Origin of the sequence: Pandoraea vervacti, assembly GCF_000934605.2 — a bacterium.
GTDB lineage: Bacteria > Pseudomonadota > Gammaproteobacteria > Burkholderiales > Burkholderiaceae > Pandoraea > Pandoraea vervacti.
In genome coordinates this window covers 230686-346028 of sequence record NZ_CP010897.2, presented here as the reverse complement: position 1 = coordinate 346028, position 115343 = coordinate 230686, and the positions used below count along the sequence as shown (strand labels likewise).

Genomic DNA, 115343 nt, shown 5'->3' with positions numbered 1-115343 from the left:
TGGCGGAAGTGCTCAAGGTACTCGAAGACCTCGCCGCCGAGGGCATGACGCTGATTCTCGTCACGCACGAGATGCGCTTTGCTCGCCACGTGTCGGATCGCGTCGTATTCATGCATCAGGGAAAGATCTGGGAGTCCGGGGATCCGGAACAACTCTTCACGCAACCGTCGACGCCCGAATTGCAGCGGTTCATCTGCCAATGAAAGCGGGTTGGGACCGACGTTCGGCGCTGGCTGTGTTTTGTCAGTCGAAATGACGCTATCGGCTTGCTTGACTGGCTGACTTTCCAGCATGAGATTCGCACTATTGAGGTGCGTTTTGCGTCGTTTTCAGAAGCTTGTGGCGCGGCATTGGCGTCGTGCTTATGATGGGTGGCAGCAGCGTCCATCCCATGAACCTTTGGCATTGAAATTCACCTGTCACGATGAAGCTCACTCCGCGCGAAAAAGACAAGTTGCTTATCTTCACTGCCGCCCTGCTCGCCGAACGGCGTCGTGCGCGCGGACTGAAACTGAACTACCCGGAGGCGGTGGCGTTCATCAGCGCGGCGCTCATGGAAGCGGCGCGCGACGGACGTACCGTCGCCGACCTCATGCACTACGGCACGACGTTGCTCACCCGTGACGACGTCATGGAAGGCGTGCCGGAAATGATCCCGGACATTCAGGTGGAAGCGACCTTCCCGGACGGCACCAAGCTCGTCACGGTGCATCACCCGATTCCCTGAACGCAACGCCGGTGTGGGCGTCGCGAGCCGCATGTGCGGCGCGACGCCGCGTATTGCCCTACGAAACCAGACCTTAGCAACCGATCGAGGACGCTCCGATATGCCCCGCAACGACAACCTTCACGACGCCAGTGATATGACGCCTGTCCCCTCCTCCCTCACGGGCCGCCGCACGGTGCGCATGGCGAGCGTGGCCACCGGCCTCGCACTGCTTGCGAGCTCGGGGGTTGCACTCGCTCACCCCGGCCACCCCGGGCATGACGCCGCGAGCAGCTTTGCCGCGGGTTTCCTGCACCCGCTCACGGGCGCCGACCATCTGTGCGCAATGGTCGTCGTGGGACTGTGGAGCTCGCTCACGTCCAAACGCGTGTGGGCGGCGCCGCTCGCATTCGTGGCAATGCTCGCCGCTGGCGGCCTGCTGGGCATGTCGCACTGGTTCGCCCTGCCGGGCGTGGAGCCGATGATTGCCGTCTCGCTGCTCGTGCTCGGCCTGATGCTGGCCACGCGCACGCAGCTGCCGGGCTGGGCGGGCGCGACAATCGTGGGCGCATTCGCCGTCTTCCACGGCTTTGCGCACGGCGCCGAGTTGCCCGACGAGGCAAGCGCCATGCATTACATGGCCGGCTTCCTCGTGGCAACCGGCATGCTGCACTGCATTGGCCTCGGCGCGGGTGTGGCCCTGCGTCACCGCACGATCTGGGTGCCGCGCGTGCTCGGCGCCGGTGTGCTGGCCTACGGCGCGACGTTGCTTGCCGCGGCGAGCTGATGTCGACACCTTCTTCCCGACCGCCCCTATCCCGGAGACACGCATGATTCCCGGAGAACTGCTCCCCGCCGATGGCGAGATCACGCTCAACGAAGGGCGTGCGACGCTCAGCGTGACGGTTGCGAATACTGGCGACCGCCCGATTCAGATCGGCTCGCATTTCCACTTTTATGAAGTCAACGATGCCCTGCAATTCGACCGGGAAGCCGCCCGCGGGTATCGCCTGAACATTGCGGCGGGGACTGCCGTGCGCTTCGAGCCGGGGCAGCAACGCACGGTCGAGCTGGTCGCGCTTGCGGGCGATCGCCGTGTCTATGGTTTCGCAGGTCGCGTCATGGGGGCGCTATGAAGATCTCTCGCCGCGCCTATGCGGAAATGTTCGGCCCGACGACGGGCGACCGGCTGCGTCTGGCCGACACGGAACTCATCATCGAGATCGAACGCGATTACACGATCTACGGCGAGGAGGTGAAGTTCGGCGGCGGCAAGGTGATTCGCGACGGCATGGGACAGTCCCAACGCACGCGCGCCGACGTGGTCGACACCGTCATCACGAACGCCGTCATCATCGATCACTGGGGCATCGTCAAGGCGGATATCGGCCTGAAGGACGGCCGTATCTGGGGCATCGGCAAGGCCGGGAATCCGGACATCCAGCCCGGCGTGACGATTCCGCTGGGCGGTGCGACGGAGGTCATTGCGGGCGAAGGCATGATCGTTACCGCCGGCGGTATCGATTCGCACATCCATTTCATCTGTCCGCAGCAAATCGAAGAGGCGCTCTCGTCCGGCGTGACGACGTTGCTTGGCGGCGGCACGGGACCGGCAACGGGCACCAACGCCACGACCTGCACGCCCGGACCATGGCATATGGAGCGCATGCTTCAGGCGGCCGACGGCTGGCCGATCAACCTCGGTTTCCTGGGTAAGGGCAACGTGAGTCAGCCCGCACCGCTCATGGAGCAGATCGAAGCCGGCGCCATCGGGCTGAAGCTCCACGAAGACTGGGGCTCGACACCCGCGGCCATCGATGCCTGCCTGTCCGTAGCCGACCTCACCGACACGCAGGTCGCGATTCACACGGACACGCTCAACGAAGGCGGCTTCGTCGAGGCAACGGTCGCCGCGATCAAGGGCCGCACGATTCACACGTATCACACCGAGGGCGCCGGCGGCGGCCACGCACCGGACATCCTCAAGGTGTGCGGTGAGGCGAACGTGTTGCCGTCGTCCACGAATCCTACGCGCCCCTACACCATCAACACGCTCGACGAACACCTCGACATGCTGATGGTCTGCCATCACCTCGACCCTGCGATTGCGGAAGACATCGCTTTCGCCGAATCGCGCATTCGTCGCGAGACGATTGCCGCCGAAGACATCCTGCATGACCTCGGCGCGCTGTCGATGATCTCGTCGGACTCGCAGGCGATGGGCCGCGTTGGGGAAGTCGTCATGCGCACCTGGCAGACGGCGCACAAGATGAAGGTGCAACGCGGCGCACTCGGCACGGACTCGTCGCAATCGGACAACTTCCGCGTCAAGCGTTACGTTGCGAAATACACCATCAACCCGGCGATCACTCACGGCATGGCGCACGAGATCGGATCGGTCGAGGTGGGCAAGTGGGCGGATCTGGTGCTGTGGGAACCCGCCTTCTTCGGTGTGAAGCCGTCGCTGATTCTCAAGGGCGGCATGATCACGTCGGCGCTGATGGGCGATCCCAACGCGTCGATCCCCACGCCGCAACCGGTGCACTACCGCGAGATGTTCGGCGCACGGGCCGGTGCGCTCGCACGCACCTCGCTGACCTTCGTGTCGCAAGCAGCGTACGATGGCGACGTGGCCGGCCGTTTCGGCCTGACCAAGCGCATCGTGCCGGTGCGCGATATCCGGCAGGTGACCAAAGCCAACATGATCAACAACGACTGGCTGCCGCAGATCAGTGTCGACCCCGAGACCTATCAGGTCATCGCCGACGGCCAACTGCTGACCTGCGAGCCCGCGACCGTGTTGCCCATGGCGCAACGCTATTTCCTTTTCTGACCTATGTCGCAAGATTCCGAATCGCCCGCTGCGGCCGATCCCTCATCGTCGTCGGCCCTGCGTCGCGTCGAAAAACGCTTCGAAGCCGGACGCATCGCGGCAACGCTCGCGCGACGCGCGCCCGCGCTCGTGCTGCCCTTCGACGCGCGCAGCAAGAGCCGTCTGCGGGCCACGCTGGACACCGGCGAGGACGTCGCCCTGTTTCTGCCACGCGGCACCGTGCTACGCGGCGGCGACGTGCTCGTTGCCGACGATGGCGGCTTCATTCGCGTGGAGGCCGCACCGGAGACGGTGCTGCTCGTCACGGCGACTACGGCGCTTGGCCTCACCCGAGCGGCCTATCACCTCGGCAACCGTCATACGCCGGTCGAAGTCGGTGACGGCTATCTGAAGCTCGAATACGACCCGGTGCTGCGCGACATGTTGCTGCGTCTCGATGTCGATGTCGCCGAGGCGCTGATGCCGTTCGAGCCGGAAGCTGGCGCTTATGGCGGTGGTCACAAGCATGGCCACGATGCGACGTTCGCCGAAGACTTCGCCCTCGCGCAGCAGGTGTTTCACGAGCACCATGGGCACTCGCATGACCATGATCACGATCACGGACACATTCACGGCCCCGGATGCGGGCACGATCATGGGCACTCGCATTCGCATTCGCACGGTCACGACTCGGGTCATGTGCATGGCCCGGGGTGTGCACACGATCACGGGCACTCGCACGTCCATAAAGCCGGTCACGTGCATGGCCCCGGCTGCGGGCACGATCATGCGACCGACGCGAACGCCGATTCCACGACTGTGAGTCCGAGCGATGACGGCAAGTCTGGCCAGCCCGCTCACTGAGCCGGTCGCCGCGGCGTCGTTGCAGTCGCTCGCGGCGCTGCTGCATCTCGCGTCGCCCGCATTGCCCATCGGTGCGTTCAGCTATTCGCAAGGACTCGAAGCGGCGGTCGAACACGGCATCATCCACGACGCGCCCAGCGCCGAGCAATGGATCGCCAGCCAACTCGATGGCGTTTTTACGACGGGGGAGATGGCGTTGCTCGCGCGACAGTGGCGACATTGGCAAGCGCGAGACCTCGCGGCGCTCAGGCATGTGAATGACTGGCTGCTCGCCACACGCGAGGCGGCCGAATTGCGCGCCGAAACCGAGCAAATGGGCTGGTCGCTCACGCAACTCGCCGTGTCGCTCGAATGGGGTGACGCCGAGCAGCGGGCACACCTGGCGTCGATCAAGCCGATTGCGCTGCCCACGGCCTTTGCGTTCGCTGCGCTCGCGCATGGCGCACCGCTGGCCGATACGCTCGTCGCCTACGCGTTCAGTTGGCTGGAGAATCAGGTGGCCGGCGCCCTCAAGGCGGTGCCGCTAGGGCAGCTTGCCGCACAGCGCGTGATCGTGGCGCTGCGGCCTCGCGTGGTCGACGCGGCCCATCGCGCGGCGTCGTTGCCAGACGACCGGATCAACACGTTTTCGCCGGCGCTTGCCATTCTCGCGTCGCGCCACGAGACACAATATTCACGGCTATTCCGTTCCTAGGATGCGGCGCATCGCGTCCTTTTTCATCGATATTTCACCGCCACCACGACATTCGCCATGACGACATCCGCCAACGCCCGTCGTACCAAGAAGAATCCGCCGCTGCGTGTCGGCATCGGAGGCCCGGTCGGCTCCGGCAAGACCACGTTGACCGAAATGCTGTGCAAGGCCATGCGTGAGCGCTATGACCTCGTCGTCATCACCAACGACATCTACACGAAGGAAGACCAGCGTTTGCTCACGGTGGCCGGTGCGCTGGAGCCCGAGCGCATTCTGGGCGTGGAGACCGGGGGTTGCCCGCACACCGCGATTCGCGAGGACGCTTCGATCAACCTCGAAGCCGTCGAGCGCATGCTGGATCGTTTCCCCGATGCGGACGTCGTGTTCATCGAGTCCGGCGGTGACAACCTGGCGGCGACCTTCAGCCCGGAGTTGTCGGACCTGACGATTTACGTGATCGACGTGGCCGGCGGCGAGAAGATTCCGCGCAAGGGCGGCCCGGGCATCACCAAGTCGGACCTGCTGGTGATCAACAAGACGGATCTCGCTCCCTACGTTGGCGCGTCGCTCGACATCATGCGCTCCGACACACAGAAGATGCGGGGCATGCGCCCGTTCGTGATGGGAAACATGAAAGAAGGCAAAGGCCTTCAGGAGATCATTCGCTTCATTGAAGCACGGGGGATGTTGGCGTGAGGTGAAATTCCTGCACGACGTCACAACGCACCACCGTCAACCGAGGCATCGGGCGACGCAATAAAGTCGCCGATGACCTCGGCCGTGCGCTCGGTTTGACCATTTCCTTACCGCTGCGAGACGGAAAACCCATGTTCTCGCAACAGTTGCAGCACGCCGCGCGGGCCGCCGAGATGCAAGGTGCCGACCGCGACGAAGACCGGCTTGCCCGGGTCCGCGAGGAACAGCATGCGCGCCAGAAAGCGGCGGTTGCGCGAATAGAGAATGCGCTCGTCGATGGCGTCCGCCAACGCGACATTGCGTCGTACCTGCGCCGCCTTGGCCTGCGACCAGTCGAAGACCAGTTCCGCATCGCCCGCCCGCCACAAACGGTGCAACGCTTCGACCTGCGCCGTTGCCTTTTTCGGCGTGAGCACTAACTCCTGCGCGAGCAATTCGTTTTGCTGCGGGCCCGTCAGTCCGGTGAAAGCCTCCATCTGCTCGGCCAGCGATTCGAGACCGACGATGCGACCGCGATAGATGTTCTCCAGCTGGTTTTCCGTGCCGTACTCCGTTTGCAGGTCCGCCCCCATCGAATCCAGCGTCTCGACAAGCAGCGCCGCCAGCCACGGTCGCATATGGCGAATCTCGGCCAGCATGGCCGGATTGCCCTTGAGACGATCGCGCAACGTGCGCCACATCGGCGCCGGAATCAGCCTCGGCAAACAGGCTCGGGGACACATGCCGTACTTCTGCACGTCGTCCTGCGACATGGTGAGATCGTCGGGCGAGAGCTCGAACGCCACCACGCTCGATACGCGCAGCGCATCGACCACGACTTTGCGGAACGGGTAATCGTCGGGCTTGCCAACGTGCAGCGTGCCCATCACGTAGATGGTCATGTCGCCCTTGCGGGCTTCATAGAATGGGAGATTGGCGCCCGGCGGCGGCTCGCCGGGCTCCGGCACGACCAGCGGAAAGGCTCGCGGCGCCACCGCGCGCGGGACGGCAGTCGACGCCGCGTCCAGCGTGAGGGCAAGCGTCATCAGCAAGCAACCCAGCAGCCAGCCGGTCCATGCAACGCCCCGGCGAACATGCGTCGCGCGTGGTGGTCCACCCAATCTCGTTATCCCTCTATGTCTTCAACCCGATGGCACGCCACCAGACGGCCATCAAGCTCGCGCAATTGCGGCACTTCCCCACGGCAACGGTCTATCGCGTACGGACAGCGCGGCGCAAACGCACACCCGGGCGGCGGGCGCAGCGGCGATGGCAACTCGCCGATCAGCGGTATTTTCACCCGCCGCTCGGATGCCTTGATCGCCGGCGTCGCCGACATCAACGCCTTGGTGTACGGATGCAGCGGCTTGCCGAACACGGTGGCCTTGGGACCGTGTTCGACCGCGCGGCCGAGGTACATCACCATGACGTCGTCGGCCACATGCTCGACCACCGCGAGATTATGCGACACGAATACGTAACTCGTCGCGTATCGGTCCTGCAAATCCATGAAAAGATTCAGGATTTGTGCCTGAATTGAGACATCCAGGGCGGAAACGGGCTCATCGGCCACCACGATGGCGGGCGACAGGATCATCGCCCGGGCAATCGCCACGCGTTGACGCTGCCCGCCCGAGAACATGTGTGGATACCGCGCCACATGCTCGGGACGCAGTCCGACGGTGCGCATCATCGCGGCAATCTTCTCGCCGCGCTCGGCGCGGCTCAGCGATGTGTTGATGGCCAGCGGCTCGTCGAGCGCCTGTCCGACCGTCTTGCGCGGGTTGAGCGACGCGTACGGATTCTGAAACACCATCTGGACCCGCGTGCGCAGCGGCGCCAGCTGGCCCGCCGACGCCGTCGTCGTCTCGGTCGCATCGACGAAGAGTCTGCCGGACGTCGGCGCCTCGATCAACGTCAGCACCCGGGCCAGCGTCGATTTGCCGCACCCCGACTCGCCAACCACCGCGAGTGTGCGCCCGGCCGTCAGATCGAACGACACGCCCGCCAGCGCCTTGACGCTCGCCTGACCACGGAACAACCCGCGATTGACGGTATAAAAGCGCGTCAGATTTTGCGCGGCCAATACCACGCGCCCGTCCGAAGCGCTCGCCTGCGGCGTTCCCGGAGGCGTCGCGATCACCGTTTCACTCATTGCGAACCTCCCATCGACCGGTCACCCGACGACACGCCCGCCACCTCATGCGGCAGGGGCTTGAAACACCGCACCAGCGGCGTACCCACCGCGCTCGGCCCAACGTAGGGCGTAAGCGTGGGTTGCACCTCGCGGCAATGATCGTCGGCGTACGGGCAGCGTGGTGAGAGTAGACAGCCTGCCGGGCGGTCGTCGCGCCCCGGCACCACCCCCGGCAGAGTACGCAACCGGCGTACTCCTCGGTTGTGCTCGGGAATCGCTGAGAGCAACGCTTCCGTGTAGGGATGATGCGGCGCATCGAACAGCGCCGGCACTCGCTGGACTTCGATCACCTGTCCGGCGTACATCACGGCCACCTTGTGTGCGACCTCGGCCACGACCGCCAGATCGTGCGAAATCAGCACAAGCGACATCCCGTAGTCCTTTTGCAGCTGGAGCAGCAGCGCCATGATCTGCGCCTGAATGGTCACGTCGAGCGCCGTCGTCGGCTCGTCCGCAATCAGGAGTTTCGGACGGCACGCAATCGCCATGGCAATCATGACGCGCTGGTTCATCCCGCCGGAGAGCTGATGCGGATACGCGCCCAGCCGGTTCGCAGCGTCCGGAATTTCGACCTGCTCCAGCAATGCGACGATACGCTCGCGCAACGCGCGGCCGCGCAGACCCATGTGACGGCGCAGGACCTCACCGATCTGATACCCGATGGTGTAGCTGGGGTTCAGGCTGGTGAGGGCGTCCTGAAAGATCATCGAGACGTCGCGCCCGACGATGTTGCGACGCTCCCGCCGGGACGCATGCAACAGGTCTTTCCCGTCGAAGCGCACCTCGTCTGCCGTCACGCGCCCGGGCGCATCGATGAGGCCCATGAGCGCGAGCATCGTCACGCTCTTGCCGGAGCCCGATTCGCCGACTACGCCGAGAATCTCGCTCTGGCCGACGTCGAGGTCGATGGCGTCGACAGCGCGGGCACCGTCGAAGTCGACCGATAGATTTCGTATGGAGAGCAGGCTCATGCGATTCGCTTCAGTTTGGGGTCGAGCGCATCGCGCAGGCCGTCGCCGACCAGGTTGATGGCAAGGACCGAGATGACGATCGCAAGGCCCGGCAGTGTCACGATCCACCAGGCACTTTCCATGTAGTCGCGGGCGGACGCGAGCATCGACCCCCACTCCGCGAGCGGCGGCTGCACGCCGAGGCCGAGGAAGCCGAGCGCCGCCGCATCGAGAATGGCCACCGAGAAGCTCAGCGTCGCCTGCACGATGAGCGGTGCGGCGCAGTTCGGCAGCACTGTAGAGAACATCAGGCGCAGCGTGCCCGCCCCGGCCATGCGCGACGCCACCACATACTCGCGCTGCAATTCACCGATCGCCGCCGCGCGTGTCAGACGCACGTAGGCAGGCAACGTCACGATCGCGATGGCGATGGTCGTATTCGCCAGACCCGGACCGATCACGGCCACCACGGCCACGGCCAGCAGCAGCGAGGGCAGCGCCATCATCATGTCCATCAGACGCATGATCGGCGTGTCGAGCCAGCGCGGGAAGAAAGCGGCGAGCAATCCGAGCAGAATGCCCGGAATGAGCGACAGCACCACCGACGACAGGCCAATCCAGAACGACAGGCGCGCGCCGTAGATCAGACGCGAAAGCATGTCGCGCCCGGCTTCGTCGGTGCCGAGCAGGAACTTCGCGTTGCCGCCCTCGAACCACGCAGGCGGGATTTTCACGAAGTCGCGATATTGCTCGATGGGGCTGTGCGGCGAGATCACCGGCGCGAGAAGCGCAGCCGCGAACATCAGCAACAGAATAATGGCCGCCACCGTGGCGCCACGGTTGGCGGTAAAGCTGCGCAGAAATTCCCGGACCAGACGCGCACGAGGTGTCGCGGTCACAGCGGCGGGAGGCGGCAGCGTAGCAGGCGTGTCACTCATCAGAGACCTCCTCAGTGCCGGATGCGCGGGTTGACGACGCCGTAGAGCACGTCGACCAGCAGGTTGACCAGAATGACGCCCGTCGCAATGAGCAGAATGCCGCCCTGCACCACCGGATAGTCGCGTCGCAGAATGGCGTCGATCAGCCATTTGCCGATGCCGGGCCAGGAGAAGACGTTCTCGGTCAGCACCGCGCCCGCAAGCAGCGTGCCTACCTGCAACCCGATCACCGTGATCACCGGAATCAGCGCGTTACGCAGCGCATGCACGACGATCACACGCCAGGGCGACAGGCCCTTCGCCCGTGCGGTGCGGATGTAGTCTTCGCGCAGCACCTCCAGCATGGCCGAGCGCGTCATGCGGGCAATCACCGCGAGCGGCACCGTGCCAAGCACGATGGTCGGCAAGATCAGATGGCTGAACGCCGATGCGAAGGCGCCTTCGTCGCCCGAGAGCAGCGTGTCGATGAGCATGAAGCCGGTGACGTGAGGCACGTCGAACTCCACCCCGATCCGCCCGGATACGGGCGTCCATTGCAGATCGACGGAGAACAGCATGATGAGCAGCAGGCCCCACCAGAAGATCGGCATCGAATAGCCGGTGAGCGCCGCCCCCATGGTGGTGTGGTCAAGCATCTTGCCGCGCCGCAACGAGGCCGCCACGCCGGCCGGCAAGCCGACGACCAGCGCAAAGATCATCGCGCACAGGGCCAGTTCGAGGGTGGCCGGAAAGCGGGCGAAGAACTCGTGGAGCACGCCTTCGTTGGTCACGATGGAGCGACCGAGGTCGCCTTGCGCGGCGTGCTTGAGATAGACGAAATACTGCGTGGTGAGCGGCTGATCGAGTCCCAGCCGCTTCATCGCTTCGGCGTGCATGACGGGATCGAGATTTCGCTCGCCCACCAGCACTTCGATCGGATCGCCGGGAATGAGGTGAATGAGCGCGAACGCGAGGACAGTGATACCGATGAAGGTCGGGATCACCATGCCTAGTCGTCTCAGGACGAATCTCAGCATAGGAAGGTTCCGTGGGGGCTTCGCGCGCCGTCCGCCCCCGGCAGGGACGGGTGACGCTTTGCCGCGTTAGTCGATCTGGTCAGTCTTGGACGGCATGCCGTTCGCATGCTGCGAACCGGCTGCAAACTGGCTCGGGCGCGGCGGCCGGGCCAGTCCGCTTTCTTGCTTGTTGCCACCGGTTCGAGCCGTGTCCAGATCGTCCGAACCGGTGTCGTACAGCGCCAGCGAACTTAGTCGAGCGACACGCCAGCGAAGCTGTTACGGCTGAACGGGCTGAGCTTGAAGCCCTTGACGTTCGTCGCCATCGGCTTGTATTGCGTAGAGTGCGCAATCGGCGAGAACGGCAGTTGCTGCGCGAAAATCTGCTGCGCTTGCGTGTAAAGCCGGGTGCGCTCCTTCACGTCCGTGGTCTGACGCGCCTGCTTGATGAGGTCGTCGAACGGCTTGTCGCACCACTTCGAGAAGTTGTTGCCGTTCATCGAATCGCAGCCGAGCAGCACGCCGAGCCAGTTGTCCGGATCGCCGTTGTCGCCCGTCCAGCCGATGAGCATCGCGTCATGCTCGCCCGCCTTCGCACGCTTGATGTACTCGCCCCATTCGTACGTGACGATGTTGGCCTTCACGCCGATCTTCGCCCAGTCGGCCTGGATCATTTCGGCCATGAGCTTGCCGTTCGGGTTGTACGGACGTTGCACCGGCATGGCCCACAGCGTGATCTCCACGCCCTTCACCCCGGCCTTGTCGAGCAACGCCTTGGCCTTCTCAGGATCGTAGCTGGCCGACTTGATGTTCTTGTCGTAGGACCATTGCGTCGGCGGCATCGGCGCGCCGTTCGACAGCTGACCGGCCGAACCGTACACCGACTGAAGGATCGCCTTCTTGTTGATCGCCATGTCGAGCGCCTGACGCACCTCCACGCGATCGAGCGGGGCCTTCTTGACGTTGTACGCCACATAACCGAGGTTGAAGCCAACCTGATCCGGCATCTTCAGCTTCGCCGCCTTGCCCTGTGCCTCGATCTCCGCCTTGAGCGCATCGACGTCCGCCGGCCGCGGATACGTCACGACCTGGCACTCGTTGCGCTTGAGTTTCTGGATCCGCACGTTGGCGTCCGTCGTGATGGCGAACACGAGCTTGCCCACCTTCGGCGGCAGGTTCGTATTCCAGTACTCCTTGTTGCCGTCCATGCGCAGCGTGGCGTCCTTCGTGTAGCTGCGGAAGATGAACGGACCGGTGCCGACCGGCTTGAGCGCGATGTCACGCGGGTTGTTCGCCGCGAGCAGCTTGTCCGCGTACTCCTTCGAGAGGATCGACGCAAACGACATGGCCAGATTCTGAATGAACGGCGCGTCGACCTTCTTCAGCACGAAGCGCACCGTGTACGGATCGACGATCTCGATGCGCTCGATGTCGGCCTGCAGGCCCATGTCGACGTAGTACGGGAATTCCGCCGGATAAGCCTTGCGGAACGGCATCTCGCGATCGCCCATGCGCTCGAACGTGAATTTCACGTCTTCGGCATTGAAGTCACGCGTGGGCTTGAAATACTCGGTGGTGTGGAACTTCACACCCTTGCGCAGATGGAACGTGTAGACCTTGTTGTCCGGCGAGATGTCCCACTTCTCGGCCAGCGACGGCATCACGCCGGTCTCGCCCGGAACGAAGGCAATGAGACGGTTGTAGATGGCGTCGGCGGGATCGAAGTCGGTGCCGGTGGTCAGCTGCCCCGGATCGAAACCGGCGGGGCTGCCCTCGGAGCAGTACACGAGGGTCTTGTTCGGGAGCTCGACGGCTGCCGCGGGCGGGATCACTGCCGCGCCGGCGAGCACCGTTGCAGCCAAAAGCAAACGCAGGGTGTGAGTCTGTTTCATAGGCTCCTCGGGTTCTGAGTAGGCGCCCGGCAGCGATCCGCCGCCGAGCCCACGAGGGATATTACTGAAGCTTCACCTGCGTAACAACACGCCAGATCCCTAGCAAACCGCCTATTTGTGGTGTTTTTGAATAGGAAATTGCTTAATTGTGATCGGGATTGACTTCCATCGGTCCGATGGGTAGCAAACCATTGCGCGCGCGCCGTCCCGATCCCGGCTCACCCTGACATCACGCGCGCACCACCGCCGGGCTTACAACCCGAGGCGCTGCCACATGGCCTTGGTCGCCGATGCGGCGTTGAGCGTGTAGAAGTGCAGGCCCGGCGCGCCTTCCTTGAGCAGGCGTTCGCAAAGCGCCGACACCACGTCCAGCCCAAAGGCGCGGATCGACTCGCGGTCGTCGCCGAACCCTTCGAGACGCTTCGCGATCCAGCGCGGCACTTCGGCGCCGCACATTTCCGAGAACCGCATCATCTGCGAGTAGTTCGTGATCGGCATGATGCCCGGCACGATCGGCACGTTCACGCCCAGACGCGAGACGTCGTCGATGAAACGGAAGTACGCGTCCGCGTTGAAGAAATACTGCGTGATCGCGGCATTGGCCCCCGCTTTCACCTTGTGGGCGAAGTGCTCGAGATCGAGGCGCGGCGACTTCGCTTGCGGGTGGTATTCGGGGTATGCCGCCACTTCGATGTGGAACCAGTCACCGGTTTCCGCACGAATGAATTCGACCAATTCCGAGGCGTAACGAAATTCGCCGATCTCACCCATGCCGGACGGCAGATCGCCGCGCAGCGCGACGATGTGGCGGATGCCGTTGTCGCGGTACGTTTTGAGAATGTCGCGAATGTTGTCCCGGGTCGAGCCTACGCACGAGAGGTGCGGGGCGGCGTCCACGCCTTCACGCTGGATTTCGATGACCGTATCGAGCGTGCCTTGTTGGGTCGAGCCGCCGGCGCCGAACGTCACCGAGACGAACTTGGGGCCAAGCGGGAACAGTTGCTGACGCGTGGCGCGCAGCTTCTCCGCGCCATCGGCCGTCTTGGGCGGAAAGAATTCGAAACTGAAGGATGGTTGCGTCATGATCGTCTATTGATCGAGAGAGCCGCTCATGCCACACGCCTGGCGTGCACGAAGAACTCCCGGTTGCCGTCACCGCCGGCGATCGGACTGTCGAGCCACGCGGCCACGGTGAGTCCAAGCGCTTCGCAAGCGGTGCGGATCTTTGTCTCTACTTGCGCGTACTGCGCGACATCTTTCACGAGGCCACCGCGCGCGATGTGCTCTCGTCCCACTTCGAATTGCGGCTTCACCAGCATGAGCAGATCGCCGTGCTCGCTCAGCAAGGGCGCGAGTGCGGGCAGCACCAGCGTGAGCGAAATGAACGACACGTCGCCGACGATCAGATCGAAACCCGCTTCCGGCACGGCATCCGGTGCGCCGTGTGTGGTGCCATCAGAGGCAACATCGGAGGCAACATCGGAAGCAAGCGTCGCCGCCTCGGCCAGACGTTCGTCGAGCATCTCACGCGTCAGGTGCCGCGCGTTGATCCCTTCGAGCGATACGAGCCGCGCCTCGCCTGTCAAACGCTGATGCAGTTGCCCATGCCCCACGTCTACGCCGATGACCCGAGCCACGCCCGCCTGCAAGAGGCAGTCCGCGAAGCCACCGGTCGACAGACCGACGTCGAGCGCCACGCGGCCCGTCACATCGAGGCCCGTGTGCGCGAGCGCGCCGGCCAGCTTCAGGCCGCCGCGCGAGACATAACGGTCTTCGCCCGGCACCCCGTCAGCCGCCGCGCGCACTTCCAACGCCTCGTCGCTCGCCACGGGCTGGCTGGCCTTTTTGAGCGCCGTGTCGGTGCCGGCGTAATACACGCGTCCGGCATCGATCAGACGTTGAGCGACGGTGCGCGATGCCGCGAGCCCTCGGGAAACAAGGGCCTGATCGGCGCGAAGCGCTTGTGACATGAGTTACGAACTTCCTGCGAAATGTTGCCGACGCGGTGACGTCGGCCCTTAAACGTTGGTGGCGCGATCGCCGAACACCAGTGCCGACAGAATCCACGAAATCAGGCTGTACAGCAGCGAGCCGAATAGCGCCGCCCAGAAGCCCGAGACCTCGAAGCCTTTGACCACATGCGAGGCCAGCCAGAACAGCAAGGCGTTGATGACGAAAATGAACAGCCCCAGCGTCACGACCGTCACCGGCAGCGTGAGCACGACGAGCAACGGGCGCAGGAACGCGTTGATCAGGCCGAGCACGACGGCCACGATCAGTGCCGTGCCAATGCCCTTGAGCTGAACGCCCGACACGATGTAAGGCAAAACGAGAAGTGCGATGGCATTGATGAGCCAAATCAGCAGCAAACGCATGGCGAGCTCCGGAGAACGTGCCGGCGCCGGTTGTCATGCCGGCACCGGCCATGGGAAACGCAACAAGGGGCAACGAAAAACTTCCGGCGCGAAGGCAACTGACGCCCCCGCGCTGTCCCAACGTCCGCATGCCCGATTGCACCGATTGCATGGGTCGCGCCGGCCGTCGGCTGCCGGAACCTCGCACCCCTCCGAATGCGATATCCCGGCAGAGCGACGGCCGATCAGGCGACGGACGTCAAAGCATCAATAGCGGTAGTGCGCCGGCTTGAACGGGCCGTTCTTGTCGACGCTGATGTATTTCGCCTGATCGTCGGTCAACACGGTCAGCTCGGCACCGATGCGGCCCAGGTGCAGTCGCGCCACCTTCTCGTCCAGATGCTTCGGCAGCACGTACACGCTGTTCTTGTACTTGGCGCCATGCACGAACAGTTCGATCTGTGCGAGCGTCTGGTTCGTGAACGAGTTGCTCATCACGAACGACGGGTGGCCCGTCGCGCAACCCAGGTTCACGAGGCGGCCTTCCGCGAGCAGAATGATGCGCTTGCCGTCCGGAAAGATGATGTGATCGACCTGCGGCTTGATGTTTTCCCACTGGTACTTGCGGGTCGACGCCACGTTGATTTCCGAGTCGAAGTGACCGATGTTGCACACGATGGCCTGGTGCTTCATGGCGGCCATGTGGTCGTGATCGATCACGTGGAAGTTGCCGGTGGCCGTCACGAAGATGTCGGCCTTGTCGGCCGCGTAGTCCATCGTCACGACACGGTAGCCTTCCATCGCGGCTTGCAGCGCGCAGATCGGATCGATTTCCGTGACCCACACCGTAGCGCCCAGACCGCGCAGGCTCTGGGCGCAGCCCTTGCCCACGTCACCGTAGCCCGCCACGAGGGCGATCTTGCCGGCGATCATCACGTCGGTGGCGCGCTTGATGCCGTCGACCAGCGACTCGCGGCAGCCGTACAGGTTGTCGAACTTCGACTTGGTGACCGAGTCGTTCACGTTGATGGCGGGGAACGGCAGCGTGCCGTCCTTTTCCATCTGATACAGACGGTGCACGCCGGTGGTGGTCTCTTCGGTCACGCCCTTGATCTGCGACAGACGCTTGCTGTACCACTGCGGATCGACTTGCAGGTGACGCTTGATCGATGCATACAGCGCGACTTCTTCTTCGTTGGTCGGGTTGCCCACGACCGAAATGTCCTTCTCGGCCTTGCTGCCGAGAATCAGCAGCAGGGTGGCGTCGCCGCCGTCATCGAGAATCATGTTGGCGAACTCGCCGTTCGGCCATTCGAAGATACGGTGGCTGTATTCCCAGTACTCGTCGAGCGACTCGCCCTTGAAGGCGAACACGGGAATGCCGGCGGCCGCAATGGCGGCGGCGGCATGGTCCTGCGTCGAGAAGATGTTGCACGAGGCCCAGCGCACTTCGGCGCCCAGCGCGACCAGCGTCTCGATGAGCACGCCCGTCTGGATGGTCATATGCAGCGAACCGGCGATACGTGCGCCCTTGAGCGGCTGGGTCGCCTTGAACTCGGCGCGCGTGGCCATCAGACCCGGCATTTCGCTCTCGGCGATGGTCAGCTCTTTGCGGCCCCAATCGGCCAGCTTGATATCGGCAACGTGGAAATCGGAGAATTTCGAATCGACTACGGCGTTCATCACGCCTCCTTTCTCTAAAGTCTAGATAGTTGGGACGTGAGCGCCGTTCTTGGGGCCCACTCGCCAACGATCCGGGGGTAACCGGCGGCCGGCGGGGCCAATAGGAAGGATCTTGAGCCTGGCAGCACTTCGGCTGTCGCAACGCTCCTCAAGACCCCGGCATTGTAGCAAAACTGATGCGCGACGTAGCGCCCGGGGCGACGCCCGAAGGGTTATTTTTTACGAAGCGGCACACGACGAGCAAGGCGAACACGCTGTCGATATGGGAGACGAACGACGGGAAGCCCGCCGCGCCAGCGATGCGCGCGGCGGCGGAACGCGAAAACCTCAGTCAGAGCGGCAGATGGGCGATCAACGGAGCGGCGAGCACCATGAGCACGCCGTTGATCATCATGACCAGACTGGCGACCACGCCTTCCTCGCCGCCGATCTGGCGCGCCTTGGCCGTGCCGAAGCCGTGTGCGCCTGCGCCGAACGGCGCGCCGCGCGCCATGCGCGTGCGCAGCGGCAGCCAGGAGAGCAGCGCCTCGCCGAGCAGCATCCCGATCAAGCCCGTAATGATGACGAAAAGCCCGACCAGATCGCGCGAGCCGCCGAGTTGATCGGAGACGGCCAGCGCGAACGGTGTCGAGATGGAGCGGGCCAGCAGGCTGCGCGCCATCTCCGGCGGCAACTGGAAGAGGCGAGCCAACACGTAGGAGCTGCCGACAGCCACGACCATGGCGACGAGCACGCCGAACGTCAGCGCAAAGGCATGACGGCGGATGATGCCGCGATGCTCGTAGATTGGCACCGCGAACGCGATCGTCGTCGGTCCGAGCAGCCAGACGAGCCAGCGAGAGTCGGCGATGTACGTCGTATACGAGATGTCGCCGCCGATCATCACGCCGATGACCAGCATCGGCGCGAGAATCGCCGGCCCCAGCCACACCTTGCCGAAGCGCGCATAAAGACGCTTCGAGACGTAATAGAAGAAGATCGTGAGAACGAGCAGCAGGAGCGCCGTATGATTCATGACTGGACCCCGAAGGCGCGATTCACGCGAAAGAGAACCTGGGTCGGTTCAGTGCATCGGCGGGCATCACCGGGCATCGTGCGCGTGCGCGCGCCGCGCCGGAATGCGAACCAGTGCGCGCTTCAGACGACGCTCGGCGCGGCAGCCAAAATCAACCGCCAGCGCGGTGGAGACCATCACGAGCACGGTGCCCACGCCAATCACGGCGAGCAGTTGCAAACCTTCCTGGCGCAGCAGATCGGTGTATTGCATGACGGCGGCGACCAGCGGCACAAAGAAAAGGATCATCTCGGCCAGGAACCAGTCGGCCCCGCGCTTGATTTTCTCCGTCTTGAGCACACCGCTCATGAGCAGCGCCACGACCACCAGCAGACCCAGCACGCCACCCGGCAGGGGCAGATGAAAATGACGCGATGCAGCATCCGCTGCCAGATAGATGCCCATCAGGAGCGCAATCTGCCAAAGCACAGCGATAATGGCCTTGCTGCGGCCATACACACGGCGGGCGATCATCTTGGTCATGGCGGACTCCCTAGGGGTTTTCACGAATATGGAGCCAAGTATAGGAAGCACTGCAACATAAATATAATGAATTAGTCGTATTAAATCGATTCCAAATTGGAATATTTTAAGTATTAACCCTAATAGTGCATAGGAAAGCCTTACGGGGCGGGCTTCTTCACCAAAATGCACTGACTTGGTGCTACCGAGAGAACCAAAATGGAACTGCGTGCATTGCGAGGATTTGTGGAAGTTGTGCGACAGCAGAGCTTCACAGCGGCGGCCGAGGCCCTATTTGTTACGCAGCCTACGGTGAGCAAGATGGTCAAGGCGCTGGAGGACGAACTGGGTACGCCCTTGATGTTGCGTGAGGAGCGCGGCATGGGGCGGCGGCTTCAATTGACCGATGCCGGACGCGTCGTGTTCGAGCGAGGGCAGGACGTGCTTGCCGCCTACGCCCGCTTGCAACAGGAGCTCGCCGACCTCGAGACGGTCTCGCGCGGCGAACTGTCGATCGGCATTCCGCCGCTGGGCGGCGACCTGTTCATCCCGGTGATCGGCGCGTTCCATCAGCACTATCCGGACATCGAGATGAAGTTGTTCGAGACGGGCTCCCGGGCGATCGAACAGGCGCTATTGGCCGGCGAAATCGAGCTGGGCGCCGTGTTGTTGCCGGTGGATCCCACGGTTCTTGACGTGCTGCCGGTGTGCCACTACCAGTTGCGACTGATCGCGCCGCGCGAATCGCGTTGGGAAGGACGCGCCTCCGTTGGCCTCGGCGAATTGCGCGATGAGCCGTTCGTCTTCTACGGCGAGGGGTTCGCACTGTCGGAGTTCGTGATTGCCGCGTGCCGACGTGCGGGCTTTACGCCGAAGATCGCCGGGCGCTCCAGCCAGTGGGACTTCATCGCGTCGATGGTGGACAACGGCGTGGGCATCGCGCTGCTGCCCGAGCCGTTTTGCGCGCGCCTCGATCCAAAGCGCTTCGTGATCACGGACGTGCGCGACCCGGCCATTCCATGGGACCTCGCCATGGCGTGGCGGCGCGATTCCTATTTGTCGCACGCGGCGCGGCGCTGGCTCGCGCTGGCGCGCGACCTCCTCGGCCCGGGGGGCGATGGCGAAGCCAAGGCCGCGATTGCCGGTGCGGCACGGCGCACATGAGCGCCACACGCTCGCGACGGCGGTCCGAACGCCGAACGCCGAACACTGACCGCCGACCGCCGAACACTGACCGCCGACCGCCGATACGAAACACCTTCATCCAACACGATTCGGCGATTGCGGTATCCTTGCCGCTGATAAATTCCCCCCCCAAGCGATCGCGCCAGATGTCCCAGGCGCGATGCATCGATACCCATGCGCATCATTACCGCGAATCTCAACGGCGTGCGATCGGCCGCCAAGAAAGGCTTCTTCGAGTGGTTCGGCAATCAGGAAGCCGACATCCTGTGCGTGCAGGAGATCAAGGCTCAGTTGCCTGACATGACGCCCGACTTTCTCAAGCCGCACGACTATCAGGGTTACTTTCATTACGCCGAGAAGAAGGGATACAGCGGGGCGGGCGTGTACGTTCGCCGCGAGCCGGACGACATCGTCATCGGCTGGAACAATGCGGAATTCGATGCCGAGGGCCGCTACGTCGAAGTGCGTTACGGCAATCTGTCGGTGATCTCCGTCTACATCCCGTCGGGATCGAGCGGCGAAGAGCGCCAGGCGGCCAAATTCCGTTTCATGGCGGACTTCATGCCGCACCTGCTGGCGCTCAAGGCCGAGGGACGCGAAGTCGTGCTGTGCGGCGACGTGAACATCGCGCACAAGGAAATCGACATCAAGAACTGGAAGGGCAATCTGAAGAACTCGGGTTTCTTGCCCGAAGAACGCGCGTGGCTCACGCAGTTGTTCGACGATCACGGTTATGTGGATGTCTTCCGTACGCTCGATCCGCGTCCGGAGCAGTACACATGGTGGAGCAATCGCGGTCAGGCGTACGCGAAGAACGTCGGCTGGCGCATCGATTACCAGATCGCCACGCCCGGTATCGCCGGCAAGGCGAAAACGACCTCCGTGTTCCGCGACATCAAGTTCAGCGACCACGCGCCGCTGACGGTCGACTACGATCACGCGCTCTGAGCTTACGCTGTCGAGCGCATCATGAAGACCCTTTTGTTTTGCACGAGCTACATCCGCGATGCCGACGCCTGGCACACGCGGTATCAACGCTGGCTGGATTTCTACGGTAACGGGCCGATCCACGCCGACAAGACCGTCATGATCGACGACGGGTCACCCTATCTGCCGCCGGCCGAGATCATTCCGACGATCCCCGCGAGCCGCGATATCCGGGAGCACGACCCTGCCCTCGGCATCGTTCGTTTCGATGAGAATCTCGGACGGCGAAGCATGAGCGACTATCCGGGCTGGTGGCGCAGTTTCCTGCACGCGCACACCATCGCCACGGCCATGGGGGCGGACAAGATCGTCCACATCGAATCCGATGCCTATGTGCTGAGTCAGGCGCTCGTGGATTTCGTCAACGAGACCCGCACCGGATGGCATGTCATGTGGGCGCAGCGCTACGAGCTTCCCGAGACCGCCATTCAGGTCATTTGCCGGGACCAGTTCGACGCGCTCGAAGCCTTCAAAAACGCGCACGCCGACATGCATTTCACGGATATCGCGGAACGCATGCTGCCGTTCACGTCGGTCAACCGGCAATTCAAAGGCGATCGGTATAGCGAGTTCAAACGCAACCGGGGTATTTTCCGGTCGCGCAAATTCAACTTCATTCCGATCTTCCAGCACGACTTTTTCTGGGAACCGATTCCGTCCGATGCGGACTTTGCCACCCAGGTCGTCAAACGTCAGAAGCTCGTGGTACGTCACACCGGCCAGTCAGGCATAACCTCTCGATGAACGGTGGCGGGCGATGCGGCAGGCGCTCGGCAAGTGCCTTCGGCTCTGATTGCCCTCACCTCCTTACAACACCTCACGTCCGGCTGGCGGCGGGCACACCATCGCCGCCGTCGTCATCGGCGCCCCACGGGGCCACTTTCGGCAACAGCAGCATGCCCGGCAAGGCGAGCGCCGTGCAGATCAGGAAAAAGGTCAGCCAGCCCACGCCGTCCACGATGTAGCCCGTGCCTGCATTTGCGAACGTGCGCGGGACCGACGCCAGACTCGTGAACAGGGCGAACTGCGTTGCCGTGTAGCGCGGGTCCGTGGTCCGGGCGATGTACGCGGTGAACGCCGCCGTGCCCAAGCCTGCGGTGAACGCTTCGAACGCGATCACCACGCCCAGCCCCGCCACCACCGGCCCGGCTTCGGCGAGCCAGGCAAAGCCGAGCACCGACACCAGTTGCAACACACCGAACACCCAGAGCCCCCGGTTGATACCGAGCTTGATCAACCAGACCCCGCCGATGATGCCGCCGGCCACGCTGGCCCAGAGGCTCGTCGCTTTGGCCACCACGCCGATCTGCGTCTTCGTGAACCCCAGATCCAGATAGAACGACGTGGCAAGCGACGTCGCCATCGAATCGCCCAGCTTGTAAAGAAAGATGAACGCCAGCACCAGCAGCGCCTGCGACCAGCCGCCACGGGTCACGAACTCGTGGAACGGTTCGACCACCGCTTCGCGCAATGTCTTGGGCGGCGTGCCACGAATCTCCGGCTCCTTCACCACCAGTGTCATCACGATGCCCGGCAGCATGAATGCCGCCGTCGCGAAAAAGACCTGCGACCACGGCAGGTGATCCGCCATGATCAGCGCCAGCGAGCCCGGCACCAGACCGGCGACCTTGTAGGCGTTCACATGCATCGCCGTGCCCAGCCCCTGCTCGCGGTCGGACAGCAACTCACGTCGATAGGCGTCCAGACAAATGTCGAGACTCGCACTGAAGAACGCCAGCGCCGCCGCCAACGCGGCAATCGTCATCAGATCGCGCTGCGGCGAATAGGTCCCCATGACCGCGACTGCACCCGCGACCAGCAATTGCGTGACGAACATCCAGCCGCGACGCCGTCCCGGCTTCCAGCCCAGCAAATTGGGCGCGAAGCGATCCATGAGCGGCGCCCACAGGAACTTCCATGTATAGGGAAACTGGATCAGCGCAAACAGGCCGATCGACTTGAGATCGACGTGCTCGCTGCGCAACCATGCCTGCACCAGATTGAGCAGGATGAACAGCGGCAGACCGGAGGTGAAACCCAGAATCACGCAGATGAGCATCCGCGTGGGGTGAAAAACGCGCCCGTCGTCGGGCCGCAGCGAATCGATCATGGAAAAGACAGTTGGGGCCAGCCGCTTGCGGTGCACGGCGCCCAGCCCCTTGTCTGCTCGTCACGGGGCCTGGCGCAGCGCTGCCCCGCGAGCTGCCGTCGGTTCAGGAACGCTTGACGCGATAGACCGCAAGACTACCACGCCAGTTCGCGCCCACCGACACGAGTCGTCCGTTGTGCAACACCGCGCGATCGAGAATCTTCACCCCGACGTCCGGCGCCAGCGCCTCGAAGTCCCGGATCGTCAACACACGCACGTTCGGCGTGTTGTGCCACTGGAACGGCAAACTCTTCGACACCGGCATACGGCCCTGCAACACGGAGAGCCGGTGCGGCCAGTAACCGAAGTTTGGGAAGGAGACGATGGCCTCGCGACCCACCCGTACCGTCTCGCGAAGAATATCCGCCGTGCGATGGATGGTCTGCAACGTTTGCGACAGGATGACGGTATCGAAGCTCTGGTCTTCGAACAGCTTCAGCCCGTCTTCCATGTTTTGCTGAATCACGTTGATGCCGCGCTGCGCGGACGCGAGCACGCCCGCGTCGTCGATCTCGATGCCGTAGCCGCTCACATCCAGTTCGTCGATGAGCAAACGCAGCAACGAGCCGTCGCTGCACCCGAGGTCGAGCACCTGCGACGACGGCTCGATCCATCGTGCGATGACACGAAAGTCGGGACGCTCCGCAAGCGAGGCCGAAATGCGATGGCGCGACGCCGCCAGTTGCGCGGCCTGCGCGCTGGTGGACGGGTTCGTGGAATGACTCATACCCCGGCCTCCTGGGCGATACGTTCGTAGTAGGCGCGCACCAGATTGTGATAGCGCGAATCGGTGAGCAGGAAGGCGTCGTGACCGTGCGGCGCATCGATCTCGGCGTAGCTCACGGTGCGGCGCGTATCGAGCAACGCCTTGACGATCTCGCGTGAGCGCGACGGCGCAAACCGCCAGTCGGTCGTGAACGACACGATCAGATATTTGGCGGACGTGTGCGACAGCGCCTTCGCCAGATCGCCGCCCACGGTGCGCGCCGGATCGAAGTAATCGAGCGCGCGCGTGATCAGCAAATAGGTGTTGGCGTCGAAGTACTCGGCGAACTTGTCGCCCTGATAGCGCAGATAGGACTCGACTTCGAATTCGACGTCGAAGCTGAACCGGTAGCCATCGTCCTGGCCGTTCCCGTTCCCATTTCCGCTACCGTGACCACCAGCGCCCGCCTTCACCCCGTCGACCAGCGCTTCGGCGCGACGCAACGCCCGCCCGAACTTGGTCGCCATGTCCTCGTCGGACAGATACGTGATGTGGCCGATCATGCGCGCCACGCGCAGACCGCGACGCGGCACGACACCGTGCGCGTAATAGTCGCCGCCATGGAAATCGGGATCGGAGAGGATGGCCGAGCGCGCCACTTCGTTGAAGGCAATGTTCTGCGCGGAGAGCTTCGGCGTGGAGGCGATCACCAGACAATGCCCCACGCGCTCGGGATACATGATGCTCCACGCGAGCGCCTGCATGCCGCCGAGGCTGCCGCCCATCACGGCGGCGAACTTGCGAATGCCGAAGGCGTCCGCCACGCGTGCCTGGGCGTTGACCCAGTCTTCGACCGTCACCACCGGAAAGCGCGCACCGTAAGGCGTGCCTGTGGCTTCGTCGAGACTCATCGGCCCGGTCGAGCCGAAGCACGACCCGAGGTTGTTCACGCCGATGACGAAAAAGCGGTTGGTGTCGAGCGGCTTGCCCGGCCCGACCATGTTGTCCCACCAGCCGATGTCCTTGGGGTTGTCGGCGGCAATGCCCGCCACATGGTGCGACGCATTGAGCGCATGACACACCAGCACGGCGTTGCTCCGGTCAGCGTTCAGCTCGCCATAGGTCTCGACCATGAGGTCGTAACCGGCAAGGGTGCTGCCGTTTTGCAGTGCCAGCGGCTCAGCGAAATGCATCCGCTGCGGCGTGACGATTCCGATTGAAGATTCCATAAATCCCTGTCCGAAACATGCCGGAGGCCAGCGTCTTCATCGATTCGTAATGACTCGTAATGACGAATGACGAATCGAAGGACGATGTCCAGAAGTGTTCTGTGCGGGAAAAGGGGTCGACGGAAAAACGGCGGGGTGCGCGAACGACCTCTTTAGCCGCATTTTTAGTGAATGTCCCAACCGAAGCGTCTCCGGCAGAGTCATTCGCGCGCCCGCAAGCGAGTCACCAAATCGGCGCGCCAATGATCGCGGCAAGACCGGTGAACCTGGCACAGGCCCCGTCGCGAGTTGCAAAAGTATAACGTAATCTGCGCACCGGGCGCAGACCACCGCCTTAGCGCAGCAAGGCTGCGACTTGCGGCTCGGCGCCTTCGGCCGGCGAGCGCTTGAAGCCGCTCTTGGCAAAACGGTGCCAGCGGCCGAGCACGTAGGATACGAGCAGATTGGCGCGCGAGTTCGCGTCGAACGTTTCGGGCAGCGTGCCCTGCGCGGCAGCCAGACGCAGTACCTGGCGCAGCGACGCCTCGATCCGGTCGAGCAGTTGGTTCATGCGCTCTTGCAGGCGTTCGTGTTCGCCGACCAGCGCTTCGCCCGTGAGCACACGCGTCATGCCGGGGTTCTTCTCGGCGAAGCCGAGCAGCATCAGCACGATGGCGCGCGCTTGCGACACGCCATCCTGATCCTGAGCGGAGATCTGGTTGATCAGACCGAAGATGGTCTGTTCGATGAATTCGATCAGGCCTTCGAACATCTGGGCCTTGCTCGCGAAGTGGCGATAGAGCGCCGCTTCCGAGACGTCGAGCCGCGCAGCAAGCGCGGCCGTGGTGATCTTTTCGCCTTTGGGCGTTTCAAGCATGGCGGCAAGGGTCTGCAACACTTGCACGCGGCGCTCGCCCGGCTTCGGGCGGGTGGTCTTCACCGGCGCTGGCGCGGCCTCCAGCGCATCGGCGGTGCCGTAACCGGCGCCGTTCGAAGAATTTTCCTGCTGCATCGTCTGGTCGTTATCAGTTGGGATTTGATTGTCGGGCTGCCCGGGCCACGCGTTTTGCGCCTTCCCCGGTCGCTAGGCTCGCCCGTAACTCGCGCAGAGATTGTACTTTGATATCCACGTAGTGTGGGCGGCCACTTCGCGGCATAACCTTGCCAAGACTGTTTCTGATCGGCAGATGCCCCGTGATCCAGACCGTCTTGATGCCGAAATGCCGCAGGTGCTTGAGGTGTGAGCGCGTGTCTTCGACGAGCCACGTGCGCGCCGGCGCCAACCCCTCGCGCACGAGCAGACGGCGCAGCATCGTGGCATCGGGTTTAGCCCGCCATGCCCGGCGATCCGCCATGTCTTCGATACTCACGCATCGCTCGAAATGACGGCGAATGCCAAGCGCTTCGACGATGGGCATGGCGTAATGGGCCGGTGCATTCGTGAGCAGGATCTTGCGCCCGGGCAACCCGGCGACCAGCCGGGCGATGCCGCGCTCGGCGCGCAGCACGTCGGCCAGCGGCGGCAATTCGTGCACCTGCGCGAGGAATTCGTGGGGATCGATGGCGTGGTGTCGGATCAACCCGAGCAGCACCGCCCCGTAGCGCTCCGTATACAAAGCGCGCATCAGATTCGCCTCGTCGTGCGCCACCCCGAGCTTCTCGACGATATAGGCGGTCATCGCGCGGTTGATGCGCGGAAAGATCGCGTGAGACGCGCGGTGCAGTGTGTTGTCCAGATCGAACAGCCAGACTGGACCGCGCGTGCCGTGCTCGCTACGGGCGCGGTGCACCCGGCGTCGCCGGCTCAGAACATGAGAAGAAGGCACGGAGATAGCGGATTGTTGCGAGGAGATACGAGAACATGACCGGCGTCGCCCGACGACACCCCCTCAAGCCGGAGGGAGCGACCCGGTCACAGCAAGGCAAGATGCTATCGCGCGATGTCCGCTTTGACAAATCGGCCGGGCCAGCCTCGCGGCCAGGCGCCTGCGAACACGGGTCCAACACACGTCCAACGTCGACCGCCGGCATTTCACATACATCCGCCCATACAAGCCGCACATCTCCGGGCATTACGCGCCCCGCGCTTTCGCCCTCACGCGCAGCAGACTAACGCAGCCACCGAGCGCCGCCAGCAGGGTTGCGCCCACCATGGCCGCGCGCGCACCGTCGTCGCCGTACACGTCGAAGAGCAACGCCACGACCGCCGCGCCGAGCGTCATGCCGACGGTACGGGAGATCGTCATCAGACCGCTGGCCGCGCCGCTGCGCTCGCGCGGCGCGCCCATCATGATGATGCGGTTGTTCGGCGTCTGAAAAAAGCCGAAGCCCACGCCGCATACGAGCATTCGCCAGGCAATGCCCCAGTCGGTAGCGTGCGCCGGCAACGCAGCCAGCAGCGCGAGTCCTACCGCAAACACGGCCAGCCCCAGCGCGCTCATGCGCGCGCTGTCGAAGCGATCCGACAACCGCCCCGCCAGCGGCGCAATGAACACGATCACCAGCGGCCACGGCGTAATCAGCAGGCCCGTCGCGGCTTCACTGCGTGCGAACGTGTGCTGCAACAGAAACGGCATGCCGACGTAAGCCAGTGTCTGCGCCATATAGCACGCCACCGAGGTCAGCGACGACAACGCCAGCACCGGTACGCGCAGCAGATCCAGCGGCAACAACGGCGCCGGTCGACTGCGCTGATGGCGCACCAGCACGACCGCAACGATCAGTCCGAGCGCGATCTGCGACGCGGCCACGCCGTGATATCCCGGCTCGCCCACATGCCCCAGTCCAATGATGATGAGCGCGAGCGCGACAGCGTTGAGCAATGCGCCGGGCACGTCGATGCGACGCGGCGCGCCCGGCGTGCGAGGCAGAAACCGGGCCGACGCCAACAACGCGATCAGCCCGATCGGAAGATTGATGGCGAACAGCCAGCGCCAGTCGCCAAGCGACAGGATCGCCGCGGCGACACTCGGCCCGGCCGCCGTCGACAGCGCGACGGTCAACGCCAGCAACGAGATGGCGCGCCCGCCCATCTGCGGCGGGAACACCATGCGCAGCAACGCCGGGACGATGGTCGACATGCACGCGCCGCACAGCCCCTGCGCGACTCGCGCGGCGACCAGCCACGACAACGTCGGCGCCAGCGCACAGCCGAGCGAGGCCAGCGTGAACCCCGCAACGCCGAAGAGAAACACGCGCCGGTAGCCAAGCTTCTCGCCCAGGGCGGCGAGCGGCAGCACGGCCATCGTGAAGATGAGTTGATAAGCATTGACGACCCACACCGTCGATGCCGGATCGGCCACGAGATCGCGCGCAATGGTCGGCAGCGCCACGTTGGCGATGGAGGCGTCGAGATTGCCGAGGAAGGTGCCCAGCAGAATGGACGGAACGGCGATGCGACGTGCGCTCGCGCCAAGCCCTTCGGCAAGCGGTGCGCTGGGTGTCATCGATGGCTTCATGGGTCGAACGGCGCCGCGAAGCGCGCGGCAAACCAGATGGCGAATCTCTTGAAAAAATCACGGCCCGGGGAATCGCTTCTCGCTAGCCTGTGCCTACGTCGGCATCATAGCCCGGGCCGGGCAGGAAAATCGTGCGCAATGGTGCAGCTCGGGGAATGTTCGGCTGCACACGGTGACGCCGCACGACGTCTGCCGGATCACTCGCGCATGATGCGCGGCACGCCACCACGACGCTCGCCGCACAACAGGGAGTGACGCAGCACCGCGTCACGGGTGAATCGCCCCCCCGGACGCCTCACACGTGCTCGCTACGCGGTGCCGCGTGCCTGATGAACCCGATCAGAACGTGTGCTGAATCCCCAGCATCGTGCCGAACTGGTTGCCACCGGTGACGACCGAACCGCCGGCGGCAATCGCCACCGCGCCGTTCTGGCTGTTCGCCACCCAGCCGGCCATGCCATACAGCGACGTACGCTTCGAGAGCGAATACGTGGCGCGGCCAATGAGCATCGTGGCGTTGGCGCGGCTCTTCAACTGATAACGGATCGCCTGCGCGTCGAACGCCCAGGTAATCGTCGGCAGGTACGTGAAGCCGAGGAAGTAGATGTCCGAGCGCAGCGATGCGGCGTCGGCGCTCACGTTGCGGTGAATCCAGCCCCCGCCCACGCGCCCCGTCGACCACTTGTAGTACGCGTTGATGACCGAGTGCGAATCGGTGTAGTTCGAGCTGGTGAGCGGCGCAGCGGCGCCGGTGTTGCCGCGCATCTGGTCGTACGACGCCGAAATACCGAAGTTCTCGTAGTCATAGCCGAGCAAGCCGGTGAACTGCTTGCACGCCTGATAGTTGCCGGCAACGTTGCCCGCGCAGTTCGTGGCCGAGGGACCGCCTGCGGCCGATGCGTCGCGACCGAAGCTGTACGTCGCACCGACGGTCACGCCGGAGAACTTGCCCATGTACCCGATGGCGCTGTCGCTGCGGGCGTTGGCGATGTACGGGTCGATACTCGCGAGCGAGAAGATCGACGGTCCGATCACATCGGCGTTGCCCGTCACGTAGAACGTCATGTTGTTCTGACGGCCGATGAGCAACGTACCCCACGAGCTCGACAGACCGACGTTGGCCTGACGGCCGAACAGACGTCCGCCGTAGTTCAGGCCGCCGGTGCCCGGCTGGAAGCCGTTTTCCAGTGTGAAGACGGCCTTGAGGCCACCGCCCAGATCCTCGACACCCTTGAAGCCGAAGCGCGACGGCACCTTACCGGTCAGGGTCGGTTCGCCGACGAAGCTGCCGCCATTGGCGGCGTTGTTGTAATAAGCGATGCCGGTATCGATGATCCCGTACACCTGCACGTTGCTTTGCGCGTGCGCCAGGCCTGCACCCAGCAGCAGGCCAGCGGCCAATGCGTATTTCACTTTCACTTCTGTCCCCTTGTTTTTGAATGCACAGCTACTCCAAACCACAACCTCCAAGCCGCTGGCAACGCCATCAGCCCAGCCTTTTGGGACGGCGCTGCGGCCGCCTCCGGTACTGCCTTCTTGCGCATGCCGGGTGATCGATGCCGCCTCCTGTGCCGCCTTTCGGCATCGATCCCCGTTGTTTGTCAGCGCGACGCAAGGTGCTGTTTTTACCTCAGGCCTCGCGTACGAAAGTGAATCGTGCTTCGCGGCGCGCGATACGCCATCCCTGCGCCGTGCGCACGAACGTGTCTTCGAATTCACCCATGACCTGACGCCCCTGTGCCGGACGTCCGAACGGCCCCGGCGTGTCCTGCGCCGAGCCGCTCCAGACCAGCACTGCACTGCTGCCGATGGCGCTCGTGGCCGACGTCACGTCGATCAGCACATTGCCCACGAGGTGCTGGGTCAGGCGATCCGCCGGACGATCCGCATACGCCGCCGCGATCGCCGGCTGACCGACGAGCGTTTCGCCGTTCGGGCGCACCAGCACGCCGTTGTGCGCAAACAGCGCGGCAAGCCCTTGCGAATCGCGACGGTCGTTGCACATCACGAAGCGCATCACGAGGTCGTAACACGCCTGCTTGGCGTGCAACACGTCGAGACTTTGCGGGTCGATGGCATCGGCGCCTTGCACGGCCTGTGTGGCTTGTGCGGCTTGTGCGGCTTGTGTGTCCTGCATCGGTGCGCCTTCGTTTGGAATGTCCTGCGTCATGACAACGCTCCCTGCGTCGACGATGATTGCGACGAGCGCGCCAGCCACGCCCGCATGGCGTCGGCCACGGCTTCGGGGCGCTCCATCGGACTCATGTGGCCGCTATGCTCGACGATGCTCAGCACAGCACCGGGAATCAGCCCGGCCATGACTTCGTGTCGGGCGAGCGGACTCCATGTGTCCTGACGGCCGCAAAGCACGAGCGTCGGACATTGGATGTCCCGCAGTTGCGACGTCGCGTCGGGACGCTCCAGCAGCGCATGAATCTGCGCGGCGAACTGATCGGGATGACTGCGCTCGATCATGTCGAGAATCGCGTCGAAGAGGGGCGTGCCGATCCGGTCCGGATGCACCATCCCGGTCGCCCAGACAGCGCCCATCGCACGCATGCCCTCGTCACGCGAGCGCGCGAGCAATGCGGCGCGGCCGCTACGCTCTTTGTCTGCCGCCTCGCCTTCCGGCAGGGCCTGATATCCCGTGTCGAGCAATGCCAGATGGCTCACGCGATGTGGCGCACGACGCACCACTTCCAGCGCCACGCGGCCGCCCATCGAATGGCCGGCGAGCGCGAAACGCGGCTCGGGCGTCGTCGCCAGAACGTGCTCGGCCATCGCGCCGATGGTGTCGAGCGATCCCCAGGCGGGGACGCGGCAATCGAACTCGGGCAGCAGCGCTGCCGTGGCAGCCCACGCCACCTGATCGCACAGCAAGCCGGGCAACATGAGCAACGCAGGACGTTCGACGCTCATGGTTTCCCTCCTTGCGCCCAGATGTGTTTCGGGATGCATACCTCGCCGTCGAACAACCAGCGCGCCGTTCGCAGCAGGCCCGCACCGGTGACGTCCGGCGCGCCCTCGGCATCGCGACCGAGCGCCAGGCGAACGGTGAATTCTCCCGTCGGATGCTCGATGCAAAGCAGCGGGGCGTCGCCATGCGGCACCACCGCCATCTCGTGGCAGACGGTGCCCGGCAATGCCGCCGCCGTCGCCACGCTGACCGCCGCCAGCACACCGATGGACGAATGACAGCGATGCGGAATGAAGCAGCGCGTAGCGAGCGCGCCACCGGCCTGCGGCGGCGCGACGAGGCACATCTTCGGCACGGTGCGCGAGCGCACGTCGCCCAGATTCATGCGCGGACCGACCGCCAGGCGAATTGCCTCGATGGTCTCGCGCATCGCCTGAAACCGGTCATCCGATTCGAGTTGCTCCCACGTCTCCGTGCCGGTGCATCCGAGATCCGCCGCGCGCATGAGCACGAGCGGCATGCCGTTGTCGATGCACGTCACCGTGACACCCTGCACGACCTCCTGACGTTGTCCGGTCGGAAACAGCGCGCCGCACGACGCGCCGGCGGTGTCGCGAAACATGAGCGGAATCGGCGCCGCCGTGCCGGGCACACCGTCGATGGCCACGTCGCCGTCATACTTCGCCGTGCCGCCCGGCGTCTGCACGGTGGCGACCGCCACCTGCCCCGTGTTGACCATGTGAATGCCGACCTCCGTCACGTCGGCGGTCGCGGCCACGAGGCCTCGCTCGATGGCAAACGGGCCGACGCCCGCGAGGAGATTGCCGCAGTTCTGGCCGTAGTCCACGCGTGCCTCGTCGACGACGACCTGCGCAAAGAGATAGTCGACGTCGGCGTCCGCCCGCGTGGCGCGAGAGACGATCGCGACCTTGCTCGTGAGCGGGTTCGCCCCGCCCATGCCGTCGATCTGACGCGCATCGGGCGAGCCCATCGCGGCGAGCAGCACGGCGTCGCGCGTGGCGGCGTCCGCCGGCAAGTCCTCGGCGAGGAAGTACAGCCCCTTCGAGGTGCCTCCGCGCATGACAGCGGCGCGAATGCGCGTTTGGGAATGCGTCATGGCGCGCTCGTCACTTGCCTTGCAGTTCGTCGAGCGAATCGACATAACGCAGGCCCTTCTGCGCCAGACGCTCGCGCATCTTGTAATAGTCGAGTCCGAGCGTGCCGCCCGCCAGCACACCGCGCTTGTACGCTTCGTCGGCAGCGCGCGCCGCAGCCGCCTTGGCCACGACCTGGGCGACGGCGAACGGCACGACGACCACACCGTCGTCGTCGGCCACGATCACGTCGCCCGGGTTCACGATCTGGTTGGCGCAGACGACCGGCACATTGACCGAGCCGAGCGTTTCCTTGACCGTACCCTGCGACGAAATAGCTTTGGACCACACCGGGAATTGCATCTCGGTGAGCGTGCCGATATCGCGGCAACCGGCGTCGATGACGAGCCCGGCGACGCCGCGCGCCTTCATCGACGTGGCGAGCAGATCGCCGAAATAGCCGTCCTCGCACGGCGAGGTCACGCCGACCACCACGATGTCGCCCGGCTGCGCCTGCTCGACCGCCACGTGCAGCATCCAGTTGTCGGAGGGCGGTGCGAGCACCGTCACCGCGCTGCCCGCCACCGTGGCGCCTGCATAGATCGGGCGCAGATAGGTCGCCATCAGGCCGAGGCGGCTTTGCGCTTCGTGGACCGTGGCGCTACCGGCGCTACGCAAAACGTCGAGCGTAGCGGCATCGACCCGGGGAATTTGACGCACGACGACGCCGCGAATCATGACAGTTGCTCCGTGACCACGGGCGTGAGGCGCATCAACCCTTCCGCATACTTGATGTCGCGCGAGGCCGTGATACCGATGTTGCGCTTGGCCTGCACACCGCGTTGCAGCGCCACACGCGTGTAGTAATCCCAGAGATGTTCCTGACCGGCCATGCATTCGATGGCGGCGCGCTTCTTCTCCCACACCGGCGTGATGTCCACGAACGTGTTGGGAATCCATTCACATTGCTCGGTCTGGTGCGGCTCGAACGCCAGCACCGCCGGTGCGCCGATGATCTTCTCGCCCGGCTTGTGGCCTTCGGCCTGTGCGATCACGCGCGCTTCCTGCGTGACGTGCATCGCCAGCGGGTGGTCGAAGTTGTACGGGTCCTTCTCCGAATGGCTCAGCACGAACGACGGCTGCAATTCGCGATAGATGTCCACGAGCCTGAAGAGCGTCTCGTCCGACACGCGCATCGGGTAATCGCCGATGTCGAGAAATTCGATTTCCGCGCCGAGAATGTCGGCCGCACGCTGTGCCTCTTCGCGGCGCGCCGTCTTGACCTTCGCCTCCGTCATCTCCGCGCCCTTGCGCCAGAGCTTGGCCGACTCGCCGCGCTCACCGAACGACAGGCACACGACCTTCATGCGGTAGCCCTGCGCCACGTGCGTTGCGATCGTGCCCGCCGCACGCCAGACGAAATCCGCCGAATGGGCGCTGACCACGAGACCCGAGAGTCCCGCGCTGTTGCTGTTCTGTGTTGTGCTCATGTGATTGACTCTGATACGTGTTGCACTATGTGCGCGATGCCGTTCAGGCGCTCGGGCGCTCAGGCACTTTCCAGGCCGACGAGCGTGCCGAGCAATTCCGGCGACGCCGCCAGATCGGCGCTGCGCCCCGCCCAGACCTGACGGCCCCGGTCGAGCACCAGCGCACGGTCGGTGAGTTCCAGCCCCAATTCCGCGTGCTGCTCCACGAGCACCACGCCCATGCCGCCGTCGGCACGCAGCTTCCAGAAGGCGTCGACCAGTTGATCGACGATCACGGGCGCCAGCCCCTCGAATGGCTCGTCGAACAGAATCACGCGCGGGTTGCCGATCAGCGCGCGGCCGATGGCGAGCATTTGCTGCTCGCCGCCCGAGAGCTGATTGCCAAGATTGCGACGGCGCTCCTTGAGTCGCGGAAACAGGTCGTACACCCGTTCGAGTGTCCAGACCTTGCCGTCGGCGCTCGCGTTAGCCATCTCGGCCATTGCGGAGACTTGCAGGTTTTCCTCGACGGAGAGCGACTTGAAGATCTCGCGCTCCTGCGGCACCAGCGCCAGACCGGCGCGCGCACGGCGAAAGGCGGGCCATGCGGTGATGTCGTCGTCGCGATAGCGCAGCACGCCGCCATGTCGCGTGGTGAGTCCCAGCAGGCTGAGCAGCAACGTGCTCTTGCCCACGCCGTTGCGCCCGAGAATGGCAACGGCTTCACCGGCGCCGACGCGCAGGCTCAGATCTTCGAGCACGATGGTCTCGCCATACCCGGCACTGAGCCCGCCGGCTTCGAGCAGAATGTCAGTCATGATGGCGACGCCCCAGATAGATATCGCGCACGCGCGGATCGCTGCGCACTTCGTCCTTCTCGCCTTCCATGAGCACCGCGCCCTCGACCAGCACCGTAATGCGGCGCGCGAAGCGGAAGACCAGATCCATGTCGTGTTCGATGACCATCACCGCCACGTCTTCCGGCAGACGCTCCAGCAATTCGAACAACTTGCGCCCCTGCCCCGACGGCACGCCCGCCACGGGCTCATCGAGCAACAGCACCTTCGGGTCGAGCGCGAGACCGAGCGCGATTTCCACCTGGCGACGCTGTCCGTAAGCGAGTTCGTTGATGCGCCGCCCGGCGAGCTCGATCATGCCGAGTTCGCGCAAGCGTTCGGCCGCTTCCTCCACGACGGCGGGACGACTCGCCAGCGGCTTGCCGATACGCCCGTCGAGACCACGACGCGAGGTAATGGCGAGCGCCACGTTCTCCGCGACCGTGAGCGTATCGAACAGCGTGTTCAGTTGGAACGTTCGCGCCAGCCCCAGCTTGACGCGCTTGTGCGACGACATGGAGGTGACATCCGTCCCCCCCACACACACCACGCCGGCATTTGGCTTGAGCACGCCCGTGAGCAGGTTCATCAACGTGCTCTTGCCCGCGCCGTTCGGCCCGATGAGCGCATGACGCGCACCGACCGGGAGCGAGAGACTGACGTTGCGGGTCACGTCCAGCTGGCCGAAGCGCTTGGACAGTCCCTGAATTTCGAGTGCAGCGCTCACGGCGTCACCTCCTTGTCCGTGGTCGTTGCCTGGGAGTTACCGGTTTCGTTCGGCGCGACCGCCGGGGCCGGACGACGAACGCGCGCCGTGAGGCGATCGACAACACCGATGAGGCCATCCGGGGCGAAGCGCACCACGACGATCAGCAGCACGCCGAGCGCCGCAAGCCAGTTCGTCGGATCGATGGCCGCGATCCGGTCGGAGAGCACCATGAAGACGACGGCGCCGAGCACGGCGCCATACAGGCGTCCCGTGCCACCGAGCGCGAGCATCACCAGCACGTTGGCGGAGAGCGTGAACGACAGCGTATCGAGCGCAACGATGTTGTTGACCTGGGCCGAGAGCGCACCCGCGACCCCCGCCACCGCCGCAGCAATCGTGTACAGCATCAGCCGGCGCAGGCCGACGCGAACGCCGAGCAGCGACATACGCATGGCGTTCTCGCGAATGCCCTGGACCGTCAGCCCGAACGGGGAGTTCACGAGGAACTGCGTGAACAGATAGACGACGAGCAGCACGGCGAGCGCATACAGATAGGCGGTATGGCCGTAGATGTCGAACTCGAACATGCCGAGCACAGGCGCGATGGTGTAGCCCGTCAGGCCGTCGTCACCCATCGTGATGGACTTGGCGATGTTGCCCGCTTCATAAAGCAGCGTGGCGCACGCGAGCGTGAGCATGATCTGCGTGAGGCCGTTCACGCGCAGCACCACCACGCCGGTGATCAGTCCTACGACGCCCGCCACCAGCGCGCCGACCGCGAGACCCAGCAGGGGATTCGGCGAGACATGCAGCGCGAACAGCCCGGCGGCATAGGCCCCGCTGCCGAAGAACGCGGCATGTCCCAGCGTCTCGATACCGCAGTAGCCCTGCACGAGATCGAGCGAGAGCGCGAAGACGATCATGATCAGCACGCTCGTGGCGAGCGCCAGATACAGATCCGCGAAGAAGTACGTGGCAATGGCAGCCAGGAGCAGTAGCGCGTCGAGCATGCCGAGGCGCTTGCGACGCAGCGCCGGTGCGACTTGTTTCATACCGTTGACCGACGGCGAAGGATTCGTTCGGGACATCGTCATCCTCCGCTCAGGCGCGACCGACCAACCCTTGCGGGCGGATCAGCAGAATGGCCAGCACGGCCAGATAGATCATGAAGGCGCCGAGCGCAGGCACGTAATAACGGCCCAGCGTATCGATCAGCCCCAGCAGCAGGCCGGCATACAACGAGCCGCGCAAGCTGCCCAGGCCGCCGGCGGCCACCACGATCAGCACCAGCACCAGATACTTGAGGCCGTAGTACGGCTCCAGCGGCAGGATCTGGCTCGACAGCGCGCCGCCCAATCCGGACAGCCCGCAGCCGATGGCAAATGTGATCGAGAACACGACCGGCACATTGATGCCAACGCAACGCGCCATGCGCGGATTGTCGACAGCGGCGCGCAGCTTCGCACCGAACGACGTCCGTTCGAGGCCCAGCCAGATGCCGAAGGCGACGACCGCGCTGCACACCAGCGCGAAGATGCGATACACGGAAACGGAGAACGCACCGAAATCCCACGTGCCGCGCAGTCCCTGCGGCACCGGAATCGTCTGCAGTTCGGTACCGGCGAGATGCTTGGCAATCGCGCAGATGATGAACGCGAGGCCGATCGTCATGAGCAACTGCCCCAGACCGTTGGCGGTGTAGACCCAGCGGTACAGCGTGCGCTCGAGCACCGCGCCGAGCAGCATGGTGCCGATCACGCCCACGAGCAGGGCGACGAAGAAGTCGAGCCCGGCGCGCTGCATGGCCCACAAGGTGAAATAACCGCCGATCATGGCGAAGGCGGAGTGCGCGAGATTGACCACGCGCATGACGCCGAGTGTGACCGTGAGGCCCACGGAGATGAGGAACAGCAACATCCCGTAGGCCACACCGTCGATCGACAACGACAGGAAAGTGGCAAGCGATTGCGTCATGACGAAGTACCGGAACCTAACGATCAGAGCGAACTTTGGGGGGTGTTGTCGCTCGCGTTACTTCGCGGCCACTTGCGGGTGGCCGATGTGCCACGGCTCTACCACCGACTTGTAGGTGTCGATCGGCTTGTTGCCGAGCTTGCCGTCGATGTTTTCCACGCGGCGGATGTACACGTTCTGCACGATTTCACGCGTCTTGGGATCGATCGACACCGGACCGCGTGCGCTCACCCACGCGTACCCCTTCACGGCGGCGATGGCCTTCTCGGCGTCCTTCTTTCCCTTGGTCGCCTTGATCATCTGCGCGATGAGCGTCATCGAGTCGTAGGCCGACACCGAAGCGATCGACGGCAGCGCGCCCGGTCCGTACTTGGCCTTGTAGGCTTTCACGAACGCGGTGTTCTCCGGCGTCGTGAGGAACGGCGAGTAGTGCAATGCGGTGATGGTGCCCAGCGCGCTGTCGCCAATGGCGGGCAGGTCCGACTCCATCGTCTCGGTCGTGGCGAAGAGCTGAATGCCCGCCTTGTCGAGTTCGCGTTCCTTGAACGCCTTCACGAAGCCTGCCGACATCGGGCCGACCGGCATGAACATGAAGACGGCGTCCGGCTTGGCATCGCGCACGCGTTGCAGGTAGCTGGAGAAGTCCGTGGTGCCCAGCGGGACCTTCACTTCGACCGCGACCTTGCCGCCGGCCTTCTTGAACGTTTCGCTATAGGCGTCGATGGCGTCGTAGCCGGTGGCGAAATCGGCGACCACGATGGCGGCGTTCTTCACGCCTTTCTTCGCGGCGTACTCGACGAGCGGCACGCTCACGGTCCATTGCGTAAAGCCGGTGCGCACGAAGTAGGGCGACTTCAGCGTCACGCTGGACGTGCCCGAGTTACCGATCACGAGCGGCGTCTTGGTCTGATTCACGACGTCGGCCATGGCCAGCACGTTCGGCGTGAACGAGCCGCCAAACAGGTACTGCACCTGGTCGCGCACCACGAGTTCCTGCGCGAGCTGACGCGTGCGTTGCGGGTTCACGCCGCCTTCGTCGCGCTCCAGGATCACGAGCGTGTCGTCGCCGACCTTGTTCTTGTTCTGTTCGAGCCACAGGTTGATACCGCGACGGTATTCCGTGCCCCACCACGACGCCGAGCCCGAGAACAGGCCCAGCACGCCGATCTTGATTTCCTCGGCGCGGGCGGCCGAAACGGCAGTGAATTGGCAAACGCTCGCGAGTGCAACTGCGAGCCAGAGATGGCGCTTCATCATGGTGTCGTCTCCTCGTCGGTGTCGTTGCACCGAGCCGTTTTCTGATGAGGTCGCGCCGGGGGTTGGCGCGCCTTTTCTATGTGTCCGGAACAGCTTAGGCAGACGAAATGTGAACGTCGAACGACCTTCTCGCGTCGAGCGTTGCGTTTTTCGTATATCCCCGAGATTTCCCCTACGTTTCGAGATGGATTTTTCGAGGGGAATTTCGCGCTGCGGGACGCCGGGCGTTCCGTGGGTGGAACGCCCGCCGCACAAGGCGCGGCAGGCAGTCGTCAGTGGGCGCGCCGCACCGAGCGAACCGAGGGCAGGCGAAGATAGCGAGACATGCAACTCATGGCGAATCCGGCGATTTTCGCCGCGCTCGCAGTGCGTATCGCGAACACGATTCGCGTTTTATGTCGGATGCTGCATCGTCGGCGCAAGCGCGCGCAATTCGTCGAGCAATTGCTCGGCGGCGGGCGAGAGCAAACCGTCGCGGCGCGTCGCCACACCAATCGAGCGGCGCGCATGTTGCAGCGTCACCGGCACGACGGCCAGCTCCCCCGTGCGCAGCTCGGACGTGATCTGCACCGGCGAGAGCAGCGCGAGGCGGTCGCTCGACGACAACAATCCCCGCACCACGGGTGAGCTGCTCGCGTGCACCTGCGTCTGCGGCAGCGCCAGCCCTTCGGCATGAAACACGCGCTCGAATACGCCGCGCGCCGGCGTGCAGGGCAACGGACTCACCCAGCCGTAACCGGCAAGCTCGGTGAGTGTCGGCACCCTGCCCGATGTCAGGCACGGATGATCCGAGCGCGCGACGACCGACAGGTGGTCCTCGAAAAGCGCCTCCTGCCGAATGTCCGGCGGCACGTCGTTCGCCCGCAGCGCGCCGACGATCATGTCGACGTCCGCCTGACGCAACTGCCGCACGAGCGCTTCATACGTGCCGTCGACCACGGTCACGGTGAGATACGGCGACTTGTGCAGCAGGCTGTCGATGGCCTTGGGCAACAGGAAACCGCTCGAGAGCGGCAGCGCAGCGACGATGACCGTACCTTGCTGACGGCCGCCGAACGGGGCGAGTTCGTCTTCGGCAATCGCCAGTTCGGCCAGTGCGCGCTTGACGGGCCCCAGCAGCGCCAGCGCCTCGTCGGTCAGACGTGTGCCGCGCGGCGTGCGCCGGAACAGCTTGATGCCGATGAGGTCTTCGAGCTGATCGAGATTGCGCTGAATCGTTGGCTGCGAACACTGAAGACGGCTCGCGGCGAGCGGTCCGCTGCCCAGTTCCGCCACGGCAATGAAACTGGTGAGTTGCTGCGGCGCGACCACGGCCGCGAACCGGCTCGCGGCGCGCGCGCCGCCGTCGGCCTGCGAGGCCGTCGCCGCGAACGCTTCGCGATAACCGTTCGCCAATTCCGCGAGCGCCCGCGTGGCGCGCACGCCGAGGCGCTGTCCGGCAGCATTCGGGATCAGCCCGCGCGCGCTGCGATGGAATAGCGGAAAACCCAGTTCGGCTTCGATATCCGAGATCGACCGTGCAACGGCCGACTGCGACAGATGGAGCATGCGCGCCGCGCGCGCCACCGAGTCGCATTCGAGTACCGCCACCATCGCGCGAAGGCCGCGCAGCTTGCGCACCAGCAGCGTGGCGTCGTTGCTTTGCGGCGCGCGGCTCCACGTGCCGCGCTCGTGGCACGCGAGCCGGGGCGCCGCCGGCGCGTTGGTGAGACTGACGGCAGTGTCGATCGCCATGTCAGCGCATGGTCGGCACGCGGCGCGTGGCCATGAACTCGTCGAGCGTCTCGCCGCGCATGAGCGCATAGACTTCCAGGTTGGTCTTGCGCACCACGCGGGCGAACTTCTCCAGCACGAAGAAATTCACGCCGTGGCGCACGAGGCCCAGCCAGTCCTGCGCCTGCACCAGCGCCTGTTCCTCGGGCGTCAGACCGGCAGCGGTCATCGCCGCGACGGGATCGCTCAGATACGTCTCGCGATTTTCCGCGCGGATCATGTGCCAGAAGAAGCGGTTGAGCTTGAGGGTGCGATTGCTCACGCGCAGGTCGAACGCGTAGGTCCCGGTGATCGCTTCGATACCTTCGAGTTGCGGGTTCATGCGGCGTCCTCCTCGTAAAGTGCCACGGTCATGGCGGTGGTCGTCGCGAGGTAGTAGTTCAGGTGCAGACGCTTGATGCGCGGGCCCATTGCGCCGCGCATCGACAGCCACATGATTTGTTCGACGCTCTCGGCGCCGCCGCGCGCCACGTAGTCGACATGCTTGAGTTCCGTGAGCTTTTCCGGCTGATGCTCCAGCAAGTCGAGGAATTCGCGGTCCCACGCTTCGTCGTTGTACCCGGTGCGCTCGCCGTGGATCTGATGCGAGAGGCCGCCCGTGCCGACGACCACCACGCGCAAATCTTCCGGATACGACTCGATGGCGCGACGCACGGCCTGACCGAGGCGATAGCAGCGACGCCCGGTGGGCAGCGGATATTGCAGCACGTTGATGGCGATCGGCACGACCGTGCCGGGCCAGTCCGGCTTGTGCGGCCAGAGCAGCGGCAGCGGCGACGCGCAGCCGTGATCGATGGGTTTGTCCTGGAAGACGGTGATGTCGAACTCGTCGTTCACCAGCGACTCGGCGATATGCGCCTGCAAGGCAACGTCACCGCGAATCGGCGGCAGCGGACGCAACCCCGCGCCCTCGTCGGCAATCGGGAACGACTCGCCCACGCCCAGCGCGAACGTCGGGTACATGTCGAAAAAGAAGGTGGTAGCGTGGTCGTTGTAGAAGAACACGAGCACGTCGGCCTGCTTCTCGGCCAGCCACTTCGCCACGGGCTCGTAGCCCTGAAACAGCGGCGCCCACGCGGGATCCTGTTGCTTGCCCTTGTCGTACGCCACACCGATGGTCGGCACGTGCGACGTGCCGATCCCCCCAATGATCTTTGCCACGCTGAAAGTCTCCGTCTCTTGTTTTGTCATGCCCGGGCAGCAAAATGAAACCGCCCGCATTTATGCAGCGCCGAGTCTATCCGGGATCCCGTATGTCCATAAACAAGGGTATTTACCGATGCGTTTACGAATTACGGGATCCCATAATGAAAAAAAGTCGATGCCATCAAGCCCAGCTTGGCGGCACGCATGAAAGGAAATGAAAGGAGACGCATGCTGCATCCCACCCCGACCACGGTTCAACTGCGCGAAATGATCCTCAAGGGCGAGCTCGCGCCCGGCGAGCGGCTGGCCGAAGCCAAGCTCGCGGAGCAACTGGGCGTGTCGCGCATGCCGGTACGCCAGGCGCTGCCGGTGCTTGCGGAGGAAGGGCTGGTGGTGCGCGCGGGACAGCGCGGCTACGCCGTGCGGGCGCACACGCGTGAGGAGAGCGTCGAAGCGTTGCATCTGCGGGGCACGCTCGAAGGCTATGCCGCGCGGCTGCTCGCCGAGAAGGGCGCCAGCGCCGAACTGCTCGGGCAACTGCGCGCGTTGCTGGCCGAGGGCGACGCGCTGCTCGCCGATCACACCATGACGCCCGAAGTGCAGATCGGCTATGCGTCGCTCAACGCCCGCTTTCACGACCTGCTCATCACCGGCGCGCGCAATCCGCTGCTCGAAGGTTTCATCGCGCGCTGCAATCTGGTGCCGTTCGTTGCGCCGCGCACGGTCGCTTTCGGACATGAAGACCGACGCCAGTACGCGGACATCATCGCTTACGCGCATCGTCAGCACCACGCGATCGTCGAGGCGATTGCGGCACGTCAGCCCGACCGCGCGGAGTTCATGTGCCGCGAACACATCGTCACGCAGGAGCACAGCATGGGGGCGCAGTTGCTCTGACGCGCCCCTGACATTCACGTATTCGACCGCCTCGATCCCATCGACCCCGTCGACCTATAACCCGCTTTCACCGCAACAAGAGCGCGCCACATTCCCCGTCGAGGCGCGCCAAGGAGACAAACGATCATGTTCCTCAAAAATACCTGGTACGTCGCCTGCACGCCGGACGAATTCGCCGAGAAGCCCCTCGGTCGCAAGATCTGTAACGAAGCGATGGTGTTCTTCCGCGACGGCAACGGCAACGTGGCTGCGCTCGAAGACTTCTGCCCGCATCGCGGCGCCGCGCTCTCGCTCGGCTTCGTGAAAGACGGTCATCTCGTTTGCGGCTATCACGGCCTCACGGTCGATGGCGGCGGTAAGTGCACGAAGATGGTGGGCCAGCGTGTGGGCGGTTTCCCGAAGACGCGCGCCTTCCCGTGCGTGGAGCGGTATGGGTTCGTGTGGGTCTGGCCGGGCGACGCCGCGCTGGCCAATCCCGACGAGATCCCGCACCTGGAATGGGCGGTGAGCGACAAATGGGCGTATGGCGGCGGCCTGTACCACATCAAGTGCGACTATCGCCTCATGATCGACAACCTGATGGATCTGACGCACGAGACGTACGTGCACGCCACCAGCATCGGTCAGGAAGAGATTGAGGAGGCGCCGCCGAAGACGACCGTGGAAGGCGACGTGGTCATCACGGCGCGTCACATGGAGAACATCAAGGCGCCGCCGTTCTGGGCAAGCGCGCTGCGCGCGAACGGTCTGGACGACCAGGTGCCGTGCGATCGCTGGCAGATCTGCCGCTTCACGCCGCCGAGCCACGTCATGATCGAAGTGGGTGTCGCGCATGCGGGCCATGGCGGCTACGACGCCCCGGCGGACAAGAAGGCGGGCAGCATCGTCGTCGATTTCATCACGCCCGAGACCGACGAGTCGATCTGGTACTTCTGGGGCATGGCGCGCAACTTCAAGCCGCAGGATGCCGAACTGACGGCGGCGATCAAGCGCGGCCAGGGCGGCATCTTCGCCGAAGACCAGGAAGTGCTCGAAGCGCAGCAGCGCAACCTGTCCGCTTACCCCGAAAAGAAGATTCTGAAGCTCAATATCGACGCTGGCGGCGTGCAGTCGCGCAAGGTGCTGGACCGCCTCATCGAAGCGGAGCGCGCGGGCGCGACCTCCGCTGGCGCGGAGAACGCAGCATGAAAGTCCGACTGGCGAACAAACGCGATGTCGCAACGGACATCTGCGAATTCGAACTGGTGAGTGTCGACGGCAGCGCGCTGCCGCCGTTCACTGCGGGCGCGCACATCGACGTGCACGTGGCCGACGGCGTCATTCGCCAGTACTCGCTGTGCAACGCGCCGGGAGAGACGCATCGCTATTGCCTGGGCGTGCTGCGCGACCCGCAATCGCGCGGCGGTTCCGTGGGCATGCACGCGTTGACGGTCGGCGCCGAGATCGACATCAGCGCCCCTCGCAATCACTTCCCGCTCAACGAGCAAGCGACGCACAGCATCCTGCTCGCCGGCGGGATCGGCGTCACGCCGATTCTGTGCATGGCCGAGGCGCTGGCCGCCAGCGGCGCGTCGTTCGAAGTGCATTACTGCACGCGCGAGCCCGCGCGCACGGCGTTTCGCGAGCGCTTCGCGCGTGAGGACATCGCCGCGAAAACGCATGTGTACTACGACAGCGAAGGCGCGCGCGCCGACCTCGACGCGATCCTTGCGCAACCGTCCGGCGGCAAGCACCTGTATGTGTGCGGTCCGGCAGGCTTCATCGAGGCGGTGCTCGCCCGTGCCGAAGCGGCGCAATGGCCGGAAGGGAATGTGCATCGCGAGTACTTCGCCGCGCCCGCGCAGGCAAGCACGGATAGCGATGGCGACAAGCCGTTCCAGGTGAAGCTGCATTCGAGCGGCCGCGTGATCGACGTGAAGGCCGGCGAGACCATCGTGGCGGCACTGGCCGCGCAGGGGGTCGAAGTGCAGATGTCGTGCGAGCAGGGCGTGTGCGGCACTTGCCTGACCCGTGTCGTCGACGGCACGCCCGATCACCGCGACGTCTACCTCACCGACGACGAACGCGCCGCCAACGATCAGATTCTGCCGTGCTGCTCGCGCAGCAAGTCGGCCATGCTGGTGCTCGATCTCTGACGTAGACGCCGGCACTACTGCCTCAAGCAAACAGCCCCGCTTCGCGACGCGAGCGGGGCTGTTCGTTTTCATCGACGTCCCGTGGCCGAGACGATCCACGTGCGTCACACGTTACATCGTGCGGTGTCGGGTCTCCCGCACCAGCAGTGTCGAGATCAGCGCCATCGCCGCCAACACGAGGAAGTACACGATCACCGGCCAGATCTGACCGTGGCTCCACGCGAGCAGACTCGCGGCAATCATCGGTGCGAGGCCACCGCCCATCACCGTGCCCACCTGTTTGCCGAGCGACACGCCGGAAAAGCGCACGCGCGTGTCGAACAGTTCCGAGAAGAAGCTGCCCTCGGGACCAAACATCATCGGATGAATCACGCCCGCCCCGATCACGATGGCCAGTACGACCAGCGCCGTCTCCTTGCTGCCCATCATCAGGAAGAAGGGATAGATGAAGAGCGCCGTGGCGGCGAGTCCCATCAGGAACATCGGGCGACGTCCCAGCTTGTCGGAGAGCATGCCGAACGCGGGGATCGTGAGCATGGCGAGAATATTGGCGTACAGCACGCCGTCGGCCATCACGTTACGCGGCAGACCGAGCGTCTTGGTGCCGTACGACAACGAGAAAATCGCCACCAGATAGAAGAAGCTCGTCTCCGCCAGACAGATGAAGAAGGTGACAAGCGTCGGGCGCCAGTAGTTCGTCAGCACTTCGGCCACCGGCACTTTCGCGATGTCGCGGTGCTGCTCAGCCGCCTTGAAGCTCGGCGACTCCTCCACCTTCAGCCGTACGTACGTGCCGAGCGCGACGAGCAGCAGGCTCACGAGAAACGGCAGACGCCAGCCCCACGACAGCAGATCGTCTTCCGGCAAGCGCGTGACGAGCACGATGGCGAGCGACGCGCCGACGATCGAGGTCGGCCCGGCCGCCTGAATCAGCCCCCCGAACAGACCGCGCAAATGCGCCGGCGCGCCTTCGACCGTCATGAGCAGCCCGCCGACGGATTCGCCACCGAGCGCGAAGCCCTGGATAAAGCGTAGCGTCACGAGCATGATCGGCGCCCACACGCCGACCATGGCGTAGGTCGGCAGCAGACCGATGAGCGTGGTCGCCACGCCCATCAGAATCAGCGTGAACAGCAGAATCGACTTGCGCCCGATGCGGTCGCCGAAGTGTCCGAAGACGATGCCGCCGATGGGGCGTGCAAGAAAGCCCACGGCGAACGTCGCGAATACGGCGATCATGCCCGTCATCGAATCGAGTTGCGGGAAGAACAACCGGTCGAAAACGATGGGGGCAAGAAAGCCGTAGACGAAAAAGTCGTACCACTCGATGGCCGTGCCGAAGCAACTGGCCGCGACGACGCGGCCGAAGTTCGGCGCGGCAGCGGCAGGCGCTTCCGTGGCGTTGGACGAGGCGCCGGGCGCGCCCGATGATGCAGCACGCGCGGCCGCAGGGGCAGTTTCAAACGGTTGTGACACGGTTGTCTCCTCCGGCCGTCTATTCCGGTGTCCGGCTGCGGCGGTATGGTGGATGTAGAGTGAAAAAGGTCATCGAAAGCGGCTAAGGACCGCTTCCGCTCAGAACGGGTAATGACGCGGCGTGGTCTGCACCGTCATCCAGCGCAACTCGGTGAACTCGTGCACGCCGGCCTTGCCGCCAAAGCGTCCCCAGCCGCTCGCCTTCACGCCGCCGAACGGCATCTGCGCTTCGTCGTGCACGGTGGGCCCGTTGATATGGCAGATACCCGACTCGATGCGCTTCGCCACCCCCATCGCACGTGCGATATCGCGGCTGAACACGGCCGCCGACAGGCCGTACGCGTTGTCGTTGGCGCAGGCGATGGCGGCTTCGTCGTCCTTCACGCGCACGATGCCCTTGACCGGGCCGAACGACTCCTCGGTGTAGATCTGCATCTCGGGGGTGACATGATCGAGCAGCGTGGCGGGCATCAGCGTGGTCTCGGCACGGCCACCGCACAGCAGCTTTGCGCCTTTGGCGAGCGCGTCGTCGATGAGCGCATTGCAGCGCTCGACCGTCGACATGTCGATCACCGAACCGAGCACGACCGGGCCGTTGCGGGGGTCGCCCAGCGGGAGCGCACGCGCCTTCGCCGCGAGCTTTTCGACGAACGCGTCCGCAATCGCTTCCGCCACGACGATGCGCTCCGTCGACATGCAGATCTGGCCCGAGTTGGCGAACGCGCCGAACGCCACGCCGTTCACGGCGTCGTCAAGATCGGCATCATCGAGCACGAGGCACGGGGCCTTGCCTCCGAGTTCGAGCACCGCGGGCTTGAGATGCGTCGCGCACAACGCCGCGATGATCTGCCCCACGCGCGTGGAGCCGGTGAAATTCACGCGCCGCACGGCCGGCTCGGCAATCAGGGCTTCGACGACGGCGCCGGCGTCTTTCGGTGCGTTGGTAATGAAATTCACCACGCCCGGCGGCAGACCGGCTTCGTCCAGCGCGTCGGCAATCAGGCCGTGCGTCGCCGGACACAACTCGGAGCCCTTGAAGACAACGGTATTGCCACACGCAAGCGGCAACGCCAGCGCGCGCACGCCAAGAATCACCGGCGCATTCCACGGGGCAATGCCAAGCACGACACCCGCCGCCTGACGCACGCCCATGGCGAGGCTGCCGGGCACGTCCGAGGGAATGATTTCACCGGCGATCTGCGTCGTCATGGCGGCGGCTTCGCGCAGTCCCTGTGCGGCGAGATGGACATTGAATCCGGCCCACAGGCCGGACGCCCCGGTCTCCGCGGCCATCGCGGCCTGAAACTGTTCCACCCGCGCTTCGAGCCTGTCGGCCGCCTTCATCAACAGCGCACGGCGCTCGCCCGGGCCGGTGTTCGACCATGCAGGGAACGCGTCGCGTGCGGCATGCACGGCGGCGCGCGCATCGACGGCCGTCGCCGCAGGGGCACGCGAGGCCACGTCGCCGTCGAGCGGATTGCGTCGCTCGAACGTCGCGCCGTTGGTGGCGCCGACGCGCCGACCGGCGATGAGCATCGTGAGGGCTTTGGGGTCTTGAACGGACATGGGATTACGTCTCCTGGTTCTGAAGGGCGACTCGCGAGGACATGGATGTCTGAAATGCGTCGGGCATCATGCCACTACCAGCTCGACGAGACATGTCTCGCCGCAGGCGATGGCCTGCGACAGCACGTCGTGCAACTCGCTGCCCTGCGTCACGCGCTGCGCCTTCACGCCCATGCCCTGCGCCAGTTGCACGAAATCGAGATCCGGCAGATCGGTGCCCTGCACCGGGTCCTTCGGGCCGAAGCCGAACGACGGCGCGAAGTCCTGCAAGGCGGCGTAGCGACGGTTATTCAGGATAACGAATGTTATTGGCAAACGCGCCTGCGCCGCGCTCCACAGCGCCTGAATCGAATACATCGCCGAGCCGTCGCCGATCAGGCCGACGACACGCCGCTCCGGATTCGCCATCGCCACACCGACTGCGGCAGGCATGGAATAACCCAGACCGCCGCTGTTCATCGTGTAGAACGTGCCAGCTTGCGTGAACGGCAGGTATTGCTGCATGACAGGGCGCGCACTCGGCGCTTCCTCCACGACGATGTCCTGCGCATCGCGCACCTGCGCCAGCGTTTGCAGTGCGAACGCCGTGGTCATCGGCGCGCCCGGCGGGTTGGGCAGCGCCACGGGCGGCACGGCACGCACCGGCGGCATGTCCCGCTCGTGCGGGACATCGCGCGCGAGCAGCGCCTCTACGCCAAGACGCACATTGCCGACGACCGAGGCGCCGACCGGTGTCCATGCCGCAACGCCCGGATCTTCGATCAGCTGGAACAACGATGCGCCTTCAGGCACATGCGGCCCCGCGCCTTCCACGTGATAGGTGAAGGCCGGCGCCCCGATCACGAGAATGAGGTCGTGGCCGCCGAGCAGCCCGACGATCTTCTCGCGCATCGGCGGCAGGAAACCGGCGAACAGCCGATGGTCTTCGGGGAAGGCACAGCGCGCGCACATCGGCGCGGTGAAAACACGCGCACGATGGCGCTCGGCCAGGGCCACCACGGCGTCGAACGCGCCGGCGCGATCGATCGACGAACCGACGACGAAGGCCGGACGCTCGCACGCGTCGAGCGCCGCCGCCAGTTGGGCGAGCGCCACGGGGTCGGCCTGCACGCGCGTGCTCACCTGACGTGGCGGCACCGGCTCGGCGGGGCGATCCCAGTCATCCACCGGAATCGACACGAAGACCGGGCCCTTCGGTTCCTGCATGGCGAGGTGATAGGCCCGGGCGAGCGCGAGCGGCACGTCTTCGGCGCGCGCGGGTTCGAGGCTGAACTTGACGTACGGCTGCGGCAGTTCGGTCGCGCGAACCGAGGCAAGGAAAGGATCGAACGGGAGAATCGAGCGGGCCTGCTGTCCGGCGGTGACGATCAGCGGCGTCTGATTTTTGTACGCGGTGAAGATGTTGCCCATCGCGTTGCCCACGCCGGCAGCGGAATGCAGGTTGATGAACGCCGCATTGCCGGTGGCCTGCGCATAGCCGTCCGCCATGCCGACGACGACGGCTTCCTGCAATCCCAGCACGTATTCGAAGTCTTCGGGGAAATCGCGAAACAGGGGCAACTCGGTCGACCCGGGATTGGCGAACACCTTCGTCATGCCGTGGCGACGCATCAGATCGATGACCGCCTCGCGCACGGTGAGGCTCTGGGGAGCGCCGGCGCTTTGCCCGGCACGCAGTTCTCGACTGTCTTTCATGGATGCGGATTGTCTACGGTTGTCTCTCGCCGCCATCGACGCGCAGGACGTGGCGGCATGGTTTTTATATCGGCCCGGTGGCTCGACCGACGGGCGTCGGTCCAGCGATCAGGCAAGTATAGGCAGCCGATATATGCATCGGAATTGCTTTTACGTGCCGAAGTCATTACGCTTTTGCATGACTTTGCCATGCGCCGTCGCCACCCTTCGTGATCGGCGTCTTCGCACCTTCGGGAGTTCCGTCGTCCGCCATGAGCCTCAATCTCCAGCAACTGCGCGCCTTCACGACGATCGTCGCGACCGGTAGCCTGGGGCGCGCCGCCACCGAATTGCATCTCACCCAGCCCGCGCTCAGCCGTACGATCAAACGTCTCGAGACGGATCTGGGCGCGCCGCTGTTCGAGCGTCACAGCAAGGGCATGGAGCTGACGGCGTTCGGACAGGCGCTGCTGCCGCACGCGATGCTGCTTGCGCGTGAGGCGGAGCATGCACGCGAGGAAATCGATGCGTTGCGCGGACTCGCAAAAGGCACGATCAAGGTCGGCGCGGTAGGCGCCATCGCCAGTCATGTGCTGCCGCTTGCCGTCGATCGCGTGCTCACCCGATGGCCGAATCTGCGCGTGGAGATCATCGAGGGCGTGTGGGACCGGCTCGCGCAGGGACTGATGCGCCACGAGATCGATCTGGCGCTCTCGACCGTCGCCCCGGATACCGAAGACATCGTCGCCATCGCCGATTGCCATTGGCAAGACGACAGCTACGTGGTGGCGAGGTGCGATCATCCCCTGCGCCAGCGCAAGACGATTACGCTGGCCGACACGCTCGGCGAACGCTGGGCGATTCCGCCGCGCGGCACGGCGCCGTACGCCCACATGCAGGACGTATTCGCAGCCCATGGACTGGGACTGCCCAATATCGTCGTGGAAACGCGCTCGGTGCCGGTGCTCAAGAGCATGGTCGCGCGCTGCGGCTTTCTGACGTGGATGCCCGAGCCGATGTACGACGTCGAGGCCGCCGCACGCGTGATGGATACGCTGCCGATCGCGACCGTGCGTGCGACACGCACGCTCACGGCGTTCCGCCGTCGCCAGGGAATACTGCCAAGCCCTGCCGCGAAATTGCTCGACGAATTGCGTCGGCTCACGGCGCCGGCTTGAGGGTTCGGCGCTCGTTCAGTGGTCGTTCAGCCGTCATTTCACGGACATCGGTGCCGCCCAAATGCAAAACGGACCCCGAAGGGTCCGTTGTCTGAAACTTCACAGGCTTGCGCACGCCGTCATACTGGGGTCGCGCGTCGCTCGCCGAGATCGCGCTCAGTGCGAGCGGATCATCGTGCCGAACGGCTGCTCGGTGAGAATCTCCAGCAGCACCGAATGCTCGATGCGGCCATCGACGATGTGCACCGACTTCACGCCGCTCTTGGCAGCGTCGAGCGCCGAGGAGATCTTCGGCAGCATGCCGCCCGAGATCGTGCCGTCTGCGAAGAGTTCGTCGATCTCGCGCGCCGACAGATCGGTCAGCAGATTGCCGTCCTTGTCCATCACGCCCGGGATGTTCGTCATCATCACCAGCTTCTCGGCGCCCAGCACCGTGGCGAGCTTGCCCGCCACGAGATCGGCGTTGATGTTGTACGCCTGACCGTCTTCGCCCACGCCGATCGGCGAGATGACGGGGATGAACGCGTCGTCCTGCAGCGCGCGCACCACGGCCGGATTGATCGAGTCGACTTCACCGACGTAGCCGATGTCGAGGAACTGACCGGCGTTCTCGCGATCCGGCATCATCATCTTGCGGGCGTTGATGAGGCCGCCATCCTTGCCGGTGAGGCCCACGGCCTGACCGCCGTACTGGTTGATCAGCATGACGATGTCCTGCTGGACTTCGCCGCCGAGCACCCACTCGACCACTTCCATCGTCTCTTCGTCCGTCACGCGCATGCCCTGGATGAACGTGCCCTGCTTGCCGATCTTCTTGAGCGCCTGATCGATTTGCGGGCCGCCACCGTGCACGACCACCGGGTTGATGCCGACGAGCTTGAGCAAAATGACGTCGCGCGCGAAGCCACGCTTCAATCGCTCTTCGGTCATGGCGTTACCGCCGTATTTGATCACCACGGTCTTGCCGTGGTACTTGCGGATGTACGGCATCGCCTCGGCCAGAATTTCGGCCTTGAGAGCGGGTGCGATGTCGTCGATGGAGTTCAGTAGCTGATCGGACATGGCGGGAAGGTTCGGAAGGTAAAGCGGGTGGACCGGGAAACAGGGCGAATTGTACAGCCAAGAAGTCTTGCCGTGCGGGGCGTTGAAGGCTTTCGGCGGGTTTCGACAGGTCCCGGGGCTTGCCTCGGCCCATGCCTGTGGCTACGCTTCGTCACGGGTATGGCGGCAAGCGCAAAAGCGGCGATTCTCGCCCCGTCAGCGGCACAGGCACGCGTGTGCGTATCACCCCTTTCACTTGCCAAAGAACGCCCGTGAGTGGCCGATTTTTACCTTGTTCTCTCTCATCGCCCGATTGCACCCCGCATGTGCCCGGCGAGCGACGCTCGACATGCTGTTGCACCTGCGCAACTCGGTCGACTTGGGCCACTCGGCGGACGAGACATCCGGCAGCCTGTCTCTCACGAGACGAAAATCAGTGAGCGAGTTCGGGTAATGGACAGCAAGCCGACGACAAACGACGCATCCGATCCCTCGCGCTGTCCGCAGTGCGGGGCCGAGGTCGTCTGCGGGGCCGTGCTCGGCGCGCAAGCGCCTGGTGGGGAAATGCGCTGTTGGTGCCTCGATTGGCCGCGCCTGCCTGTCTCGGCAAGATCCGGTGCTGCGACTTGCCTGTGTGCGGCCTGTTTGCGCGCGGCGCTTCGCGCCGCCGGGGTGGAGACCGACGGCGCCGGCACCGCCCCCGGCAAGGCGAGTTGAGCGACCGGATCCCGCCGCCCCGTCACGCCTGACCACGCGGGCAAGGCGCGCCGGAACCGACATCGGGCCGAACATCACATCCGGTCACATCACTTATGTGCACCGTGCGCCATGCCCGCCATGCCATCCCCCGCCGGTGCCGCCGCGCTCAGGTCGCGCACCGTGGCCTGCACCTGCTGCTCGGTGGTCTTGTGATCGGCGGTCTCGAACTTCAGCGTCACCGGCACGGTGTCGCCCGTCTTGAGCGGCGCCTTCAGATCCGTGAGCATGATGTGATAGCTACCCGGCTTGAGCTCCACCGGCTTGTCCGCCGCGAGCGGGAGTCCCTTGGGCAGCGCGCGCATTTTCATGACCGTGCCTTCGAGCTTCATTTCATGCACTTCGGCATTGGCCGCCGCCGGGGTGCTTACGCTGAGCAGTGTCGTGGGCTGATGTGCCTGCAACGTCATATAGATGGCAGACGAGGTCTGGCCGGGAACCGTGCTGCGCGCCCAGGCGCCGGACACGTCCACCGCGTTTTGTGCGAAGGCCGTGACCGAGGCCATGCCGAGACCGAATGCGACCGCCGCCAAAAGCTTGTGCTTCATGCAAACTCCTCATTGTTGTCGACGGGCCGACTCTCGCCGCTCGTCAGGGGTCTACGTCTGTCGGTTCGACGAAGACATCGCGCGACTTTATGCCGCGCAAAACGCGAATGATCATTGTAGTCGCGCGCCGTCGAATGCATGTGCAGGCTACGGAATACCGAACCTCAGGGCGATGCGGCAGAGTGTCGCAGCGGCTCGCTGCGCCCGATGGCGCGGGACGCGGACTTGGTACACTTGTCGTATGACTCATTTTCCCATCGAGCGGACCAACGTCGTCCAGCTCTTCTGGTTGCGCTGCCTGGCGATCGTCGGCCAGCTGGCGACCATTGGCGTGGCGCAACTCTGGCTTGGCGTGCGCTTGCCGCTCGAGCCGATGCTCACCATCGTCGCACTGGAAGTGCTGTTCAACGTGCTCACGTGGATACGGGCGCGACGCGGCATCGAACGCGCCAAGCGGCGCACCGATCTCGATCTGATGGGGCAGTTGCTCGTCGATCTGGCCGCACTCACGGCGCTGCTGTTCTTCTCCGGCGGCGCGACCAATCCCTTCGTTTCGCTCTTCCTTCCCGGACTGGCGATTGCCGCTGCCGTACTGCCGTGGCGTAACGCATCGCAACTCGCGCTGCTTTCGCTCGTCGCTTACGGCGCGCTCAACTTCCAGTACGTGCCGCTCGATCTCGCCGATCCGGGCAACCTGCTGCGCCTGCATCTTGCAGGGATGTGGGTGAACTTCGTGGTCAGCGTGCTGGTGATCGCCTGGTTCGTCTCGCGCATGTCGCGCGCGCTTCGTGCACGTGACGCCCAACTCGCCCGCGCCGAGCAGCGTCTGTTGCGTGACGAACGGATGGCGGCCCTGGGCGCCCAGGCAGCGAGCGTCGCGCACGAACTCGGCACGCCGCTCTCCACGATGGCGGTGGTCGTCGGCGAACTGCGCAGCGAGAGTGTGGGCAATAGTGCATTGAAACCGTTCGAGCCGGACCTCCAGACGCTGGAGCAGCAGATCGCGCTGTGCAAGAGCGCCATCGGTCACGTGCAGATGCGTGCGGCCGCGCCGGTGCGTCAGCCGCTTGCCGAATGGTTGCCCGCCTTCACCACCCAATGGCGGTTGCGCCATCCACAGGTGCAGTTCCAGTTGCACATGCCGCCCAAGCTGGCCGCGCGTATCGAGGACACCGTGCAGGTCGGCCAGATCCTGACGATCCTGCTCGACAACGCGGCTTACTTCAGCCCGGCGTCGGTCACGCTCGACGTGGCCGTGGCCCCGAACGACGTGTGCTTTACCGTTTGCGACGAAGGCCCGGGCATGAACGCCGAGCTTCGCGCCCGTCTGGGCAATTCGCCCGTCATGAGCACGCACGGCGGCCATGGCATGGGGCTGTATCTGGCGTTCGCCAGTGCACAGCGCCTTGGCGGCGACATCGCCCTTACCCCCAACACGCCGCAAGGCACACGCGCCGAGTTGCGCCTGCCGCTGGCGACCTTCTTCTTCGGTTCGCGGAGTCAGACATGAACGCCTCCCACTTTCTTCTTATCGACGACGATGTCGTGTTCGCCGAGACGCTGGCCCGGGCGCTGACCCGGCGCGGCTACGACGTGCAGATCGCCGCCGACAGCGCTGCGGCCTTACTTGCCGCACGCACGCGTCAGTTCGATCTGATTTCGGTCGACCTGCATCTGGGACACGACTCGGGCCTGCCGCTCATCGCGCCGCTGCGCGCGCTGCAACCGAAAGCGCGCATGCTGGTGCTCACCGGATATGCCAGCATTGCCACCGCCGTGCAGGCCGTCAAGGACGGCGCCGACAACTATCTGGCCAAGCCCGCCAATGCGGACACCATCCTGGCGTCGCTGCGCAGCGACGCGAGTGAAACGCAGGCCGACGAAGCCATCGAGAACCCCTCGCCGCTGTCGGTCGCGCGACTGGAGTGGGAGCACATTCAACGCGTGCTGGCCGAACACAACGGCAACATCTCCGCCACGGCCCGTGCGTTGAACATGCATCGACGTACGCTGCAACGCAAGCTGCTCAAGCGTCCCGTCAAGCAGTAAGCACGACAACGCGACGCAATCGCCGAAGCCATTCCGTGAACGAAAAAAGGCCCCTTGCGGGGCCTTTTCGTTTGACCGTCGGCGTGACGCCGTTACAGCACGTAGCGCGACAGATCTTCGTTCTGCGCCACTTCTTCCAGGAAGCGATTCACGTATTCCGTGTTGATCGTGACCACTTCGCCGGACTGCTTGCCTGCGCTGTACGAAATGTCTTCGAGCAGCTTCTCGATAACCGTGTACAGTCGACGCGCACCGATGTTCTCCGTCTTTTCGTTGACCGAGAACGCGATCTCCGCGAGACGCTTGATACCGTCCGGCGCGAATTCGAGCTTCACGTCTTCGGTGGCGAGCAACGCCTGATATTGCTTCACGAGGCTGGCGTCCGTCTGCGTGAGAATCGCTTCGAAGTCTTCGACCGACAGCGATTCGAGTTCGACGCGAATCGGGAAGCGGCCTTGCAGCTCCGGAATCAGATCGCTCGGCTTGGCCAGATGGAACGCACCGCTCGCAATGAACAGGATGTGGTCCGTCTTGATCATGCCGAACTTCGTGCTCACGGTCGTGCCTTCGACCAGCGGCAGCAAGTCGCGCTGCACGCCCTGACGCGACACGTCGCCCCCGCCCACTTCGCTGCGCGTGGCGATCTTGTCGATCTCATCGAGAAACACGATGCCGTTCTGCTCGACGTTGCGCAGGGCCAGTTGCTTGACCTCCTCGTCGTTGAGCATCTTCGACGCCTCTTCGTCCGTGAGGATCTTGAGCGCGTCCTTGATCTTGAGCTTCTGACGCTTCTTCTTCTGGTTGCCCAGATTCGCGAACATGCCCTTGATCTGCTCGGTCATCTCTTCCATTCCCGGCGGGCCCATGATTTCCATGCCCTGTGCCGGAATTTCGACTTCGAGTTCGATTTCCTTGTCGTCGAGCGCACCTTCACGCAAACGCTTGCGGAAGGTCTGACGCGTGGCGTTGTCTTCGCCGCTCGGATCGCTGTCATGCGCGGCCGAACCGAAGCGAATGTCGCGCGACGATTCGCGCCCGGTCGGCAACAGCAGATCGAGAATGCGATCCTCGGCGCGGTCTTCGGCCTTGGTGCGCACCTTCTTCATCTCGGCTTCGCGCGTCTGCTTGATTGCGATTTCCGCGAGATCTCGCACGATGCTGTCCACGTCGCGGCCCACATAGCCAACTTCCGTGAACTTGGTCGCCTCGACCTTGATGAACGGCGCGTCCGCCAGCTTGGCCAGACGTCGCGCGATTTCGGTCTTGCCGACACCGGTCGGGCCGATCATCAGAATGTTCTTCGGCGTGATTTCCTGACGCAGGGGCTCGGCCACCTGCTGACGGCGCCAGCGGTTGCGCAACGCGACCGCGACGGCTTTCTTGGCCTTGTGCTGGCCGATGATGTGTTTGTCGAGTTCCGAAACGATCTCGGAGGGGGTCATATGGGTCATGACGTTCGCCAGTGTAGGGGTTCGCAAAGCAGGTGACGCCCGGCCCGGCGGCGAAACGTTCAGGGATCTGTCGATTCGCCACCGGCCGGCAAGTCGCGCCGCAGGAGTCCACCCGCTGCGACGCGTGCGTCGTCCGACGTTACTTCGCTGCCTTCGGCGGCAGCGATTCGATGATGTGATTGCCGTTGGTGTAGATGCACATTTCGCCCGCGATCGTCAGCGCTTTCTTGACGATGTCCGCCGGCGTGAGGTCGGTGTTCTCGACCAGCGCGCGTGCGGCAGCCTGTGCGTAGGACCCGCCCGAACCGATGGCCGCCACGCCGCCTTCCGGGTCGAGCACGTCGCCGTTGCCGGTGATGACCAGGGTGGTCTCGGCGTCCGCGACGATCATCATCGCCTCGAGACGTCGCAGCATGCGATCCGTACGCCAGTCCTTGGCGAGCTCGACGGCCGAGCGCGTGAGATGGCCCTGATGCTTCTGAAGCTTCGCTTCGAAGCGGTCGAGCAGCGAGAAGGCGTCTGCGGTAGCGCCCGCGAAGCCGACCATGACCTTGCCGTCATAGATCGTGCGGACCTTGCGCGCCGTACCCTTCATCACGATGTTGCCGAGCGTGACCTGTCCGTCACCGCCGAGCGCGACCTGATCGCCGCGCCGAACGGAGACGATGGTGGTGCCGTGATATTGCTCCATGCCTGTTCCTTTTCGGGGGGCGACATGCGCCCCGTAACGATTGGCCCGGCGGCCGCGCGCATGCCGTCCGTGGACGGTGACGACGCGCCCGGTGGGCGAGACGTCACTGTAGTTTAGGGCAATCGAAAGAATATCAAGAGGCGTCGACGGCATCCGGCAAGGCATGCCATCGACGACAAGCCGATGCCCGGGAGGCGGCATGGATCGTGGCGTTGGCGCGGCATTGCGCCGCGCGAGCCTGGGGATGCGAGGCAATTTCTCGGAAATTGCCTCGATTATGCGGTGAGGCGCAGCAGACTGCGGCGCCGTCCAGAGCGTTGCAGGGGCAACGCGTTCAGAACGTGGTGCGCAATCCCACGCGAACCGCACGACCGCCCTGCGGTGCAATGTCGCGCAGCACCGAACTGGCCAGACGCACTTCCTGATTGGTCAGGTTCTCGCCCTTCAGATAGGCCAGCCACTGTGCGCCGCCGGCCTTGAACTGGTAGGTGAGCGCAGCGCCCAGTGTGGTGTAGCCGCTGGTCGTCAGATCGTTGGCCGGTACACGCCCCTGATTGCTCGCGTGGACCATCTCCAGGCGTGCGCCCCAGTGACCCAGCCCGTACACGAGCGCCGCCGTCAGACGCAACGGTGCAATGCGCGGCAGCGGTTCACCCGTGTCGCGATTGCGGCCGATCGTGTAATCGCCGCGAAGTTCGACGTCGAGATTGCCGTAACCCTGCCAGACACGGGCGCGGCCTTCGGCTTCGAAGCCATAGAGGTCGGCAGGCACCCCGGCGTACTGATAGACCGGCAGCGGGTTCTCGTCCCCCTCAACCGTGCGGCCCGTGTTGTTCAGCGCAATGAAGTTGGTGAAGCGGCTGTAGAACACCCCCACGCTGCCCTTGTTCGGACCGTTTTCATAGCGCAGCGACAAATCCGTGGAGAACGCCTTTTCAAGCTTGGCCTGCGGATCGCCGATTTCGTACACTCCGGTCGCGAGGTGCGGGCCGTTGGCATACAGCTCGTAGAAGGTCGGTGCACGTTCGGTGTAGGCGGTATTGAGGGCCACGGACCACGCCGGCGCCAGCGCGAACACCGCCCCGGCCGACACGCTGCCCGGCGTGAAGTTGCGCGACGGCAGGTTATCGAAGCGCTCGTTGCCCCCGGCGCTCGGCTTCACGCTGGAGTGCTCGACGCGCGCACCGAACGAGAGCTTCACTGCCTGATTGACAGCCCACTCTTCGAGCGCAAACAGCGCCACGTTGGTCGTGTCGCTCTTGGGCACGAACGCTTCTTCGCCCAGGGCGGAGAACGTGTTCTGCGAGAACTGCACGCCCACGGCGCCTTCGAGCGGCCCGATCTTCGCGTGACGCGCCTCGATGCGTCCCTCATAGCCGTGATTCTTGAAGGTCGTGCCCGTCTGCCCGTTCTCGATTTCCTTGTGCTCGTAATCGGTGTAACCGAAATCGAACTTGAACGCCGTGAAGGGGCCGCTGAGGTTGCGCACTTCACTGGCCAGCGCAAGACGCTGCTGACGCAAGCGGATGCGCGTGTTTTGCTCGGCAACGGTGCCGTAGTCGGAGTCGTACCCGGAGTACGAGAGGCCCGCGTAACCGTCGGCCCATGTCCACGAGGCGCCGGCGGCCGCGCCGCTCGTCTGCCCGTCGCTGTTAGGCAAGGTGCCGGAGGGCTGCGCCACATCTTCGTCGTCGCGCGCGCGTTGTTGCGCCGAACGGGCGAAGCCCGGAATGCGCAGGTCGGCGCTCTTGCGCGCGAAACCGTCGACATGGAAGGCGAACTGGCCGTTGCCGAATTCGAGTTGTGCAGCGCCGGCACGCTCCCGGTTGGCGCCGCCATAGCTGACGTCCGTGGCCCCCGAGATGCCATTGAGGGCTTCACGCGGAATGCGGTTGTCGATGGTGTTGACCACGCCGCCCACGGCGTTGCCGCCGTACAGTAGCGCCGCCGGACCTCGCACGATCTCCACGCGCTCGATGCTCAGCGGGTCCTGCGCCACGGCGTGATCGTAGGACAGCGAGGAGGCGTCGAGCGACGCCGTGCCGTTTTGCAGGACGCGGATGCGATCGCCATCGAGGCCGCGAATGATCGGACGGCTGACGTTCGGGCCATACGACGTGGCCGACACGCCCGGCAGGCCATCCAGCGTCTCGCCAAGCGTGGCGGCGCGACGCAGCGCGAGCGCCTTGCCGTCCAGTTCGGTGATCGGGGCGGCCAGATCGGCGGCGGCGCGACCGAGCGGGTTGCCCGTGACGAATGTGGCGGGCAGCGCCGCTTCCGGGGTCGCGCTCGTCACCGGCGCGCTTGTGGTGGCGGCTGGGCCCGACGATGCGTCGGCGGCGTGCGCCGAGACGCTGGTCATTGCGAAGGCGCTGAACGTGAGCGCTGCGGCGAGCGGCAGCGGCGCGAGCGTCGGGCGCGCGCGGCGGCGCGCTCCGGCGTCGTGTGCAAGCGGGAGGGCGGCGGCACGTTCACGTGCGACGCGGGAAGACGGCGTTGAAGCAATGGAGGGCGTTGCCATATCGGTCGGGTGTTAATCGGTCTGGTACTGATCGGTCTGAGGGCAGCGAGTGCATTCGCCGTAGGACGGCGCTGCACGTGTCCCGTGATTCGGCACGAACACGCGCGCAATGCGCCGACGTCGCCGACCGTGAGGCGGCGTGCATCGGCACCGTGCTGGCGAGAATTCGTGGAAAACCTCGAAGACGTGATCGACGACGTGATCGCAGACGTTGTCGAAGACGTCCGGGCGTCAGACCGCGACCGGTGGCGCGCGGGAATCGAACGGCAGGAGGACGGCGCTCGCGTGGCTTCGTCCATGGGGGCGCAATGGGGCCTGCGCCGTGTGGGCAGCGCCCGACCACTGGAGCACCGCCACGGCCATGGCCATGGCGAGGGTCGCGCCCTCGAAAAGATGGCAATGGTGGTGATGGGTGCCGAAACTTGCGTGCGACGCAGGTATCGATTGCGCAGCCTCGTTGGCAGCGCCACGCCCCATGGTGGGGACTAAACTGTCATCGCCATCGTCGCCACCCGCGCCGGCCGAGACGAGGACATCGCTCGCGGCATGGGTGGCGCTTGCGAGCGTCGAGAAGGCCTTCGCAGCAACCGGGCCGCCACCCGGCAACCCCGGCAACACGCCGGACAACTCGCGGGCATGCACGATCTCATGCTGCAAGCCCCACATCTGCACGCAAAGCAACGCGACGATCAGCCACGCGATCCAGCCGCTGCGCCCACGCCCGAGCGGCGTACGCGAGCGCGCACGCCATTGGCGGAAGACGGAATCGATGGAAGGCATGGAAAGGCTAGAATTGCAACTGAGTTGCAATTCTGCCATAAAGCGATGTCAGCCGCGAGTCCGGCGTGACGTTGCGCGCAGGCCACACGCCGAGGCGTAGGCGTGCGCCCCGGGCGCGCGTGCGTCCCTGGTCGACCGGTCGGGATCGAAAGCCCAACAAAAAAGGCATGCCGTGAAGACATGCCTTCGATCGAGCGCGGTACCCGTTCACCGCCACCGCGCGGGATCGGGACCGGTCATGCGTGCATCAGTCGCCGAACAGCTTCTGGCGCAGTTCGCGGCGCTCCTGCGCTTCGAGCGAGAGCGTTGCGGTCGGACGTGCGAGCAGACGCGGCACGCCGATCGGCTCACCGGTCTCTTCGCACCAGCCGTACTCACCCGACTCGATGCGAGCGAGCGATTGCTGGACCTTCTTCAGAAGCTTGCGCTCGCGATCGCGAGTGCGCAGTTCCAGCGCGTGCTCTTCCTCAATCGTGGCGCGGTCGGCCGGATCCGGAACCAGGATGGTTTCCCGCAGATTCTCGGTCGTCTGGCCAGCGTTACGCAGAATTTCGGCTTGCAGCTCTTCGAGACGATTCTTGAAGAAGTCGAGTTGAGCCTGATTCATATAGTCCTTGTCGGACATCTTCAGAATTTCGGCTTCGGTCAAAAGTCGTTGCTTGCTCATGGGTTTCTGTGGCGTCTCTTTCGGATGATCCGGCGATGCCCCTGTAGCGGGTGGCACGTCTTGCTTACCGGCAATGCCGCGGGCGGCTTCTTGGGTTACTTTCCTGCCGGACGATTTGGGTGGCCCCTTCTTGGCGGCGGCCTCTTCGCCCGTCTTCGATTTGCCTGCTGGAGCACGCTTGGCGCCCGCTCCCGGCGCCGGTTCTGACTGGCGCGTGGGGCGTGCGGTGGCAGTCTTGCGAGAGGCGGTGGCCATGACGGTGCTCCCCTGCCTACCCTCCGGAGCGCCGCGTCGATTCGCTGGCGGCAGCCCCAGTGGGCAGGTATTGTAACCGAATCGTCCGACAGCCCCGATTAAGGGCTTTCCCGTCACCGGATTCGGCAATTCCGCTCAGACCAGACAGCGTTCCAGCCCTTGCAGGATGATGTCTTTCGGCAGTTCCGCGCCAATGAACACCATCTTGGTGTTCGGCGTCTCCCCGGGTTGCCACTTCGCGCCCACGTCGCTACCCATCATCTGGTGAACGCCCTGGAACACGACCCGGCGGTCGATGCCGCGCATGTTTAATACGCCTTTATAACGCAATAAGCGTTCGCCGTACACCTGTAGGATGCTCCCGAGGAAATCCTCCAGCTTGGCCGGGTCGAACGGCTTCTCGCTGCGGAAGACGAACGACTTGATGGCGTCGTCGTGATGGGCGTGATGAGGATGGTGGTGGCCGTGGTCGTGACCTTCGTGGTCGCACTTGCCGTGGTCGTGATCGCAATGCGAATGATCGTGATCATGGTCGTGGTCGTGACCGTGGTCGTGCGCATGCGCGTCGGCGGCAAGGAAGTCCGGGTCGATGTCGAGCTTGTCGTTCAGGTTGAAGCCGTGAATATCGAAGATCTGCTTCAGGTCGGCCTGACCGAAGTCGACCACGAGTTGCGGCGCACGCGGATTCATGTGCGCGAGACGATGCTTCAGATCGTGCAGGGCGTCGGGCGTCACGAGGTCGGCCTTGGTAATGAACAGCCGGTCGGCGAAACCGACCTGACGCTGCACCACTTCGTGCTGATCGAGCTGCTGCTGGCCATGCTTGGCGTCGACCAGCGTGATGATGGCATCCAGGCGGTAGGTATCGGCCACTTCATCGTCGATGAAGAACGTTTGCGCCACCGGCCCGGGGTTGGCCAGGCCGGTCGTCTCGATGACCACGCGGTCGAACTGGATCTTGCCTTCGTCGCGCTGCGTATTCAGGTCGGAGAGCGCCTGCACCAGATCGCCACGGATCGTGCAGCAAATGCAGCCGTTGCTCATCTGTACGATCTGCTCGGCGTTGTCCTGCACGAGGATGTCGTTGTCGATGTTCTCTTCGCCGAATTCGTTTTCGATGACGGCGATCTTCATGCCGTGCGCTTCGGTCAGGATGCGCTTGAGCAGCGTGGTCTTACCGCTGCCGAGAAAGCCGGTCAGGATGGTGACGGGAGTCATGAATGCAATGTCCTGTGGTGGTACTGCGCGAGGGTCGCGTCAGTTGGTAGCCCCGGCGCACTGGGCGCAGGTGCCATGAATCAGAAGCTCGACCTGTTCGCCGACAAACCCCTTGGGCAGGCGCTTGAGTTCGCGCTCGCTTAATTGGGGATGCTGCGGCCAATCGTCAAGACAGAAAGTGCGGTGGCAGCGTACACAGCGGAAATGACCATGCTGCGTATGCGGACGCGGCGCGTTGGCACGTTCGGGATCGACGTGCTCGGCCATGACAAAGCGGAAGATGCGGTCGTCGCCCGCCTGCTTGATGGCCCAGCCTTGCGCGACCAGCCAGTCGAGCACGCGGTAGGCCGTCACACGGTCAAGCGGGTCGGCGTCGGTGGCCAGATCGGCCAGCACTTCCTGATGGGTGAGCGGCCGGCCCGCCTTGAGCAGCAATGCCAGCACACGTACGCGCCCCGAGGTCACGCGGCCCGATTGCTCCTGCAAGCTCGCGCGGGCCGCTTCCAGATACGGTTGTAGTTGAGTAAGGCTCATGAATCGATTTAAGCACAGCCCCGCCAGCGCTGCAACCGAGTTGCAAAAGTGGGGATAACCGCAAGGTTTTGCGGGACGACGCGGGATCCTGGCAAGCCATTCACGTCCAATTGCGCGATTTTAGCGATGGCTGGCCTGCCGCCCCCCAACCCCATCCTGATTGCCCCGTGGTCGCCGGCGATGCGTCATACAATGGACACAAAAAAACGTCCTTCGTCATGTCGCTCACCGCCCTCGCCCTTGTCGTTACCGCTGCTTTCCTGCACGCCACCTGGAACTTCGTCGCCAAACGGATCGACACCCGTGAGGGTGGCGGTCCGCAGCTCGTCTTTCTTTACGCACTGCTCACGGTCGTCCTCTACACGCCGCTCGCCCTCTATTTCCTGACGGGCACGCAAGCCAGTTGGCCCTCGCCGCTGGGGTGGGGCGTGATTGCTCTGAGCGCCCTGCTGCACTACGGCTACACGCTGGTCCTGCAGCGTGGCTATCGCGTGGGCGATCTGTCGGTGGTATATCCGCTCGCGCGGGGCACCGGGCCGCTGCTCTCGTCGCTGGGCGCCATCGTGTTGCTGGGGGAGCGTCCCGGCTGGCTCGCCCTCGTCGGCATCGGACTGGTGGTTTGCGGTGTGCTCGTGATCGCCGGCGGCGAACGTCTCTTTCGGCGCGGCAGCATGCACGCGGGCGCCGGCTGGGGCGTACTGACCGGCGGGTTCATCGCCGCCTATACGCTGGCGGACGCCTACGCCATTCGCACCCTGATGCTCGCGCCGCTCGTCTATTACTACCTGGAAAATGTGCTTCGGGTGGCGCTCTCGGCACCCACGGCCTTCTCGCGTCCCGCGCGTATCAAGATGCTCTGGCAGGCCAACTGGCGCAAGATTCTGGTGATTTCGACGATCTCGCCGATGTCCTACTTTCTGATTCTCACCGCGCTCAGGTATGCACCGGTGTCCCACGTCGCCCCGGCGCGCGAGATGTCGATGATGGTCGCCGCGTTACTCGGCGTTCGGGTGCTGGGCGAAGGCGAGATGCACCGCCGCGTGGGCGGCGCCGTGCTGATCGCGCTGGGCGTCGCGGGCCTGACGTTGGGTTGATGCGCCGGTGACGCCAGGGTGCCGGGGGATGTTGGGGTCACGCCCCCCGGCGAAGCGATGGCTCACATGCGTTGCAACCAAAGCCCCTTGAGGTATTCGCCTTCCGGGAATTGCGTGAGCATCGGGTGATCCATGCCTGCCGACAGCCGTCGCAGGATACGCGCGTCGACACCGGCGTCCACCGCAGCGCCCGCCACGATCTTCTGGAACAGATCGGCGTCGATGGCCCCGGAGCACGAGTAGGTCAGCAACTGGCCGCCCGGACGCAGCAGCTTGAAGCCAGCCATGTTGATGTCCTTGTAAGCCCGTGCAGCGCGGTCGACGTGATGCGCCGAGGGTGCGAACTTCGGCGGATCGAGCACGATCATGTCGAAGGTCCGACCTTCTTCGCGCAAGGCGCGCAACGTTTTGAACACGTCGGCATCGCGCCATTGCGCACGGGCGGGGTCGAAACCATTGAGCTCGACGTTGCGGGCGCCAATGGCCAGCGCCTCGCCCGACGAATCGATGGAAAGCACGCTCTGCGCGCCCCCAGCCAGCGCCGCCAGCGAAAAACCACCGGTGTAGCAGAAGCAGTTCAGCACATCGCGGCCCCGGGCCTGTTGCTGAACGAGCAGGCGATTATCGCGCTGGTCGACGTAGAAGCCGGTCTTGTGGCCGTGGCGCACGTCGACGTAATACTTCACGCCGTTCTCATGGGTCGTCAGCAACTCGGGCGCTTCGGGCGGCTCCGCGCCCGCCAGCACGCCGGTGAGGCTCGGCAGGCCTTCGCGCTCACGCACGGCGGCGTCCGAGCGTTCGTAGACATTCGGGCAACCGGTGGCGCCGACCAGCGCCTTCGTGATGGCGTCTTTCCAGGCCTCCACGCCCGCCGCCATGAACTGGCATACGAGCTGGTCGTTCGCCGGTTGCCCCGGCGCGGATTGATAGCGGTCGACGATCAGGCCCGGCAACCCGTCGGCCTCGCCGAAGATCAGACGCGTGGCGCCGGTGTCCCGCACCATGGCCTCGCGATAGGCGAGCGCCGCCGACACGCGGCGCTTGAAGAATGCATGATCGACCGGCTCGTTCTCCGCGAACGTCCACACGCGCGCGCGAATGGCCGAGACCGGGCTGAATGCGGCGCGCGCAAGAAAGCGGCCATCGGCGGCACGCACCACGACCGTCGCGCCGGATGCCGGATTGCCGTCCACACGGGCCACGGCGGTCGCGTAAATCCAGGGATGGCGGCGCAGCAAGGACTTTTCTTTGCCGGGCTTGAGGGTCAAGGTATTCATGCGGGACGGACCAACGGTTGCCTACGGTTGCATACGGGGGTGACGGCAAGTCTCGCGGCGCGGCGCCTGGCACCAGACGCGATGCGGCGGGCGCGGCGCATGCACGGCATAGGTGACATGCGGGACTTGCTGGAAAGGACGCGATTCTACACCGACTCGCGTTGCCGACCGTCGGATCGGTCGGGACGGTTCGGAAAGCCGCGAAACGTGCCGGCACCGCAGGGCGAGCGCTCCGGCAATCGCTCAGGGCTTCTTGCGCGAGCGCGGGTGCGCCTGGTCGTAGACCTTCGCCAGATGCTGGAAGTCGAGCTTGGTGTAGATCTGCGTGGTCGAGATATTGCTGTGGCCGAGCATTTCCTGCACGGCGCGCAGATCGCCCGACGATTGCAGCACGTGCGTGGCGAACGAGTGGCGCAGCATGTGCGGATGAACGTGGGTTGGCAGGCCCGCGGCGAGCGCGTGACGCGCCAGCCCCTGCTGCACGGCCCGCGCGCCGATGCGCTGGCCGCGCGAGGAAAGAAATAGGGCATGAGGCTCGGCCGACGCCAGCGCCGCGCGCATCTCCAGCCACTGCGCCAGCGCCTGCGCGGCCTTCTCGCCGACCGGCACGCGGCGCCGCTTGTTCCCCTTGCCGGTCACCACGACTTCGCGCTCGGCCAGGTCCAGCCAGCTCGCGGAGCGGTAGCCGTCGGCCTCCACATAACGATGATCGAGCCCCGTGAGCTCCGACAAGCGCAGCCCGGACGAATACAGCAGTTCGAACATCGCCCGGTTGCGCACGGCTTCGGCAGACGTGCCCGTCTCGAACTCGACGAGCGCCGAGGCCTGATCGGGCGAGAGCGCCTTGGGCAGCGGTTTGGGTTGTTTGGGTGCGCGCACGCCCTCGACGGGATTGGCCGCCAGCGTCGTGCGCTGGGCCAGCCACGCGAAGTAGCCGCGCCAGACGGAGAGCTTGCGGGCGATGGAGCGACCGACCAGTCCCTCGCCGTGCATCTTCATGACGAAGCGGCGAATGTCGCCGTGCTGCAACGATTCGAGCGGACGATCGTTGGCGAGACGCTGCAACTGACGCAGGTCCCGCGTGTAGTTTTCCAGCGTGAGCGTGGCGAGCTTGCGCTCGCTGGCCAGCGATGTGAGGTAAGTGCGGATGCCCGGCTGGAGCGGGGTCTGGTCGGACGTATCGTCCTCGACCGGGAATCCGGACGACATCTCAGTCGTCGGCGCGCAGCTTGCCGAGCGCAGCGCCGGCCAACTCGCCGATCTGCGTCAGGAAGTCGGTTGCCATGCCTTCGTGGAAACGGCGGGCGTCGTCCGAGCCCATGACGAGCAGGCCGAAGACCGGGCCGTCAACCACTTGCGGGTCGCGCAGTGCGAGCAACGCGACGGAGGCCGGATCGCTCGGCGCGCCCAGCCACGTCACGGCTTCGAAACCGGTATTCGCGCCGCAATACGGCGTGGCGAGGCTCGCCGCAAAGATCTTCACCTCTTCGCTCACGCTGCGCGCGAACTCCGCCGGTTGATACGGGGCGGCGACATTCCACAGACGCACGGCGGCGAACGGCACGCTGAAGACGTCGCGCAGACCGCGGGCGATGGCCTCGGGCAGTGCGTGCGGATCGCGCTCGCCCAGCAGGCCGAGGGTCCAGCGGTGCAATTTTCCCGAGATATCGTCGTTTTCGTGGCCGTAGCGCATCAGTTCGGCGAGGCGTCGCTCGATCTGCTTGGTCTTCTCGCGCTGCATCTCGATCTGACGTTCCTGCAGCGACACGGCACGCTGGCCGTGCGGGCTCGTGAGCCGTACACCCGCGAGCAACTCGGCGTGGCGTTCGAAGAAGTCAGGATGCGCGATCAGGTATTCGGCAATATCTCGGTCGTTCATGAATGTCCGTCTGCTATTCGTCAACTGCCGCCCGCCGCCCCGTGGTGTCATTCACAAGGAAGGCGAGCGGCTGCCAGGGTCGCTAAATCAGAATCCTCGGATCCGTCTCTTACCAGTGACTTTACTGCGTGGGCCATGCTGATTCGGCCGTGCTGATTCAGCCGTACTGCATCAGGCAACCAATTAAATCTCGATGGTGCCCTCGAAGACCGTGGCCGCCGGCCCCGTCATGATGACCGGGCCGCTTGCGCCGTCCCAATCGATGGTGAGCGTGCCGCCGTGCGTCTCGATGGCGACCGGCGCCTTGAGCAGCCCCCGACGGATCCCCGCCACGGCGGCCGCACAGGCGCCGGTGCCGCAGGCGAGCGTCTCACCCGCGCCGCGCTCGAACACGCGCAGACGGGCTTCGTGCGGCGACACCACTTGCAGGAACCCGGCGTTCACGCGGCGCGGGAAGCGCCGGTGACGCTCGACGAGCGGGCCATCCGTCTCGACGGGCGCCGTGTCGACGTTATCGACCACCTGCACGGCATGCGGGTTGCCCATGGAGACGACGGAAATCCAGGTCGTCCTGCCGCCCACATCCAGCGGCCAGAGTGTGTCGTCGCCCTCGCGACGGCCCTCCAGGCCGGCGGCATCGAACGGTACGTCCGACGGCGTGAGAATCGGTGCGCCCATATCCACGCTGACCTGACCGTCTTCGCGCATCGTGAGCGTGATCACGCCCTGCTGCACCTCGACACGCACCGTGCGCTTGTCCGTGAGCCCCGTGTCGCGCACGAATTTGACGAAGCAGCGCGCCCCATTGCCGCAATGCTCGACCTCGCCACCGTCCGCGTTGAAGATGCGATAGCGGAAGTCCACGCCGGGCAAGCCCGAGCGCTCCACGAGCAACAACTGGTCCGCGCCGACGCCGAAATGGCGATCGGCGAGCGCACGCCACTGTTCGGGCGTGAAATCGATGGTCTGCGAGATGCCGTCGATCACGACAAAGTCGTTCCCGGCGCCCTGCATCTTGGTGAATTTGAGCTTCATGCCGCTATTGTAGTGGAGAAGGTCGACGCGCATCCGGTGTCGTCAATAGACGCCCGGCTCGCCCGGGGGGCGCGTCTTGAAGCGCTTGTGGACCCAGTAATACTGCTCCGGCATCTTGAGGATCTGCGCTTCCAGGAATTCGTTCATGCGGCGGGCATCGGCGTCCGGGTCGCCGCTCGGGTAATTCTCCCAAATGGGGAACACCTTGAGCCGATAGCCCTTGAAATTCGGCAGCACCTCGCCGATGAACGGCAGGATCTGCGCCCGGCCGACTTCGGCCAGTCGCGACACGGAGGTCAGCGTGCAGGCCTGCATCCCGAAAAACGGCACGAACGTGGAGTTTCGCGCGCCATAGTCCATGTCGGCCGCGAGCATGACGGGCTTCTTCTTCCGGAACATGCGCAATACGTCGCGGGCGCTGTCGCCGCGCGGGATCATCTCGGCGTCGAAGCGACCGCGCTGCTCGCGGGCCATGGCGTCGAACGCCGGGTTCGACATCGGCGTGTAGAGCGACGCGCAGGGCCGGCGCAGGGCGTGATTGATGAAAACCGAGGCCGCCTCGATCCCGACGAAGTGAAAGCCCAGCAAAATCGTCGGCGGCATGTCCGGCGCAAGCAGATCCACGGCCGAATCGACTTCGATGAGCCGCTCCAGCTTTTCGGCGCTACCGAACCACTGGACGCTGCGCTCGGCATAGCTGCGGATCGCGTGGACGAAGGACGCCTTGGCCACGCGCTCGCGGGTGGCGTCGTCCCAATGGGGGAAACACAGGCGCAAATTGGTATGGACCACCCGTTTGCGGGAGCTCGGGATCCGGTACAGCACATGCCCGATACCCGCGCCAAAGCGCGCGACCCAGCTATAGGGCAGCAGGTTGAGTCCGCGCAGCAGACCCACGCTCAGGTAATACCCGAGGGATTTCTTGGGAGTGGTTGACATGTCGCAAGCAGGATTTCTTCAGGGGCGTATAATAAGCGACATCGCCGAGTTAACTGACAACTTGCGGGGCGATTCGGATGTGCCACCCTATCGAGGCAGCGCATTCGACCAATTTTCCGCTAAAGCGTCGCCGCTTCCCCTCCGATGACGGCAACGTGAGTCGCCAAATTACGTTAGAGGAGCCAGAAGTGGCGAACGACTATCTCTTTACCTCCGAATCCGTCTCCGAAGGCCACCCGGACAAGGTCGCCGACCAGATTTCCGACGCGGTTCTCGATGCCATCCTGACCCAGGACAAGTACGCGCGTGTCGCTGCGGAAACGCTCTGCAACACGGGTCTCGTCGTGCTCGCGGGGGAAATCACCACGACAGCCACGGTCGACTACCAGCAAGTGGCGCGCGAAACGATCCGCCGCATCGGTTATGACAACACCGACTACGGGATCGACTACAAGGGCTGCGCCGTGCTGGTCGCCTACGACCGCCAGTCGCCGGACATCGCCCAGGGCGTGGATCGCGCGCATGACGACAACCTCGATCAGGGCGCTGGCGATCAGGGCCTGATGTTCGGTTACGCCTGCGACGAAACGCCGGAACTCATGCCGCTGCCGATCTACCTGTCGCACCGTCTGGTCGAGCGCCAGTCGCAAGTGCGTCGCGACGGCCGTCTGCCGTGGCTGCGCCCGGACGCCAAGTCCCAGGTCACGATCAAGTACGAAAACGGTCGTCCGCACAGCATCGACACCGTCGTGCTGTCGACGCAGCACCATCCGGACATCGGTCTGGAAGCGCTGCGCGAAGCCGTCATCGAGGAAGTCATCAAGCCGGTGCTGCCGGCCGACCTCATCAAGGGCGACATCAAGTTCCTGGTGAACCCGACCGGCCGTTTCGTGATCGGTGGCCCGCAGGGCGACGCCGGCCTCACGGGCCGCAAGATCATCGTCGACACGTACGGCGGTGCCGCACCGCACGGCGGCGGCGCCTTCTCGGGCAAGGACCCGTCCAAGGTCGACCGCTCGGCAGCCTACGCTGGCCGTTACGTCGCGAAGAACATCGTGGCTGCCGGTCTGGCCTCGAAGTGCGTGATTCAGGTCTCGTACGCCATCGGCGTGGCGCGCCCGACGTCGGTCATGGTCAACACGTTCGGTACGGGCAAGATCAGCGATCAGCGCATTGCCGAACTGGTCGAGAAGCACTTCGACCTGCGTCCGAAGGGCATCATCCAGATGCTCGACCTGCTGCGTCCGATCTATGAGAAGACCGCTGCTTACGGCCACTTCGGCCGCGAAGAGCCGGAATTCTCGTGGGAAGCCACCGATCGTGCCGACGCCCTGCTGGCCGACGCCGGTCTGCGCGCAGTCGCCTGATTCGACGCCACGCCTGATGGGCGATGCCGGTGCAAACCGGCGTCTGTCCCGCCAAAACCCCCGCTCGGGTCACACCGGCGGGGGTTTTGTTTGGTTCATCGTGGAAAACCGTGGAGGTTTTCAAGGCAATTGATAATCTGACGCCAATAGAGACGGTGTTCGGAGGAGCAATTGCTAGATCGAAAAGCGCTGGAAGCCCTCGGTTGCTGGACGGGATACCGAGTTGAGCGAGTGGAGTGGCCTTCGCAGGACAGTCGGACACTGTCGTTGTATCTGAAGCCATTAAGCCGAGTGATGCTGTGCGAGCAATGCGGCAAGCGTTGCTCGCAGATCCACGAGACGACGGTGCGCCGGGTTCGGGATCTTCCCTTGTTTGAATATCGAGTGGTGCTGCATGTGCCGCGTCGTCGGCTTTGGTGCGAGCACTGTGGTGGCCCGAGGCTGGAGAAATTGGACTGGCTCGGGCGCTACCAACGGGTCACAGCGCGCTTTGCCAAGGCCTGTGAAATTCTGCTCAAGTCGACCAATGTCCAGGCCGTTGCAGCGTTCTACGGTTTGGATTGGCATACCGTTAAAGCGATCGACAAAGCGAGTTTGCGAGCAAGCATCGCCGAGCCGGATTGGACACAGGTTCGATATTTGGCGATGGACGAATTCGCTCTGCACAAGGGCCACCGTTACGCCACGGTGGTGGTCGAGCCGCTCAGTCGGCAGGTGCTATGGATTGGGAATGGCCGTTCGCGTGAAACTGCCCGAGCCTTCTTTGACCAGCTTCCCGAGGGCGTTGCAGAGCATATCGAGGCTGTTGCCATCGATATGACAACGGCCTACGAGTTGGAAATCAAGGCGAACTGCCCGCAAGCCGAAATCGTCTACGACTTGTTCCATGTCGTTGCCAAATACGGACGCGAAGTGATCGACCGGGTCCGAGTCGATCAGGCCAACCGACTCCGAGATGACCGGCCAGCACGCAAAGTCCTCAAATCAAGCCGCTGGCTGCTCTTACGCAATCAAAAGAATCTACGGCCGGAACAGTCCGTGCACCTGAGTGAGCTGCTGCAAGCCAACCAGCCTCTGTTGTGCGTCTATTTGCTACGAGACGAACTCAAGCGACTGTGGTTCTACCGAAAGCCAGCTTGGGCGCAAAAGGCATGGGAGCAGTGGATTACTCAAGCCAACGACAGCGGTATCGCTGCGCTGAAACTATTTGCGCAGCGCCTGCAAGGCTATTGGCACGGCATCCTGGCCCGCTGCCGACACCCACTTAACACCAGCGTCGTTGAAGGCATCAACAACACCATCAAGGTCATCAAGCGCCGGGCATACGGCTACCGTGACGAGGAATATTTCTTCCTCAAAATCCGCGCAGCTTTCCCCGGCAATCCACGATGAACCTTTTGTTTTGGGGAGATGGCCGACGGTCGCCGCACGCTCACCGGCGTTCACGCGGCAGGGCATTCACCGGATCAATTGCCGGATCATCGCGGCGAACACCTTGCCGTAGGGCGGGTTGAGCAATCCGGCGCCGTTCCAGCGCGCCTGACGGAAGATGGGCTTCTCCTTGGAGAACGTGCGAAAGCCCGCTTCGCCGTGATATCCCCCCATCCCTGACGGCCCCACGCCGCCAAAGGGCAGCGAATGTTCGGCAACGTGCAACAGCGTGTCGTTGATGGTCACGCCCCCCGAAATCGTGCCGTTCACCACCCTGTCGATGCGCGTGCTATCGGTATCGAACACGTACAACGCGAGCGGTCGCGGCCGCTCGTTCACGTAGGCAATGGCGGCCTCCAGATCGTCGTAGGGCACCACCGGCAACAGCGGCCCGAAGATCTCCTCGCGCATCACACGCATGCCATCGTGCACGCCCGTGAGCACGACCGGCGGCAAGCGCCTGCGCGAGGCCTGCGGCGCAGCGTCGAAAAGCGCATGCGACGTTGCCCCCTGCGCAGCCGCCTCGCTCGCCAGTCCAGTCAGACGCTCGAAGTGCCGCGCCGACACGATGCTCGTGTACTGCGGATTGTTCACGGCATCGGGGTACATTCGCGCCGCCACCCGGCGCGCAGTCGCGACGAAACTGTCGAGCTTCTCACGAGGCACGAGCACGTAATCGGGGGCGACGCATGTCTGCCCGGCGTTGAGCAGCTTGCCGAGCATGATGCGCTCCACCGCATGCTCCCAGCGCGCGCCCGGGCCGATGATGGCGGGCGACTTGCCGCCCAGCTCCAGCGTCACCGGCGTGAGATGCTCGCTCGCCGCACGCATCACGTGATGCCCGATGGACGTCGCGCCCGTGAACAGCAGATGGTCGAACGGCAGCGTCGAGAAAGCGCGTGCGACCTGTGCGTCGCCAGTGACCACCGTCACCCACTCCGGCGCAAACGTTTCAGCAACGGCCGAGGCAAAGACTTCCGCGAAACGCGGTGTGACCTCGGACACTTTGATCATGACGCGATTGCCCGCAGCCAACGCATCCGTCAATGGACCGACCGCAAGAAACAGCGGGTAATTCCAGGGCACGATGACGCCGACGACACCCAAGGGCTGCGGCACCACAGCCTGACGCGCAGGCAACAGCCATAGATTCGCCCAGCCTTGCGAGCCACGCATCCAGCCACGCGTATGAGATAGCGCATGCTTCAGATTTCCCAGCGACGGGAACAGTTCGAGCATGTCCGTTTCCTGTATCGAGCGTCCGCTGAAGTCGGCGTCGATGGCCTTCGCCAATGGCTCGCGATACTTGTGCAGCATCGCTTGCAACGCCTTCAGGTGGCGCTTTCGCGTCGGCCAGTCGACGTGCGGCGCGGCGTTGTGCGCATGCCGCATCGCTTCGAAGCGCGGCAGCAGCATCGCACGCGCCAGGTCGTCGTCGGTGGAGACGTCCAGTGTCGACGCCGGATGCCGTTCACCCGTCGGCCCGCCCGGCTCATCCTTGTGTCCCATGCGTATCCTCCCTGCCGCTGTCGAAGTCTTGTGATGATGTGACGCGATGTGAATCGTGAATTGTGAATTGAACATTGAGCATTGCGAGATACGCATGCGCAGCACCCGCGTCATCCGGGAAACGCCCGGTCGAGCCATGCGCGCTGCACACCGGCGGCGAGCGTATCGGGCATCACGCCGTACACGCGCCCGCCGAGGTTAGAAAACCGGCTCTCGATGAAACCATGCGCCAAATCGGTCGGCGCATGCTCCAGCAGCAGCGCAGCCTGTGCGAGCAACACGATCTGTTGCGCAATGGCCCGCGCGCGCACTGCATGCGTTGCCGGGTCCGCCGCGAGCCAGCCATGCAACTGTGCGAGCGCGGCACGCAGCGCGGGGTGCGACCCTGTGCGCTCGGCGAGCCAGTGGAACCAGCTTTGCGCCACGTCCGGCTCGCGGCTCATGGCCCGCAATACGTCCAGACACATCACATTGCCCGAGCCTTCCCAGATTGAATTGACGGGCGCCTCGCGATACAGCCGCGCGAGCGGGCCCGTCTCCACATACCCGTTGCCGCCCCACACTTCCATGCATTCACCGGCCAGTTCCAGCGCGCGCTTGCACACCCAGAACTTCGCCGCCGGCAACACGACGCGGCGCCACGCACGTTGCAGCGGGGAATCGTCGTCGACGGCCCCCGCATCGAACGCCTGTGCGAGGCGCATCGCCAGCCAGGTCGCGGCTTCGGATTCCAGCGCGAGATCCGCGAGCACCGTGGTCATCAGATCCTGATCGACGAGCTTCGCGCCGAATGCCACGCGGTGGCGCGCGTGATGCGTTGCCTGCACCACGCCCGTGCGCATCATCGCCGCACTGCCGATCACACAGTCGAGCCGCGTGTACGTCGCCATTTCGATGATGGTGGGGATGCCGCGTCCCGGCGCACCGACACGCACGCCGTAAGCATCCTGAAATTCGACCTCGCTGCTCGCATTCGACCGGTTCCCCAACTTGTCTTTGAGACGCTGGATTTGTACGGCGTTCTTGCCGCCATCGGGCGTGTAACGCGGCACGAAGAAGCACGACAGCGCGTCGCTGTCGTGCTCACGCGCGAGAACGAGATGGGCGTCGCACTGCGGTGCGGAGAAGAACCACTTGTGCCCGACGAGCGAGAACGTGCCGTCGCCGCGATCAGCGGCGAGCGTCGTGTTGGTGCGCACGTCCGAGCCGCCCTGCTTTTCCGTCATGCCCATGCCGATGAGGATGGCGTGCTTCTGCGCAAGCGGCACATCGCGCGGATCGTGCTGCGGCGCAAGCAACTTGTCCTTGAGGCTCGCGAAAAGCGCAGGTTCGCGGGCGAGCACGGGAATGCTCGCGAAGGTCATCGTGGTCGGGCATAGCGAGCCGGCTTCGTTCTGCGCGTGCAGGAAATACGACGCCGTGCGCGCCGCCATCGCCCCGCCACGCGGCTGCGCCCATGGCAGCGACTGCAACTGCGCCCCGCGCAACAGTCCCATGAGCGAATGCCACGCCGGATGGAACTCGACTCGGTCGATCCGATTGCCTTGCGAATCGAAGGATTGCAGTTCCGGGGCGTGGCGATTGGCGTCGTGCGCCCATTGCTGCACCTCAGCCTCGCCCAGACGCGCGCCCTGACGATGCAGTTCCCTCGCATGCCAGTCGGCGTCGAACGCGGCCACAGCGCCTTGCAGCGCCGCGTCGGTGGCGTACAGGTTGTAATCCGTGAGCGGCGGCACCTGATTGGTGACGTCGTGCGTCTGCCAGAGCTCGGTCATCGGTGTCTCCTCTGTCTCCCATGCCGGCCTCGGTGCTGTCCCTCACGTCGTCTATCCGTGCTCGGTATGCCAACCATGGGACGGTCACCGCAAGTCGATCATTTCATCATAGCGCTCATGCTCCCGAGTTCCCTCAAATTAGAGGAATGCTTCACTTCGCCCCCGGGCGGCCCCGTTGTCTGCCTACAATGGGTGCCACCGCAAAGTGACAACGGGTAGCGTCCGCACAGAACACAACCGTCACTTACCTCGCGGGACAGCAGCAACGTGCAGCGCAACGACGCACGCCACGGCATCGCAAAAATATACGAGAAGCAAAAGCAGCGAACGCATTCAACACTGCCGTTGAAGCAATGCCATCCAAGGGAGGATGACCGCATGGACTACGACTACGTCATTGTCGGCGGCGGTTCGGCCGGCTGCGCCCTGGCCGCACGACTGGCGGACGGTCTGCCCGAGCGCACGATCGCGCTCGTGGAGGCGGGCCCGCCCGATAACAGCTTCCTTGTGCGCCTGCCGCTCGGTCTCGCCGCGCTGGTGCCGTTTGCGTCGCGCCGCAACTACGGTTATCGCACGACGCCGCAGGCCGGGCTGGGAGGACGCCAGGGCTACCAGCCGCGAGGACGCGGCCTCGGCGGCTCCAGTTCGATCAACGCGATGATCTACACGCGCGGTCATCCCGACGACTACAACGACTGGGCGGCCGCCGGTTGTACCGGGTGGGCGTGGGACGACGTGCTGCCTTACTTCCGTCGCAACGAGAACAACGAGCGCGGCGCCAATGCGTGGCATGGCGTCGGCGGCCCGCTCAACGTCGCCGATCTGCAGACCGTCAATCCATTCTCCCGACACTATGTCGACGCCGCGCGAGAAGCCGGATTCCCCGTGAGCGAAGACTTCAACGGCGAGCATTACGAAGGCGCGGGCATCTACCAGGTCACGCAGAAAGGCGGCCAACGATGGAACGCCGCGCGCGCCTATCTGCACGGCAAGGCGCGCGCGAATCTGCACGTGATCACCGACGCGCTCGTGCAGCGCATCGTCTTCGACGGCAAGCGCGCCGTCGGCATCAAGCTGCAACGCCACGGCGCGGTGCAGACCCTTCGTGCACGTGCGGAAGTCGTGCTGAGCGCCGGGGCATTCAACTCGCCGCAATTGCTGATGTGCTCGGGCATCGGTCCTGCCGAGCAACTTCGCGCGCATGGGGTGGAGGTGCGTGTCGACGCGCCCGGGGTCGGCGAGAACTTGCAGGACCACATCGACTTCATCATCAACAAGTACGTCGCGCATCCCGAGCTCGTCGGCTACACGCCCGCCGGCCTGTGGCATCTGTTCACACAGGGATTGCAGTATCTGCGCGACCGGCGTGGCCTGTTCGCGAGCAATGTCGCCGAGGCGGGCGGATTTCTCAAGAGCGATCCGTCACTTACGCGACCCGACTTGCAGATGCACTTTCTCGTGGGCATCTGCGACAACCATAACCGGCGGCCACACCTGCGGCGCGGCATGTCGCTGCACGCCTGCGTGCTTCGCCCGAAGAGCCGCGGACGCGTCACGCTCGCCTCCGCCGACATGCGCGACGCCCCGCTGATCGACCCCGCATTCCTGAGCGCGCAGGAAGACGTCGACACGTTGCTGCGCGGCGCGCGCGTCATCCGGCGCATTCTCGCCGCGCCGTCGCTCGCCAGGTTCGGCGGCGAAGAGTTGCATAGCCGGGGCGTGGAATCCGACGAAGCCCTCACCGCGCTGATTCGCGCGCGGGCGGACACGATCTATCATCCGGTCGGCACGTGTCGGATGGGCGCTGACGCGCATTCGGTCGTGGACACCGAACTGCGCGTGCGCGGCGTCGAAGGACTGCGGGTGGTGGACGCCTCGATCATGCCGACGCTCATCGGCGGCAACACGAACGCGCCGTCGATGATGATCGGCGAGAAGGCCGCGGATCTGATGCTGGCGAGCGCAGCCGCAAGCCGTGTGACTGCGCCGGCTGCCAGCGAGACGCCGCATGCGCCTGCCACACAGGCTGTCGCCGCGCTGGCCGAAACGATCCACTCAGGCGTGCGTGTGCAGCCACAGGTTTAGAAAACGCTCGCCCCACAGCGCACTCGCCAACGCGCCCAGCACCAGCCACGGACCGAACGGCAGCGGCTCGCGCAACACGCGCCCGCGCACGAGCCCGAATGCCGCGAAGGCGAGCGTTGCCGCGGTGGCGCCGAACGCCAGCATTGGCGGAATGCCGATCCACCCGAGCCATGCGCCGCAGGCGGCAACGAGCTTCGCATCGCCGCCGCCCAGGCCGTCCTGATGCGTGAGCGCCCGGTAGACAGACTCGATCAGGCGCATCACGCCATACCCCAACGCCGCCCCGAGCACGGCCTCGTCAAGGGGTAATGTCAGCCCCGCCACCGCGCACAGCAGACCGGCCCACAGCAGCGGCAACGTCAGCGCATCCGGCAGCAGACGCGTGTCCATGTCGATGAGGGCAAGCGCAAGCGCCGTCGCGCCGAAACCGCACCACGCGAGCATTGCACCGTATTGGCTCATCGGCACGAATGTCCACGCGAGGACTGCGAACAGCGCGCCGACCGACAGTTCCACCAGCGCATAACGGGCAGCGATGCGAGCGCCGCAGGCGGCGCATCGCCCGCGCAACGCCAGGTAGCTGAGGACCGGCAGGTTATGACGCACCGCAATCGGTGTCTCGCAACATGGGCAGCGCGAGGGCGGCCACGCGAGATTGAACGTTGGCGTCACGGGCGGCGTCTGCCCCGACCATGCCGCGATTTCCCGCGCCCATCGCGTCTCCAGCATGTGCGGCAGGCGATGCACGACGACGTTCAGGAAACTCCCGACGAACAGTCCCAGCGTCGCCATGACGGCGACCACCCCTTCACGCGGCAGGTTGCGAAAAGCCTCCAAGGCTTCCGAGGCACCCCATAGGCAATCGATGAAAGCGGCCATCAGAACATTGACTGCGCGTACTCGCCCGCCGCATGGCCGATTTGCAGCATGCCGCCGACGGTGAAGATGATCGTCAGGCCCACCAGGGCGAGCAGCACCGAGCGCAGCGTCGCCGAGCGCGCCTTGATGCGCTCGGCAACTTCCTCGATGGTCATGAGCCCGATCTTGCGAATGCCGGCGTCGAAATTGGTGCGACCGGCATACTCCACGAGACGGTCGAACACTTCCTCATTGAAGAGGCCGGTGTCCATCGCCTTGATCATGCTGCGCTCGCTTCTGAGCGACGCGCGCATGCGCAGCAAATGCCAGCGCAGCCACGGCGATGCCCGCGCGAGCAACAGCGAGACAGCGTCGAACACCGAGGTCTTGGCGCTCGTGAGCGCCGCGAGCGCCACAAGGAATTCGCCGGCACGAACGTCGCGATACACCGCGTACGGGCCAAAATCGTCGAAGCGCCGACGCAGGGGCCCCGTCCAGCGGCTAAACGACAACGACATGCCCACCACGAGCGCGACGGGCACGCCATAGAGAAGCGGCCACCATGCCGCAACGAAGCCCGACATCGCGTAAAGCCCTGCGCCGACGAGCGGAAACTTCTCAGGCGGCATAATCTCCGTCATGATCGGCATCATGCCGTAGGCCACCCCCAGTTGAATGGCCGCGAGCAGCACCGACATGAAGATCGGCAGCGCCACCGCCCCGGCGATGGCCGCGCGGGTTTGCTGTTGCAGGATCACCACGCGTGCGAGAAAGCGCAACGTGCCGGGCAGGTCGCCTTTTTCACCCGCCGCAATCACCACGAGGTCTTCGTCGGGAATCGTGCCGGCCCACGATTTTTGCAGATTCTTCGAGCTGGCCCGATCACGCCAGACCGCATACAGCGGCGCCATCGGATTGCGCCGCTCTTTCGCCCGCGCATGGCGTCGGGAAAACAGTTCGAACGGATTCGCGCCGTCTTCGATGGCATCCGCGAAATCGCTGTAGAACTTGGCGCGCGTCTTGCGAAAGCGGCGCTTGGCCTTCGTCAAACCGGGATAGGGGTCGCGGGCGGGGGTGAGGTTGGCGAGCAGACGCTTGGCGGCTTCGATCATGGCAGGGAAGGCTGGGAAGGCAAGAAAGGCAAGGAAGGCAGCGACGGTAGACGCGCGTGAGCGTCACGTCACATCACGTCACACGCTGGCAAGCCGCCTCGCTGACGGCGCACTCAACGACGCGGACTGACGAAAAGAGAATTTCTTGAGCTTGCAGAACGCGGCTTCCACGTCGCGGGGATCAACGAGCCCCTGCGACATCTTGTACATGGCGTGCTCCATGGCAGACTTGCCGGTCATGTTCGCGCTGGTGAGATCGCCATCGTGGCATGCACGCCAGTGGCGCTCGGCTTCCCAGAAGTGCCCTTCGCGCAGCAGGTCGAGCAACGCGTCGGACAATTCGCAGACTTCGGCAACGACGGTCTGCCCGCGGGTGCCGCGCCCGTTGCACCGCTCGCAGCCCGGCCCTTCGACGCAAACCTTCGACGTATCGATGCCGAGTGCGCCGATCACCGAGAGCGTGGCGTCGTCGAGCGCCTCGGAGGCAGGCCGCTTGCAGTGGGTGCACAGCACGGGAATCAGTTTCTGGTAGACGATGGCCGTCAGGAAGTTCGGTGACGTGACGGCGGCGAGCGGCATACCGATCTCGTCGCTGACCAGCCGCGTGACGATCCCGAACGCGCTCGAAGCGTGCACCGTCGACAACACCTGATGGCCAGTCTCCGTCATCGACTTGGCGAACGACCCGGTCTCCACGTCGCGGATCTCGCCGGGCATGAGTTTGTCGGGATCGCCTCGCAGCAGGACTTTAGCGGCAGCGCCAAAAGGGGATTCGCCGGGACTGTCCTCCGCGCGACGCTGAATCGGGATCTGCGTCATGTGCGGCTGAATGTATTCGACCGGGTCCTCGATGGAGAAAAATTTCTTGCCGGCGTCGCGCTCGTACGTCATGAGCGTGCGCAACGTCGTGGACTTTCCCGAGCCGGTTTCGCCGGCGATGATCGTGAGGCCGGGGCTGCGATGCACCGCATCTTCGAGAATGTCGACCTGATCGTCGGAATAGCCCAGTTGCGACAACGTGAGCACGTCGCCATCGGTCGCTTCGTTGACCAGCAGGCGCAACACCACGTCCACACCCCGATTCTCCTTCACGCTCTGAAACCGCAACTGATACTTGCGCTGGCGGATCGTCAGCGGAATCGAACAGCTTTGGTGCTGGGCCTCGTCAAAGTGATTGTGGCTGCGGCTGCTCGGATCGGCGCGGGAGTTGTACGCGGCGGACACCGCATCGAGCATGGCGTGATAGTCGCGTGCCAGACGGTCGCTTTCGGCGGCGGTGCGCAACTTGCCGTGAATGCGCATGCGCACGTTCACCTGCCGTCCGTCGCGAAATTCGAAGTGAATGTCCGACGCACCGGCGTCGACCGCGCGCTCGATGATGAGATCGAAATTTCGATACGCTCCCGTGCGTTGCTCGCCGGTCTGGGCGCTGTCGTCGCCCGGTTGTTGCAGCCGGGACTGCATCAGCAGAATCTCTTCGGTGGTGCCGACGTAGATGCCCTCGAGATCGAGGCGATGCTTGGCGCGCACAGCGCGGTCGAAGCGCTCGAGCAAGTCCGACCCTTGCGTGCGCACGAAGGTGGTGTGTTCGAGCAGCATGAGATAGAGACGCGGCTTCATCGCCACGAGCACCAGTGAGCCGTGCTCCGCGCCCGGGAGCGTGATGCCCAGGTCCTGGCGCCAGCCAAGCGTCTGAATGTCGGACTCGCGCAGATCGGTGATGGGATGAACGACAGCGCGCGTTCTGGCACGCGGTCCAAAACGCGCCATCGCGGCGCGAATCCGCTCAGAAATCGTTGCCATGCGAGTGCTCCGGGTCACGGTGACTCGTTTGCACGCTCGACGACGACGCCTCCCCGAAAGCATTGGGTAACAGCAGGCGCTTCTGGCGCGCGCCGTGCCGCATATCGACGTAGTCGTCGCCGATGTTGACGATCTGCCACTCGCCGACCTTGTCGCCCTTGACGACGTTGCGGCCAAAGCGGCCGTCCACGCGCAGATAGGCCACCACGGCGTTCTCGACACCGTAGATGAAGAGCAACTCCGGCGCCACATCGGGACGCGCCGATGTCGCGGAGGCAGGCGCCTTGACATTGCCTGAACCGGCGGCTTCGGCTTGCGCCTGGCGGGCGTCCTGCGCTTCCTGAGAGGCTTTGAGATGGGCACGTGCGAAGGCGTCTATCGTCTCCTCGGCGTGGGCGCTCGCGGGCAACATCACCGAAAGGGTCAGCACGGCGCCCCGAAAAAACTTAATGGACATAGTAGGTTCCTTGTGCGGAGAAGACGGGTTTGCCATCGTCGATCACGATCTTCAGTTCGCCGAGCGACATGTTGCCCGCGCGCATCATCAATCCCGCAACCGAATCGAAGAACGCCAGATGCCCGGCCATCTTCCATTGCCCTTTGGAGATCGGTGGCGGCACGTCGCGACGTGCGGCGACGCCGGGCGGCGCCGGCACCAGCGGCACCGGCATCGTCAGCGCAATGTCCATGCCGTAATCGCCGAGCGCTTGCAATCGCGCCCCGGCAGTGCGAAGGAACTGATTGCGCGGTATCGGGGTCACGCGTGCATCGCCGTCGTCCTCGGCGAAGTCCTCCGTGGCCTGCGTCTTCGCTTTCGTGTGGGCCGTCGCTTCGATGACGGTTTCGTGATTCGGTGACGACTCGCCCTTCGCTGCGCCCGTTTGCGTCGAGTCGGCTGACTCGGGAGGCAACGCGACGATCTCTTTCGCGTGATCCAAATCGACGATCCGGGCATTCGGCCGATGCGAGAGCAGCAAATCGAACGTCCCGCCCTCCTGTCGGCGCCACTCGATGGCGCATTCCCGCCCCTTGCAGTCGATGCTGGCAGGCCGCCATCCGCCCGCATTTGCCGGCAGGTGCTGGATCGCGTACTGCAAATGTCGCGCATACGACGCGCCCGTCGTGAACGGCTCGGCCGCCAGCGCCCGACTTAACGCCGCCTTGTACGCGTCGACCGGATCGACGCGATTGGCAGCGGCGAGCTTTTCGCGCTGCATCGCCTCGTACCACGTCCAACCCCAGTAAGCCGCCCCGCCAATGACGACGAGCGCCGCCATCGTCACGGCAGCGACCCCGATCCGCCGGGCGGGCAATGCCTTGCGCACGGGCTTGAACCGGGCCTGCGCCGGGCCGTCGCGGAGTGCAGCGGCGGCAATGTCGTCGAGCGTGAGCACGACGTCCGCATGCGGAAGGTCCATGCGCGTGACGCCGGCCACGCTCACCGGACCTTCGACTTCGGCAGACCATTGATCGAGACGTTGCCTGAGTTCCGACGCCGGCACCTCCAGATCGAGCTCGGGACGCCGGTCGCGCAGTGTCACGAAAACCGCCTTGGCGGGATCGTCCGGATCGGGGTGGAGGAAGGCGACGTTCGGTCCGTCGACCAGCGTGCCGAGCACGGCGGCCAGCGCGTAGGCCTGCACGGCAGCTTCGGCTTGCGGGCCGTCCGCCATGGAGATCAGGCCGACGGTGCGCGTGCCAGCCCCGTCGTCGGCCACGGCAAAGTGGGAGGCATCGCGGCTGCGCGCGAGGCTGCGGATCTCGGTCATCTCCTTTTCAAGACCGATCAGCGTTTCCCACTGTGCGCCGACGACGAGGCGATTGGACAGGGCGCGCGCCATCTCACACGCCCTCGGTCAGTTCCGGCGAGATCAGAATCACGACCTCGTTGACCCGTTGGCGCGCTTCTTTCGTGCCGCCCTCATAGTGATAGATGCCGTCCCGATCCGTGGTGTCGTCCTTGCGACGGAATCCGCTGAGCACGAGCGTGTCGCCCGACTTGAGCGACGCGCGCTGCATCGTCTGCACCGACGCCGTAAGCGGAAGCTGCATGAACGTGCCGACGCCGAGTCCATCGTCGCCCCGACTACGTCCATCGCCCCGGTCACCTCTGTCGCCGAGCGTCACGCTCGTGCCCGCGCCGCCGTCACCGATGTTTGCCTTGATCTGCGCGCCGCCTGCGCCGCCACCGCTGTCGGATGCCTTGCCGGTGCGCAAATTGATCTTCTCCAGCTTCTTCAGATCGGACATGTCGATCTGCACCTGCAACATCACGCTGCGGTTATCCATGAGCGTTGGCAACAGATTCATGACGAACCCCGTCGTGAGCACCGACTGCTCGGCGGTCACCACCGCCTGTCCGCCATAGCTGCCCGGCGACATCTTGGTTTGCGCCACGAACCCCTGATTCTGGGTAACGGCCACCGGCGCAGGCTGATTGTTCAGCGTGACGACCGTCGTATCGATCACCGTACTCACACGCCCCTGTTGACTGAGCGCACGCAGGAATGCCGTGGAACCCGCCAACCTGCCGTTCGGAATCTTGCTGACGTTGAAACCGCCCTGGCGCGCCATCAGCATGCCGCTGGTGGCCGGCCCACCGAGAGACGCCACGAGACCGCTCGCCGACTGATAGACCAGTGTCCAGTCGATACCCGCCGCCGAATTCTCTTCGAGGCTCACGGAGTACACCTGAACCCGCAGCTTGACTTGACGGCCGAGCACCGCGTTTTCGGCATCGACGAATTGCGCCACACGCGAAATCACGTCCGACGTATCGGTCACGACCAGCGAACTGGTGACGACGGACGGCGTCACGCGACCGCCGGGCGACAGCATGTCGGTGACGGTCTTCACCAGGTCCGTCCAGTAGTCGAGTTCCGACTCGACGGTGACGTTCGCGTCCGCGTTGAAGCTCAGATCGACGCCGCCCGTCGATGCGCCGCCACCGCCGCCACCGCCGCCCGAGGCGCCGCGATCGGCCTTCATTTTCGACGCCTTGCCAACCGACGCCGTGTACGACGAGCTGCCCGGCATCATCTTGATCTGGAAAGTGCGCGTGACATATCGTGCGAATTGCACCACGCCATCGCGATAGGTCCAGTGGGTCCCCGAGCGATGCGCAATGGTGTCGAGCAGGCCTGAGAGCGAGCCGCGATATTGCAACGGTACGGCCGGTTCGCCGCTCTCGGTGCAGTTGATCTGAAAGCGCTTCAGGACACTGCCGCCCCGGTCGCGCACGCCATTTCCCGCCCCGCCGGCATTCGCCTCGCAGGCGACATCGGAGGCGACGCGGATCGTCAGGCCATTGCCTCGCGCGACTTGCGCGAGCAACACGGAGATGGGCAACGCCGCCCCCGTGGAGAAACGCACTTCGCGCTTGAAGAACTCAGGTAACGCGACCGTGGCGTTGACGGCAACGGACTTTCGGGAAAGCCATGCGCCATCCACACGCTCGATGGCGCTGATCGGCGGCGCCGTGTGTGTGTCGAGTGCCGCGCGCGCGTCGTTGCGCGAGCGGGTAATGTTCTCGTCGGTTTGCGACAGCATGCCCGGCGTGCCGCACGCTGTCAGTAACGTGATGGCGCACAACACGCCGAGTCGCATTCTCATGGATGACCGCTTCCGAGGTAGTTCGCCGTGCGCACGGCACGACGCGGATTATTGTGTGGCGTGAACGACGCGCAGCACGCGGTTGGCCTCATAGACCTTCACGCGTATCGGCGCATCGGTGTTCTGGAGCGAGCGCACGATCTGCTCGACGACGCCAAGGAAATCGCCACGAAACGTGGCCGGATACTCGATGGGGAAATCCCGGTCGATTTCCCACGCCAGTTGCCAGCCGTGGCGCTCGGCGTAACGCCGCACGGCCTGCGAGACACGGCCATCCGACGGTCGCATGGCAAGCTCGAACCCGGCTTGCGGCACAGGCGCTGGTGTGGCCTCGGCAAGCGCGGGGGCAGCCACCGGCGCCACTTGGCGCGGCGCGTCGTCCAGCACTTGCCGAGGCAGTCCGCCGACCGGTTCCGCGTCGGGCACGGGCCCCGCGCTGGCGATGCTGCCGACGGACTGCAGCAGAGGCTTGTGGCTCGCGAACATCCACCTGACGTCGGGTTGGGGCGATGCGTCGAACGCGAGCGCCGTACACGGCGCACCGCCGAACATCAACGCGATCAACGCAACACGCATGCGTGAATGAGTCATGTCTTGTCCGCCTTCAAGTCAGATCCCCGTGAACGCCTCTCATCCGGCGATGGTGAATTCGATTTCGGACTGCGTGACGTTGTCCTTGCCGTTGGACTTGCAGTAATCGTTGATCTTGTTGAGTTCGATCTTCGTTCCCGACTTCACTTCCTGCTTGTTGATCGTGAGCGTCGAGAAAAGACCGTTCATCTTGCTGGCGAATTCTTCGCACTGCGCACTCGGGTAACCCACCGACGTCACGGAAACGCCGCTGGACGGATATCCGGTCCCGGGTACCGGCGTGATCGTGATCGCGCCACCAAAACGATTCAGGATTTGCGTGCCGCCTTCGGGACGGTTGAACGGCTCGGCGATCGCCATGTTGCGAATGACGTCGGGCGTTGTCGCCGGCGTCAGCGTGCCGGAGGCCACGGCGTTCTGCACGGCCAATGCCGACATCTGCCAGTCCTTCATTTCCTGCGACAGCTTCACGCTGTTCATCAGGCGGGGTACCCCGACCATGGCCCCTGCCATGATCAGCCCCATGACGGCGACGGCGACCGAGAGTTCGACCAGCGTCACCCCCCGCTGCCGACGCTTGTTCAGGGGTTGCGTCGACAGGGTCTTCAGTTGCGCGATTGCGCTCGCGTCTGTGCGTACGTTCATCTTTGAGTCCGGTTTTTTTGAAGGAATAGAAAGAAATGACGCCACGATCCGAGAGACGTGCTCGTGACGACAGGGGCGATTTATGCCCGAATTTGCGTCGCCGCGTTGTCGCGTGCAGCACGCGTCTTTCGCAAATTGACATTCGGTGCAAGCAAGAAATCGCCCATTGGCGTGTCGTTTCCGATACCTCTGGACGCGCCTCGACAATCGCGAAATTCGTCGCGAAATGCGAGGAAAAACAAGACGGGGGCGGGAGACCGGCCAACAGGACGTCGGCCGCTACATCAAGGTGAAAATAGGAATGCGACTAAACGCAAAACAAGGGCCTTCGACGGCGTGCGCGAAGATTAGGAATCAGCCATTTCACAAGCGAAGTGGTGTGGTTTTTTCGATGTTTTGCGTGACATGTGCGATCGCGTCATGTCGTGCGGACGAGATTCGAAGGCGCGCACCCGGCATGCGCGCATGATGCGCGCCAACGCCGGGAGCATGGACGGCGTCGGTGGCGTCGGCGACACCAGGTTCACCGACGCCGACCGTCTTGCTCAATGCACATGACCGGCCGTGAATCCCTCCACGGGCTCGGCACGCTGTGCGCCTTGAGAATCGTGCGCGTCGTGAGCGCCATCGGCGCCCCTGCCGCCATCGTTCGCTGCCTTGTCGCCGGGCAGCACCAGCGGGCCGTTACCGGCGAAGCGATCGAGATAGAGATAGATGACCGGCGTGATGTAGAGCGTAATCACCTGCGAGAACAGCAGACCGCCCACCACGGCCAGACCGAGCGGCTGACGCAACTCCGCCCCGGCCCCGAGTCCGAGCGCGATCGGCAACGCGCCCATGAGCGCCGCGAGCGTGGTCATCATGATCGGACGGAAGCGCAACGCACACGCCTGACGAATGGCCTGTGTCGGTGTCATGCCCCCGTTTCGCTGCGCGTCGAGCGCGAAGTCGATCATCATGATGGCGTTCTTCTTCACGATACCGATCAGCATCAGAATGCCGATCACCGCGATGAGCGACAGGTCCATTCCGAACAGGCGCAAGGTGATCAGCGCGCCAACGGCGGCCGACGGCAGCCCCGCCAGAATCGTGAGCGGGTGAATGTAGCTCTCATAGAGCACCCCTAGCAGCACATAGATCACCAGCAAGGCGCCCACGAGCAGCACGACCTGACTCGACTGAGACTTCTGGAATGCCGCCGCGTCGCCGCCCCAGCTCGTGATGATGCTTGGCGGAAAGCCGAGCTGCTGCTGGAAGCCGACGATCTTCTGCGAGGCGTCGCCCAGCGCTGCGCCCGGCGCAAGGTTGAACGACAGCGTCACGGCCTGCAACTGGCCCTGATGGTTCACCGACACCGGCCCCATCCTGCGCTCGACGGTCGCAACGGCCGAGAGCGGCACCAGCGCACCGCCCTTGCCGCGAACATAGATCTTGTCGAACGCCCCTTCGTCGCGACGGTCGTTGTCGTCCGCTTGCAGAATCACCTGATAGCTGTCGCTCGGCGTATAGATCGTGGAGACCTGGCGCTCCCCGAACGCGCTGTAAAGCGCACTGCGAATATCGCCGATGGCCACGCCCAGCGTGTTCGCCTTGTCGCGATCGATCGTGAGCTGCGCTTGCAGGCCCTTCATCTGTGCGTCGGTCGTCACGTCGCGAAAGATCGGATCGGCGCGCATCAGGTTCATCAGCCGGTCGGACCACGACTGCATTTCGCCTGGCTTCACGCTCTGCATCACGTACTGATAGCGGCTCTTGCTTTGCTTGCCGCCCAGTTGCAGGTTCTGCACCGGGTTGAAGTACACGTTCAGTCCCGGCACCTGTTTCACATCGCGCCGCAACGCTTCGAGCACCTCGCTCATGTGCGCACGTTCGCCATGTGGCTTGAGGTTGATGAACATGCGCCCCTGATTGCTGTCGTTGGCCGACACGATGACCGTCTCGACGGCAGGATTGGCGCGGATGATGTCGCCCGCCTGCCGCAGCAGTGCCGACATGGCCGCGAACGAAATGTCCTGCGCGCCCTCGGCCGTCACCTGTACCTGCCCGATGTCTTCGCTCGGGAAGAAACCCTTCGGAATGGTCGCGAACAGCACGCCGGTCGCGATGAATGTCGCGCCCGCCGCGCCCATCACCCATTTGCGGTGTGCGAGACACCAGTCGACGCTGCGCACATAGGCGTTCTGCACCCACACGAAGCCGTCCTCGAACCACTGCGTTGCCCGCAGCCCCAGCCCTTCGTCCTGTTCGTGCTTGAGATAGCGGCTGCACAGCATCGGAATCAGCGTGAGCGACACGGCAGCCGACACGAGAATCGCCAGCGACACCACCACGGCGAACTCGTGAAACATCAGCCCGATTACCCCCGGCATGAAGAAGATGGGGATGAACACGGCCACCAGCGAAATGGAAATCGAGAGAATCGTGAAACCCATCTCGCGCGAGCCGACGAGGGCTGCACGCAGCGGCGGCACACCGTTCTCGATGTGGCGCACGATGTTCTCCAGCATCACGATGGCGTCGTCCACGACCAGACCGACCGCGAGCGTAATGCCGAGCAGCGAAATGTTGTCGATGGAGTAACCCATGCCCTTCATCAGCGCCACCGTGCCGATGAGCGACACTGGCAGCGACATCACGGGAATGAGTGTGGCGGCCAGCCGGCGCAGGAACAGGAAGATCACCAGCGTGACGAGAATCACTGTGAGCGCGAGTGTGAACTGCACGTCGTCGATCGACTCGCGGATCGAGACGGAACGGTCGTTGAGCAGCTTGACCTGAATCGACTGCGGCATTTGCTCGGCCAGACGCGGCAGCGCCGCCTTGACCTGATCGACCGTCGCCACCGTGTTGGCATTGGGCTGGCGCAACACCGCGAGCACGATCGAGCGCTCGCCGTTGACCCAGCTTCCCGTCTTCACCGATTCCACGCTGTCCTGCACGTCGGCCACGTCGCGCAGATACACCGGATTGCCGTTCACGCTGGCGATGATGAGATTGGCGAACTGCTCGGCCTTCGTCATCTGCCGGTTGGCTTCGATGGTCAGCGTCTGACGGCTGCCGTCGAGCGTGCCCACGGGGCTGTTGGCGTTGGCCGAGGCCAGTGCGCGCGCCACGTCGTCGAGCGTGAGCTTGCGCGCGGCCAGCGCGTCGGGGCGTGCCTTGACCCGCACCGCAAAACGCTTCTGTCCGAAGATGAGCACCTGCGCCACGCCGGGCAGCGTGGAGAGCGTGGGGGAGACGAGGTTTTCCGCATAGTCGTCGAGTTCGGCCAGCGACATCGACGGCGAGTTCATCGCGAGGAACAGGATCGGTGCGTCGGCCGGATTGACCTTGCGGTACGACGGCGGCGTGGTCATCTCCACCGGCAGCTTGCGCTGCGCGCGAAACAGTGCCGCCTGCACGTCGACAGCCGCCGCGTCGATATCGCGGTCGCTGTCGAATTCGATGATGATCGAGGTGGTGCCCTGCGTGTTGGTCGAACTGATGACCGCGACGCCCGCAATCGTCGAGAACTGCTTTTCCATCGGCGCCGCCACCGACGCCGCCATCGTTTCCGGACTGGCGCCGGGCAGCGTGGCGGTGACCTGAATGACCGGAGAGTTGTAGCTGGGCAGGGCGGAAATGGGGATCTGGCCGTACGCGATCAGCCCGGCCACGACCGCCGCCACGCACAGCAGAATCGTCATGACCGGGCGGCGGATGCAGAGTTCCGAGAGGTTCATGGCGCTTTCCCTGCGCCTGCGGCGCCACCTTCGCGCGACGCGACGACCGTCACCTTGTTGCCCGGGCGCAGGTTTTCCGCGCCCTCCTGCACGACCTTCGTGCCGCCGGGCACGCCGTCGACCACGGCGAGCTTCGCTTCCACATAGCCGACCTTTACCGCTTTGGCGCTCACCTTGCCGTCCTCGCCGATCACATAGACGAACTTGCCGTCCGGACCGGTTTGCACCGCCTGCGGCGGCACCACGCTCGCCTGCCTGAGTACGCGGCCAATCACGGCGACGTTCAGGTACATGCCGGGCCACAGCTTCGCGTCGCGATTGTCGTAGGCCGCTTTCAGACGGATCGTGCCCGTCTGCGAATCCACGGCGTTATCGATGAAGCTGAGCTGACCGGTGGCCGTCACTCCCGTGGTGCCGAGCGTGGCCGTCACCGACACGGGGCCACCTGCACGCGCGGCCTGAAGTTCGGCCAGCGCGCCTTCAGGCAGCGTGAAACTGATGTCGATCGGATCGAGTTGCGTGATGCTCACGAGCGCCGCCCCGCCCGGCGTCACGAGACTGCCCGGATGCACGTTGATCGCGCCGGTGCGACCGTCGATGCCTGCGCGAATCTGGTTGTAGTCGACCGCCACCTGACTGGCGGCAATCGCGGCACGATCGGCGGCAACCTGCGCGGTGAGGCTGTCCACGCTGCTTTGCGCCGTATCGAGCGCGCTTTGCGAGACGAAATGCTCCGCGATCAGTTGCCGCGTCCGCGCGAGCGAGCGACGCGCGTTGGCGAGATCGGCTTCGTCCTTGGCGAGTTGCGCCTGCACCTTCTTGAGGTTCGCCTCGTCCATACGGGCATCGAGCGAGAACAGCAACTGTCCCGCTTTGACGAAATCGCCTTCCTTGATGTGGACCTGACGGATCGTGCTGGAGATTTGCGGACGAACGTCGATCGTCTGGCGTGCCGTGACCGTGCCGTTGGCGATGAGCCGCACCGGCACATCGCGCACCTCGACCGTCGCGACCGTCACCGAAGGCGCAACGGCTGTCTTGACCGGCTTCTCCGCGCCGCGCGAGCGCAGCCAGAGCGCGCCACCCGCCACCAGCACCACTGCGAGCAGGCCGACGCCCCAGCGCCGCGCCGCGGGCTTGCTTGTCCTATCCGGTTGACCCGGCTTATCCGTCCCCGCCTGCCCCCGGGCAGCCGCCTCCCCCGGCAACGGCCGGCGGGCGTTCTCGTCACTCATCTTCTTCCCCGTTTCCCCATGCGACGCCCTCTTGCCGGTCAGGCCCCCGCCTGTCCGGTTGCGTCTGTTTCTAGTGATAAAACCATCGCGTACGCGCACTGCTATTCAGAGCATTGCGCTGCTTCATTTTTTGTCTTGCGACTGCCCATGCTGCGCTGCGTCATTCCACCTTCATGCCCGTCAATTCGGGCCGGGCCGGCGGATAAGTCAGCTTCAGCTCGCTCAATACGTGCACCAGCAACTCTGCCACCATCAGATTACGGTGACGTTTCGAGTCGGAAGGCACGATATACCACGGCGCATGTTCCGTCGACGTTGCCGATAACGCGGCTTCGTAGGCCTTTGTGTATTGCGGCCAGAAGCTGCGTTCCTTGAGGTCGCCCAGCTCGAATTTCCAATGCTTGTTCGGGTCGTCGATGCGCTCCTGCAATCGCTTGCGCTGCTCCTCCGACGAGATATGCAAAAAGCACTTGATGATGTGCGTGTTGTTGTCGATGAGCAGTTGTTCGAAGTTGTTGATGTGCGTATAGCGACGCTTGCACTCGTCCGCATCGATCCAGTCGTGCACGCGCGTAATGAGCACGTCTTCGTAATGACTGCGGTTGAAAATGGTCAGCTCGCCGGCGGCGGGGACCACGGCGTGAACGCGCCACAGAAAGTCACGCGCCAGTTCGATCGGCGTGGGCGACTTGAAGTTGGCGACGCGAATCCCCAGCGGATCGACGTTCTGGAATACCGCGCGGATGGTTCCGTCCTTGCCGCTCGTGTCCATGCCCTGAAGGACGAGCAGGACCCGGTGCCTGCTGTTGGCGTGCAGAATCGTCTGCAACTCGTCGAGCTTGAGCGCCAACTCGGCCATACGCACCTTGTCGTCATCCTTGTTCGCGCTGGAAAAGGGTTTGTCGGCCGGGTCGAAGGCCGACAGGTCCAGCTTCTTGCCGAGCGGTACGCGGTATTTCTCGAACATCGCCAACTCCTGCCGTTTCAGTTAGCTGGGAGTATGGCGCAATTTGCGGGGGGTCCAAAAAAGTCCCGGCATAAGGGAAGTCAGGTGGACGATAAGCCAATAGGCGAATAGGAGAATCGGCGCGTCGCCATGCCCGAAGGGCAAAACAAAAGGCGCGGCGCCGAATCTCGGCTACCGCGCCCTTCGTTCATCACGTTTTACCGGTGTCTGTTGCCGCCGGTAACGCGTCATCGACCTTCGTCAGGCACCCAGCTTCTTCTTGAGCAGTTCGTTGACCTGTGCCGGATTGGCCTTGCCCTTCGTGGCCTTCATCGCCTGACCGACCAGCGCATTGAACGCCTTTTCCTTGCCCGCGCGGAACTCTTCGACGGACTTGGCATTGGCGGCCAGCACTTCGTCGATGATCTTCTCGATCGCGCCCGTGTCGGTAATCTGCTTGAGCCCCTTCGCCTCGATGAGGCGATCGGCCGCGCCGTCGTCGGTCGCACGCGCCTCCCACATCAGCTGGAAGACTTCCTTGGCGATCTTGTTCGAGATCGTGTTGTCGGCGATACGGGCGAGCAAACCGGCAAGCTGTGCGCTCGACACCGGGCTCGCGTCGATGCTCAGGTCTTCGCGATTGAGCATCGACGACAATTCGCCCATGATCCAGTTCGCGGCGGGCTTGGCGTTCGCCTTGCCGGCCTTCGCCACCACGGCTTCGAAGTACGCGGCTTGCGCCTTCGACTGCGTGAGCACGGCGGCGTCGTAATCGGACAAGCCATACGACTCGACGAAGCGAGCCTGCATGCCTGCGGGCAGCTCCGGCAGCGCGGCGCGCACGCGCTCGATCCATTCGCTGTCGATCACGAGCGGCATCAGGTCCGGGTCCGGGAAGTAACGGTAGTCGTGCGCGTCTTCCTTGCTGCGCATCGAACGCGTTTCCTTCTTGTCCGGGTCGTAAAGACGCGTTTCCTGCACCACCGTGCCGCCGTCTTCGATCAGTTCGATCTGACGACGCACTTCGTACTGAATTGCCTCTTCAAGGAAGCGGAACGAGTTCAGGTTCTTGATTTCGGCGCGCGTGCCGAATTCCTTCTGGCCGAGCGGACGCACGGACACGTTGGCGTCGCAGCGGAACGAGCCTTCCTGCATGTTGCCGTCACAAATGCCGAGCCAGACGACCAGGCCATGAAGCGCCTTGGCGTATGCCACGGCTTCGGCCGCGCTGCGCATTTCCGGCTCCGTCACGATTTCCAGCAGCGGCGTGCCGGCACGGTTCAGGTCGATGCCGGTCATGCCGGCAAAGTCTTCGTGAAGCGACTTGCCTGCATCCTCTTCGAGGTGAGCGCGCGTGAGCGTGACCACCTTTTCGTAGGCTTCGCGACCGGTGCGGGCATCGGCTTCGACCTGAATCTTCAGCGAGCCGCCCTGCACCACCGGGATTTCGTACTGGCTGATCTGATAGCCCTTGGGCAGGTCCGGGTAGAAGTAATTCTTGCGCGCGAAGATGCTGCGCGGCGCAATCGTCGCGCCGATGGCCAGACCGAATTCGATGGCACGCTCAACCGCGCCGCGATTGAGCACCGGCAGCACGCCCGGCAACGCCAGATCCACCGGACATGCCTGCGTGTTGGGAGCCGCGCCGAACTGCGTCGATGCGCCCGAGAAAATCTTGGAAGCGGTGGAGAGCTGTGCATGCGTCTCCAGACCAATAACGACTTCCCATTGCATAAGGTTCACCCTTGTCTCAACTTGTGGGCACGGCGCGTGTCGCCCTGCCTTTGCTGCCGGTCGGCCCCGGGTTCATCCCCGGAGGCGACCGGCCTGTTCCTGTTCGTCGCCGCTAATCGGCGCTTACTGGTACTCACTGGCACCTACCGTCGCTCACCGGCGCGTGCCGCGTGCGCAGATGCCCGACTGCGGATCGAAGCTCACTGGCCACGCCGTCTCGTAGACGCCCGGCGTGCAATATGCCTCGCAGTTCGCGTGGCCGATGGTCACATTGCCCGGGTCCTGCCAGATCAACAGCTTGCAACTGCCGCGGTTGGCGCGCAGCTCGATGCTCGGGCGCCACTGCGTCTGGTGAAAATCCGCCAGATTGAAATGGCAACTGCCGCGATTGCCGACCCAAAGACGCCAGTCGAGGGACTGCACCTGATTGCCCTGAACCTTGAGCGTTGCCTGTTCGCGAAAACCGTCTTCGTCGGTCTGCGCGCAGTAGCCCGACAGATTGATTTCGCGATAGGCGATCGGCGTGGGACGCGAGAACGGCAACGAGCACGACGCGAGCGTGAGCACCATGGCCGCAAGCATCAGGCCACGCGCGAACAGCCCGCGCGCGGCCGGCGCGACGATCATCGGACCGGCGGCGAGAGATGTCATGTCGTCGTGTTGCATACGCGGGCCGCTCATGATCAGACGCCAGCCGGGGCGCGCTTGTGCCAGTCGGTCGCACGCTGGAACGCGTCGGCCACTTGCAGCAGGCGGGCTTCGTCGAAGTAGTTGCCGATCATTTGCAGACCGACCGGGCGCGCGTCACGCCCCGGCCCGACCGGCAGGCTCATGCCCGGCAGGCCCGCGAGGCTCACCGACAGCGTGTAGATGTCGGCCAGATACATCTGCACCGGATCGGCGCTCTTCTCGCCCAGGTTCCACGCCACCGACGGGGCGACCGGCCCCATGATGACGTCGCACTGCGCGAACGCGTTCTGGAAGTCCTGCGCGATCAGGCGGCGAATCTTCTGCGCCTGAAGGTAGTAGGCGTCGTAGTAACCGTGCGAGAGCACGTAGGTGCCCACGAGAATGCGGCGCTTGACCTCCGTGCCAAAGCCTTCGGCGCGCGACTTCTTGTACATGTCTAGCAGATCGCGGTACTCGTCGGCACGATGGCCGAAGCGCACGCCATCGAAACGCGACAGGTTCGACGAGGCTTCCGCCGGGGCGAGCACGTAGTACACCGGAATCGAGAGCTCCGTCTTCGGCAGCGATACCGGCACGCGCACGGCGCCGAGCTTCTCGAATTCGGCCAGCGCGTCGTCGATGGAGGCGCGCACGTCGGCGTCGAGCCCTTCACCGAAGTATTCGGCCGGCAGACCGATGCGCAGACCCGCGAGCGGCTTGTCGGCCGTCGCGCCATCGAGCGGCTTGCCCAGTCCACGGGCGAAGTCTTCGTCCGCACGTTCCAGACTGGTCGAATCGCGGGCGTCGAAACCGGCCATGCCATTAAGCAGCCACGCACAATCCGCGGCGCTGTGCCCGAACGGGCCGCCCTGGTCGAGCGACGAGGCGAAGGCGATCATGCCGTAGCGCGAGACGCGGCCGTACGTCGGCTTGATGCCGGTCACGCCGCAAAATGCGGCCGGCTGGCGGATCGAACCGCCGGTGTCGGTGCCCGTGGCGGCCGGCGCGAGACGTGCGGCCACCGCCGCGGCCGAGCCGCCCGAGGAGCCGCCGGGCACGGCGAGCTTGTCCCAGGGGTTCTTCACCGGGCCGTAGTAGGAGTTTTCGTTGGACGACCCCATGGCGAACTCGTCCATGTTGGTCTTGCCCAGCGTGACCATGCCGGCGTCCGACAGACGCTCCACGACCGCGGCGTCGAACGGGCTTTGATAGCCCTTGAGCATGCGCGAGCCGGCAGTGCTGTGCCAGCCGCGCGTGACGAACACGTCCTTGTGTGCGACGGGAATGCCCAGCAGCGGCTGGTTCGCGCCATCCCCTGCGGCGATACGGGCATCGGCCGCACGTGCCTGCGTGAGACTGGCTTCGGCGTCGACGTGAACGAAGGCGTTCAGATCGGCGGCAGCGGCGATGCGCGCCAGATAGTGCTGCGTGAGCTCGACGCTCGAGACGCGCTTGGCGTCGAGCGCGGCGCGCAAATCCTGCAAGTGAATCAGATCTTGTTCCATGATGGCTGCTGTGCTGGGTAGCGCATGAAAGCTGCGTAAATTTGCGGCAGTGTGTGTGCGGCAGTGTGAGCGTCGGTAGGGAGCGACAGTGACTAGCGGCGGTGGCAAGCGGCAGTGAAGCCCGCAGCGCGACGGCCTCCGGCCTCACTCGATGACCTTCGGGACCAGGTAAAGACCATCCTGGACGGCGGGCGCCGGACGCTGATTCGCATCGCGATCGACGAACTCGGTCACGACATCGGTGCGCAAACGCTGAGCGACTTTCTGAATTTGTTCGATCGGGTGCGCAAGCGGGGCGACGTCCGTCGTGTCGACCGACTGCATCTGTTCGACGAGCGCGAAGAAGCCGTTGAGCTCCTTTTCCATGTGTGCCGCCTCGTCATCGGCCAGCTCGAGACGCGCGAGATGGGCAATGCGTTTGACGTCTGAGAGATTCAAAGCCATGAAGAAATCCCGAAAAAATGCGCATTGGAGAGCAGCTGAATGCATGTCTGACGCCAAAATTAGGGCCAGAATGCGGAGATTCTGCGAACGAGTCGGAACCCGGCCTCTGTTTGACTCCGTGCATCGCGCTGCGCAGGAGGGCTGACACGCCGTGCCGCAAGGCTCCCGGGCGAAACTGCCGCGGGGGTCGAATGTGGCGTCAACGTGCTCGTTTTTCCTGCAAAACCTGCGAAATTATAAGGTATCATTGCGCATTAAATTTGCGTCGGAGCGTGTTTTTGCACCCTCCGCCGCTGTCGCGCAGGTGGGCCACGGCCAGTCCGGGGGGCGCGACAGACGATCGCGCAGTCCATTGGAAGACCCTGACGCGACGGATTTTTGACGGCAGCCCCGCCTCCTGCCCAGTACAGCATTCCTCGGTTTGTCCGCATGTTTCGCGAGCCGCCGCGTGGCGCCTGGCGATTTTTTTGCGAACAGGCCGGAACCCAGACGACAGGCAGCCGTCCCAGTCAAGTTCATTGGGCGGCCTCACGCAAACACAGGATTTTGCATGTTCGGTTTTCTTCGCAGCTATTTCTCCAACGACCTGGCCATCGACCTGGGCACGGCCAACACCCTGATCTACATGCGCGGCAAGGGCGTCGTTCTCGACGAACCCTCGGTTGTCGCCATTCGTCAGGAAGGCGGCCCGAGCGGCAAGAAGACGATTCAAGCCGTCGGTAAGGAAGCCAAGCAGATGCTCGGCAAGGTTCCGGGCAACATCGAAGCCATTCGTCCGATGAAGGACGGCGTGATCGCCGACTTCACCGTGACCGAGCAGATGATCAAGCAGTTCATCAAGATGGCTCACGAGTCGCGCCTGTTCTCGCCCTCGCCGCGCATCATCATCTGCGTGCCGTGCGGTTCGACCCAGGTCGAGCGTCGCGCCATCAAGGAAGCCGCGCACGGCGCCGGCGCCTCGCAGGTGTATCTGATCGAAGAGCCGATGGCCGCTGCCATCGGCGCCGGGCTTCCGGTCTCGGAAGCCACGGGCTCGATGGTCGTCGACATCGGCGGCGGCACGACCGAGGTGGGCGTGATCTCGCTGGGCGGTATCGTCTACAAGGGTTCGGTGCGCGTGGGCGGCGACAAGTTCGACGAAGCGATCGTCAACTACATCCGCCGCAACTACGGCATGCTGATCGGCGAACAGACCGCCGAAGCCATCAAGAAGGAAATCGGCTCGGCCTTCCCGGGCTCGGAAGTCAAGGAAATGGAAGTCAAGGGCCGCAACCTCTCGGAAGGGATTCCGCGCGCCTTCACCATCTCCAGCAACGAAATCCTCGAAGCCCTGACCGATCCGCTCAACCAGATCGTGTCCTCGGTGAAGATCGCACTCGAACAAACGCCGCCGGAACTGGGCGCCGACATCGCCGAGCGCGGCATGATGCTCACGGGCGGTGGCGCGTTGCTGCGCGATCTGGACCGTCTGCTCGCCGAAGAAACCGGCCTGCCCGTGCTCGTCGCCGAAGACCCGCTCACCTGCGTGGTGCGTGGCTCGGGCATGGCGCTCGAGCGCATGGACAAGCTCGGCAGCATCTTCTCCTACGAGTAAGCCAACGTGCGTGGTTCGTCGTCCGGCGCGGTGGGGCAATCCCTTCCCCCCCTCGCCCGGCACGACCGGCCACGCAGCAAGACCTCGCGCGCGGAGTCAGGCGTCACGCCGCTGCGTCGCGCCCGACTGACACTACTCGCGCACCGCAGCGTCTCGCTGCGCGTGCTTCCCTGAAGGGCCCACCATGCAGTACAGTCCGCCGCCACTGTTCAAACAGGGACCGTCGGCGTTGGCCCGGCTGATCTGTTTCGTCGCGCTCGCCATCGGCCTGCTCGTGGTCGACTCGCACTACAACACGCTGGAGCGGGTGCGAACCGTCGTCGGCACCGCGCTCTACCCCGTGCAACGCATGATGCTGTTGCCGCGCGACGCGATTCTGGGCGTCGCGGGATTCTTCTCGACCGAATCGCAGCTCACCACCGAGAACGGCAAGCTTCGCGAGCGCAATCTCGAACTCTCCGTGCAGGCCCAGCGCAACAACCAACTCGTGGCCGAGAACGAACACCTGCGTCAGATGCTGGCCCTGCGCGAGCGTCTGCCCGTGCCGAGCATCCCCGCGGAAATCGAATACGACACGCGCGACCCGTTCACGCAGCGTGTCGTGATCGACCGCGGCACGAAACATGGCGTCAAGCTCGGTGCCCCGGTAGTCACCGAGCAGGGCCTGCTCGGTCAGGTCTCGCGCGTCTTCCTGATGCAAAGCGAGGTGACGCTGCTCACCGACAAGGAACAGGCCGTACCGGTGCAGGTGACCCGGAGCGGCGTGCACAGCGTGATCTACGGCGGGCTGCGCGGCGACGTGCTCGATCTGCGTTTCATTCCGCTTTCGGCAGACGTCAAGGTCGGCGACGAGATCGCCACCAGCGGGCTGGACGGCGTCTACCCCGCCGGCCTGCCGGTCGCGCGCATCACCAAGGTCGACCGGGTGTCCGACACCGCGTTCGCCCGCATTCTGTGTCAGCCGGTGGCCAACCTGCGCAGCCAGCGTCAGGTACTGGTGTTGCAATACACCACGCCGCTGCCGCTGCATCCGGACGCCGCCGCCGATCTCGCGCGCGCCTCGGATCCGTCCGCCAGCGGCGGCAAGCCCGCCCCGAAGGGCGGCACGCGCGCAGACCCGAAACTCGCGCCGGGCGCCCGCAAGGGTCACTAAGGAATTCACATGTCACGACCGCAATACATCCTGCTGCCGGTCAATCCGTACTTCATCGCGCTCAGCCTCGTGGTGGCGTTTCTGGTGAACCTGATGCCGTGGGGGCATGCCCCCGCCATGCCCGACTTCGTCGCGCTGGTGCTCATGTTCTGGAACATCCACCAGCCACGCAAGGTCGGCATGGGCGTAGCGTTTCTCGTCGGGTTGCTCATGGACGTGCACAACGCCGGGCTGCTGGGCGAGCATGCCCTTGCCTATACGCTGCTGTCGTATGGCGCGATCATGATTCACCGCCGCGTCCTGTTCTTCACATTGCTGGGTCAAGCGCTTACGGTGCTGCCGCTGCTGCTGCTGGCGCACGTGGTGCCGTTCATCATCCGTCTGGCGACCGGCGCTGCGTTCCCCGGCTGGTGGCCGCTGGCTGCGAGCTTCGTGGAAGCGGTGCTGTGGCCGGTGATCAGCATTTTGCTGCTGGCGCCTCAGAAACGCGCCGTCGACCGCGACGATACGCGTCCGATCTGACGGGCGCCGCCCGTCACATCGCACTCACGAGTCCCGCCGAGCCCCGCCAAGCATGACCGAGTTCAAGAATCCCCAGCAACAACTGCAGACCTTCCACGTGCGGGTCACGGCGGCCGCGCTTTTCGTGCTGATCTGCTTTAGCTTGCTCGCAGTACGCTTCGTCTACCTCCAGGTCTTCCGCCACAACCAGTACGCGCTGCAAGCCGACGAAAACCGCGTCTCGCTCGCACCCATCGTGCCCAATCGCGGCGTGATCATGGATCGCAACGGTGTGGTGCTGGCGCGCAACTATTCCGCTTACACGCTGGAAATCACGCCGTCGAAGATTGGCCGCCCGCTCGAAGACCTGGTGACGGATCTGTCGGATGTGATCGAAATCACCCCGCGCGACCGCGCCCGCTTCAAAAAGCTCATGGACGACAGCAAGAGCTTCGAGAGCCTGCCGATCCGCACGCGACTGACCGACGAGGAAGTGGCGCGCTTCACCGCACAGCGTTTCCGCTTTCCCGGCGTGGACGTGCACGCGCGCCTGTTCCGGCAATATCCGCTCGGTGAGACGGCCGCTCACGTGATCGGCTACATCGGCCGAATCTCGCAGCGCGACCGTCAGCGTATCGACGCGATGAGCGAAGAGAACGACAGCGACAGCGCGAAGTACGACATTCGCCGCGACGCGAACAATTACAAGGGCACCGACTACATTGGCAAGATCGGTGTCGAGCAAAGCTACGAGACGCAGTTGCACGGCATCACCGGTTTCGAGGAAATCGAAGTGACGGCGGGCGGGCGGCCGGTGCGCACGATCTCGCGCACGCCGGCCACGCCGGGCGACAACCTCGTGCTGTCCATCGACATCAAGCTTCAGCAGGTCGCCGAGCAGGCCTTCGCGGGACGCCGTGGCGCGGTTGTCGCCATCGAACCGAAGTCGGGCGACGTGCTCGCCTTCGTCTCCGCGCCGAGCTTCGATCCGAACCTGTTCGTCGAGGGCATCGACCAGCAAAACTGGGACGCCCTGAACAACTCGCCCGACCGGCCGCTGCTCAATCGTCCGTTGCGCGGCACCTATCCGATCGGCTCGACGTATAAACCTTTCATGGCCCTCGCCGCCCTCGAACTCGGCAAACGCACACCGAACTGGGGTTTTCAGGACACGGGCTCGTTCACGCTGGGCAACCACACGTTCCGCAACGACGTGCGTAACGGTCAGGGCTGGATCGACATGTATCGCTCGATCGTGGTCTCGAACGACACGTATTACTACATGCTCGCGCATGACCTCGGCGTGAACGCCATCCACGACTTCATGGCCCCGCTCGGCTTCGGGCAGTTGACGGGGATCGACATCGAAGGCGAAGCGCGCGGGATCCTGCCGTCCACCGAGTGGAAGCGCAAGGCCTACAAGAAGCCCGCGCAACAGAAGTGGTACGACGGCGAGACGATCAGTCTGGGCATCGGTCAGGGTTATAACTCCTTCACGATCCTGCAACTCGCGCACGCCACTGCCACGCTCGCCAACAACGGCGTGGTGATGAAGCCTCACCTCGTGAAGGCCGTCGAAGATCCGGTCTCGCATTCGCGCCAGCTCACCGTGCCGCATGAAAGCGCGCGCCTGCCCTACAAACAGGCCGACGTCGACTTCGTCAAGCGTGCAATGGTTGGTGTGATCAAGGAAGGCACGGGACGTCAGGCCTTTGCCGGCGCCCCATACGACGCAGGGGGCAAGACTGGCACGGCGCAGGTGTACTCCCTCGGCAAGAACGAGAAGTACAACCACAACGCGATTCCGGAGTTCAAGCGCGACCACGCGCTGTTTATCGCCTTCGCACCGGCGGACGATCCCAAGATCGCGATCGCGCTGATCGTCGAGAACGCCGGTTGGGGGGGCGCACAGGCCGGTCCGGTGGCGCGCAGTCTGCTGGACTACTACCTCATCACCGAGCCGAAGGAACGTGCCGCCGAGGCGGCTGCGTTGCAGGCAGCGGCGTCGGGCGCCGTTGCGGCCTCGTCGGTTTCCGCGGCGCCGGATGCGCCGCCTGCCAGCGCCGCCGAACTCGACCGCGCCGTCATGACGGGTTCGACGACGGTATCGCGCGTGGCCCCGGGCGGCTCGGCAGCAAGCGCGGCCGCGGCACCCGCCTCGCGTGCGCCGACCGCCAAGGCATCGGCCCCAGCCGCCGCAGCCGACGCGCCGAAGCCCGCACCGCAAACGCCGCCTGGCAAACCGGCCATCAGCCCGACCGTCGCCGACGAAGCGCGTCATCGCGCCGCCATCCGTGCCCAGGGGCAAGGAACGCGCAACGCCAAGGGCGCGCAAGGAGAAACGCCATGATGGCGCTCGACAAACGTACGTGGAAAGAACAGGTGAAGCGCCTGTTCGCCGCCTTCGACAAGCCGCTTGCGCTGATCGTCTTCCTCCTGCTGTGCGTTGGACTGGTCACGCTCTATAGCGCCAGCATCGACGTGCCGGGGCGCGTGGAAGACCAGATCCGCAACATCGTGCTCACGTTCATGCTGATGTGGGTGCTGGCGATGCTGCCCACGCAAACGCTGATGAAGTTTGCAGTACCGCTCTACACGGCGGGCGTGGCGTTGCTCATTGCGGTGGCGATGTTCGGTCTGACGAAGAAGGGCGCGAAGCGCTGGCTCAACGTCGGTATGGTGATCCAGCCGTCCGAAATCATGAAGATCGCCATGCCGCTGATGCTGGCGTGGTACTTCCAGAAGCGCGAGGGCAATATCCGCTGGTTCGACTATCTGGCCGCTCTCGCGTTGCTCGGCGTGCCCGTCGGGCTCATCGCGAAGCAGCCCGACCTCGGCACCGGCCTGCTCGTGGCCGCCGCCGGCCTCTACGTGATCTATCTGGCCGGGTTGTCGTGGAAGCTGATTCTGCCGGTGCTGATTGCCGGCGTCGTCGGCATCGGCACCATCCTCGCGCTCGAAGACAAGATCTGTCAGCCGGACGTGGAATGGCACATCCTTCACGACTATCAAAAGCACCGTGTGTGCACATTGCTCGACCCGACCTCCGACCCGCTCGGCAAGGGCTTCCACACGATCCAGTCGGTGATCGCCATCGGCTCGGGGGGCGCCACGGGCAAGGGCTGGCTCAAAGGCACGCAGGCGCACCTCGAGTTCATCCCGGAAAAGCACACCGATTTCATCTTTGCGGTATTCGCCGAGGAATTCGGTCTGATCGGCGAGGGCGTGCTGATCCTGCTGTATCTGCTGCTCGTCGCCCGCGGACTGATGATTGCCGCGAGCGGAGCCACCTTGTTCGGGCGCCTGCTCGCCGGCGCGGTCACCATGATCTTCTTCACCTACGCCTTCGTGAACATGGGCATGGTGAGCGGCATTCTGCCGGTCGTCGGCGTACCACTGCCGTTCATGAGTTACGGCGGCACGGCACTGGTGACGCTCGGACTCGGCGTCGGCATTCTCATGAGCGTCGCGCGCGAGAAACGTCTCATGCAGAGCTAGCGGACAGTGACCGCTGCACGGGACCGCCAACAGAACGGCAGGGCCATCGCCCTGCCGTTTTTGCATTCGACTGAAGCTTTCGTCCATTCTGATGAGCGAAACTTGGGATTCAGCCTAGGCCCGATCCTATAAAAACGAGGTTCACATTCGACAACACACGTGCATTCGCCGAGTTTGCGGCTTGCCTCGACACATGTAGTCCGGCAGGCGTCATGCACATAACCGAAGGAGACGCTTCGCGATGAGCATGAGTACCTCGCTGCAATCCGTAGCCAACAATTCGCGCGCCAGACTCGAGAGCTTGAGTGCGCCGAGCGTCGACGCGTCGCTCAAAGGGGGACGCATCGGCATCAACAAGCGCAACGAACTCGTCGTCTTCAAAGGCGCACGCTTCGTTCTGCATTTCCGCGAATGTCGTCGTGCGGAGAAGTTCATGAAGGCGCAGGGCGTTTCGGGCGAGACGAAAGCGTCGCGCCTGTCATCGCTCAAGTTCGGCAATCTCAAGGTTGGCAAGCCATCCGTCGTCGAACTGGTGACGAAACTGAAAGCGGCGAATGCGGGCACGGACGCAGGCATCGGCGCCGCGACGATCGCGCGGGAAGCGAACGCGTCCATGTCCCTCGCGAAACGCGCGTCATCACCGCGCGCATTCTCGAGGCTTGTCATGGCAGCCTGCATTTCGCAATCCCGCGACGATGCCAAGGGTTTCTCCAGCCCCACATCGGCGATCGGCCATGGACACATCCCGACCGACCCCTCGGAAGCCAGGGCGCTCTACGCCCGCATTCAGGACAAGGCAGCGAAGCTGTGGGAAGAACGTTTCGCCGACACCTCCGCCCCAAGCGCGAACCCCTTCCAGTCGGCGACAGATGAGGCGCTACCGCCCCCGCTTTCACCAAAACGAAATCCGACCGAGTTGAAAAGAAGTGTCAGTCTCGAACGACTGGCGCATGGCGATCCGACGCCGGTCTACGGTTCGTGCGGATCGGAAGTCGGGTTTTCCGGGTGGCCCGAGCCGGATACGTCGATGCGCGAAAGGATAGTGAAAGTGACCAACCGGCCCGGGACTTCCCAGCGAGCGCGCACTTTCGGGCTCACCCGCACCGAACTGCTCCAGCAGTTGGCCGCCATACCGAAATCCGAAGGGCATCCGGTCTGATGCCGACAACGAAAGGAGGAGCTTTGCGATGAGCACAAGTATCTCGCTGAATTCGGTGGCGTTGAATTCCCGCGCCAAGCTCGACGCGCTAGATGCCGTGGGGCAGCCCAAAGAAGGCGCGGCCATCACGAACGGACGCATCGGCGTCAACAGCAAGGACCAGCTCGTCATCTTCAAGGGCAAGACGTTTCTCTTGCATCTCGGGCAATGTCGCCGCGCGGACAAGCTGATTCGCAAGAGTGACTTGACCACACGGCCCGCGACGTCCCTTTTTTCGAAGCTCAAGTTCAAGGATCTGAGACTCGGCAAGCCGTCGGTCACCGCGCTCGTGAAAAAAATGAAGGACGCCAATGCGCAGTCGGCCATGACCGGTGCTCCCGCGATATCGATCTCGAAGACATCCCCCTTCAAGAGCATCATCACGGAAGCGGTAGCGAAATGGAGGCTCAGATCGGATCCGCCGAGCGCGCGCGTGCGCATTACGACGCAGCCCCCCATGTCGCTCAGCGAAGTCCGCGTCGAGAAACCCGCAGCCAACGACGTGGATTCCGCCGCCGAGCCGAAGCCCCGAACGGCGCCGCCCAAGCCGCTACGAAGCTTCACTTCACCGCTTTCACCGAAGCTGCCCGCGGGTAGTCAGTCACCCGCGGCGATATCGTCGCATTCGTTCGAGTTCCTTCCGGGAACGCCGCCACAAAGCCCAACGAGTCCGACGCCCGCGTCGGCCTCCGGCACGCCATTGACGCACACCCCACCGGCGTCGGGCGAGCACACGCATTCTGCCTTCCTGGACGATCGGGCGCGAAACGGTTTCGTGAACGCCGTCCTGCTGAACAACGTGCTGAATAGTCGAGAGCGGTAGTCCCCTCCGGATGCGGTCCGCGTGTCCTGCACGCGGTCTCTTGCGTCGCACGGTCCTCTTCACCGTCCGACGTCGCCCCGCGCGCCCGCCGAATGTCCGCACAGGCCGTCGACCGATTGCGTTGGCGGCCCGGCGAGCCAAACGTGGAAGCCTGCGCGCGCCGCTCGCACGACCATTCATGCCTACGAACGGTCTGCGATGTTACGTTTGCCCCCACTCGCCAGCCTGCCCGGCGCCAGGCGAAGTGCATTCGCGGAATTCGGGAAATCCGTCGACAGAGGCATTCCTGTGCGCGACAGGCATTCAGGCGAAGGAGAAACGTTGCGATGAGCACGAACATCACGCTGCAAGAAGTAGCGCTGGCATCCGCCCCAACGCTTTACACACTTTACGGCTGGAAGAGTCAGTACCCCACGCAAGACAAGCGCATCGGCATCAACGAGCGGGGGGCGATCGTCATCTTCAAAGGCAACCGCTATCGGCTTCATCCGGACCAATGTCGGCGCGCCTGGGATCTGATGGTGCGGGAAAATCTGACTGCCGAGCCGAAAGCGGCGGTCACGACCTGGTCCAAAAACAAGGGACTGCGAATGGGCAGCGCCCCCGTCGTGCGGCTGCTCAATCAGCTCAAACCGCACATGCCGACCGACGACGGCAAAGTCTCGTGCTTCACGAGCATTCTCGATTCGGCGTCCGAACCCGTGCCGGCACCGGCGCAGCAGAAGTGCGGGCCCCGGAAGTCCGCGTTTCGGTCGGCCATCGCGAGTCTCACGCCGACACGGCAGCGCGATTCCTACCAACGGCTGTACACCTCCGACGACGACAACACCGAATCCAACGCCTGGTTCGAAGCGCGAACGAAGACACTGCAAGCCCTGACCGAACAATTGCGACGTGAGTATCTGGCATCGAGAAACGGCGACGACCATGACCTCCCCGACACTTGCAAAGCGGCAATGGACGCCTGTCGAAAACCATCGCTGTCGCCCAAGAAAGATCGGGACACGCTCATCAGGAACGTCGGCAAGCTTCAATTTTCATGGCTCAATGAGGTGAGGAAGAGTCTGACGCTGGGGCACGATGTCGTGCCTGACAAACGACCGCTTCTGCCCCCGCCTCCCAAACCGCCCCGCAAGTTCCCCCCTGTCCAGGCGCAGCGCCCATCCGACGCGTCGGCGCTCGTGCGCGGCAAATAAGTCCATCGGCGTGCGTCGCTGTCCCAGTGCCGCAATAGCCCAACGCATCCAAAGGCCTTCGGATATCGCCCGGCCGCGATGCGCCCGGGGAGCGCGGCCCGCCGGGTGCCGTGGCGTATACGATGAGCCAAACCTGCAAGCGGCTTCCTGCGGTGGACCCGACCATTGCCTCTCGAACGTTCCGGAATCGGGAGGCATTTCCACGCATGGCATCGATCCACACCCAGATCAACGCCGCCACCATGACGAACCAGGAAGCCGAACAGCTCCACCGTCTGATCTGCCGGCATGCGCTCGACCCTGCCCGCACCACGGTCGGTGTCACTCGTGACGGCTTTCTCGTTCTGCTCATTGGATGGAGCGCCTACCGGCACCCGCACCTGTGGCGTCGTGCACGTGATCTGGCGCTCGCCTCTCATCCGAACGTGCCCGCCAGAGCGCCGGAGTCGTCACGGCCCGGCGTGCGCTCCATGCGACTCGATCAACCCTTCGTGATTGTCTGGCTGTTGCGCAACGCCACCCCCTATGTCAAGAACCGGGTGCTTCAGGGGATCAAGCGTCAACTCGATTGGCGCGGCAACCCCGAAGTCTGCGCCATCGACCTCTTCGAGCGCAGCCGCCCGGAAGATGCGTTGCATGAGCTCAAACATCGCATGGGTTCCGCGCAGAACGTGGTCGGGCACTACAAGCTGATCACGGAGCGCAACGCTTCCTATCGCGATCACTATCATCGCGACCTGGCGACAAGTCGGGACCGCAAGCTCTGGGTTGCGCGCCAGACGGCGTTGCGCAGTCACGACGGCGCGTTGCTTCCCGCCAGCGTCGTTCACGTTGCCCGCCAACCGCTCGCAGTGGTTTGTCAGACACCCCAACACGGCGCCATCGAAGCGTTCCTCACACTGCTCATGCGACTGCGTCCCGCTGTCGTAGTGCACGTCACACCGCAGTGCGAGCCGCACGGTGCCGAGCGTCACGACGGCGCCATCCGCGTGAGCCGGCGTCACATCACCACCAGTACGGCAGCGGCCTTCGTCACGGACTTCAGCGTGTATGCCACAACGCTTCGATCCTCGCAGAGCGAAGTGACGTTTTCGGTACTGCATGCGCCCTACCGCCAGGCGCCCGACATTGCGTCGGACCGGCTCTACGTCACGCAAACGTTGCAGTTTATCGAGAACGCCCTGCGCCATATCTCGCTGCCGGAAGACGCCGGCGCAAAGCGCAACGCGGGCACGGGCGACGCTGCAGGGACGAACGGCACGTCCGCCCTCGGCTGCCCGGTCATCGTCTTCGACGACCCCGAAGGCATCGCGGGCGTGCTCGTCACCGCCCTCGCCATGTCGCGCGGCAATCACGAACATCTCAGCGTGGAGGAGATCGTGACGGATATCCGGCTCACCAGCGCGCCGCAACTCGTTGGCACCCATCATCAGCTCGACGTCATCTGCGCCTTCGCCGACGACCTGCGACGGCCCTTGTTGATGCACCGTTAGTCGAGAGGCGCCATGCGGTATCGCATCGCCTGCACCTCCGTTCCTCACCTCACGACGCAATCGCATACAGGAGATCTGCCATGTCGTCCCCGGTCAACGTGATTCCCGCCTCCGGACGCGCCACGACGATGGCTGCGCGGCGCTGCGCGCGAGACGCCCGCGCGGCGTCGGCACGCGACACCGAAACCATTGCGGCATCGGGCGATCGGTCGGGAGATAAGTCGCCTCGGGATTCGCAAATGCTCTCGCACGCGAAGCGCACGCTCGCCGTGCGGCGCGAACCGCCGCGCGCACCCGATATCGAGCGATATTTGCGACGCTGGCTGGTCGCCCCGCCATCGGTACTCATCACCCTGGCCTCGGACGACGAACTCCTCGCGCGCAACGCGTCGTATCCGCTGTTGTCGTCGACGCGCCGGCGCTTCGGCGATATTGGATTCGCCTCCTACCTACTCACCCAGAGCGAGTGCGGCTATCGCGGCACTCACCTGCGCACTTGCATCGTCTCGATGACTCAGGGAGCCAACGTCGTGACCTTTCCGGCGCTACAGGCATGGGCGGACGACGGCGAGACGATCGTTCGCGCCGACGCCCTCTCGCATCTTCATCAGGCCGCGGAACGCCTGAAAGCGACTACGCCCGCGCAGCACATGCGCCGCCAGGATTTCTATCACACAGAAATGCTGTCCCCGCCACCGCATCCGGCCGTCGTGCAATCGACACACCGCACGGCGCGACTGGGCATGTGGCTGGCGGCAACCGCCTTGCTGGAGCGCGGCAGCGCAACGCTCGATAGCGTGCTGCGCGACATTCGTATCGGATCGACGAAATTCGACCCGACCTTTCGTCAACATCAGGAGCTCGCACGCCTGGCTCGCGCGCGCAATCGCCGCAACATCGCGCGGCCGGCGCACGACACCGATCCCGCAACCGCGCCTGCCGCTGCGCCAACGCCGGCCTCCGATGCGCTGAACGCCCACGACAGCGGGATGGGCGCCTCTCCCTTATCAAGGACCTTCCACGATGCAAGACCTGCACACTTTTCACAACGTTGTCGGTGAACTACTGCACCACATCGGATTTTTCGCCTTTGAGCCGGCGCCGGATCAGGAAGTCGTGAGTCTGGACGTCGAGGACCGCATGTCGGTGCACTTCGGCGCCATCGATCACGCTTCGTGGTTCATGCTCGCCGAGTTCAACGAGACGCCCTCGACGGACTCGCTGATGGCCGCGCTGGCGGCCAATCATCTACGTGCCGATTTTTGTCAGCCGGTGTTCTCGCTCAACGACAACGGAACGCTCAACTGCTGGATGAAGATGCCGCTTGCCGGACAGGATCGCGCCACGCTCGCCGACGCGTTCGGTGAATTGCTCGACGTCGCCCAGGCATTGCCGTCGGCGAATTAGGACCGCGTTGCCGGCCACGGGAGATTTCAATGTCCAAGATCGTTTTCGCGAGTACGGTGGTGGCCCCTTCCACCCTTTCCATGAACCATCCAGAGCGCACCAACATTGCCCACGCCAGGCCCAACGAGCATGTTTCGTATGGCGGCCAGAGCATCACGCTCGTGCCGGTCGACGGCTTGCGGGCGCAACAGTTCGTTCGTACGAACGACAGTCAACCTCCGCCGAAGCCGAAGCCCTGGGCCACCATCGTCACGCGACTTCGGGCGACGCTCACCAGTGTGAAACTGTCGCGGCTGATCCGAAACCTGGGAACCTGCCCGAGCGCGTCGCTCGGACGCACCGCTTCCAGTGCTTCCACCGCTTCCACCGCTTCGCTCGACTCACTGTGTCCGTCCCCTGCGCAGTCGTCACCGCTGCCGCAGTCCCATCAACGTCGTCTGTCGTTCTTCAACTTCCAGCCCCACGAAGTTGTGGACCGACAGATCGATGCGGCGAAAGCACGGATTCTGGCGATCTACGAGAGGGACGCCGCCGAACCGGCGCATGCGCCAGCCCCGGCGGCCAGTCCGACACGCCATCTGTCCGTCCCGGCGCCGATACCGGCGCGGCGCGATGATCAGGCGCTGCAACCGACATCGGGCGCAGGCAATCTGGCGACGACGCATGCACCGCTGGCCCCGCAATTTCCAGCCGGTGCGTCGCGGGTCGCCGCCAACACGCCCATTCTCGTTGACCGACCTGCGCTGCTGAACCCACGAACCAGCTCGCCGAAAGCGGCCATCGTCAACACGGACATCGGCATTCCCCCGATTCTGATTCCCCCAAAACCTCCGAAGCCGAACCCCGACGGCGGTACCGGACCCAAGTAACCCACTCGCGTTGCCCGCGGAGGGCGCGGTGTACCCGCGCCTTCCTTTTTCATCGGACGGTTCAGGCAGCCATCGCTTCACGGGCCGTCGTGCCGGTGGAAGTCAGGGGCGCCGCCGGGACCGGTAGCGCGATGCGTTTCCCGTTCACGGTCGGTTGCCACTTGGCGGACACCTTGTCCTTGTAGCCGCCTTTGACATAAGCCATCAGAAACTCCGCCATCGCGTCATGGGCGACCGCCCGGTTCTGCGGTGTGGTCTCGTCTGCGAATTGCGCAGCGGCGTCCCTGAGTGCGTTCAATAGCGGCCGCGTGGCAGGCATCTCACGAACGACCCGCTCGAGATCGGCTTCGAGCGTGGTATTCGGCACGGCATCGGCGATCTTGAAGTACATCTCGTCGAGTTCTTCCTTGTGCAGCACCGTAAAGTCATTCCACCACGCTTCGCCGCCGAATCGTGGATTGGCATAGCGCATGCGCATCATCGGCAGCAGCAAATCCAGGCAATCGCTACCGATCGTCAACTTGTCCGCCGTGTTGCTGTTCCACATCAGTCCCGCGAGTACGGCAACCGGCGTGGGAAGCTTGCGGTCGAATCCTAGCGTGCTCGTGATACCCCTGACCGAGTGCATCAGCGCCACGCCGTCTTCCTTGAGCTTGAAGCGCATCGAGGTCATGATGCCGGCGCTGTAGTCGAAATCGACGTTCCTGAGCGCCGTCTGTATTTCCGCAACGCCCCATCCCCCACCGGCGGATACGCCTGCGGCTTCGAGCGCGCCGGTCACGGCGCCCGAGACCGCAACGATGCCGGCGACATTGATGTTCACGAAATGACCGCAGTAGTGCGGGTCTTCATCCTCCGTGACGTGCTCATAGGTCACACTGGCGTTGACCCCGTTGGGAAACACCAGCGGTACACCGGCGACGGCGGCCATCTCGGCCTGCCACCTGGTCTGACGACAGCTGAGCTCATGGGTCGCCAACGCCGCCGGACGGAGAATGCGCTCGCGCTCCTTGAACAGGTCCATCAGAATCGCCTCGACTTCCGGATTCAATCCGCCTTCGAGCTTGAGCAGCGCGAACTGCTCGAGCAGAAACTGCGCCCGCTCCTCCATGTCCCGTACGGCGGTGCCGGCTTTTTTCGACATGAACTCGGCCGTAATCTCGGTGCTCGATGTCTTGACGTGCGAACGCACGGCTTCGAGCAGCGTCAGCGGACTGCACACGCGTTGCTTCTTGGCGAGCAATTGTCGCGCCCATTCGGGGCGCGCGTCGGCGATGGCCAGAATATCGTGATGAGTGCGCTTGGCGGTCACCAACCGGCGTCCCGCCGCATTGACGTTTGCCGTGATGCCGATGTCGACCGACGCCGTGCCCTTCACTTCGCCTGCCAGCGTATCGTGCCGCTCGATCGGCAGTGCCCTTGGCCCGTGCTGCCGAATGTCGATACTCTTGCCGCAAAGCTCGATCAGGTTCGCTTCGAGACAATCGCGACTGAAGTCGGCGCGCGCCCGCCCGGACTCGTAGGACGACGAGATCATGAACAAATGCCGGATCTTGGCAATGAGCGCGATCGGCCCTTGTTTGACCCATGTGGTGAACTTGTGGCTCTCGCTGGTCACATAGTCCGACAAGGAGCCGTAAATGTCGGCACGCGATGACGATGCCGACAGCGACAGCTCCGTCTTGACGAAGTCGAGCACGTCCGCGCCGGCCGACAGGGTGACCTTCTTGCCCGTCGCATCCACCAGCCACTCGGTGGGCGTGATCGACAGGCTCGAATCCTGCGTCACGCTGGCGCCCACGCCCACGCCCGGCACCACGTCGACACCCGCGCCCCCTTTCACGCTGAAAGACGTCGCCGAGCCCGGCTTCATGTCGGCCAGACGCTTCGTCAGCGCTCGATCGAGCTTCTGCTTCACGCATTCGTCGGCGCTGGCCTTGAACTGCCACTCCAGGCATAGACCGGTGTCCACGGCGAGCTGGAAATGCTTGACGTTCTTGCCTTTCGGATTCTCGTGATGCTTCAGACCGCGCGCCAACTTGCCGAACAGGTTCTTCGCCTGCACCATGTCGTTGCGTTTCACCCCGGCATTGGCCGGCCGCTTGAGAAAACGCTCGACGTCCTTCCTGAGATCCTCGTACTGCCTGCCTTTGTCGGGCAACCCCATAGCGGTACGGCTCTGTTGAAAGACGTTCCATAGGGCGGCGACCGCCGAGCGAGCGTCCTGTTGCGTGAGCGGTGGAGGAATCGCGTCGCGCTTCGTTCTCGTGACGCTCAGCTCGTCGCTATCGTTACTCGCCTGGAACAGGCTATCGTCGTTTGCAATTCGAGAGTCGAATTCGTTTTGCGAAATATCGACTGGCATCGAGGTCGCCGTCGCGCGCGCATTCTGTACGCCCGGACTCGACTGAATCACTGCTGCCATAGGATTTTGTCCCCTTCAATTTTCGACACTGCCACTCCCCGGAAACGGGAGCCGGTCTCCCGCCGGCCTCCCTGCGATTCAATGCGATTCAATGGGCCAATGCCCGATGCAAGAACAGTTCGACGCAAGCGACGATGTCCGCGCGAGTCCCGCGAACGGCGCTGCCGTACATCAGCAACACGCGACGCGATTCGAACAGTGCGGGACTGCACATCCAGAATTCGCACACTGGCGTACGCTCGCCGAAATGCACCTCGGGCAGCGTCGCGCCGCCGCTCGCGACCATGAACGTCAGATGGCCGTGCGAGTATTCGAGCAGCCAGAACGGCTCGAATCCCGCCGACGAGCGCGCCTGTACAAACGTGCTCACCGTCTCCGGAAGCGATGCGCGAAGCATCGCCACGATGGCGTGACTCATGTCGCCATCACCGCGCGCTTGATGCGCTCCGAGACCACGAAGAACTCGCGCACCGCCGCCATGCATGTCTCGAAGCTCTCCCACGGCGCGACGTACCGGTGCAGGACCAGCGCGCTACGCCTCACGCCGAAGGCGAACCCCTGCCGGCATAACGAGAGGTTCATCGCCAGCGCACGGGCCGCGGCCGCGTCGTCGGCCCCCGCCATGCGCCGCTCGATGTGTGTGCCCGTCGTCTGACGAATCAGACACGTGTCGAGGTCGCGCGCCTCGAAAAAGAGGGTTTCGCGACGCAGCGTCACGTCGATGTCCCAGCGCTCGCGCATCTCGGTGCAAATTCGTGCTAGCGACGGCGCGTCCGCGAGCGCCGTCGCCACGTTGTCATGTCCGCGTGAAGCTGCGTGTCTCCGAAGCTCTGCCGACGAAATCGAACTGCCAAATACGAGGGCTCCGTCCATGATTTCTTATAGGGTGGGGACTTTCAGGAACATGTCTTGCTTGCGGCCATCATCCCGGTCTTATCCTGGGAGTGCATTTCATCTTTCGCCCAAGCGCGGGAGATCCATATGGGCCACCGACGCAAATTGACAGGGAATCGGCCCAATTATTTATGTTCATCCCCCCAGAAACGTTAGTTCCTCGCATAGTCTCCTCGCTTTGAGGAACATGATTTCGCCGGAGCCCCCCGCGGCGATGATTCAGCGCACGTATGTCTCACACGTCTTCGGTTTGCGACGGGGCAAACCGGCAGTCGTCGTCGCTCGCGTCGAGCAGGGCTTGCTGGCAGGAGACTCGGCACGTGAATCAGATCAGCTCGACGCAGAACGGAAAGATCTATCTGTTCGACGATTTCTCGTTGGACGCCAACGGCATTCTCAAGCAGGGAGACCGGCAGATCAGCCTGCCGCCCAAGGAAGTCGCGGTGCTGCGCACGCTCCTCGACGCGGCTGGCGAGAACGTCAGCAAGGACAAGTTGCTCTCGCTGGTGTGGCCGCATCAGGACGTCAGCGAAGAGTCGCTCACGCGCTGCATTTATGCGATCCGGCGTGTGCTCAGAGAGAAGAAGTCCGATCGCATCGTGGAGACGGTTTACGGCACCGGTTACCGGATTCGTCGCTCGGTCGCCATCGTGTCGGGCGCCACGCGCGCGGCCGCGTTATGCACGCTCGCCATCATGCCGTTCCGCCTACCGAGTTCAGCGCAAACGCTCATGCTGCACGACCGGCTGGTGACGCGTTTTTTCGAGTACACCGCCTACGGTCTGCGTGTCTTGCCCGCGTCGATCACACGCACGGTGCTCGAATGTCACGACATCGCCACGTTCGTCGAGCGCTTCGCGCCGGACTTCTATGTCACCGGTCATGCGATCGAGCGCGACCGGCTGCGCATCGAACTGGTCAGCTCGGATGGGCACCAGTTGCTGTTCAGCGAAGACTTCGTACTGACCGACTCCGACAACACGCTCCCCATCGAAATCCGCATCACGGACATCGTCACGAAGCACGTGCCCGGCCTTACGGCTTCGGTGCACCTCTCGCATTCCTTCGACTCCTTCGACTCCGCCACGACCTTCCTTCACGCGCGCTTCAAACTCCAGCAGCACACACCGTCGAGCCTGCGACAGTCGTTGCAGTTGTTCCATCAATGCGTGGGAGAAGGGGCATCGCGCACCGCGCCGTATTGCGGGCAGGCCGAGTGCTATCTGGCGCTCGCGCATCTCGGCCTGTTCGACCAGAAAGCGGCATTGCACGGCGCGCGTGCCGCCGTGGAGGCCGCGCTCGCGCTGGCGCCGCGAGATCCGCATGCCGTGAGCCTGCTCGCGATCCTGCACAGCATGAAGTTCGAGTCCAGCGTGGCGAACATCCTGTTCGACCGTGCGTTGTGGTCCGCCCCGTCGAATCCGTACGTTCGGTATCACCACGCCTGGCACTGCATTCTCAAGGGAGAATCGAAAGCGGCGGAGATGGCGCTCGATATCGCACTGGAACACGACCCGAGCTTCATCGCTGCGGCCATTCTGAAGACCTGGGCGATGTTCTTCGACCGGCGCACGGACGAAGCCATTGCCGTGGCGCGAGAAAATCTGCAACGGTTCGGGCAGCATCATCCCGTGCTCACCAGTGCGTTGGCGATCATGCTGTCGTACCAATGTCGTCATGCCGAAGCGGAGGCGCTCGTGCGCGCCGTGCGGGAAACTGGAGACGATGCCGGGCTGTTGCGCGTCAACCGGCATTACGTCGAACTGGCGCGCGGGGGAATGCCGGCCAAGCGCGCCGCCGAGCAACTGCTTGCCGAGATCGACTCGCGCCAGGTGCGCGCGGGCCTGCTGCCGTTGATTCTGCACACCCACGGTATCTGGGCGGCACGCGAAGCCTGGCGTCGCATGCGCACCGACTGGTATCCGTGGCAGCGGCTGTACCGTCACGATCCGCGTCTGGAAGTGCTGTTCTCCATCTGAGCGCGCAATGAAAAAAGCCCCGCCGGATTCGGCGGGGCTAACGCTTCGAAGCGTCGCGTCATTGCAGCACAGGAGGTGCGGATGAGGACGGTTGCGTGAACAAACCGAGCCCGGCGAGCATCGCCGCGACGAGCGGATTGCGCCGTACTTCATGCGCCGGCGCAAAGTCGCGCAGACAGAGTTGCGCGGCGAAGTCGCGTAGCGCCTCACGCTGGGGGTGATCGGCCAGTAGCGTGATGAGCAGGCCCAGCGTGTCGCCGAGCGGTCTGGCCTCGCCGCGCTCGAAGCGCTCCAGAATGGCGCGCTGACGCATGGCGTCACGCGGCAAAATCGCATCGCGCATCGCATTGCATTGACGCCGCAGCGAAATGTCCGGCAATGCGGACGGATCGAAAGCGTCGCGCACCACCATCAGCAGCGCGACGCCGAGCGCGCGCGCGTCGCCCGTGGAAAGCAGCGCCGACA

At 64.3% G+C, this 115343-nt stretch carries 103 protein-coding genes, 1 pseudogene and 1 riboswitch (2 of these 105 only partly in view); of the genes and pseudogenes, 34 read left to right on the top strand and 70 right to left on the bottom strand.

Annotated elements, in window-relative coordinates; genetic code table 11:
* From UC34_RS01520 to ureG, 8 genes and pseudogenes are all read left to right on the top strand, one after another.
* Positions 1-203, top strand: the 3' portion of a protein-coding gene (locus tag UC34_RS01520) for an amino acid ABC transporter ATP-binding protein (protein ID WP_044453431.1). 520 nt of this gene lie to the left of the window's left edge; only the last 203 of its 723 coding nucleotides appear in the window; the start codon falls outside the window, past its left edge; its stop codon occupies positions 201-203.
* A gap of 221 nt (positions 204-424) precedes the next feature.
* Positions 425-727: an urease subunit gamma gene (locus UC34_RS01515; RefSeq protein ID WP_039407388.1), complete on the top strand. Its 303-nt coding sequence runs from the start codon at positions 425-427 to the stop codon at positions 725-727.
* A gap of 181 nt (positions 728-908) precedes the next feature.
* Positions 909-1493, top strand: coding sequence for a HupE/UreJ family protein (locus tag UC34_RS01510; RefSeq protein ID WP_044457609.1), 585 nt, complete (start codon positions 909-911; stop codon positions 1491-1493).
* Between the two features lie 43 nt (positions 1494-1536).
* On the top strand, positions 1537-1842 hold the full coding sequence (locus tag UC34_RS01505) for an urease subunit beta (RefSeq protein ID WP_044453428.1): 306 nt from the start codon (positions 1537-1539) through the stop codon (positions 1840-1842).
* Positions 1839-3539: an urease subunit alpha gene (gene ureC / locus UC34_RS01500; RefSeq protein WP_044453426.1), complete on the top strand. Its 1701-nt coding sequence runs from the start codon at positions 1839-1841 to the stop codon at positions 3537-3539. The genes UC34_RS01505 and ureC overlap by 4 nt, the downstream gene beginning before the upstream one ends.
* A gap of 57 nt (positions 3540-3596) precedes the next feature.
* Positions 3597-4259, top strand: a pseudogene (gene ureE, locus UC34_RS01495) (urease accessory protein UreE); the annotation flags it as partial.
* A 91-nt stretch (positions 4260-4350) separates the two neighbouring features.
* The gene (locus UC34_RS01490; protein WP_044453424.1) at positions 4351-5076 is read left to right on the top strand and encodes an urease accessory protein UreF; all 726 of its coding nucleotides are present in this window, start codon (positions 4351-4353) and stop codon (positions 5074-5076) included.
* Between the two features lie 57 nt (positions 5077-5133).
* Entirely contained in the window at positions 5134-5772 is a 639-nt protein-coding gene (gene ureG, locus UC34_RS01485) for an urease accessory protein UreG (protein WP_044453422.1), read from the top strand.
* Positions 5773-5879: 107 nt separating this feature from the next.
* Here ureG and UC34_RS01480 read toward each other — a convergent pair whose 3' ends face one another.
* From UC34_RS01480 to UC34_RS01425, 12 genes are all read right to left on the bottom strand, one after another.
* Positions 5880-6797: a TraB/GumN family protein gene (locus UC34_RS01480; RefSeq protein WP_052810858.1), complete on the bottom strand. Its 918-nt coding sequence runs from the start codon at positions 6795-6797 to the stop codon at positions 5880-5882.
* 80 nt (positions 6798-6877) lie between these two features.
* On the bottom strand, positions 6878-7906 hold the full coding sequence (locus UC34_RS01475; RefSeq protein ID WP_174556757.1) for a peptide ABC transporter ATP-binding protein: 1029 nt from the start codon (positions 7904-7906) through the stop codon (positions 6878-6880).
* On the bottom strand, positions 7903-8919 hold the full coding sequence (locus tag UC34_RS01470) for an ABC transporter ATP-binding protein (RefSeq protein WP_044453421.1): 1017 nt from the start codon (positions 8917-8919) through the stop codon (positions 7903-7905). The genes UC34_RS01475 and UC34_RS01470 overlap by 4 nt, the downstream gene beginning before the upstream one ends.
* Positions 8916-9836: an ABC transporter permease subunit gene (locus tag UC34_RS01465; protein ID WP_044453419.1), complete on the bottom strand. Its 921-nt coding sequence runs from the start codon at positions 9834-9836 to the stop codon at positions 8916-8918. The genes UC34_RS01470 and UC34_RS01465 overlap by 4 nt, the downstream gene beginning before the upstream one ends.
* 11 nt (positions 9837-9847) lie before the next feature.
* Entirely contained in the window at positions 9848-10852 is a 1005-nt protein-coding gene (locus UC34_RS01460; RefSeq protein ID WP_044453418.1) for an ABC transporter permease subunit, read from the bottom strand.
* A 230-nt stretch (positions 10853-11082) separates the two neighbouring features.
* Positions 11083-12723 (bottom strand): ABC transporter substrate-binding protein, encoded by a 1641-nt coding sequence (locus tag UC34_RS01455; RefSeq protein WP_044453417.1) that lies wholly within the window; start codon positions 12721-12723, stop codon positions 11083-11085.
* Between the two features lie 252 nt (positions 12724-12975).
* Positions 12976-13806, bottom strand: a complete 831-nt coding sequence (metF, locus tag UC34_RS01450; RefSeq protein WP_044453415.1) for a methylenetetrahydrofolate reductase [NAD(P)H] — start codon at positions 13804-13806, stop codon at positions 12976-12978.
* Between the two features lie 26 nt (positions 13807-13832).
* Positions 13833-14693, bottom strand: coding sequence for a TlyA family RNA methyltransferase (locus UC34_RS01445; RefSeq protein WP_044453413.1), 861 nt, complete (start codon positions 14691-14693; stop codon positions 13833-13835).
* A gap of 48 nt (positions 14694-14741) precedes the next feature.
* On the bottom strand, positions 14742-15098 hold the full coding sequence (locus tag UC34_RS01440; RefSeq protein ID WP_044453410.1) for a phage holin family protein: 357 nt from the start codon (positions 15096-15098) through the stop codon (positions 14742-14744).
* A 246-nt stretch (positions 15099-15344) separates the two neighbouring features.
* Positions 15345-16760, bottom strand: coding sequence for an adenosylhomocysteinase (gene ahcY / locus UC34_RS01435; protein WP_044453408.1), 1416 nt, complete (start codon positions 16758-16760; stop codon positions 15345-15347).
* A gap of 31 nt (positions 16761-16791) precedes the next feature.
* A riboswitch (S-adenosyl-L-homocysteine riboswitch) is annotated at positions 16792-16916 on the bottom strand.
* A 175-nt stretch (positions 16917-17091) separates the two neighbouring features.
* A complete protein-coding gene (locus tag UC34_RS01430) occupies positions 17092-17775 on the bottom strand; it encodes an LrgB family protein (protein WP_044453406.1) in 684 nt (227 codons plus the stop codon).
* A 66-nt stretch (positions 17776-17841) separates the two neighbouring features.
* Complete coding sequence (locus tag UC34_RS01425; RefSeq protein WP_044453405.1) at positions 17842-18297, bottom strand: CidA/LrgA family protein; 456 nt, start codon at positions 18295-18297, stop codon at positions 17842-17844.
* 198 nt (positions 18298-18495) lie between these two features.
* Between UC34_RS01425 and UC34_RS01420 the strand changes: the two genes are divergently transcribed.
* The 3 genes from UC34_RS01420 to UC34_RS01410 all read left to right on the top strand — a co-directional run bounded on the left by UC34_RS01420 (position 18496) and on the right by UC34_RS01410 (position 21192).
* Positions 18496-19440: a LysR family transcriptional regulator gene (locus UC34_RS01420; protein ID WP_044453403.1), complete on the top strand. Its 945-nt coding sequence runs from the start codon at positions 18496-18498 to the stop codon at positions 19438-19440.
* Positions 19441-19635: 195 nt separating this feature from the next.
* A complete protein-coding gene (locus UC34_RS01415) occupies positions 19636-20409 on the top strand; it encodes an exodeoxyribonuclease III (RefSeq protein WP_044453401.1) in 774 nt (257 codons plus the stop codon).
* Between the two features lie 21 nt (positions 20410-20430).
* The gene (locus tag UC34_RS01410; RefSeq protein ID WP_044453399.1) at positions 20431-21192 is read left to right on the top strand and encodes a hypothetical protein; all 762 of its coding nucleotides are present in this window, start codon (positions 20431-20433) and stop codon (positions 21190-21192) included.
* A 73-nt stretch (positions 21193-21265) separates the two neighbouring features.
* On the opposite strand, the gene UC34_RS01405 is transcribed toward UC34_RS01410, so the two are convergent.
* The 20 genes from UC34_RS01405 to UC34_RS01310 form a co-directional block, all read right to left on the bottom strand.
* On the bottom strand, positions 21266-22558 hold the full coding sequence (locus UC34_RS01405) for an AmpG family muropeptide MFS transporter (RefSeq protein ID WP_044453397.1): 1293 nt from the start codon (positions 22556-22558) through the stop codon (positions 21266-21268).
* A gap of 103 nt (positions 22559-22661) precedes the next feature.
* A complete protein-coding gene (gene metW, locus UC34_RS01400) occupies positions 22662-23324 on the bottom strand; it encodes a methionine biosynthesis protein MetW (RefSeq protein ID WP_237165210.1) in 663 nt (220 codons plus the stop codon).
* Positions 23321-24532 carry a homoserine O-acetyltransferase MetX gene (gene metX / locus UC34_RS01395; RefSeq protein ID WP_044453395.1) on the bottom strand — a complete coding sequence of 404 codons (1212 nt, stop codon included), beginning with the start codon at positions 24530-24532 and terminating at the stop codon, positions 23321-23323. The genes metW and metX overlap by 4 nt, the downstream gene beginning before the upstream one ends.
* A gap of 334 nt (positions 24533-24866) precedes the next feature.
* Complete coding sequence (gene slmA, locus UC34_RS01390; protein ID WP_063389806.1) at positions 24867-25523, bottom strand: nucleoid occlusion factor SlmA; 657 nt, start codon at positions 25521-25523, stop codon at positions 24867-24869.
* A gap of 13 nt (positions 25524-25536) precedes the next feature.
* Positions 25537-26337, bottom strand: coding sequence for an HAD-IA family hydrolase (locus UC34_RS01385; protein WP_084070290.1), 801 nt, complete (start codon positions 26335-26337; stop codon positions 25537-25539).
* Between the two features lie 246 nt (positions 26338-26583).
* Positions 26584-27969, bottom strand: a complete 1386-nt coding sequence (locus tag UC34_RS01380; protein ID WP_237165209.1) for an MFS transporter — start codon at positions 27967-27969, stop codon at positions 26584-26586.
* 339 nt (positions 27970-28308) lie between these two features.
* A complete protein-coding gene (locus tag UC34_RS01375) occupies positions 28309-29382 on the bottom strand; it encodes a porin (RefSeq protein WP_418303958.1) in 1074 nt (357 codons plus the stop codon).
* Positions 29383-29599: 217 nt separating this feature from the next.
* The gene (locus tag UC34_RS01370; protein WP_237165208.1) at positions 29600-30139 is read right to left on the bottom strand and encodes a nuclear transport factor 2 family protein; all 540 of its coding nucleotides are present in this window, start codon (positions 30137-30139) and stop codon (positions 29600-29602) included.
* Positions 30136-30888: an alpha/beta fold hydrolase gene (locus UC34_RS01365; protein WP_044453388.1), complete on the bottom strand. Its 753-nt coding sequence runs from the start codon at positions 30886-30888 to the stop codon at positions 30136-30138. The genes UC34_RS01370 and UC34_RS01365 overlap by 4 nt, the downstream gene beginning before the upstream one ends.
* Positions 30885-32003 carry a 4-oxalomesaconate tautomerase gene (locus UC34_RS01360; RefSeq protein WP_044453386.1) on the bottom strand — a complete coding sequence of 373 codons (1119 nt, stop codon included), beginning with the start codon at positions 32001-32003 and terminating at the stop codon, positions 30885-30887. Before UC34_RS01360 ends, UC34_RS01365 begins: the two co-directional genes overlap by 4 nt.
* Before the next feature lie 10 nt (positions 32004-32013).
* Positions 32014-32718: a 4-carboxy-4-hydroxy-2-oxoadipate aldolase/oxaloacetate decarboxylase gene (locus UC34_RS01355; RefSeq protein ID WP_174556756.1), complete on the bottom strand. Its 705-nt coding sequence runs from the start codon at positions 32716-32718 to the stop codon at positions 32014-32016.
* Positions 32715-33470 (bottom strand): PIG-L deacetylase family protein, encoded by a 756-nt coding sequence (locus UC34_RS01350; RefSeq protein WP_044453385.1) that lies wholly within the window; start codon positions 33468-33470, stop codon positions 32715-32717. The genes UC34_RS01355 and UC34_RS01350 overlap by 4 nt, the downstream gene beginning before the upstream one ends.
* Before the next feature lie 59 nt (positions 33471-33529).
* Complete coding sequence (locus UC34_RS01345) at positions 33530-34267, bottom strand: ABC transporter ATP-binding protein (protein WP_044453383.1); 738 nt, start codon at positions 34265-34267, stop codon at positions 33530-33532.
* A complete protein-coding gene (locus UC34_RS01340; protein ID WP_044453381.1) occupies positions 34260-35012 on the bottom strand; it encodes an ABC transporter ATP-binding protein in 753 nt (250 codons plus the stop codon). Before UC34_RS01340 ends, UC34_RS01345 begins: the two co-directional genes overlap by 8 nt.
* The gene (locus UC34_RS01335) at positions 35009-36046 is read right to left on the bottom strand and encodes a branched-chain amino acid ABC transporter permease (RefSeq protein ID WP_044453379.1); all 1038 of its coding nucleotides are present in this window, start codon (positions 36044-36046) and stop codon (positions 35009-35011) included. Before UC34_RS01335 ends, UC34_RS01340 begins: the two co-directional genes overlap by 4 nt.
* Before the next feature lie 49 nt (positions 36047-36095).
* Positions 36096-36968, bottom strand: coding sequence for a branched-chain amino acid ABC transporter permease (locus UC34_RS01330; RefSeq protein WP_044453377.1), 873 nt, complete (start codon positions 36966-36968; stop codon positions 36096-36098).
* 57 nt (positions 36969-37025) lie between these two features.
* On the bottom strand, positions 37026-38225 hold the full coding sequence (locus tag UC34_RS01325) for an ABC transporter substrate-binding protein (RefSeq protein ID WP_044453375.1): 1200 nt from the start codon (positions 38223-38225) through the stop codon (positions 37026-37028).
* A 393-nt stretch (positions 38226-38618) separates the two neighbouring features.
* Entirely contained in the window at positions 38619-39959 is a 1341-nt protein-coding gene (locus UC34_RS01320; protein WP_052810857.1) for a LysR family transcriptional regulator, read from the bottom strand.
* Between the two features lies 1 nt (position 39960).
* Positions 39961-40320, bottom strand: a complete 360-nt coding sequence (locus UC34_RS01315) for a protocatechuate 3,4-dioxygenase (protein WP_044453374.1) — start codon at positions 40318-40320, stop codon at positions 39961-39963.
* Positions 40317-41159, bottom strand: a complete 843-nt coding sequence (locus UC34_RS01310) for a gallate dioxygenase (RefSeq protein WP_044453373.1) — start codon at positions 41157-41159, stop codon at positions 40317-40319. Before UC34_RS01310 ends, UC34_RS01315 begins: the two co-directional genes overlap by 4 nt.
* 213 nt (positions 41160-41372) lie before the next feature.
* Between UC34_RS01310 and UC34_RS01305 the strand changes: the two genes are divergently transcribed.
* The 3 genes from UC34_RS01305 (at position 41373) to UC34_RS01295 (ending at position 44176) form a co-directional block, all read left to right on the top strand.
* Positions 41373-42041 carry a GntR family transcriptional regulator gene (locus tag UC34_RS01305; RefSeq protein WP_044453372.1) on the top strand — a complete coding sequence of 223 codons (669 nt, stop codon included), beginning with the start codon at positions 41373-41375 and terminating at the stop codon, positions 42039-42041.
* A gap of 126 nt (positions 42042-42167) precedes the next feature.
* The gene (locus UC34_RS01300; RefSeq protein ID WP_044453370.1) at positions 42168-43229 is read left to right on the top strand and encodes an aromatic ring-hydroxylating dioxygenase subunit alpha; all 1062 of its coding nucleotides are present in this window, start codon (positions 42168-42170) and stop codon (positions 43227-43229) included.
* Positions 43226-44176: a PDR/VanB family oxidoreductase gene (locus UC34_RS01295; protein WP_044453369.1), complete on the top strand. Its 951-nt coding sequence runs from the start codon at positions 43226-43228 to the stop codon at positions 44174-44176. The genes UC34_RS01300 and UC34_RS01295 overlap by 4 nt, the downstream gene beginning before the upstream one ends.
* A 111-nt stretch (positions 44177-44287) precedes the next feature.
* On the opposite strand, the gene UC34_RS01290 is transcribed toward UC34_RS01295, so the two are convergent.
* The 3 genes from UC34_RS01290 to mdlC form a co-directional block, all read right to left on the bottom strand.
* On the bottom strand, positions 44288-45652 hold the full coding sequence (locus tag UC34_RS01290) for an MFS transporter (protein WP_044453368.1): 1365 nt from the start codon (positions 45650-45652) through the stop codon (positions 44288-44290).
* Positions 45653-45751: 99 nt separating this feature from the next.
* On the bottom strand, positions 45752-47218 hold the full coding sequence (locus tag UC34_RS01285; protein ID WP_044453366.1) for an aldehyde dehydrogenase: 1467 nt from the start codon (positions 47216-47218) through the stop codon (positions 45752-45754).
* A gap of 66 nt (positions 47219-47284) precedes the next feature.
* The gene (gene mdlC, locus UC34_RS01280) at positions 47285-48913 is read right to left on the bottom strand and encodes a benzoylformate decarboxylase (RefSeq protein ID WP_044453364.1); all 1629 of its coding nucleotides are present in this window, start codon (positions 48911-48913) and stop codon (positions 47285-47287) included.
* A 251-nt stretch (positions 48914-49164) separates the two neighbouring features.
* On the opposite strand from mdlC, the gene UC34_RS01275 reads away from it, so the two are divergent.
* Positions 49165-50070, top strand: a complete 906-nt coding sequence (locus tag UC34_RS01275; RefSeq protein WP_044453363.1) for a LysR family transcriptional regulator — start codon at positions 49165-49167, stop codon at positions 50068-50070.
* Positions 50071-50226: 156 nt separating this feature from the next.
* Here UC34_RS01275 and argB read toward each other — a convergent pair whose 3' ends face one another.
* Both argB and UC34_RS01260 read right to left on the bottom strand, forming a co-directional pair.
* Positions 50227-51132 carry an acetylglutamate kinase gene (gene argB, locus UC34_RS01270; protein ID WP_044453362.1) on the bottom strand — a complete coding sequence of 302 codons (906 nt, stop codon included), beginning with the start codon at positions 51130-51132 and terminating at the stop codon, positions 50227-50229.
* A 785-nt stretch (positions 51133-51917) separates the two neighbouring features.
* Complete coding sequence (locus UC34_RS01260) at positions 51918-52415, bottom strand: copper chaperone PCu(A)C (RefSeq protein WP_044453360.1); 498 nt, start codon at positions 52413-52415, stop codon at positions 51918-51920.
* A gap of 241 nt (positions 52416-52656) precedes the next feature.
* Between UC34_RS01260 and UC34_RS01255 the strand changes: the two genes are divergently transcribed.
* Together UC34_RS01255 and UC34_RS01250 are read left to right on the top strand one after the other, a co-directional pair.
* The gene (locus UC34_RS01255) at positions 52657-53925 is read left to right on the top strand and encodes an ATP-binding protein (protein ID WP_044453358.1); all 1269 of its coding nucleotides are present in this window, start codon (positions 52657-52659) and stop codon (positions 53923-53925) included.
* The gene (locus tag UC34_RS01250) at positions 53922-54464 is read left to right on the top strand and encodes a response regulator transcription factor (protein WP_039394779.1); all 543 of its coding nucleotides are present in this window, start codon (positions 53922-53924) and stop codon (positions 54462-54464) included. Before UC34_RS01255 ends, UC34_RS01250 begins: the two co-directional genes overlap by 4 nt.
* Before the next feature lie 92 nt (positions 54465-54556).
* On the opposite strand, the gene hslU is transcribed toward UC34_RS01250, so the two are convergent.
* From hslU to UC34_RS01215, 7 genes are all read right to left on the bottom strand, one after another.
* Entirely contained in the window at positions 54557-55915 is a 1359-nt protein-coding gene (gene hslU / locus UC34_RS01245; protein WP_044453355.1) for an ATP-dependent protease ATPase subunit HslU, read from the bottom strand.
* Between the two features lie 139 nt (positions 55916-56054).
* Entirely contained in the window at positions 56055-56606 is a 552-nt protein-coding gene (hslV, locus tag UC34_RS01240) for an ATP-dependent protease subunit HslV (protein ID WP_044453353.1), read from the bottom strand.
* Between the two features lie 334 nt (positions 56607-56940).
* Positions 56941-58968: a TonB-dependent receptor gene (locus UC34_RS01235; protein ID WP_044457599.1), complete on the bottom strand. Its 2028-nt coding sequence runs from the start codon at positions 58966-58968 to the stop codon at positions 56941-56943.
* Between the two features lie 390 nt (positions 58969-59358).
* Positions 59359-59907, bottom strand: a complete 549-nt coding sequence (locus tag UC34_RS01230) for a hypothetical protein (protein ID WP_044453352.1) — start codon at positions 59905-59907, stop codon at positions 59359-59361.
* 247 nt (positions 59908-60154) lie between these two features.
* Complete coding sequence (dksA, locus tag UC34_RS01225) at positions 60155-60574, bottom strand: RNA polymerase-binding protein DksA (RefSeq protein WP_044457598.1); 420 nt, start codon at positions 60572-60574, stop codon at positions 60155-60157.
* 390 nt (positions 60575-60964) lie between these two features.
* The gene (locus tag UC34_RS01220; RefSeq protein WP_044453351.1) at positions 60965-62047 is read right to left on the bottom strand and encodes a CobW family GTP-binding protein; all 1083 of its coding nucleotides are present in this window, start codon (positions 62045-62047) and stop codon (positions 60965-60967) included.
* 39 nt (positions 62048-62086) lie between these two features.
* Entirely contained in the window at positions 62087-62581 is a 495-nt protein-coding gene (locus UC34_RS01215) for a Fur family transcriptional regulator (RefSeq protein ID WP_044453350.1), read from the bottom strand.
* Between the two features lie 218 nt (positions 62582-62799).
* On the opposite strand from UC34_RS01215, the gene UC34_RS01210 reads away from it, so the two are divergent.
* Positions 62800-63675: a DMT family transporter gene (locus UC34_RS01210; RefSeq protein WP_044457597.1), complete on the top strand. Its 876-nt coding sequence runs from the start codon at positions 62800-62802 to the stop codon at positions 63673-63675.
* A 62-nt stretch (positions 63676-63737) separates the two neighbouring features.
* On the opposite strand, the gene UC34_RS01205 is transcribed toward UC34_RS01210, so the two are convergent.
* The 5 genes from UC34_RS01205 to UC34_RS01185 form a co-directional block, all read right to left on the bottom strand.
* The gene (locus tag UC34_RS01205; protein WP_044453349.1) at positions 63738-64952 is read right to left on the bottom strand and encodes a class I SAM-dependent rRNA methyltransferase; all 1215 of its coding nucleotides are present in this window, start codon (positions 64950-64952) and stop codon (positions 63738-63740) included.
* Positions 64953-65195: 243 nt separating this feature from the next.
* Positions 65196-66161 carry a tyrosine recombinase XerC gene (xerC, locus tag UC34_RS01200; RefSeq protein ID WP_044453348.1) on the bottom strand — a complete coding sequence of 322 codons (966 nt, stop codon included), beginning with the start codon at positions 66159-66161 and terminating at the stop codon, positions 65196-65198.
* 1 nt (position 66162) lies between these two features.
* Positions 66163-66831 (bottom strand): DUF484 family protein, encoded by a 669-nt coding sequence (locus tag UC34_RS01195; RefSeq protein WP_044453346.1) that lies wholly within the window; start codon positions 66829-66831, stop codon positions 66163-66165.
* A 183-nt stretch (positions 66832-67014) separates the two neighbouring features.
* Positions 67015-67866 (bottom strand): diaminopimelate epimerase, encoded by an 852-nt coding sequence (gene dapF / locus UC34_RS01190; RefSeq protein WP_044457596.1) that lies wholly within the window; start codon positions 67864-67866, stop codon positions 67015-67017.
* A gap of 42 nt (positions 67867-67908) precedes the next feature.
* Positions 67909-68805, bottom strand: a complete 897-nt coding sequence (locus UC34_RS01185) for a lipid A biosynthesis lauroyl acyltransferase (RefSeq protein ID WP_044453343.1) — start codon at positions 68803-68805, stop codon at positions 67909-67911.
* Positions 68806-68993: 188 nt separating this feature from the next.
* On the opposite strand from UC34_RS01185, the gene metK reads away from it, so the two are divergent.
* Together metK and UC34_RS01175 are read left to right on the top strand one after the other, a co-directional pair.
* Complete coding sequence (gene metK / locus UC34_RS01180; RefSeq protein ID WP_044453342.1) at positions 68994-70172, top strand: methionine adenosyltransferase; 1179 nt, start codon at positions 68994-68996, stop codon at positions 70170-70172.
* A gap of 171 nt (positions 70173-70343) precedes the next feature.
* Positions 70344-71564, top strand: a complete 1221-nt coding sequence (locus UC34_RS01175) for an ISL3 family transposase (protein WP_044453341.1) — start codon at positions 70344-70346, stop codon at positions 71562-71564.
* Between the two features lie 66 nt (positions 71565-71630).
* Here the strand turns inward: UC34_RS01175 and UC34_RS01170 are convergent, their stop codons facing one another.
* Positions 71631-73019, bottom strand: coding sequence for a coniferyl aldehyde dehydrogenase (locus UC34_RS01170; protein WP_052811241.1), 1389 nt, complete (start codon positions 73017-73019; stop codon positions 71631-71633).
* A 203-nt stretch (positions 73020-73222) separates the two neighbouring features.
* Entirely contained in the window at positions 73223-74887 is a 1665-nt protein-coding gene (locus tag UC34_RS01165) for an isovaleryl-CoA dehydrogenase (protein ID WP_044453340.1), read from the bottom strand.
* A gap of 378 nt (positions 74888-75265) precedes the next feature.
* Here UC34_RS01165 and UC34_RS01160 point away from each other — a divergent pair, with 378 nt between their 5' ends.
* Positions 75266-76972: a GMC family oxidoreductase gene (locus UC34_RS01160; RefSeq protein WP_044453339.1), complete on the top strand. Its 1707-nt coding sequence runs from the start codon at positions 75266-75268 to the stop codon at positions 76970-76972.
* Here the strand turns inward: UC34_RS01160 and UC34_RS01155 are convergent.
* The 15 genes from UC34_RS01155 to gatC form a co-directional block, all read right to left on the bottom strand.
* Entirely contained in the window at positions 76943-77851 is a 909-nt protein-coding gene (locus tag UC34_RS01155) for a prepilin peptidase (RefSeq protein ID WP_044453338.1), read from the bottom strand. The two genes, UC34_RS01160 and UC34_RS01155, sit on opposite strands and share 30 nt — an antisense overlap.
* The gene (locus tag UC34_RS01150; RefSeq protein WP_044453336.1) at positions 77851-78942 is read right to left on the bottom strand and encodes a type II secretion system F family protein; all 1092 of its coding nucleotides are present in this window, start codon (positions 78940-78942) and stop codon (positions 77851-77853) included. Before UC34_RS01150 ends, UC34_RS01155 begins: the two co-directional genes overlap by 1 nt.
* Positions 78943-79020: 78 nt before the next feature.
* Positions 79021-80745, bottom strand: a complete 1725-nt coding sequence (locus tag UC34_RS01145; RefSeq protein WP_167370628.1) for a GspE/PulE family protein — start codon at positions 80743-80745, stop codon at positions 79021-79023.
* Positions 80729-81202 (bottom strand): hypothetical protein, encoded by a 474-nt coding sequence (locus UC34_RS25600; protein ID WP_044453334.1) that lies wholly within the window; start codon positions 81200-81202, stop codon positions 80729-80731. Before UC34_RS25600 ends, UC34_RS01145 begins: the two co-directional genes overlap by 17 nt.
* Entirely contained in the window at positions 81192-82586 is a 1395-nt protein-coding gene (locus UC34_RS01135; RefSeq protein ID WP_044453333.1) for a type 4b pilus protein PilO2, read from the bottom strand. The genes UC34_RS25600 and UC34_RS01135 overlap by 11 nt, the downstream gene beginning before the upstream one ends.
* 1 nt (position 82587) lies before the next feature.
* The gene (locus UC34_RS01130) at positions 82588-84357 is read right to left on the bottom strand and encodes a secretin N-terminal domain-containing protein (RefSeq protein WP_084070286.1); all 1770 of its coding nucleotides are present in this window, start codon (positions 84355-84357) and stop codon (positions 82588-82590) included.
* 48 nt (positions 84358-84405) lie between these two features.
* A complete protein-coding gene (locus tag UC34_RS01125) occupies positions 84406-84948 on the bottom strand; it encodes a toxin co-regulated pilus biosynthesis Q family protein (protein ID WP_084070284.1) in 543 nt (180 codons plus the stop codon).
* A gap of 39 nt (positions 84949-84987) precedes the next feature.
* The gene (locus UC34_RS01120) at positions 84988-85593 is read right to left on the bottom strand and encodes a pilus assembly FimT family protein (protein ID WP_044453331.1); all 606 of its coding nucleotides are present in this window, start codon (positions 85591-85593) and stop codon (positions 84988-84990) included.
* Positions 85594-86138: 545 nt separating this feature from the next.
* Entirely contained in the window at positions 86139-89315 is a 3177-nt protein-coding gene (locus UC34_RS01110; RefSeq protein ID WP_084070283.1) for an efflux RND transporter permease subunit, read from the bottom strand.
* Positions 89312-90550 (bottom strand): efflux RND transporter periplasmic adaptor subunit, encoded by a 1239-nt coding sequence (locus UC34_RS01105; protein ID WP_084070281.1) that lies wholly within the window; start codon positions 90548-90550, stop codon positions 89312-89314. The genes UC34_RS01110 and UC34_RS01105 overlap by 4 nt, the downstream gene beginning before the upstream one ends.
* A gap of 160 nt (positions 90551-90710) precedes the next feature.
* Positions 90711-91517, bottom strand: coding sequence for a polyphosphate kinase 2 family protein (locus tag UC34_RS01100; RefSeq protein WP_044453328.1), 807 nt, complete (start codon positions 91515-91517; stop codon positions 90711-90713).
* Positions 91518-91757: 240 nt separating this feature from the next.
* Positions 91758-93230 carry an Asp-tRNA(Asn)/Glu-tRNA(Gln) amidotransferase subunit GatB gene (gene gatB / locus UC34_RS01095; protein WP_044453327.1) on the bottom strand — a complete coding sequence of 491 codons (1473 nt, stop codon included), beginning with the start codon at positions 93228-93230 and terminating at the stop codon, positions 91758-91760.
* A 153-nt stretch (positions 93231-93383) separates the two neighbouring features.
* Positions 93384-93857 carry a hypothetical protein gene (locus UC34_RS01090; protein WP_044457591.1) on the bottom strand — a complete coding sequence of 158 codons (474 nt, stop codon included), beginning with the start codon at positions 93855-93857 and terminating at the stop codon, positions 93384-93386.
* A 56-nt stretch (positions 93858-93913) separates the two neighbouring features.
* A complete protein-coding gene (gene gatA, locus UC34_RS01085) occupies positions 93914-95404 on the bottom strand; it encodes an Asp-tRNA(Asn)/Glu-tRNA(Gln) amidotransferase subunit GatA (protein WP_157122964.1) in 1491 nt (496 codons plus the stop codon).
* A gap of 144 nt (positions 95405-95548) precedes the next feature.
* On the bottom strand, positions 95549-95848 hold the full coding sequence (gatC, locus tag UC34_RS01080) for an Asp-tRNA(Asn)/Glu-tRNA(Gln) amidotransferase subunit GatC (protein ID WP_044453326.1): 300 nt from the start codon (positions 95846-95848) through the stop codon (positions 95549-95551).
* A 550-nt stretch (positions 95849-96398) separates the two neighbouring features.
* Here gatC and UC34_RS01075 point away from each other — a divergent pair.
* The 12 genes from UC34_RS01075 to UC34_RS01020 all read left to right on the top strand — a co-directional run bounded on the left by UC34_RS01075 (position 96399) and on the right by UC34_RS01020 (position 109580).
* On the top strand, positions 96399-97442 hold the full coding sequence (locus tag UC34_RS01075; protein WP_010805637.1) for a rod shape-determining protein: 1044 nt from the start codon (positions 96399-96401) through the stop codon (positions 97440-97442).
* Positions 97443-97626: 184 nt separating this feature from the next.
* A complete protein-coding gene (gene mreC / locus UC34_RS01070; RefSeq protein ID WP_044453325.1) occupies positions 97627-98595 on the top strand; it encodes a rod shape-determining protein MreC in 969 nt (322 codons plus the stop codon).
* A 9-nt stretch (positions 98596-98604) separates the two neighbouring features.
* Positions 98605-99117 (top strand): rod shape-determining protein MreD, encoded by a 513-nt coding sequence (gene mreD / locus UC34_RS01065; RefSeq protein ID WP_044453324.1) that lies wholly within the window; start codon positions 98605-98607, stop codon positions 99115-99117.
* A gap of 52 nt (positions 99118-99169) precedes the next feature.
* Positions 99170-101446, top strand: coding sequence for a penicillin-binding protein 2 (gene mrdA, locus UC34_RS01060; protein ID WP_044453323.1), 2277 nt, complete (start codon positions 99170-99172; stop codon positions 101444-101446).
* Positions 101446-102594 carry a rod shape-determining protein RodA gene (gene rodA / locus UC34_RS01055; protein WP_044457589.1) on the top strand — a complete coding sequence of 383 codons (1149 nt, stop codon included), beginning with the start codon at positions 101446-101448 and terminating at the stop codon, positions 102592-102594. Before mrdA ends, rodA begins: the two co-directional genes overlap by 1 nt.
* Before the next feature lie 433 nt (positions 102595-103027).
* Positions 103028-103753 (top strand): hypothetical protein, encoded by a 726-nt coding sequence (locus tag UC34_RS01050; protein ID WP_157122962.1) that lies wholly within the window; start codon positions 103028-103030, stop codon positions 103751-103753.
* Between the two features lie 28 nt (positions 103754-103781).
* Positions 103782-104615 (top strand): hypothetical protein, encoded by an 834-nt coding sequence (locus UC34_RS01045; RefSeq protein WP_044453321.1) that lies wholly within the window; start codon positions 103782-103784, stop codon positions 104613-104615.
* A 326-nt stretch (positions 104616-104941) separates the two neighbouring features.
* Entirely contained in the window at positions 104942-105811 is an 870-nt protein-coding gene (locus UC34_RS01040) for a hypothetical protein (protein WP_044453320.1), read from the top strand.
* 206 nt (positions 105812-106017) lie between these two features.
* Complete coding sequence (locus tag UC34_RS01035) at positions 106018-107304, top strand: protein-tyrosine phosphatase family protein (protein ID WP_044453319.1); 1287 nt, start codon at positions 106018-106020, stop codon at positions 107302-107304.
* An 80-nt stretch (positions 107305-107384) separates the two neighbouring features.
* A complete protein-coding gene (locus tag UC34_RS01030) occupies positions 107385-108365 on the top strand; it encodes a hypothetical protein (RefSeq protein WP_157122960.1) in 981 nt (326 codons plus the stop codon).
* Positions 108328-108711, top strand: a complete 384-nt coding sequence (locus UC34_RS01025) for a CesT family type III secretion system chaperone (RefSeq protein WP_044453317.1) — start codon at positions 108328-108330, stop codon at positions 108709-108711. The genes UC34_RS01030 and UC34_RS01025 overlap by 38 nt, the downstream gene beginning before the upstream one ends.
* A gap of 29 nt (positions 108712-108740) precedes the next feature.
* Positions 108741-109580 carry a hypothetical protein gene (locus tag UC34_RS01020; protein WP_044453316.1) on the top strand — a complete coding sequence of 280 codons (840 nt, stop codon included), beginning with the start codon at positions 108741-108743 and terminating at the stop codon, positions 109578-109580.
* Between the two features lie 61 nt (positions 109581-109641).
* Here the strand turns inward: UC34_RS01020 and UC34_RS01015 are convergent, their stop codons facing one another.
* The 3 genes from UC34_RS01015 to UC34_RS01005 all read right to left on the bottom strand — a co-directional run bounded on the left by UC34_RS01015 (position 109642) and on the right by UC34_RS01005 (position 112746).
* Positions 109642-112005, bottom strand: coding sequence for a hypothetical protein (locus UC34_RS01015; protein WP_044453315.1), 2364 nt, complete (start codon positions 112003-112005; stop codon positions 109642-109644).
* 88 nt (positions 112006-112093) lie between these two features.
* Positions 112094-112423: a hypothetical protein gene (locus UC34_RS01010; protein ID WP_044453314.1), complete on the bottom strand. Its 330-nt coding sequence runs from the start codon at positions 112421-112423 to the stop codon at positions 112094-112096.
* On the bottom strand, positions 112420-112746 hold the full coding sequence (locus UC34_RS01005) for a hypothetical protein (RefSeq protein ID WP_044453313.1): 327 nt from the start codon (positions 112744-112746) through the stop codon (positions 112420-112422). Before UC34_RS01005 ends, UC34_RS01010 begins: the two co-directional genes overlap by 4 nt.
* A 473-nt stretch (positions 112747-113219) precedes the next feature.
* Here UC34_RS01005 and UC34_RS01000 point away from each other — a divergent pair, with 473 nt between their 5' ends.
* The gene (locus UC34_RS01000) at positions 113220-114878 is read left to right on the top strand and encodes a winged helix-turn-helix domain-containing protein (protein ID WP_044453312.1); all 1659 of its coding nucleotides are present in this window, start codon (positions 113220-113222) and stop codon (positions 114876-114878) included.
* Positions 114879-114936: 58 nt separating this feature from the next.
* Here UC34_RS01000 and UC34_RS00995 read toward each other — a convergent pair whose 3' ends face one another.
* Positions 114937-115343 carry the 3' portion of a hypothetical protein gene (locus tag UC34_RS00995; protein WP_167370627.1) on the bottom strand. 61 nt of this gene lie beyond the right edge of the window, so only the last 407 of its 468 coding nucleotides appear in the window; its start codon lies off the right edge, out of view; the stop codon is at positions 114937-114939.

Bases quoted from the DNA above. Each gene is read 5' to 3' on its own strand.
- UC34_RS01515 (WP_039407388.1), top strand. From the start codon at position 425: ATGAAGCTCACTCCGCGCGAAAAAGACAAGTTGCTTATCTTCACTGCC.
- UC34_RS01510 (WP_044457609.1), top strand. From the start codon at position 909: ATGGCGAGCGTGGCCACCGGCCTCGCACTGCTTGCGAGCTCGGGGGTT.
- UC34_RS01505 (WP_044453428.1), top strand. From the start codon at position 1,537: ATGATTCCCGGAGAACTGCTCCCCGCCGATGGCGAGATCACGCTCAAC.
- ureC (WP_044453426.1), top strand. From the start codon at position 1,839: ATGAAGATCTCTCGCCGCGCCTATGCGGAAATGTTCGGCCCGACGACG.
- UC34_RS01490 (WP_044453424.1), top strand. From the start codon at position 4,351: ATGACGGCAAGTCTGGCCAGCCCGCTCACTGAGCCGGTCGCCGCGGCG.
- ureG (WP_044453422.1), top strand. From the start codon at position 5,134: ATGACGACATCCGCCAACGCCCGTCGTACCAAGAAGAATCCGCCGCTG.
- UC34_RS01480 (WP_052810858.1), bottom strand. From the start codon at position 6,797: ATGACGCTTGCCCTCACGCTGGACGCGGCGTCGACTGCCGTCCCGCGC.
- UC34_RS01475 (WP_174556757.1), bottom strand. From the start codon at position 7,906: ATGAGTGAAACGGTGATCGCGACGCCTCCGGGAACGCCGCAGGCGAGC.
- UC34_RS01470 (WP_044453421.1), bottom strand. From the start codon at position 8,919: ATGAGCCTGCTCTCCATACGAAATCTATCGGTCGACTTCGACGGTGCC.
- UC34_RS01465 (WP_044453419.1), bottom strand. From the start codon at position 9,836: ATGAGTGACACGCCTGCTACGCTGCCGCCTCCCGCCGCTGTGACCGCG.
- UC34_RS01460 (WP_044453418.1), bottom strand. From the start codon at position 10,852: ATGCTGAGATTCGTCCTGAGACGACTAGGCATGGTGATCCCGACCTTC.
- UC34_RS01455 (WP_044453417.1), bottom strand. From the start codon at position 12,723: ATGAAACAGACTCACACCCTGCGTTTGCTTTTGGCTGCAACGGTGCTC.
- metF (WP_044453415.1), bottom strand. From the start codon at position 13,806: ATGACGCAACCATCCTTCAGTTTCGAATTCTTTCCGCCCAAGACGGCC.
- UC34_RS01445 (WP_044453413.1), bottom strand. From the start codon at position 14,693: ATGTCACAAGCGCTTCGCGCCGATCAGGCCCTTGTTTCCCGAGGGCTC.
- UC34_RS01440 (WP_044453410.1), bottom strand. From the start codon at position 15,098: ATGCGTTTGCTGCTGATTTGGCTCATCAATGCCATCGCACTTCTCGTT.
- ahcY (WP_044453408.1), bottom strand. From the start codon at position 16,760: ATGAACGCCGTAGTCGATTCGAAATTCTCCGATTTCCACGTTGCCGAT.
- UC34_RS01430 (WP_044453406.1), bottom strand. From the start codon at position 17,775: ATGAATCATACGGCGCTCCTGCTGCTCGTTCTCACGATCTTCTTCTAT.
- UC34_RS01425 (WP_044453405.1), bottom strand. From the start codon at position 18,297: ATGACCAAGATGATCGCCCGCCGTGTGTATGGCCGCAGCAAGGCCATT.
- UC34_RS01420 (WP_044453403.1), top strand. From the start codon at position 18,496: ATGGAACTGCGTGCATTGCGAGGATTTGTGGAAGTTGTGCGACAGCAG.
- UC34_RS01415 (WP_044453401.1), top strand. From the start codon at position 19,636: ATGCGCATCATTACCGCGAATCTCAACGGCGTGCGATCGGCCGCCAAG.
- UC34_RS01410 (WP_044453399.1), top strand. From the start codon at position 20,431: ATGAAGACCCTTTTGTTTTGCACGAGCTACATCCGCGATGCCGACGCC.
- UC34_RS01405 (WP_044453397.1), bottom strand. From the start codon at position 22,558: ATGATCGATTCGCTGCGGCCCGACGACGGGCGCGTTTTTCACCCCACG.
- metW (WP_237165210.1), bottom strand. From the start codon at position 23,324: ATGAGTCATTCCACGAACCCGTCCACCAGCGCGCAGGCCGCGCAACTG.
- metX (WP_044453395.1), bottom strand. From the start codon at position 24,532: ATGGAATCTTCAATCGGAATCGTCACGCCGCAGCGGATGCATTTCGCT.
- slmA (WP_063389806.1), bottom strand. From the start codon at position 25,523: ATGCAGCAGGAAAATTCTTCGAACGGCGCCGGTTACGGCACCGCCGAT.
- UC34_RS01380 (WP_237165209.1), bottom strand. From the start codon at position 27,969: ATGAAGCCATCGATGACACCCAGCGCACCGCTTGCCGAAGGGCTTGGC.
- UC34_RS01370 (WP_237165208.1), bottom strand. From the start codon at position 30,139: ATGACGCAGGACATTCCAAACGAAGGCGCACCGATGCAGGACACACAA.
- UC34_RS01365 (WP_044453388.1), bottom strand. From the start codon at position 30,888: ATGAGCGTCGAACGTCCTGCGTTGCTCATGTTGCCCGGCTTGCTGTGC.
- UC34_RS01360 (WP_044453386.1), bottom strand. From the start codon at position 32,003: ATGACGCATTCCCAAACGCGCATTCGCGCCGCTGTCATGCGCGGAGGC.
- UC34_RS01355 (WP_174556756.1), bottom strand. From the start codon at position 32,718: ATGATTCGCGGCGTCGTCGTGCGTCAAATTCCCCGGGTCGATGCCGCT.
- UC34_RS01350 (WP_044453385.1), bottom strand. From the start codon at position 33,470: ATGAGCACAACACAGAACAGCAACAGCGCGGGACTCTCGGGTCTCGTG.
- UC34_RS01345 (WP_044453383.1), bottom strand. From the start codon at position 34,267: ATGACTGACATTCTGCTCGAAGCCGGCGGGCTCAGTGCCGGGTATGGC.
- UC34_RS01335 (WP_044453379.1), bottom strand. From the start codon at position 36,046: ATGAAACAAGTCGCACCGGCGCTGCGTCGCAAGCGCCTCGGCATGCTC.
- UC34_RS01330 (WP_044453377.1), bottom strand. From the start codon at position 36,968: ATGACGCAATCGCTTGCCACTTTCCTGTCGTTGTCGATCGACGGTGTG.
- UC34_RS01325 (WP_044453375.1), bottom strand. From the start codon at position 38,225: ATGATGAAGCGCCATCTCTGGCTCGCAGTTGCACTCGCGAGCGTTTGC.
- UC34_RS01320 (WP_052810857.1), bottom strand. From the start codon at position 39,959: ATGGCGATCGACACTGCCGTCAGTCTCACCAACGCGCCGGCGGCGCCC.
- UC34_RS01315 (WP_044453374.1), bottom strand. From the start codon at position 40,320: ATGAACCCGCAACTCGAAGGTATCGAAGCGATCACCGGGACCTACGCG.
- UC34_RS01305 (WP_044453372.1), top strand. From the start codon at position 41,373: ATGCTGCATCCCACCCCGACCACGGTTCAACTGCGCGAAATGATCCTC.
- UC34_RS01300 (WP_044453370.1), top strand. From the start codon at position 42,168: ATGTTCCTCAAAAATACCTGGTACGTCGCCTGCACGCCGGACGAATTC.
- UC34_RS01295 (WP_044453369.1), top strand. From the start codon at position 43,226: ATGAAAGTCCGACTGGCGAACAAACGCGATGTCGCAACGGACATCTGC.
- UC34_RS01285 (WP_044453366.1), bottom strand. From the start codon at position 47,218: ATGTCCGTTCAAGACCCCAAAGCCCTCACGATGCTCATCGCCGGTCGG.
- mdlC (WP_044453364.1), bottom strand. From the start codon at position 48,913: ATGAAAGACAGTCGAGAACTGCGTGCCGGGCAAAGCGCCGGCGCTCCC.
- UC34_RS01275 (WP_044453363.1), top strand. From the start codon at position 49,165: ATGAGCCTCAATCTCCAGCAACTGCGCGCCTTCACGACGATCGTCGCG.
- argB (WP_044453362.1), bottom strand. From the start codon at position 51,132: ATGTCCGATCAGCTACTGAACTCCATCGACGACATCGCACCCGCTCTC.
- UC34_RS01260 (WP_044453360.1), bottom strand. From the start codon at position 52,415: ATGAAGCACAAGCTTTTGGCGGCGGTCGCATTCGGTCTCGGCATGGCC.
- UC34_RS01255 (WP_044453358.1), top strand. From the start codon at position 52,657: ATGACTCATTTTCCCATCGAGCGGACCAACGTCGTCCAGCTCTTCTGG.
- UC34_RS01250 (WP_039394779.1), top strand. From the start codon at position 53,922: ATGAACGCCTCCCACTTTCTTCTTATCGACGACGATGTCGTGTTCGCC.
- hslU (WP_044453355.1), bottom strand. From the start codon at position 55,915: ATGACCCATATGACCCCCTCCGAGATCGTTTCGGAACTCGACAAACAC.
- hslV (WP_044453353.1), bottom strand. From the start codon at position 56,606: ATGGAGCAATATCACGGCACCACCATCGTCTCCGTTCGGCGCGGCGAT.
- UC34_RS01235 (WP_044457599.1), bottom strand. From the start codon at position 58,968: ATGACCAGCGTCTCGGCGCACGCCGCCGACGCATCGTCGGGCCCAGCC.
- UC34_RS01230 (WP_044453352.1), bottom strand. From the start codon at position 59,907: ATGCCTTCCATCGATTCCGTCTTCCGCCAATGGCGTGCGCGCTCGCGT.
- dksA (WP_044457598.1), bottom strand. From the start codon at position 60,574: ATGAGCAAGCAACGACTTTTGACCGAAGCCGAAATTCTGAAGATGTCC.
- UC34_RS01220 (WP_044453351.1), bottom strand. From the start codon at position 62,047: ATGACTCCCGTCACCATCCTGACCGGCTTTCTCGGCAGCGGTAAGACC.
- UC34_RS01215 (WP_044453350.1), bottom strand. From the start codon at position 62,581: ATGAGCCTTACTCAACTACAACCGTATCTGGAAGCGGCCCGCGCGAGC.
- UC34_RS01210 (WP_044457597.1), top strand. From the start codon at position 62,800: ATGTCGCTCACCGCCCTCGCCCTTGTCGTTACCGCTGCTTTCCTGCAC.
- UC34_RS01205 (WP_044453349.1), bottom strand. From the start codon at position 64,952: ATGAATACCTTGACCCTCAAGCCCGGCAAAGAAAAGTCCTTGCTGCGC.
- xerC (WP_044453348.1), bottom strand. From the start codon at position 66,161: ATGTCGTCCGGATTCCCGGTCGAGGACGATACGTCCGACCAGACCCCG.
- UC34_RS01195 (WP_044453346.1), bottom strand. From the start codon at position 66,831: ATGAACGACCGAGATATTGCCGAATACCTGATCGCGCATCCTGACTTC.
- dapF (WP_044457596.1), bottom strand. From the start codon at position 67,866: ATGAAGCTCAAATTCACCAAGATGCAGGGCGCCGGGAACGACTTTGTC.
- UC34_RS01185 (WP_044453343.1), bottom strand. From the start codon at position 68,805: ATGTCAACCACTCCCAAGAAATCCCTCGGGTATTACCTGAGCGTGGGT.
- UC34_RS01170 (WP_052811241.1), bottom strand. From the start codon at position 73,019: ATGCTGCTGCCGCGCTTCGAAGCGATGCGGCATGCGCACAACGCCGCG.
- UC34_RS01165 (WP_044453340.1), bottom strand. From the start codon at position 74,887: ATGACCGAGCTCTGGCAGACGCACGACGTCACCAATCAGGTGCCGCCG.
- UC34_RS01160 (WP_044453339.1), top strand. From the start codon at position 75,266: ATGGACTACGACTACGTCATTGTCGGCGGCGGTTCGGCCGGCTGCGCC.
- UC34_RS01155 (WP_044453338.1), bottom strand. From the start codon at position 77,851: ATGGCCGCTTTCATCGATTGCCTATGGGGTGCCTCGGAAGCCTTGGAG.
- UC34_RS01150 (WP_044453336.1), bottom strand. From the start codon at position 78,942: ATGATCGAAGCCGCCAAGCGTCTGCTCGCCAACCTCACCCCCGCCCGC.
- UC34_RS01145 (WP_167370628.1), bottom strand. From the start codon at position 80,745: ATGGCAACGATTTCTGAGCGGATTCGCGCCGCGATGGCGCGTTTTGGA.
- UC34_RS25600 (WP_044453334.1), bottom strand. From the start codon at position 81,202: ATGTCCATTAAGTTTTTTCGGGGCGCCGTGCTGACCCTTTCGGTGATG.
- UC34_RS01135 (WP_044453333.1), bottom strand. From the start codon at position 82,586: ATGGCGCGCGCCCTGTCCAATCGCCTCGTCGTCGGCGCACAGTGGGAA.
- UC34_RS01130 (WP_084070286.1), bottom strand. From the start codon at position 84,357: ATGAGAATGCGACTCGGCGTGTTGTGCGCCATCACGTTACTGACAGCG.
- UC34_RS01125 (WP_084070284.1), bottom strand. From the start codon at position 84,948: ATGACTCATTCACGCATGCGTGTTGCGTTGATCGCGTTGATGTTCGGC.
- UC34_RS01120 (WP_044453331.1), bottom strand. From the start codon at position 85,593: ATGAACGTACGCACAGACGCGAGCGCAATCGCGCAACTGAAGACCCTG.
- UC34_RS01110 (WP_084070283.1), bottom strand. From the start codon at position 89,315: ATGAACCTCTCGGAACTCTGCATCCGCCGCCCGGTCATGACGATTCTG.
- UC34_RS01105 (WP_084070281.1), bottom strand. From the start codon at position 90,550: ATGAGTGACGAGAACGCCCGCCGGCCGTTGCCGGGGGAGGCGGCTGCC.
- UC34_RS01100 (WP_044453328.1), bottom strand. From the start codon at position 91,517: ATGTTCGAGAAATACCGCGTACCGCTCGGCAAGAAGCTGGACCTGTCG.
- gatB (WP_044453327.1), bottom strand. From the start codon at position 93,230: ATGCAATGGGAAGTCGTTATTGGTCTGGAGACGCATGCACAGCTCTCC.
- UC34_RS01090 (WP_044457591.1), bottom strand. From the start codon at position 93,857: ATGATCGTCGCGCCGGCCGCGCGCGGGCTGTTCGCGCGTGGCCTGATG.
- gatA (WP_157122964.1), bottom strand. From the start codon at position 95,404: ATGGAACAAGATCTGATTCACTTGCAGGATTTGCGCGCCGCGCTCGAC.
- gatC (WP_044453326.1), bottom strand. From the start codon at position 95,848: ATGGCTTTGAATCTCTCAGACGTCAAACGCATTGCCCATCTCGCGCGT.
- UC34_RS01075 (WP_010805637.1), top strand. From the start codon at position 96,399: ATGTTCGGTTTTCTTCGCAGCTATTTCTCCAACGACCTGGCCATCGAC.
- mreC (WP_044453325.1), top strand. From the start codon at position 97,627: ATGCAGTACAGTCCGCCGCCACTGTTCAAACAGGGACCGTCGGCGTTG.
- mreD (WP_044453324.1), top strand. From the start codon at position 98,605: ATGTCACGACCGCAATACATCCTGCTGCCGGTCAATCCGTACTTCATC.
- mrdA (WP_044453323.1), top strand. From the start codon at position 99,170: ATGACCGAGTTCAAGAATCCCCAGCAACAACTGCAGACCTTCCACGTG.
- rodA (WP_044457589.1), top strand. From the start codon at position 101,446: ATGGCGCTCGACAAACGTACGTGGAAAGAACAGGTGAAGCGCCTGTTC.
- UC34_RS01050 (WP_157122962.1), top strand. From the start codon at position 103,028: ATGAAGGCGCAGGGCGTTTCGGGCGAGACGAAAGCGTCGCGCCTGTCA.
- UC34_RS01045 (WP_044453321.1), top strand. From the start codon at position 103,782: ATGAGCACAAGTATCTCGCTGAATTCGGTGGCGTTGAATTCCCGCGCC.
- UC34_RS01040 (WP_044453320.1), top strand. From the start codon at position 104,942: ATGAGCACGAACATCACGCTGCAAGAAGTAGCGCTGGCATCCGCCCCA.
- UC34_RS01035 (WP_044453319.1), top strand. From the start codon at position 106,018: ATGGCATCGATCCACACCCAGATCAACGCCGCCACCATGACGAACCAG.
- UC34_RS01030 (WP_157122960.1), top strand. From the start codon at position 107,385: ATGTCGTCCCCGGTCAACGTGATTCCCGCCTCCGGACGCGCCACGACG.
- UC34_RS01025 (WP_044453317.1), top strand. From the start codon at position 108,328: ATGCAAGACCTGCACACTTTTCACAACGTTGTCGGTGAACTACTGCAC.
- UC34_RS01020 (WP_044453316.1), top strand. From the start codon at position 108,741: ATGTCCAAGATCGTTTTCGCGAGTACGGTGGTGGCCCCTTCCACCCTT.
- UC34_RS01015 (WP_044453315.1), bottom strand. From the start codon at position 112,005: ATGGCAGCAGTGATTCAGTCGAGTCCGGGCGTACAGAATGCGCGCGCG.
- UC34_RS01010 (WP_044453314.1), bottom strand. From the start codon at position 112,423: ATGAGTCACGCCATCGTGGCGATGCTTCGCGCATCGCTTCCGGAGACG.
- UC34_RS01005 (WP_044453313.1), bottom strand. From the start codon at position 112,746: ATGCGCGAGCGCTGGGACATCGACGTGACGCTGCGTCGCGAAACCCTC.